Genomic DNA, 115,343 nt, shown 5'->3' with positions numbered 1-115,343 from the left:
CGGTATCGGTGCCGAGTAGCCGCGCGGCTTCGAGCGGATGCGGTGTCAGCACGCACGGATCGCCGTCCGCGGCGCGCTGGGCGACCCGTGCGGCGAGCGCGGGGTCTTGCGTCAGCAGATTAAGCGCATCGGCATCAAGCAGCTTCGGGACATCGAGCGCGAGCGCCTCGCGTAACAAACGACGGGCCCGGGCCCGCTGGCCCATGCCGCAGCCCAGCGCCAATGCGCTCAGCGGCTCGAGGGCGAGGTCGCCAGCGGCATGCAGCATGAGTTCGGGGTGGAGCGGATCGTAGGCGGGCGCACCGTTGCCGAGCAGCACGACATGAACTTTACCCGCGCCCGCGAAGAGCGCTGCGCGGGCCGCGAGAATCGGTGCGCCGCACAAGCCCGTGTCGCCGCCGATCACCGCAAGGCTGCCGAAGCGGCCTTTATGACTGGCGTGCTCGCGTGGCGCTCGCAGCGGGACGAACAGTGCGGGCGCGTTGAGCTGGAGTGGGCTGGGCGCAGGGGCGGTGTCAGCGGCTAAAGCCGGATCGACACCGAGCGGGGCGACGTACACCGTGCCGGCATGGTCGCGCCCCGATGCCATGAAAAGTCCGGGCTTGGCCGCAAGGAACGTCAACGTGCACGTGGCGCGCACGGCGTGACCTGGGGCGGAGTCTTCGCCGATGGTTTGACCTGTATCGCAGGAGAGGCCGCTCGGGATATCGAGCGCTAGCACCCGGCCATGATGTTGCGCATGGTGCGTGAGACGCTGCGCTAGCGCGGCGAATACCCCCTCGAGTGGCCGGGCCAGCCCGATGCCGAACAGACCATCGACGAGCCAGCTTGCGGCGGGTAAACGCTCCGGCAACGCCGCATTGAACGGTACCCCCACGGCCTGGGCGGCAGCCCAGGCCCAGCGGGCGTCGGACGCTTGCACGGGCTGCGGCAGGCAAACCTGGACGGGCACCCCGGTGCGGTGCAGCTCGGTCGCCATCACGAGCGCATCGCCGCCATTGTTGCCCGGGCCCACGACGATCCAGACCGGCTGAGCCGCGGCGCCGGCTTCAGCGTGAGCCAGGCGCTCGCGCAGAAACTGTGCCGCCGCCCATCCGGCCCGCGCCATCAACGTATGCGGCGGCAAGGTCGCAGCGGCCTGGGTTTCAAGCTGGCGCAAGGCAGCCTGACTGCATAACGGCACGGGCTGGCCGAGTACGGCAAAAAAGGCAGCCGTCCGGACATCCGGTTCGGCCTCGAAGGCCGTGTGAGATTCAGCAGGCAAAGCAGGCAAGGGGGATGGCGTGTCAGTCATGAGGGCGGGCGCGGGGGCAGGAATTTTTCATGGTAATGCCATGGAACGCGGCATGCACAGGCTGACTGACAAGAGCCGTATTTTTCTGCTTTTTCCTGGCCTTGGCCATCCAATCCCAAAGCGCCACCCCGTCACTTCACATGCTCAAGATCAAGAGGCCCTGGCATGGAACGTTTTATGTCAACTGGTCACTTAATTCAGCACGGGAATAGCGCAATGCGTGATTTCTATTTAATAAAATGTTGCTATCTTGATAAATTAAAAATGACTCATAAAATTAGGTTAAATAAAATAACGACATCTACTCCCCAAAAACCCGCGGCATCTACTCCCCAAAAACCCGCGGCACCGAATCCTCTTCCTACGCTCTTGGGAGCGATGTCTCAAATCAAGAATTTAGCATCACGCGTTATCCAGCAGGATGATTATAAAAATAGTATTGTGAGTCATCCTCTTGCTTATAACAAGGACGTGTCGCAGGGAGAATCGGGTGATTCGAAGCTGGGAAATGCCGTGACGGCAACCCAGGATACCGGGCCCAAACAAACAACTACCACCACGACAACAACGACTACAACGACTACAACGACTACAACAACGACCAGCGGATCTGGAAAAACAGGCAAACAAAAAAAGCCCTCTTATAAAGCAGCCAAATGGATTGGGTTAAGCGGTAAAATTATAGAAAATAAAGATCGCGTGGAAAAGATGTTGCTCAATGGAGAGTTTCGTCTGTGTGATATTTTTTATTATTTCGGCAATAATTTTAATGAGAAAGACTTTTACGAATTACTCGAAATCTATGCAAAAGTAAACGGGCAGCTGTCAGCTGATAAAAAATGGATTTTCCTCAATTCCGGCCTGAATGATTTTCATAACAATACACTGCTGTGTCACTTCGCTGAACGTGAACGCCTGGATTTGTTTCTCAAGCTGCTTGAGGCGGGTGCGGAGCCAAGATTGCCAAATCATAAGCGTGAGTCCGCGCTCGACATATTCAACAGGAAATATGATGGTGCAAGATCCGCTGAAATTGATAAAATCAACAGCTTGCTTTTAAAGCAAACTGGAATAGACAGGCGAGCACAGGAGGAGTTCAGAATAACCGTGCGCGCCGATTATGACGACGATGTTGTCATGGAAGGTGAATCAGGTTATGGTGGATTTCCGATGAAACTCATCCGGAATTCTAAATGCCGCTGGCATTTCATCAATGGCGACCCGCTGGATGAATATTATTCCATCAGGGAGGCTGAAAATCTGATTGATAAAATTAATGACTTGCCGTTGAATCCGAAATTCGCAGAGGCGGTCAAAAAACGAAATGCGCTGAAAAAAGGTAAGAGTAGCGAACTGCCTACGTTAACTTCCGAGGAAATATTGGAAGGCGCCCATGCTCCGAACAGCTCGGTTATTCAAAAAGTGCTGAAGCATGTCGAAAAAAACAAGATCAGCCAGCGATATTGGCAAGCCCTTCGGGTTGCTTATGATATTTCCGGAAAATCATTACCCTGGACACCCGGCTGTTTTCAGGATACTTTTGAAAAAAATAATGATGCTAATTTGCTTCTTGCAAGATATTTCGAGATTTTTGATTTCGCGGCGGATTTCGGGCTGGCGCTTCCCGATTTCACACTGGAGTATTTCATGGAAAATTACAGTGATTTGAAAGTTAATGTTGAGGCTTACATTGGGAATATCTCAAGAAGAGAGATTAAAATGGATTATAACTATTTCTCTGAAAATTTCAGAATTGATCATAAAGAAAATTTAATGCTTAACTACATTAATTTTTTAAATGCCGCGGAGTTGGCAGAAGGGAAGATTTATATTTCTTATAAGGATGACCTCAATAAGGATGAACCCCATTTCTTTCCCGAATATAAAAATTTTGCAAGGATTAAAAAAGAGATAATCGAAAAATACAGGTTGATTTTGGATGCGGAATATGCGATCTCGCCGCCTGAAGCAAAGTCGCCTATTTTCGGTGCAAAAAAAACCTATCCTTATTGGGTTTCTGGCGTATTTCCAAAAGAAGTAAAAGCGAATAATAAACTTTCTGCTTTCAATGAATTTATAAAATTTCAGAAGAACGCTTCTGTGGAGCTGTATGAAAATACAGAAGATGCAGTGCAAAAAACCGATCCAGACAGTATTTATTTAGCACTCAGGGCGCTGTATGAAAATACAGAAGATACAGAAGATGCAGAAGATGCAGTGCAAAAAACCGATCCAGACAGTATTTATTTAGCACTCAGGGCGCTGTATGAAAATACAGAAGGTGCAGTGCAAAAAATCGATCCAGCCAGTACTTATTTAGCAATCAGGGCGCTGTTTGTCTCGCTTAAATGGCAATGGAAATTATATTTCAAGGAATTCAATGGCTTGATTGACCGTAAAGATGCTGCGGTACAGGCATATATTAAAGTACTCGAAAAACAGGTAGAGGATAAGCTTAAGGGCAAGCCTATTCAATTTATCTCATTGACCGACTATCTCTATGGACGGCATTGAGGCAGCGTCTTCGCCAAACGTTGTGCGCCCATTGTTTTGAGCCTGAACCGGTCTCAAGCAGGCAAAAAACGTTCGGGCTGGAGTGCCGCGAGCGTATCGGCAGGCACCTCAGGCGTCGTACCCGAGACCAGCGCAGCAATGACTTTGGCCGTGCCGCACGCCAGCCCCCAGCCTGCGGGCCCGTGTCCTGCATTCATAAAGAGCCGTGGATGCAGGATCTTGCCGACCGCCGGCAAGCCATCGGGGGATAACAGCTTCACGCCTTGCCAGGGCAGCGCCGCGGAAATTTTGGCCGCGCCGGGAACCCAGTCGTGCGTGGCCTGGCCCAGCAGGGCAAGGGCTTCTTCGAAGAGAGCAGGGTCGAGCGGCTTGCTGGTTTGAATGGCGCTTTGCAGTACGGCCGCGCCCGCAATGCGCAGCCGATGGTTCATGCGCGTGATGGCGATGCGTTTGATCGCGTCGATGACCGTGCGGTGCGGGGCGCATTCCTCGTGAGCGATCGGTGCGACCAGCGTGTGCAGGCGCAGCGGATGCAGCGGCAGCCTGGCGCCATGGCGCTCCAGCAGGGGCAGGCTGCCCGTGCCCGCGGCGATCACGATCGCATCGGCCCGGATCACTTCGACCTCGCGCGAGCGTTGCGCTTCATCAGGCCGTGGCGCCAGTTCAACGGCGGCATGGCTGGACTCGAGCCGCAGCCCGGTGACTTCGCGGCCAAAGTGAAACTGCACGCCACCCTGCGCATCCAGCACCAGTTTGAGCAGTTTGGTAAAGAGCGGGCAATTCGCCGTGCGCCCGGTTGCCAGCCTCACGCCGCCCGCGAAATCCGGCTCGGCGGGCACGGCATGTTCGAGTTCCACGCATTGCGCCGCGCTGAGCACCTGATGCGGGATTTCGTATTGCCGCAGCAGATCCAGCGCGGGTTCGGTCAGCTTCCATTCCTGTGCGCCGCGCACCAGATAAAGCAGATCGCTGGCCTGTTCGAATTCAAGCGAAAAACGGCTTTCGATATCCGCCATCGCTTCGCGGGCGGTTTCGATCAGCGGCCGCAAGCGGTCATATTGCTGGCTGAATTCAGTGGGCGCATGCAAGACGCTCAGACGCCGCACGAACGAACTTGCCGCGCGGTTCGGGCACCCCGGTGCGGTGCAGCTCGGTCGCCATCACGAGCGCATCGCCGCCATTGTTGCCCGGGCCCACGACGATCCAGACCGGCTGAGCCGCGGCGCCGGCTTCAGCGTGAGCCAGGCGCTCGCGCAGAAACTGTGCCGCCGCCCATCCGGCCCGCGCCATCAACGTATGCGGCGGCAAGGTCGCAGCGGCCTGGGTTTCAAGCTGGCGCAAGGCAGCCTGACTGCATAACGGCACGGGCTGGCCGAGTACGGCAAAAAAGGCAGCCGTCCGGGCATCCGGTTCGGCCTCGAAGGCCGCGTGAGATTCAGCAGGCAAAGCAGGCAAGGGGGATGGCGTGTCAGTCATGAGGGCGGACGCGGGGGCAGGAATTTTTCATGGTAATGCCATGGAACGCGGCATGCACAGGCTGACTGACAAGAGCCGTATTTTTCTGCTTTTTCCTGGCCTTGGCCATCCAATCCCAAAGCGCCACCCCGTCACTTCACATGCTCAAGATCAAGATCAAGATCAAGAGGCCCTGGCATGGAACGTTTTATGTCAACTGGTCACTTAATTCAGCACGGGAATAGCGCAATGCGTGATTTCTATTTAATAAAATGTTTCTATCTTGATAAATTAAAAATGACTCATAAAATCAGTTCCAATAAACCCGCGGCATCTACTCCCCCAAAACCCGCGGCATCTACTCCCCAAAAACCCGCGGCACTGAATTTTCTTCCTACGCTCTTGGGAGCGATGTGTCAAATCGAGAATTTGACATCATCCGTCACCCGGCAGGGTGATTATAAAAATAGTATTGGTATTCACCCGCTTGCTTATAACAAGGACGTGTCGCAGGGAGAATCGGGTGATTCGAAGCTGGGCAATGCCGTGACGGCAACCCAGGATACCGGGCCCAAACAAACAACTACCACCACGACAACAACGACTACAACGACTACAACAACGACCAGCGGATCTGGAAAAACAGGCAAACAAGAAAAGCCCTCTTATAAAGCAGCCAAATGGATTGGGTTAAGCGGTAGAATTATAAAAAATAAAGATCGCGTGGAAAAGATGTTGCTCAATGGAGAGTTTCGTCTGTGTGATATTTTTTATATCAGCGATGATTCTAATGAAAAAGACTTTTACGAATTACTCGAAATCTATGCAAAAGTAAACGGGCAGCTGTCAGCTGATAAAAAATGGATTTTCCTCAATTCCGGCCTGAATGATTTTCATAACAATACACTGCTGTGTCACTTCGCTGAACGTGAACGCCTGGATTTGTTTCTCAAGCTGCTTGAGGCGGGTGCGGAGCCAAGATTGCCAAATCATAAGCGTGAGTCCGCGCTCGACATATTCAACAGGAAATATGATGGTGCAAGATCCGCTGAAATTGATAAAATCAACAGCTTGATTTTAAAGCAAACTGGAATAGACAGGCAAGCACGGGAGGAACTTAGAATAACCGTGCGCGCCGATTATAAAAACTATCTTGGAATTATAGATTTTGAAATTCCGCCGAAACTCATCCGGAATTCTAAATGCCGCTGGCATTTCATCGTGAGCGACCCGCTGGATGAATATTATTCCATCAGGGAAGCTGAAAATCTGATTGGTGAAATTAATGACTTGCCGTTGAATCCGAAATTCGCAGAGGCGGTCAATACACAAAACGTGAAGGAAACAGATCCGCGTTTCAAACTGATTAAGTTAACTCCCGGGGAAATATTGGAAGGCGCCCATGCTCCGGACAGCTCGGTTATTCAAAAAGTGCTGAAGCATGTCGAAAAAAACAAGATCAGCCAGCGATATTGGCAAGCCCTTCGGGTTGCGTATGATATTTCTGGAAAATCATTATCCTGGGCACCCGGCTGTTTTCAGGATACTTTTGAAAAAAATAATGATGCTAATTTGCTTCTTGCAAGATATTTCGAGATTTTTGATTTCGCGGCGGATTTCGGGCTGGCGCTTCCCGATTTCACACTGGAGTATTTCATGGAAAATTACAGTGATTTGAAAGTTAATGTTGAGGCTTACATTGAAAATATCTCAAGAAGAGGGATTCGAATGGATTATAAGTATTTCTCTGAAAATTTCAGAATTGATCATAAAGAAAATTTAATACTTAACTACATTAATTTTTTAAATGCCGCGGATTTGGCAAAAGGGGGTATTTATATTTCTGATATGGATAGGCCCAATTTCTTTCCCACATATGAAAAATTTGCAAGTATTAAAAAAGAGATAATCGAAAAATACAGGTTGATTTTGGATGCGGAATATGAGATCTCGCCGCCTGAAGCAAAGTCGCCTATTTTCGGTGCAAAAAAAACCTATCCTCATTGGGTTTCTGGCGTATTTCCAAAAAAAGTAGAAGCGAATGATAAGCTTTCTGCTTTCAATGAATTTATAAAATTTCAGGAGAACGCTTCTGTGGAGCTGTATGAAAATACAGAAGGTGCAGTGCAAAAAATCGATCCAGCCAGTACTTATTTAGCAATCAGGGCGCTGTTTGTCTCGCTTGAATGGCAATGGAAATTATATTTCAAGGAATTCAATGGCTTGATTGACCGTAAAGATGCTGCGGTACAGGCATATATTAAAGTACTCGAAAAACAGGTAGAGGATAAGCTTAAGGGCAAGCCTATTCAATTTATCTCATTGACCGACTATCTCAATGGACAGCATTGAGGCAGCGTCTTCGCCAAACGTTGTGCGCCCATTGTTTTGAGCCTGAACCGGTCTCAAGCAGGCAAAAAACGTTCGGGCTGGAGTGCCGCGAGCGTATCGGCAGGCACCTCAGGCGTCGTGCCCGAGACCAGCGCAGCAATGACTTTGGCCGTGCCGCACGCCAGCCCCCAGCCCGCGGGCCCGTGTCCTGCATTCATAAAGAGCCGTGGATGCAGGATCTTGCCGACCGCCGGCAAGCCATCGGGGGATAACAGCTTCACACCTTGCCAGGGCAGCGCCGCGGAAATTTTGGCCGCGCCGGGAACCCAGTCGTGCGTGGCCTGGCCCAGCAGGGCAAGGGCTTCTTCGAAGAGAGCAGGGTCGAGCGGCTTGCTGGTTTGAATGGCGCTTTGCAGTACGGCCGCGCCCGCAATGCGCAGCCGATGGTTCATGCGCGTGATGGCGATGCGTTTGATCGCGTCGATGACCGTGCGGTGCGGGGCGCATTCCTCGTGGGCGATCGGTGCGACCAGCGTATGCAGGCGCAGCGGATGCAGCGGCAGCCTGACGCCATGGCGCTCCAGCAGGGGCAGGCTGCCCGTGCCCGCGGCGATCACGATCGCATCGGCCCGGATCACTTCGACCTCGCGCGAGCGTTGCGCTTCATCAGGCCGTGGCGCCAGTTCAACGGCGGCATGGCTGGACTCGAGCCGCAGCCCGGTGACTTCGCGGCCAAAGTGAAACTGCACGCCACCCTGCGCATCCAGCACCAGTTTGAGCAGTTTGGTAAAGAGCGGGCAATTCGCCGTGCGCTCGGTTGCCAGCCTCACGCCGCCCGCGAAATCCGGCTCGGCGGGCACGGCATGTTCGAGTTCCACGCATTGCGCCGCGCTGAGCACCTGATGCGGGATTTCGTATTGCCGCAGCAGATCCAGCGCGGGTTCGGTCAGCTTCCATTCCTGTGCGCCGCGCACCAGATAAAGCAGATCGCTGGCCTGTTCGAATTCAAGCGAAAAACGGCTTTCGATATCCGTCATCGCTTCGCGGGCGGTTTCGATCAGCGGCCGCAAGCGGTCATATTGCTGGCTGAATTCAGTGGGCGCATGCAAGACGTTCAGGCGCCGCACGAACGAACTTGCCGCGCGGTTGAAGCCGGTCTTGCGCAGCACGCCGTTTTTCGCGCCCAGCCGATGACGCATGAAAGTCGGTCCGAACCAGACGTCGAGCGGAGAGGGCAGCACCACGCCGCTATGGCCATACGTGGCGCCCTGCGCGGCGGTGGCGTGGCGTTCGATGACACACACCCGGTGTCCGGCCGCACGCAACTGATAAGCGGTGGCGATCCCGGCGATTCCGCCGCCAATGACGATGACATCCATGTTTGACTGATTTGGTTTGCTGGTGGAGCAGCTTGACATTGCGGGAGGTTGCCGCAAACGTGATGGGCGTCGACTGCAACGGATTAACGAGACACGGCGGCCAGCGCTGATCGGGTCTGCTATAAGCGCGCATGATAGCAGCCAATCAAGCGCCCATGCCGCGAGGGGGCCTGCGCCTGAGGTGCCGGGTTGCGCCATGCCGCAGCGGCACGGAACGTGGAGCGGTGGGTGGAGCGGTGGGTGGAGCGGTGGGTGGAGCGGTGGGTGGAGCGGTGGGTGGGGCTGCGGGTGGGGCTATAAGGGACTGGGAGACAGAGGAAATCCACGGCTTTGGGACAATTAAAGGCAAGAAAAGCCGATTGCTGAATCCGCACCCCGATTAAAAAGCCGCGGACAAGGGCAAGGACCCAGGGCCAGGGCCAGGGCCAGGACCCAGACCAGGCGCGCCGCATCAAGCCGGTTTCACCCCATGAACAGGCCGAACCGGCCATGAATACCCCGCAATCAGCCCGATATTCGCAGGTATAATCGCGTTCTTCCTTCCGCCTCACCCCGTCGCCTGCATGCGCGACTCATCGACGTCACCTCCTGTCCATGGCCCATTTCTTGTGTATTCCCGGTGCTTCGGCCCTTTCCGGTTTTCGTCAGGCCCGTCTGCTCGAAACGCTCTCCCAGATCGACGCCAGCATTGCCGGCGTGCGCGGCCAGTATCTGCATTTTGTGCAGGCGCGCGCGCCACTCGCGGATAGCGAGCGCGCTCGCGTCGAGGCGCTGCTGCATTACGGTAACCCGTTACCCCCTGAAAACAGCACGCGCGGCACGAGCGAGCATTTTCTGGTAGTGCCGCGCTTTGGCACGGTATCGCCCTGGGCGAGCAAGGCCACCGATATCGCGCAGCACTGCGGCCTGACCCAGATACACCGTATCGAGCGCGGTATTGAATACACCGTGATCCTCAAAAGCGGGCTGCTCGGTGGCAAGAAGGTCTTGCCACCCGCCGCCCGCGAAGCCGTCGCGGCGGCCCTGCATGACCGCATGACCGAGAGTCTCGCGCCCTCGCGCGAACACGCGCTGCACCTCTTCGATGTGCTGCCCGCGCGGCCGCTGCAAACCGTCGGCGTGCTGGCGCAAGGGCGCGCGGCGCTCGAAGCCGCCAATACCGAACTCGGCCTCGCGCTCGCCCCGGACGAAATCGACTACCTGGTCGAGGCTTTCACCACGTTGCAACGCGATCCGACTGATGTCGAACTGATGATGTTCGCCCAGGCAAACAGCGAGCATTGCCGCCACAAGATTTTCAACGCGCAATGGTCGATTGATGGCGAAGCCCAGGACCTGTCGCTGTTCGCCATGATCCGCAATACCGAGAAGCTCAGCCCGCAGGGCACGATCGTCGCGTATTCGGATAACTCCGCGATCATGGCGGGTGCGCTGGCCGAACGCTGGTTCCCGCGTCCGGCGGCTGACGCCAACGGCCCCGCCGAGCGCTATGGCCGTCACGTCGAGCTGACGCACACGCTGATGAAGGTCGAAACCCATAACCATCCCACGGCCATCGCGCCTTTTCCCGGGGCGGCAACCGGCGCGGGCGGCGAGATCCGCGACGAAGGGGCAACGGGGCGCGGGGCGCGGCCCAAGGCCGGTCTGGCGGGTTTCAGCGTCTCGAATCTCGTGCTGCCAGGTGCGCCCGAAGCCTGGGAAACCGCCCGCGATGCGGCCCAGCCACTCGCTGAACGGGGTGTCGGTGGCGCCGCGAGCCACCTGCCGTATGGTCGCCCGGAGCGCATTGCCTCACCGCTGCACATCATGATTGACGGGCCGTTGGGTGGCGCGGCATTCAATAACGAATTCGGCCGGCCCAACCTGGGCGGCTATTTCCGCACTTACGAACAAAACGTCGCGGGCCGCGTGCGCGGCTATCACAAGCCGATCATGATCGCGGGCGGCATCGGCAATATTTCCGACGCGCATACGCACAAGCACGATCTGCCGCCAGACACGCTCCTGATCCAGATCGGCGGCCCCGGCATGCGCATCGGCATGGGCGGCGGCGCGGCCAGTTCGATGGCGACGGGCGCCAATACCGCTGAACTCGATTTCGATTCCGTGCAGCGCGGCAACCCCGAGATCGAGCGGCGCGCGCAAGAGGTCATCAACGCCTGCTGGCAACTGGGCGAGCGCAACCCGATCCTGAGCATTCACGATGTCGGCGCGGGCGGCTTGTCGAATGCCTTTCCCGAACTGGTGGATGGCGCGGGCAAGGGCGCGCGCTTCGAGCTGCGGCAGATTCCCCTTGAAGAAAGCGGTTTGTCGCCGCGCGAGATCTGGTCCAACGAAGCGCAAGAACGTTATGTGCTGGCGCTCTCGCCGGCCGATTTCCCGGCTTTTGCCGCGATCTGCGAGCGCGAGCGCTGCCCGTTCGCGGTGATCGGCGTGGCAACCGCCGAGCGTCAGCTCAAGCTGATCGATGCGGATGCGCGCGACCCCGATGCGCCCCAGCCGGTCGATATGCCGATGGACGTGCTGCTGGGCCGCGCCCCGCGCATGCAGCGCGATGTCAGCCGCGTTGCCACCGCCCTGGTGCCGGTCGATGTCACGGGCCTCGTTCTGGCGGAACTCGCAGCCAGCGTGCTGCGGCACCCGACCGTGGCCAGCAAGGGCTTTCTGATTACGATTGGCGACCGCTCGGTAGGGGGCATGACCGCGCGCGATCAAATGGTGGGGCCGTGGCAAGTGCCGGTCGCCGATTGTGCGATCACCAACACCGATTACGCCGGGTTTGGCGGCGAAGCGATGACCATGGCGGAGCGCGCGCCGCTCGCCGTGATCAATCCGGCAGCCTCGGGCCGCATGGCGGTCGGCGAAGCCATCACGAACATCGCGGCAGCCCCGATCGCTACGCTCGACAAGCTCAAGCTGTCCGCCAACTGGATGGCCGCATGCGGCAGCAGCGGCGAAGACGCCGCGCTCTACGACACGGTGCGCGCGATTGGCATGGAGCTTTGCCCCGCACTCGGCATTGGCATCCCGGTGGGCAAGGATTCCCTGTCGATGCGCACGCAATGGGATGAACACGGCGTGGCGAAAGAAGTGATTGCGCCAGTGTCGCTGGTGATTTCGGCGTTCGCGCCAGTCACCGATGTGCGCCGTCACCTGACACCGCAATTGCGCCGTGCCAGCGAGGTGGGCGACACCGTGCTGATTGCCATTGATCTCGGGCGCGGCCAGCATCGTCTGGGGGGCAGCATCCTCGCGCAGGTCTCGCAGCAAGTGGGCGATGTCACGCCGGACGTTGACGACCCCGAGGATCTGAAGCGCTTTTTCGCGGCAATCCAGTCGCTGAACCACGAAGGACAACTGCTCGCGTATCACGACCGCTCGGACGGCGGCTTGTGGGCGACGGTGTGCGAGATGGCTTTTGCCGGGCACGTCGGGGTCTCGCTGAACGTCGACATGCTGACGCTCGATCCGAACCACGAATCCGATTACGGCGATGCCAAGGACTGGGCCAAACAGACCAGCGGCCGGCGTGAGGACCGCACCTTGCGGGCGCTTTTCGCCGAAGAGCTGGGCGCGGTGATCCAGGTGCGCGCCAGCGAGCGCGACAGGGTCATGGGCGTGCTGCGCGAGCATGGCCTGGCGGTGTGTTCGCACGTGATCGGCAAGCCAAACGAGCGCGACGTCATCGAGATTCACCGCGATGCGAAAAAAATCTACGATGCGCCGCGTAGCGAGCTGCAACGCATCTGGAGCGAAGTCAGCTGGCGTATTGCGCGGTTGCGCGATAACCCGGCTTGCGCGGATGCTGAGTTCGACGCGCTACTCGACGCCACCGATCCCGGCCTCACCCCGCATCTCAGCTTCGATCCGGCGCAAGACGTCGCCGCGCCGTTCATCGGCGTGGGTGCGCGGCCGCGCGTGGCGATCCTGCGCGAGCAGGGCGTGAACTCGCATCTCGAGACAGCGTATGCGTTCGACCGTGCCGGTTTCGACGCGCATGACGTGCATATGAGCGACTTGCTGGCCGGGCGGGCCGATCTGGCTGACTTCGCTGGAGCCGTGGCCTGCGGCGGGTTTTCTTATGGCGATGTGCTCGGGGCGGGCGAAGGCTGGGCCAAAACGATTCTGTTCAATGCGCGCCTCGCGGAGATGTTTGCCACCTTCTTTGGCCGTCAGGACACGTTTGGACTAGGCATTTGCAACGGCTGCCAGATGATGAGCAATCTTGCCGCGATGATCCCGGGCGGCGAGGCATGGCCCAAATTCACGCGCAACCAGTCGGAGCAGTTCGAAGCGCGGTTTTCGCTAGTCGAAATCGCGGATTCGCCCTCGCTCTTTTTCACGGGGATGGAGGGCTCGCGTATTCCTGTGGCGGTCGCGCATGGCGAAGGGTTCGCGGATTTCTCGCAGCAAGGCGATGCGAAGCGTGTCGCGGTGGCCATGCGCTACGTCGATCATCGCGGCCAGGTGAGCGAGCAATATCCGTTCAATCCGAATGGTTCGCCGGAGGGGATGACCTCGGTCACCACGGCCGATGGCCGTTTCACGGTGCTGATGCCGCATATGGAGCGGGTCCACCGCACGGTGCAGATGAGCTGGCATCCAGATGACTGGCGCGCGGCCGGCAAGGGCGATGGCAGCCCGTGGATGCGTGTGTTCCAGAATGCGCGGCGCTGGCTGGGGTAATCAGGGGGCGAGGTTCTGGTGTTTTTGAATGGCGCTTGAAATTCAGTGGCGCTTTCTAAAGCAACCGGACCCGTCCCAAACATCCCAGCCTAATACAGCCCGCATGGAAGAAACCACATTCTATGAATAAGCAGGCGCTGAAAACCGAACTGCTGGCCGCGCTCAAGGTCAGCAGCGGGGGAGCGGAATGAGCGACAAGCCCGTATCCCTCATTCCAGCTCCAGAAGGCTACGCCAACTGGCTGGGCGAGCTGAAAAATCGCATCCATGGTGCCCAGCAGCGGGCCGTGCTAGCCGTCAACCGCGAACTGGTGCTGCTCTACTGGCAGATTGGCCGTGACATCCTGCAGCGGCAGGCCGAGCAAGGTTGGGGGGCCAAGGTTATCGAGCGGCTGGCGCACGACCTCAGGACGGCCTTCCCTGACATGAAGGGATTTTCCCGTGCCAACCTGATGTACATGCGCTCCTTCGCCGACGCCTGGCCGGACGCGGCAATTGTCCAACAGGCTGTTGGACAATTGCCTTGGGGTCACAACCTGGTTTTGCTGGCCAGGCTGAAGCAGCCAGAACAACGCCTGGCCTATGCCCAGCGCGCCGTGGAACAAGGCTGGTCTCGCGCCACACTGGAAATCCATATCGAGTCCCGCCTGCTAGAACGGGAAGGCCAGGCGATCACCAACTTCGTCGACCGTCTCCCCGCGCCGGGAACCGATCTGGCCCGGCAATCCATTAAAGATCCTTACTTGTTCGACTTCCTGAATATCGGCCAGGAAGCCAACGAACGGGAAATCGAAGCGGCACTGGTTAAGCACATTACCCAGTTTTTGTTGGAACTGGGTGCGGGCTTTGCCTTCGTCGGCCGCCAGGTTCATCTGGAAGTTGGCGGTGATGACTTCTATATCGACCTGTTGTTCTACCACCTCAAGCTGCGTTGCTATGTGGTCATCGAACTGAAAGCCGAGAAGTTCAAACCGGAACACCTCGGCCAGTTGAGCTTCTATCTCACTGCCGTGGATATGCAGGTCAAGTCCGAACAGGACAACCCTACCATTGGCCTGTTGCTCTGCAAGAGCAAGAACACCGTGGTGGCTGAATACGCATTGCGCGACAAGACCCAGCCCATTGGTGTGGCGGAATACCAATTGATCGAATCCCTGCCTGAAGAATTGCAAACCAGCCTGCCCAGCATCGAACAGATCGAGCGTGAATTGGGCGGCGAGCATGAATAAGCACACCGCCAAACTACTGGAAAAGCACTTCGGCACCGCTTTTGCCGCACCCAATGGCATCAAGAAACTGCGCGAGCTGATCCGGGGAAAGAATGGAGAAATAACGTGGCGCTGAATCTCTCGCAAGCGGTAGTGGGCTATTTACAGGCGCGACCTGAGGAAAAGTTTACTGCCAGGCAGATCGCCGATTGGGTGTTTGCTACCTTTCCTGCGGAGTGCCAGGAGAAACGGGCCAATAGCCGGGGTGACTACATCAAGTCGGACACGGATCTGGTGCAGCAGCTCGTTGCGGAAATCAGCTCGCGGCGGCCCCGCATGCAAATAAAGCATCCAGCGCTGAAAACCACCGAAGGGCGGCCGCGTAAGTACTACTACTCGGAGAAATCGGACAGTGCTGAGGTGGCCGCCGCCGAGAGCGAGGGTTCTTCGGCCGCAGCAGATGCCGGTACCTCGATGCCAGATGAGCATGCACTGTACCCGCTGCTTTCAAATTATCTCTGGGAAGAGTTCGGCATCTTTTCCAGGCGCATCGACGAGAAGCGCTCATCGAACAAGCGAGGGCCGAATGGAAACCGATGGCTGTACCCGGACATGGTCGGCATGGAGGACTTGGGCGCTGACTGGCACCGGGAGGTTCGAGACTGCGTGAAGCAGTATTCCGACAAGCGCACCAAACTTTGGTCGTTCGAGGTCAAGCTTCTGATCAACCGCTCGAATGTACGCGAGTGTTTTTTCCAGGCGGTATCGAACTCGTCGTGGGGCAATTTTGGCTACCTGGTTACAGCAGAAATCAGTGGACAGGACACACTGAAAGAGCTGCGGATGCTCTTCGCGGCCCATGGAATTGGTTTCATCAAGCTGGATATGGATAACCCTGCCGACAGCCAAGTGCTGATTCCCGCGCGTGAACGTGACGAAATTGATTGGAACATGGCCAACCGATTGGCTACGGAAAATGGGGATTTTCTAAACTACGTCAAGCTGGTCAAGCAGTTTTACCAGACTGGAGAGGCACGTTCGAAGGACTGGGATGTGCCCGAAGAAGACTTAAGCTAGTAATGAATTCCCGTAAAGGCCAGAGCATGATTTCCCCAGGGAAATCATGCTCTGGCCTTTACGGGGCGATCAACGTTTCAACGCGTGATCAACATCTCAACCCTTACTGGATCTTCGCTTTCTTGCGCAGGTTCTCTTCGAACGCCTGAAGTTTTTCCTGCTGAATCTGTTGCACGATCTGCGAGCGAACCTGCTCAAGCGGCGGAGGCGGCACCGTCCGGGTGTCGTCCACGCGGATGATGTGCCAGCCAAACTGCGTATGCACGGGCGTGTCGGTCATCTGGCCTTTTGTCAGCTTTTGCGCCGCGGCGGCAAATTCAGGCACATAAGCCTTGGGATCGGACCAGTTGAGATCGCCGCCGTTTTTGCCCGACCCTGGATCTTTCGAAAACTGTTTCGCCAGCGCTTCGAAACTCGCGCCCGCCTGAATTTTCGCAATCAGGTCTTTGGCCTGCGCCTCGTTATCCACGAGGATGTGATGCAGGTGATATTCGGTCGTCCCGGTGTCGTGCACCAGGGCGTCGTAACGTGCCTTGATCTCGGCATCGCTCGGCTGGCTCGCTTTCATCACGTCTTCAATCAGGCTGTGCAGCACAACCGTTTGCTGCGCGACGGCGATCTGGGCTTTCACGTCAGGCCGGTTCGGCAGGCCGCGGCGAATCGCTTCCTGCATCAGGATTTCGCGGTTCACCATTTCTTCGCGCACCGCCAGTTGCAACTGGGGGGTATCTTGCTGCCCCTGGCGCACCAGTTGCGCCACCATCGCGTCGACGCGTGATTTCGGGATCGGTGTGCCATTCACCACAGCAATGTTTTGCGCCATCACCGGCGCGGCCGCGAACGCAGCCAGCAAGACCCACAGAGGGGTTTTTTTGAAGGTCATCGGGATATTTCCTAACGGGACGATCGGGGAGACAGAAAGACGACTGGAGCAGCGTGTTATCGGGGTGACGAAGGGGGTGACGAAGGCCGGGCGCTGAATTCTTCGGGGGTATACGCCGTGATCGCAAGCGCATGAATGCCGCGCTGCATGGCGTCGGCCAGCGCATCATACACGAGCCGGTGGCGCGCCACGCGGGCCTTTCCGGCAAACGCGGGGGCGACGATCGTGACGCTGTAATGGCCCCCCGCGGAGGCGCCCGCGTGCCCCGCATGCTGTGCGCTATCGTCGCGCACGCTCAGCGACAGCACCGGGGCCAGGGCGTCATTGAGCCGGGTTTCGATTAGCGCAATGCGTTCAACGGAGCCCGCATGCAAAAAAATATCATCGTTCATGACGTTTCTCTTGTTTCTCTTATTGGTCTTTCATGTGCTTCGCCAGCCACAGGCTTTGGCCAAGAATAAAGGCGATCAGGCATCCGGTCGCGCCGAACAGTTTGAAGTTGACCCAGGTATCGGTCGAAAAACGGTACGCCACGAACAGGTTGAGCACGCCCAGCAGCGCAAAAAACACGGCCCAGGCCGCGCTCAACTGGCCCCAGACGCGCGTGGGCAAGGTGATCTGCTTGCCCATCATCGCCTGGATCAGGTTTTTGCCAAACGCCAGTTGCGACACCAGCAGCACCACCGCAAACGCCCAGTACAGCACGGTGGGTTTCCATTTGATAAACGTATCGTTATGCAGCACGAGTGTCGCGCCGCCAAACACCACCACTACGCCGAGGCTGACCCACAACATGCCATCGACCTTGCGATGACGCAGCGCAACCCATGCGATCTGCGCGAGCGTGGCGGCAATGGCAACGGCTGTCGCGGTGTAGATGCCCCAGATCTTGAACGTGACAAAAAACAGAATGATCGGGAACAGATCGAACAGGAATTTCATGGCCGGTATGGACCTTTCGCGGGCGATGGAAGAGGGGGAGGAAGTAACGAACTGTGATAGTGATTATTTCGGCCCGAATTGTAGCGCAGCCGAATTGATGCAGTAGCGCAAGCCTGTTGGAGCAGGGCCATCTTCGAAGACATGTCCGAGATGCGCGCCGCAGTGCCGGCAACGCACCTCGATGCGCAACATGCCATGACTGCGGTCCGTGCGCTCTTCGATGACTTCGCCGTTGATGGGTTTGAAATAGCTCGGCCAGCCGCAGCCCGCATCGAATTTTGTCGAAGATTCGAACAGCGGCGTGCCACAGCACACGCAGTCGTACACGCCGTGCTCCCAATGGTCCCAATAACGGCCAGAGAACGCCGGCTCGGTCGCGGCCTCGCGTGTGACCCGGTATTCGAGCGCCGAGAGCTGCTCGCGCCAGGCGTCGTTGTCCTGTGCCGTGGTTGGGTCGTTTGCTTCGTTTGCGTCTTTTCTGTCGTTTGCGTCGTGGGTCATGAGGAAGTCCTGTTGCAAAGAAAAACGTCGGCGAAAGGTCATGCGCCGCATGGCCAGGCGAGGAAACTCACGAAGAACAGCTCACCGAGAGCGTTGCCGCCCAGACAGGGGGCAGCGCGGCGTAGGCGGCGTGTTCAGGCTGCTCGTCGAACGGACGGCGCAAGACCGCGGCCAGCCGTTCGATTTCGGAGAAATCCTTCTCTTGCGCGCGGCTAATCGCTGTTTGCGCCAGATGATTGCGCAGCACGTAGCGCGGATTAACCTGGTTCATCGCCTGCGCCCGCGCCGCGTCATCGCGTGTTTCGCTGGCGAGGCGCGCGCGGTAGGCGCCGAGCCACGCATCGCAGGCTGCGCGGTCAACGAACAGATCACGCACCGGCGCGTCGGCGCTTGCCTCAACGGGCGCGGCCCGGGTGATCCGCGACAGATGGCGGAAAGTCAGCGTGAAATCGGCGTGGCTCGCCTGCATGATGTCCAGCAACCGTTCAACCAGTGCCGCATCGCCGGGCTGCGTGGTTTCGAGCCCGAGCTTGGCCTGCATGCGTGCCGCGAGCGCATCCGTAAAGCGCACCCTAAAGCCTTCGAGGACCGCTTGCGCATCTGCGACGGCCCGCTCGCGGCGCTGCACAGCCGGATAGGACATGCCGAGCAGCGGCAGGAACGCTTGCGCGAGACGAAAGAGGTTCCAGTACGCCACTTGCGGCTGCATGCGGTAGGCGTAGCGCCCCTGGGTGTCGGAATGATTGCAGATAAAGCCCGCATCGAAGCCGTCCATCAAGCCGAATGGTCCGTAGTCGAGGGTCAGGCCGAGCAGCGACAGGTTGTCGGTGTTCATCACGCCATGGCAAAAACCGACTGACTGCCATTGCGCGAGCAGCACGGCTGTGACTTGCACGATGGCTTCGAGCAACGCGAGATAGGGATCGTCGGCAGCGGCGCAATGCGGGTAAAAACGGGCAATCGCATGATCGGCAAGCGAGCGCAAGGCGTGGGGGAGATCGTTCGCGGCGAAATGTTCGAAGTGACCAAAACGCACGAAGCTCGGTGCGACCCGGGTGAGGACTGCGGTGCTTTCCTGGGTTTCGCGCCAGACGGTCTGGTCCGAACCGATGAGACACAGGGCACGCGTGGTGGGAATGCCCAGATGATGCAGGGCTTCCGAACCGAGGAATTCGCGGATCGACGAGCGCAGCACGGCGCGGCCATCGCCCATGCGCGAATACGGTGTGCGCCCGGCGCCCTTGAGCTGCAGTTCATGGCGCTGACCGTCATGGGCTAGTTCACCGAGACTGAGGGCGCGACCGTCGCCGAGTTGTCCCGCCCAGACGCCAAACTGGTGTCCGGAGTACACCGAGGCATACGGCAAGGCCGAAGCAGGCCATTCGCGGGTGGTGTTGCCACAGAAAAATTCCGCGAAACCGGGCGCTTGCGCGAGTGCCGGATCAAGACCCAGCAAGGCCGCGACCTCCGTGGAAAAACCAGCGACATAAGGCGCGGGCAATGGCGTGGCGGGCAAGCGGGTCAGAAAGGCCGGCCCCAGTTGCGCAAAGGCGTCCGCGCGAGGTTGAGTCAGGGCCGCGCGAACGGGCTCGAGCGTGAGCTCAGACACGGGCGACCTGGCAAGGTCGGGAGAGCTCGGGGTATGCGGCATGGGAACGCGCCTTGAGAGAAGACGACATTGTAAAGCGGCGCTCGCGGCGCTGCTGGCTTGACTCCCCGGCAGCGAAAGCGACACGGCTCCGCAATCCAGGTCAGGACAAAATTGAACGCCCCTGCGCAGTTGTGCGCAGTTGTGCGCAGTTGTGTATTCTGCTCGCTGGCCGCTGGTGCCCAAGATACCCATCGAATCTCAAGCACTGCCGTGCAATTCAAATTTCAAATTTCAAATAACCTCGGACAACCCCACATCGAACCGGCGAGCGCCGGATGGAGACAGATCCCATGGCCGTGGATTACACAACCCGTGACGGCGTTGCCGTTATCACGCTGAATCATCCTCCCGTCAATGGCCTGAGCCATGCGACCCGTCTTGGGATCATCGCAGGCCTCGACGCCGCGCAGCAAGATCCAGCCGTCACCGCCATTGTGCTGACCGGCGCAGGCAAGGCGTTCTCGGGCGGCGCCGATATCACCGAATTCAATACACCCAAAGCCATGCAAGCCCCGACGCTGGCCACGCTCATCCATGCCGTCGAAACCAGCCCGAAGCCCGTGATCGCCGCGATCCATGGCATCGCCATGGGCGGCGGCCTGGAACTCGCGCTGGGCGCGCACTACCGCATTGCCTTGCGCGGCGCGCAAATCGCGCTGCCCGAGGTCAAGCTCGGGCTCTTGCCGGGCGCGGGTGGCACCCAGCGTCTGCCGCGCGCGATTGGGCTCGAAGCTGCGCTCAACATGATCGTCTCGGGCAGCTCGGTACGCTCGGAACAACTCGCGGACAGTGGGCTCTTCGATGAAGTCGTCGAGGCGGATCTGCCTGGCGCGGCGCTGGCCTTCGCCCAGCGCGTGGGCTCTCAGGCGGGCCCGCATCCGTGCGTGCGCAAACGCCCGCTCGAACATCCCAACGCCGAGGGTTTTTTACAGTTCGCGCGCAATAACGTCGCGGCTGCCGCGCCGCATTTTCCGGCGCCCCAGCGCTGCATCGAGGCCATCAAAGCGGGCGTGTTACAGGGCTTTGAGCGCGGTCTCGCAGCCGAACGCGAAGCCTTCAGCGCGCTGCTGCAAACGCCCGAAAGCCGGGCGCTGCGCCATGCGTTCTTCGCTGAGCGCGCCGCCGCCAAACTCCCCGATGTGCCCGTCAGCACGCCACTGCGCGCGCTGCACCAGATCGCAGTGATCGGCGCGGGCACGATGGGCACAGGCATTGCGATGAGTTTTGCCAACGCAGGCTTGCCCGTCATGCTGCTTGTGGCGGATGCCGAAGCGCTGGAGCGTGGCATGACGAAAATCCGCGCCAACTATGAAGCCAGCGTGAAAAAAGGCAAGCTCGGCGCCGACGCGCTGACACAGCGCATGGCGCTCATCACACCGACGCTCGCGTGGGATGACCTGAAGGATGCGGATCTCTTCATCGAAGCCGTGTACGAGGAGATGAGCGTCAAGGAGCAGGTGTTCCGCCAGATCGATGCCATTGCAAAACCCGGAGCCATCCTCGCGTCGAATACCTCGACGCTCGATCTGAACCAGATCGCCGGGTTCACGCGCCGCCCAGAGAACGTGGTCGGCCTGCATTTCTTCAGCCCCGCCAACGTGATGAAGCTGCTCGAAGTCGTGCGCGGCACGCATACGGCGCCCGACGTGCTGGCCACCGTCATGCATTGTGCCAGGCAAATCGGCAAGACCGCGGTGGTTTCGGGCGTGTGCGATGGCTTTATCGGCAACCGCATGCTTGAACCCTATCTGTGCCAGGCGTTCTACATGCTCGAAGAAGGCGCCTTGCCGGCGCAGGTCGATCGTGCCATCGAAGCCTTCGGTTTCGCCATGGGGCCGTTTCGCATGAGCGATCTGGCGGGTAATGACATTAGCTGGGCGATTCGCCAGCGGCGCTATCGGGAAGCACCGCAACGGCACTATCCCAAGGTTGCCGACCGCCTTTGCGAGCGCGGCCGCTTCGGGCAAAAAACCGGCAGCGGCTGGTATGACTACCGGCCCGGCGAGCGCAGCGCGTCTGCGTCGCCCGAGGTCGATGCGCTGATCGTGGCGTACTCCGCGGAACAAGGTGTGGCCCGGCGCATGCTGCCCGATGAGGAAATTGTCGAGCGTCTGGTGTACGCGCTCGTCAACGAAGGCGCGCGGATTCTCACGGAGGGCATCGCCGCGCGTGCGTCGGATCTCGACATGGTGTACCTGAGCGGTTATGGCTTTCCGCTATGGCGTGGCGGCCCGATGCTGTATGCCGACAGCGTGGGCCTGTTCAATGTCGAACGGGCGATCCGCCGTTATGCCGCGCAGCCCAATGGCGCCGCGTGGCAGGTGGCGCCGGGGCTTGCCGAACGTGCGGCGCAAGGACAGGGCTTCAATGATGCCGCCCGCTAGGCACGCTGCCCGCAACCTCCGCGACGCCCGCGACGTACTGCTGGTGATCGACCTGCAAAATGATTTCATGCCAGGCGGAGCCTTGGCGGTGCCGGATGGCGATGCGATTGTGCCGCTCGTCAACGCGCTGGCGCGCGGCTTTAGCCATGTGGTGCTGACCCAGGACTGGCATCCGCCATCGCATGTGTCGTTTGCCGCGAATCATGCAGGCCATGCGCCGTTCGATACCCTCATGCTGCCTTATGGCCCCCAGGTGCTGTGGCCTACGCACTGCGTACAAGACACGCCAGGCGCGGCCTTGCATCGCGGCCTCGAAATCGCGCATGCGCGCGCCGTGATTCGCAAGGGGCATCATCCCGAAGTCGATAGCTACTCGGCGTTTGTCGAAGCCGATCGCGTCACGCCGACGGGCCTCACGGGCTATCTGCGCGAGACCGGAGTGCGACGCGTCTGGTGTTGCGGACTGGCGACCGATTACTGCGTTGCCTGGTCCGCTCTCGATGCCCAGGCGGCGGGGTTCGAGGTCGCCGTGATCGAAGACGCCTCGCGCGCGATCGATCTTGAGGGCTCCCTCGCCGGGGCATGGCGACGCTTGCAGGCCGCAGGCGTGGCGCGGGTGAATTCCGCGGCGTTGAGCGGCACCGAGGCGCTTTGACGCCGCGGGCCTGAACACGTTTCATCGTAGCCGTTGCCTCGCGGGCTACTGACAAGTGATAACCGACTACCGTACCAACTACCGTACCGACTACCGGCCTATCTGTCCGAGGAGACACGCATGATCGATGCTGTAATCGTATCCACCGCCCGCACGGGTCTTGCCAAATCGTGGCGCGGCGCATTCAACCTGACCCATGGCGCGACACTTGGCGGCCACGTGGTGCAAGCTGCCGTCGAACGCGCGCGGCTTGACCCGGCACAAGTCGATGACGTGCTGATGGGCTGCGCTAATCCGGAAGGCGCAACCGGTGGCAATATCGCGCGCCAGATTGCCTTGCGCGCTGGTTTGCCCGTGAGCGTGCCGGGCATGACGGTCAACCGTTTTTGCTCCTCGGGCTTGCAAACCATCGCGCTGGCTGCGCAACGCGTGATCGCAGGCGAGGGCGAGGTCTTCGTCGCGGGCGGCGTCGAATCAATTTCCTGTGTCCAGAACGAGATGAACCACCATATGGCGACCGAAGGCTGGCTGAACCAGCACAAGCCCGAGATTTACTGGCCGATGCTGCAAACCGCGGAAATCGTCGCACAGCGCTACGGCATCCCGCGCGAGGCGCAAGACGCCTATGGCGCGCGTTCGCAGCAGCGCGCCGCCGCCGCTCAAGCCGCGGGCCGTTTCGCGGCAGAAATCGTGCCCATCACGGTCACGGCGGGCATCGCGGATCAAGCCAGTAGACGTCTCTTCACGCGCGAAGTCACGCTCAGCGCGGATGAGGGCATTCGCGCCGGCACCACGTTCGAAGGGGTGGCGAAGATTCGTCCGGCCTTGCCCGGTGGCGTGATCGCGGCGGGCAACGCCAGCCAGTTTTCCGATGGTGCCTCGGCATGCGTTGTGATGAGCGCGCAGCGGGCCGAGCGCGAGGGGCTCGCGCCGCTGGGAATTTTTCGCGGCTTTGCGGTGGCAGGCTGCGAGCCCGACGAGATGGGAATTGGCCCGGTGTACGCCGTGCCCCGGCTGCTGCAGCGCGCGGGGCTGAAGATCGAGGATATCGGCTTGTGGGAGCTCAACGAGGCCTTTGCGGTGCAGGTGATTTACTGCCGCGACAAACTGGGCATTCCTGACGAGCGGCTCAATGTGAATGGTGGCGCGATCGCGGTGGGGCATCCCTATGGCGTGTCGGGCGCGCGGCTGACCGGCCATGCGCTGCTCGAAGGCCGGCGGCGGGGCGTGAAATATGTTGTGGTGACGATGTGCATCGGCGGCGGCCAGGGGGCGGCGGGGCTCTTCGAAGTGGCGTAAGCCCCCCGACATGGGCAGACAGAGCCCGGCATCCGCGCGCAGCATGCCGGATGAGCCAATCGGGTATCGTGTCGGCTTGGCTCGCTGGGCCAGAACGTTTTCGCATTCAACCTCACTTACTTCATTGCAGGCCATCCCATGATCCGACACATTGTGCTGTGGAAACTGAAAGAAACCGCCGAAGGCGCAAGCCGTGCCGACAACGCGCGCAAGCTCAAGGAAAAACTCGAAGGCTGCCGCGATCTCGTCCCGGGCATCCTGCGCCTCGAGGTCGGCCTGGCCCAGCCAGGGCTCGAAGCCAGCAGCGACGTCGTACTGCTCTCCGAGTTCGCTGACCAAGCCGCACTCGATGCCTATCAGGTTCATCCCCAGCATGAAGCGATCAAGGCATTTGTCCGTGCGGTGCAACAATCGCGCGAATGCCTCGATTACGCTTGCGAAGCGTGACGCATGGCAATGTCTTTTCCTGGTATCCCTCACATGCCTGGCGTTCCCGGCGCGCTCCGCTTTCCTGATCCTGAGGGCGCTGGCGCTTCGGCTCCCGCCCGTGTGTCCGCCGTGCGCCCGATGCCCGTCGAAAGCCCGTTCGTCGATCTTCTCGGGGTGCAACTGCTGAGCGCCGTCGATGGCGTGAGCGAAGCGCGCTTGCCCCTTGCGCCCGAACATCTGAACACCTGGAGCGTGGCCCACGGTGGTATCACGATGACCCTCGCCGATGTGGCGCTAGCCATGGCGGCACGCAGCCTCGCCGATGAGGGCATCGGCGTGGTCACGGTCGAAATGAAGCTCAGCTTTATGCAGCCAGGGCGCGGCGAGTTGCACGCCCACGCTCGCGTGCTGCACCGCTCGAAAACCATGGCGTATTGCGAAGGCGAAATCCGCGACAGCGAAGGCCATTTCGTCGCCAAGGCGCTCGGCACGTTCAAATACATGCGGCGGCTGGCGATTGGCCGTGAAGTGACGCAGCAGCGCTTGCGCAGCCCGGACGGCGTCATGCCCGGCCCCAGCGACGGCTGAAGGCCGTGCCTCATTCGCGCCGTTCATCTATTCGCCACACCCGCAGCACACTCGCAGCACACTCATAAGGTCAATGCCATGTCCAAGCCGCTTTCGCCGCTCATGAACCGTCAGGTTTTGCTCGTTTCGCGCCCACAAGGGGCCGTCGCGCCCGACAATTTCAAGCAGGTCGAAACCCCGTTGCCGCCGCTAGGTGAGGGACAGTTTCGCGTGCGCAATCATTTTCTGTCGCTCGATCCCTATATGCGTGGCCGGATGAACGACGGCAAATCGTATGCCGCGCCACAGCCGCTCAATGAAGTCATGATCGGCGGCACGGTAGGGGAGGTGGTGGAATCGCGCCATCCGCGTTTTACCCCTGGCACCCAGGTGATCGGCCATTTTGGCTGGCAAGAGTGGGGCACCTCCGATGGCACGGGCGTGCAAGCGGTACCGAACCCGCAAGTTCCGCTGTCGGCATGGCTGGGTGCCGCAGGCATGCCGGGCGTGACGGCGTGGTATGGACTCAACCGCATCATTGCGCCGCAAAGCGGCCAGACGGTGGTGGTGAGCGCGGCCAGTGGCGCGGTGGGCAGTGTGGTCGGGCAACTGGCGAAGCGTGCCGGTTGCCGTGCCGTGGGTATCGCCGGAGGCGCGGAAAAATGCCGTTATGTGGTCGAAACCCTGGGTTTCGATGCCTGTGTCGATTACAAGGCAGGCCATCTGCAGCAGGATCTGAAAGCGGCGACGCCGGAGGGTATTGACGGCCATTTTGAAAACGTCGGAGGCGAGGTACTGGATGCGGTGCTCAGCCAGATGAATGCCTTTGGCCGGATCGCGCTGTGCGGCATGATCGCGGGTTATGACGGCCAACCGGTGCCATTGCGGCAACCGGCACTGATCCTCACGCAACGGCTGAAACTGGAAGGGTTTATCGTCACCGAGCATCTCGACCTCTGGCCGCAAGCCCAGACGCTGCTCGCCGAGCTCATCGTGCAAAAACAGCTGCATTACCGTGAGAGTGTGGTTCAAGGGCTCGAAAACGCGCCCGAGGCGCTGATCGGTTTGCTCAAAGGGCAGAACTTCGGCAAGCAGCTGGTCCGGCTGATTTGACCTTGACTCCGGCCTTAACCCCGGCCTTAACCCTAGTCCTGGCGCACCGATGCCGTTGAATCCCAAAGTCGAACAGATGCTCGAGATGATCGCGCGAGCCCAACGTCCGCCTTATTCCACGCTGACGCCACAACAGGCGCGCCTCGCTTACGAGAAAAGCGCGCCCATCCTGGAGATTGCCTCCGCGCCCATGTTTTCGGTCGACGATCTGGCACTGCCGATGCGCGATGGCGAGCTGATTCGCGCGCGGCTCTATCAGCCGTTCGAACCCAGCTGGACGGCCCCTGCGCCCGCGCTGGTGTACTACCACGGCGGTGGCTTTACGATAGGCAGCGTCGACACCCACGATGCGTTGTGCCGCATGTTCGCGCGTGAGGCGCACTGCGCGGTGCTCTCGGTCGATTACCGCCTGGCGCCGGAGCATCGTTTTCCGACGGCGGTGGAGGATGCCTTTGATGCGCTCCGCTGGCTGCACGACACAGCGGCATCGTATGGCATCGACAGCGCGCGGATCGCGCTGGGCGGCGATAGCGCAGGCGGCACGCTCGCCACGGTGTGCGCGGTGCTGGCGCGCGAGGCGGGCATGGCCCCGGTGTTGCAACTGTTGCTGTATCCCGGCACGACAGGCCACCAGCAAAGCGCTTCGCAAGCGCAGTTTGCCGAGGGCTTTCTGTTGAGCCGCGACACGATTCAGTGGTTCTTCGAGCACTATGTGCGCGATGCGGAAGACCGCGATGACTGGCGTTTTGCACCGCTCGATGGGATGCGAGGCGCGCCGGATTTTTCCGGCGTGGCACCGGCGTGGATCGCCATCGCCGAATACGATCCGCTACGCGATGAAGGCGCGGCTTATGCGCGCAAGCTGCGCGCAGCGGGTAATGCGGTCACGCTGGAATGCTACGCCGGGATGGTGCATGAGTTTTTCAAGCTGGGCGGATTTATTCCCGAGGTCGCGGCAGCGCATGCCGCTGCGGCGGCGGCATTACGCGCGGCGTTTGGCATCGTTTAATTCCCGTCGTTTGCCTTGTAGGGGATTTTTTTGGTATTGATTTGTGTGTACTGGTTGATATAACTTTGAAAAATTTTTTTTGGCAAAAGCTGGGCCTGGTTTATGAGCGGGGTGATGAGCGCATCGCAACTTGCCCTTATCCCTTGCGGCGTCTCCACGCTACATGACTGATTATTAAATGTTCCGTAATTCGAGGTTTTTTCATTTTTATTAATCAGGGGCGTGTTTTGATCGGCATTGCTGTGTTTCGTATTTTTATTAAAAATTTTCATAATAAATTTCCTCATGCCAATATTGGGCACGATTTAACCACTCCTTGAGTTTATGGGTGGGCTAATTAACGTTTCCGTCGCCCGATGTTTCGCACAGAGCCGGCCTTCTTTACAACACCCTGAGTAACCGTAGCGACGAATACGTTCATTGTCTCCATCAGGGGGCGTAACAGGGCGCCATCGACGGCATGGCCGTTGCCACGCAGCGCGTTCGCCACCCACTCCAGATAGACCGTGTTCTATAGCACGATGGCCGCTGTCACCAGGTTGAGGCCGCTGGCCCGATAACGCTGCTGCTCGAAACTGCGGCCGCGGATTTCACCCAGACGGTTGAAGAACATGGCGCGGGCCAGCGCGTTGCGGGCTTCGCCCTTGTTCAGTCCTGCATGCACGCGGCGGCGCAACTCGACGCTTTGCGGCCAGTCCAGGATGAACAGCGTGCGCCAGCAGGCTTTCACGTTCGGCTGCGGACAGGATCGAACGGCGGGGCATGTGGTTTCCTTTTTCTTGAAAACATAGGTTTGTGATAATCCCGCCAAGGCAATTGCCGGAACACGGAAAATCAAAGCATTGCGATTCTCGAAAATAGCTCTTGAAACTCTATTCTTGATTGCCTATCATCTCAACGAGTTTCGATAAGGATGCCCATGCGACCGTCCGTTGTGCTTGATATGAAGCGAAGTGCAGTGCGTGAAGCGGTTAGTCGCTTCCGCACTGCCAATCCACGCGTCTTCGGCTCGGTGCTGCATGGTACCGACCGCGATGGCAGCGACCTCGATTTGCTGGTCGATGCGCTGCCCGGTGCGACGCTGTTCGACTTGGGTGGTCTGCAAGAAGAACTGGAATTGCTACTCGGCATCCACGTTGATCTGCTCACCCCGGCCGATCTGCCGCCCAAATTCCGTGCCAAGGTGCTCGCGGAAGCACAGTCGGTATGAGCGAAAACTACCGACTGCCCGATTACCTAGACCACATGCAGCAGGCCGCTACCGATGCGCGCAGCTTCGTGGAAGGTATGATCAAAGAGCGTTTCCTTGAGGATAAGCGTACCCAGCAAGCTGTCATCATGAGCCTCATCATCATCGGTGAGGCGGCCACGAAAGTGATGGATGGCTATGCCAGATTCGCCCAGGCTCACGCGCAAGTGCCTTGGCGCAATATGCGCGGCATGCGCAACCGCATCGCCCACGGGTACTTCGATATCAACCTCGATGTCGTGTGGGACACCGCGGAGACGGCGCTACCAGAATTGCTCAAGCAACTCCCCGCCGTGCGTCAGGATGCTGACGGCGAAGACCGCAACGACTATGAGGGAGCATCTGATGCTTGACCAAATTGTCCGCTTGGCGCCACTTATAGGTCCGATGATTGCTGCACTTTTTGTGGTTATTGGCTGGTATGTGGTGCACCGCTCCAATATGGCCAGAGACCGTGCCAATAAACGGCATGACATGATTGTTCAATATTTACTGGAAGCATATCGTCGACTCGAAACAGCCGCGAATCGTGAGGACAAGACCGAAGAACAGGCTATGGCTTTTGAATCGGCTGTTGCTGACATCCAATTACTTGGCGACCTTGGTCAAATAAACGAAACGGTTAAATATCTTGAAGCGCACGCATCTGGCAGAGGTGCCACAATCGATAACGTACTCTCTCTGCTGCGTGATGACCTCCGCAAAGAACTTGGGCTTTCAAGAGTGAATCGTCCACTCAAAATATTTCGGTTTGTACGTGAGTGGGGCTGTGGCGATTGGCGAGGAAATCCGGTTTACCGTACTAGTCCTGTGCAAACTCAGAAGGCTAGCCAATGTTGATCGGTTATGCGCGTGTCTCAACACAGGATCAGAACCTTGAGCTGCAACGCGAAGTCTTGGTCAAGGCCGGGTGCCAAAAGATCTTCGAGGACACGGTGAGCGGCACACGGGCGGATCGTCCCGGCTTGGCCAAGACACTCGAAATGCTGCGCGAGGGCGACACACTGGTTGTCTGGAAGCTCGACCGATTGGGCCGCTCGGTCAAGCAACTGGTTGATCTGGTCGGCGACCTGCACAAGCAAGGCGTCCAGTTCAGGAGTCTTACCGACTCTATCGACACCGGCACGCCGCCCGGTCGGTTCTTCTTCCACGTTATGGCGAGCCTGGCCGAGATGGAACGCGAGTTGACCATCGAGCGTACCCGCGCCGGGCTGGAAGTCGCCAGGCAGCTCGGTCGCAAGGGTGGCCGGAAGCCGAAAATGACCGGCAGCAAGATCGAGTCGGCCAAGAAGCTGTTGGCCAGCGGTGTGCCGCCCAAGGACGTGGCCAAGAATCTCGGCGTTTCCATCCCTACGCTGTACCGCTGGGTACCCGCCTCTGCGCACGCTTAGCGTGCTTTATTTTCCGTTTTCTGAGACGACCCCTAAAAAAACAAGACACAGGAAAGTTTCAGGCCCGATGGCGAGCAGAGCGCCGCCAGCAGGCACCTCGAACCATCCAGATGCATCAAACTTCGGTCGGAATGGAGTAGGGCAAGGGCAGCACGGTGAGCGCCGGGCCATCCACCGCACCGAGGTGAACCGTGCCACTGTCCAGCGCGGCCAGCTTGAGCTCCGCGAGCAAATCGCTGCCCCCTTGCGGCGCGGCGGCCACGCTGACCACTTTGCCGCACGGCTGGCCCGGATCGTCAGGATGAAAAAGCTCCACGCCGCTTGCCGCGGCTTCGTCCTGCTCCACGTGCGCCAGCGCCATGCGCCGTTTGATCGTGCCGCGATACTGGCTGCGCGCCACCACCTCTTGCCCCGGATAACAGCCCTTGCGGAAATCGACGGCACCGATCACATCGAAGTTGACCATCTGCGGCACGAACTGCTCAACGACAGGCTGGGTAATGCGCGGCTCGCCCGCCTGAATCTCAAGCCAGTCCCAGAGCGCCGCTGAGACCTCGGGCAAGGCCACCGCGAGCGTGCCGAGGCGGGCCAGATGGGCCTCCACCTCAGCCGTGGGCGCAGCCCACAGATAGCGTGGCCGACCTGCCGCATCGGCCAGCCGGATCAGGGTGCCAGCCGGGCCATCGACCTTCTCGTACGGCAACTGCGGCAGCGTCTCGAACAGGCCCGCGAGCGCCTCTTGTACCGCTCCCGCGAAACCGATCAGCGTGATGGCCTCGTTGGCGTCCGTCAGACGGGCCTTGGCGCGCAACACAAACATGGCCAGCCGACGGCTGGTGGCGGCCTGCACGTCCTGCGGCAACATCAGATAAACCGCTTCAGCGTTACGCCAGACGAGAAATGACGCGAGCAGCCGGCCTTTGGCCGAGCAATAACCCGAGGGGCGCGCGTGCGCGGTATCGAGGTGAGCAATATCGCTGGTGAGCTGGCTATGCAGGAACGTCGCGGCATCGGCCCCAGCGACTTCGATCACGCCGAACGGCGTGAGCCGCATCCAGGCGCCGCCCGTGAGCACGGCGGCGAATGCCGCGGCGTCCGGACGTGGAGGGGCGGAGGGCAGCGCGGTGGCCGTAGCAGGAAGGGCGGCCGTGCCAGCGTGGGGGCTGGCATTGATGCCATCGGGCGACAGCGGGACAAGGGTTGGAGCAGAGGTCATGGTGGCGTGGGAGCAGTCAGAACTGACTTGAGCGGAGGGCAGGCCAGCATTATAGGGGCTGTCTTTCGCCTTGCGAGGGATGGCCCCATAACGTGAGCGGAATGGCGCTCAAACACCATTTTTTGATCAGCCCGCGGTTTTCATCTGATTGAGCAGATTGGGCGGTAGGCACCGAGGGCGCCGTGTTTTCACGGTTGTGCTGGTTGATTCTATTGGGTCGAGGGTGGCCAGCGACATACTGCGAGGCCGCAGCATGGGCTGTGCTCTGGCATGCCAATATTGAAATGAACGGTTTATAAAAGTCGGCAAGAATTTTTAGTGCTTGCGCGATGGCGCGATGGAGTGCCTGTGGCGCACCATCGCAAAATCAATGCTGTTGGTGCGCGTCTTCAAACTGCTCGATACGATCATTAAGCACAAACTTAATGATGGCGCGCATGTCCTCTGAGCAGCCCTTGAACACCAGTCTGGTAACCATTTCCGGCCCTCGGGCGATGACCAGCACGCCTAGCAGTTCATCGACGAATGATTGCGTTGCAGAAATTCCAGAAAATTCGATGACAACCCGATCTGGACTCGTGTCGAGCAAGTGCTCGATCTTGTCGCGGAACTCAAAAGCACGCGATCGCGTGCCATAAAATCCCTTCGGAGGAGTGACAGTTGTATTCGTGCCAGCTCGTACCATAAAAACCTCACTCAACAAAATTGAAATCGCGCGACTCTCGCAGCGGAGCGATGCTTTGAATAATACGTGCGATTTCGAGTTCTTGTAGTAGCGATCGATTCATCGTGAGAGAAATTCCAACCCCCTGCCAGGGGAAAAGCAAATCCTCCGAATGCGCCCCGGCCAGCGTTTCCCGGTACCAGGCGTTACCGCTAAAGATGTCGATTCTTCCGCTTGCAGCCATGGTTAGGGTCTTTGAGGCCGTAAGGCCGATGCCTTGGTTGCCTGAATCGAGCCCGCGAGTTAGATCGCGGTTGCAACTTATTCTGGGCTGCAATGCTGTCAGAATTGCATGACGATGGGTCTCGTGGTGCAATCCAGGATGTCCACGCAAGCTTTCCAGGAACCCACATCCGTTATCGACTATCGCCAGCCGGACATTTCCGCCCTTGTAATATTGAGCAGCCACCCAGATTTCAGAATACGGATAGCCGCGCATTTTTCCATGAGACGCGGCATTGTTGATCAATTCCGAGAGAACGTATTGCAATGCAGTATGCAGTCGGTCCGCAGGGCTGGCACGCATGCCGTCAGGATCGGCTTCACAAGAAACTGACGAGGCTCCAGCCATTGTTCGCGCCAATTTCCCGGCAATCTTGTCAATGTTGCTGTTGGTGACTAGTTTCGTTAGCGCGACAAATCCATGATCGATCTCGGCCCAGCGACTTTTCTGTGGCGCATTTTCACAATAGACATTGTCCAGTCCCGCAAAAAAATCCATCCTGTTCAAGTAGGCGGCGAGATTGCCAGACAGACATTTGAGATTCACCTGTGAACTGACACGAGAAATCGTGTCCAGGTGATATTGCAGAAGACACAGCCCCAGCGGGTCAACGAATTCGAATTGCGCACAATTAATATCCAGTGCTGAGCTGGAATCTGCATGTAGCGAAACGATGAACTCCATTACAGCAGGCAACTGACGGACCGTGACATATTTTGGCAGATGTATGGTTCTCATTATTGGCAGGGGATTTTTATCAACTGACAATAATGAATCTCCTGTCTTTGCCTGTATATGAGACCTGGATCGGATTAATCTGAAATTACACTGTGGAACTTTTTCAGCTCAGCTTTTCGCCTGGAAGCCGGTTAATCAGGTCTGTTTTCGCACGAGGTGAACCCGGTAAGCTTATTAGTGACGCAGGGGATTGCGAGCCATGTAAGCGGCAGACGTCGCTACATGTTTGCCCAGGTGGGATGGGTTGTGAATGTGAAGCATAAAAATGAAGCACCTGTAACCGCGTATGCAAGAGGGTTTCTATATCTGCCTCGATGAATGCCCACGCCTATACAATACGCAGCTGACAAAACCCCAAAGAGCTCCGCAAAGAGCCGCAGTGGCCCCCCTGGCAAAGGTCCCGCCCGGCTCGGCACGAGACTTTTACGTTATCAATCAACCGCTTGCGGTTTAAACTCAAAATCGTCCCCGTTGTGTCTTTTCTGAAAAAATGTCTTGTCGCCGGCAGCACCGCCGTGATTCTGGCCGCAGCCTGCGCGGCGGGGGGGTATTACTGGGCCACCACGCCGGTTCAACTGGCGTCCGCACAACTCGACGTCACCCTGAAGCCCCATAGCAGCCTGCGCAGTGTCACCTTGCAGCTCAACCGCGGCGGCGTCCCTGTCCAGTCCGATTTATTCGTCCTGATGGCGCGCCTGCTTGGATTGCAAGGGCAACTCAAGCCTGGCAACTATGCGTTCAAAAGCGGCGTTACGCCGTATGACGTGCTGCAAAAAATCGCTCGCGGTGACGTCAACGAATACGTCGCCACGATCATCGAAGGCTGGACGTTACAACGCATGCGCGCCGAGCTCGACGCCAACCCCGCGCTGCGCCACGACACGCAAGGCGTGAGCGATGCCGAACTGCTGCGGCTGCTAGGCGCGCCCGAAGCCGCCAGCGGCAATGGCGAAGGACTGTTTTTCCCCGATACCTACCTGTTCGACAAAAACACCAGCGATCTGGCTGTCTACCGCCGTGCCTATCGGCTCATGCAACTGCGTCTGAACGAAGCGTGGGCGGCCCGCGCACCAGGTTTGCCTTATACGACGCCGTATGCCGCGCTCATCATGGCTTCGATGATCGAAAAAGAAACCGGTAAAGCGTCCGACCGGCCGCTCGTCGCCGCCGTGTTCGCCAACCGGCTGCGCGTGGGCATGCCGTTGCAGACTGACCCGACGGTGATCTACGGCATGGGGCCGGACTATACCGGCCGGTTGCGAAAACGCGACCTGCAAACCGATACGCCGTACAACACCTACACGCGCCGCGGGCTGCCGCCGACGCCGATCTCGCTGCCGGGAGCGGCGGCGCTAGCGGCGGCGCTCAATCCGGCATCCAGCTCCGCACTGTATTTTGTCTCGCGGGGCGATGGCAGCAGCGAGTTTTCCGCCACGCTAGACGAGCACAACAAGGCAGTTAATCAATACATCCGGGGAGCGCAATAATGGCGCGCGGCAAATTCATCACGTTTGAAGGCATTGACGGCGCGGGCAAAACCACGCATCTCGAATGGTTTCGCCAGCAGTTGCACACGCGTGCAGCCCGCGCAGGCGGCACCGTGATCATGACCCGCGAACCCGGTGGTACGGCACTCGGCGAAACCTTGCGCGAAATCCTGCTGCATCAGCCGATGGCGCTCGAAACCGAAGCCTTGCTGATGTTCGCCGCGCGCCGCGAGCATCTGGCACAGGTGATCGAGCCCGCGCTGGCACAGGGCGACTGGGTCTTGTCCGATCGTTTTACAGATGCGACGTTCGCTTATCAGGGCGGGGGACGCGGGTTGCCGCGCGACAAGCTCGAAACGCTCGAGCGCTGGGTTCAGGGCGAGTTTCAGCCGGATTTGACCGTACTGTTCGACCTGGCACCCGATACCGCCAGCGCACGCCGCAGCGCCGCCCGTGAGCCAGACCGCTTCGAGCGCGAATCAGAGCGTTTTTTTGCGCGTACCCGGGCCGAATATCTGCGCCGCGCGCAAGAAGCGCCGCAACGTTTCGCGCTGATTGATTCGTCGCAGGACATCGCGCTGATCCGGCAGCAACTCGAAGCGCTGCTCGCCAGGCTGTGAGCGCCCGTCAAAGCCCGCTTCAAAACCTGTTTTAAAGCCTGCTTCAAAGCCCGCTTAAAATCCTTGCCCTCAAGCTCCTTCAAGTGAAACAGCGACCATGATCTATCCGTGGCAAACCGATGACTGGGACCGCCTGCAACAGCTTCGCGGACATTGGCCACATGCGCTTTTGCTGCATGGGCAAGCGGGCATTGGCAAGCTGCGTTTCGCGCAGCATCTGGCGCAGGGCCTGCTATGCGAAACCCCCAAACCCAACGGCGAGCCGTGTGGCGCTTGCGCGGCGTGCCACTGGTTCACCCAGGGCAATCATCCGGATTACCGCATCGTGTTGCCCGAAGCCCTCGCCGCCGAAGCGGGGTTTGCCAGTGCGGCCAGCACCGATGAAAAAGCCGACAAGGCCAGTGCCACCGATGACGCCAAAAAAACCCGTGCCCCCAGCCGCGAAATCAAGATCGAACAGGTCCGTGCGTTGCTCGATTTTTGTACTGTCGGCGCACACCGGGGTGGGGCACGGGTCGTGGTGCTGTATCCGGCTGAAGCGCTGAATGTCGCGGCGGCTAACGCCTTGCTCAAGACGCTTGAGGAACCGTCGGCGGGCATCGTGTTTTTGCTGGTGTCGGCACGCCTCGACCGCTTGTTGCCTACGGTTATCAGCCGTTGCCGTCAGTGGCCGATGAGCGCGCCAGGCACGGCCGCCGCGACGGCCTGGCTCACGGCCGAAGGCGTTAGCGATGCCGCGGCGTTATTGGCGCAAGCCGGGGGGGCGCCCCTGGCGGCACAGGCCTTGGCCAGCGATGAACATCGCGGCTTGCGTGACTGGACGCTGCAACAGCTGGCGGCAGGCCCCGCGTGCGATGCCTTCGCCTGCGCCGAAGCGCTGCAAAAGCTCCCGGTGCCGCTAGTGCTGGGCTGGCTGCAGCGCTGGCTGTATGACTTGCTCGCGCAGCGTAGCGCGGGCGCACCGCCCCGTTACTTTCCTGGCGCAGCGGCAGCGCTAGCCCGCTGTGCCGCGCAAGCCGAGACTCATGCGTTCGCCCGCCTGATGAAAAGCGTGACGCGCCAGCGTGCCGTCGAAAATCATCCGCTCAATCCACGTCTGGTTTTTGAAGAACTCTTCCTGGATTACCGCAACGTTTTCATCTGCACCCCATGAGCCTTTCGTACCGCAACGCCACCCTCGACGATTTACCCGCGATCGTCTCGATCTATAACTCGACCGTGCCGTCGCGCCTCGTCACCGCTGATCTCGAACCCGTCAGTTGCGCCAGCCGTCTCGGGTGGTTCCAGGCGCACGGCCCGGAAACCCGGCCGTTATGGGTCGTCGAAGACGAGCACGGGCTGGCCGCCTGGCTGAGTTTTTCGGATTTTTATGGCCGCCCCGCTTATCGCCATACCGCCGAGCTCAGCATTTACCTCGATGCCCGGATACGGGGCCAAGGGCTGGGCAGACAATTGCTGGCCGCCGCGTTAGCCGCTGCGCCCGGCTTGCAGCTTCACACGCTGCTGGGTTTTATTTTTGGCCATAACGTGCCGAGCCTGCGGCTCTTTGAGCAGTTTGGCTTCACGACATGGGGCACGCTGCCGCGCGTCGCACGGCTCGACGGCATCGAGCGCGACCTGCTCATTCTCGGACGGCGGCTCGATGCAGCGGCTGATGTGGCACGGCCCAACCTCGCGTCATCCACTGGGGCCGGCGATGTCTGATTTCGTTTTAGCGGCAGCTGCTGCTACAACCTCTACCTTCGCCCCAGGCGCGCTCCCTTCCGCGCTCCCTTCTTTTCCACGCCGCATGGCAACAGGACACGCTCATGTTTGTTGATTCCCATTGCCACATTAATTTCGCCGGGCTGGCTGAGCGTCTGCCGCAGGTGCTCGACGCTATGCGTGCACATTCGGTCACGCATGCGCTGTGCGTCAGCGTCGATCTGGAAACCTTGCCATCGGTGCTCGAAATCGCACGCAGTCACGACAATATCTATGCCTCGGTAGGCGTGCATCCCGATCATGAAGACGCGCAAGAGCCCAGCCTCGCGCAACTCATCGAGCTGGCCGCGCATCCGAAAGTCGTCGCCATCGGTGAAACCGGCCTCGACTATTACCGTCTGGAAGGCCGCACGCTGGCCGATATGGAATGGCAACGCGAACGCTTTCGCACGCATATTCGCGCGGCGCATGCCACCCGCAAGCCATTGATCGTCCATACCCGCGCCGCGGCGCAAGATACCTTGCGCATCATGGCCGAAGAGCACGCCAGCGTGCCGGGTGGCGTGATGCACTGTTTTACCGAACCCTGGCCGGTCGCCGAGCAGGCGCTAGCGCAAAACTTTTATATTTCGCTCTCGGGCATCGTGACGTTCAAAAGCGCGACCGAGGTTCAGGACGTGGCACGCCGGGTGCCGCTGGAGCGCTTGCTGATCGAAACTGATTCGCCGTATCTCGCGCCCGTGCCGTATCGTGGCAAACCGAATGAACCTGCATTCGTGAGCTATGTCGGACGTTTTATCGCGCAGCAGCGCGAGATACCTGAGATTGAACTGGCTGCGGCGACCACGGATAATTTTTTCCGGTTGTTTAAAATTCCACATCCAGTTACCGGCTGACTGGTAAAAATTAAATATTATCAAAAGGATAAATCATGTTTTTAAAGAAAAATATCAACCTTGGCCTGGCACGTCTGGCGAGCCATTCACGTGCGGGCAACGGTGCTTCTACATTGCGCCGGCGCGCTGCGCGGCTGGCGCTGGCGGGTGGCCTCGGATGGGCTGCCCTGATCGCGCTGCCGCTTCAAACCGCGCAGGCCGCGCCACTCGATACGCTGGTGAAAGCCGTCAAGTTCGACGATGTCAAAGAAATCGACCAGCAACTCGCGCAAGGGCTGGACCCCAATCAAAGCGACAGTGACGGCATGCCTTTGCTGGTGCTCGCAGCCCGGGAGAAATCGAACAAGGTCGCGGCCGCGCTGCTGGCCAATCCTAAAACCCATCCTGGCGCGGTTGACCGCGCAGACCAGAACGCCCTGATGCTCGCCGCGCTGAACGGCGATGAAGCGCTGGTGCAACTGTTGCTGTCGAAGGGCGCGGACGTCAATAAAACGGGCTGGACGCCGCTGCATTACGCCGCCGCCAACGGCCACGACGCGATCGTGAAGCTGTTACTGGCGCGCTCAGCCCAGGTCGACGCGCTGTCGCCGAATGGCACAACACCGCTCATGATGGCGGCACGCGGCGGCCACATGTCCACCGCGACACTTCTGCTTGATAGCGGCGCCAATCTCAACGCGAAAAACCAGATTGGTCTCACCGCACTCGATTTCGCCAAACAGTACAAAGAGCCGGATACGATCAAAGGCCTGACTGAGCGTCTTTCCGCTGGGCATGCCGCGACCATGCAAACGCCAGCGCAGGCACAATGACGGCTTGGGCGCGGCGCAGAGCCACGCCCTCAATGTTGGTTGACTGGGTTGACTGGCTGATGGGTTGATTTCAGCGAGGAGGATGACCTCTCCTTGCTGAAATCGCGCTCACGCCATCACGTTTGTTTACTGGGAAGAAATACCATGCTGCGGGTTTTAATTTGCGTCAGCGCGCTCGCCGTACCGTTTTCGGCTGCTGCTTTCACCGGCATCCAGCTGAACCAGCTTTGTACCAAAACCGATGTTGCTTCGCGCAGCGCCTGCGCGGCTTATATCGAAGGTGCGGCTGACGGCATCTTCAATACAATCGACGCAATTGGCGGCACCACGGGGCCTCATGTCAGCCAGTATTTTTGCTTGCCGCCCAATGTGCGCTCGCAGCAGTTGACCGATGTGGTGCGCAAATATATTTCCGACAACCCCCAAGTCTCAAGCTATAACGCCAGTACCGCGATTTCGCTGGGTTTGGGCAAGGCATTTCCCTGCGCGTCAGGGCAACAGCCAGACTGAATCTTGAGGGCTCGCACGGCCCAAGCGCGATACCCTTGCAGAACGTGCCTGCAACCTTGGGCTGGGTATCCCTCAGGTGCCTTCAGGTGCCCTCAAGTATTTCTCGGGCTCCCATGCACTAAAGAGACCATGGCTTCCTTAAGTCCTGGTGTCCTGGCGACTCGTCCAATCCTCCAGTACATTCCACGTCACACAGAGGCATGACGCTGCGCAAAAACAATCCGGGCATCGGATGCGTTTCATGTTCGATGCCCGATGCCCGATGCCCGCGCGCTCGACGTGCCGGGTAAAGAACAGGAGTCAGCCTGACATGACACGAATCACGCTTTTAACGCGCCACGGTGAGGGTGCCGGTCACGGTGCATTCGCTAGCGAGGCACGATGCTGACGACGTTAGCGATGGCGGGCTATCGCTCGTTGCGCGAGCTGATCGTGCCGCTAGGGCAACTTAACGTGGTGACCGGTGCCAACGGCAGCGGTAAATCGAGCGTCTACCGCGCGCTGAGGCTGCTTGCCATGACTGCCCGTGGCGGTGTGATTCCATCGCTGGCGCGTGAAGGCGGCTTGCAATCAACGTTCTGGGCCGGGCCGGAACGCTTCTCACGAGCGATGCTGGCAGGCGAGGCCCCCGTGCAAGGCACACGCCGTCATGAATCTGTCAGCTTGCGGCTGGGGTTTTCCAGTGAGCAGTTTGGCTATGCGATGGATCTGGGTTTGGCTGTCCCCGGCGCAACCCAGTTCGGGCTCGATCCGCTCATCAAACTCGAATGCATCTGGAGCGGGCCGCTCTGGCGGCCCTCGGCGTTACTGGTCGAGCGTCGTGGCGCCACGCTGCGCAACCGCGACGAGAAAGGCCAGTGGCAAACGTTGCCCCATCCGCTAGCGAGTTTCGACAGCATGATGACGGAGTTCGCTGACCCGCTCAGCGCACCCGAAATGATTGCGCTGCGCGAACAGATTCGCTCGTGGCGCTTTTACGATCACTTCCGCACCGATGCGGATGCGCCCGTGCGTCAACCGCAAATTGGCACGCATACCCCGGTGCTCAGCGACGATGGCGCGGATCTGGCCGCGGCGTTGCAAACCATCCGTGAGATCGGTGACGCCGAGGCGCTCGATATCGCCATCGACGATGCCTTTCCCGGCTCGCATATCACACTCACCCAACACGCGGGCCGCTTTGGAATCGAAATGCGTCAGCATGGGTTGTTGCGTCCATTGAGCGCCGCGGAGCTTTCAGACGGTACGCTGCGCTACCTGCTGCTGGTCGCAGCGCTGCTCACGCCACGGCCGCCGGAGCTGCTGGTGCTCAACGAACCTGAAACCAGCCTGCATCCCGATTTGCTGCCCGCGTTAGGGCGCCTGATCGTGCAAGCGGCCACGCATTCCCAGGTGATCGTGGTGTCGCATGCCTCACGGCTGATCGCCGCGCTTGAACGCGAACCCGCGAGCCGCTCGATCGTGCTGGAAAAGGAGCTTGGCGCCACGCGCATCCGCGAGGCCGATCACCTCGTTTTGCCGGCCTGGAAATGGCCTGCGCGTTAGCCCCGCATGAACCGCACATGGAACACAAGATTCAGCACCACGGTTTTGCCATACGCATCAGCCTCGCATCAGCCTCGCGTCAGTTCAGCGCGCGGCCTCGCGCCCGATCATTTTTCCGTTTCAAGGAGCATCCCTGATGAAAATTGCCCAGATTGCCCCGCTGACCGAATCCGTACCGCCCAAGCTGTATGGCGGCACGGAACGGGTCGTGTCCTATCTGACCGAAGCACTCGTCGATCTCGGCCACGACGTCACGCTTTTTGCCAGCGGCGACTCGGTGACGCGCGCCAGACTCGAAGCAGTCTGGCCACGCGCGTTGCGGCTAGACCCCAGCATTCGTGACCGGATCGCGCCGCATATGTTGCTGATGGAGCAGGTACGCCGCCAGGCAGAGGCATTCGATGTGCTGCACTTTCACATGGATTACTACTCATTTTCGGTGTTCAAACGCCAGGACACGCCCTATGTGACCACGATGCATGGACGGCTCGATTTGCCTGAACAACAGCCCGTGTTCGATACGTTTAACGATGCGCCTGTCGTATCCATTTCGAATGCGCAGCGTCATCCCATGCCCCAGGCGAGATGGCTCGCCACGGTCTATCACGGGCTGCCGGAGCAGCTTTATACGCCGCAGCCCGTCGAGCAAAAATACCTCGCCTTTCTCGGCCGGATCTCGCCCGAAAAACGCGTCGACATTGCGATCCGGATTGCCGGGCAGTGCGGCTTGCCACTTCGCATCGCGGCCAAAGTAGATAACGCCGATCGAGAATACTTTGAACGTGACATCAAGCCCTTGCTGGATTTGCCGCATGTCGAATTCATCGGCGAAATTGCCGATCAGCAAAAAGCGGAATTTTTGTCAGGGGCCCATGCGTTGCTCTTTCCCATCGACTGGCCCGAGCCGTTTGGGCTGGTCATGATCGAGGCGATGGCCTGTGGTACGCCGGTGATCGCGTTTAACCGCGGCTCGGTGCCCGAGGTGCTGGATGATGGCGTGTCAGGCTTTATCGTCGAAGACGAGATCGGCGCCGTGGCTGCGATCAACCGCTTGCACAAGCTGCCACGGGCTGCGGTGCGCTCACGCTTCGAAGCGCGCTTTACCGCGAAACGCATGGCCGAGCAGTATGTGGAGGTGTATCAGTCGCTGATTCGCGCGCAAAAGCGTGCACGTTTCAAGGTGATTGACTCGTCACCAACCTGAAATCTGAAAGCAACGAAAGAGCGGCTAAAAAAGAAAGAGAAGGGGGCGTGGCTGAAACACGCCCCCGGCCAGACCCCACATTCAGCTGCCTTGAGCGGCGCGATGCGGGGTTCTGGGAACCGCTAGATTTTCAGACGTGACACCTTGGTGCTTGCTAGCGACAGGTCGCCCATCAAACCGCTATTGGTGAGCACGATCGCCTCAACCGGCCTGCTGGAACTGCCCGTGGCGGTGTCAATCGCACCATTCGCGCCCGTCTTGACCAGTGCCACCGAAGCATCACCGCCCACTGACCAGCCGTCCGAATTACGGAACGAATCCAGTGCGGCTTGCGTCATGAACAAATAAATAATCGCCTTCGACTGCATGCCAAGTTGCGCGCCCACCGATCCGGATGTTGTGCTGTAGTAGCCAACCGTGCTGCCACCGACACGCAATGAGCCTTCACCATACTGGCCACCGATAACAATACCGGCTTGCACTACCGACGGAAAAACCAGTACGCCCCGCGCTTTTGCGACCAGCTCACGCGAGCCTTTAATGGTGGAATACAAACGCGTCAGCGTGCCATCGACGCTGGCATCGATGGCTTGGCGTTTGGAGGGATTAGCCGCCGCCGTATCCGAGTTATGCGGCGTCACGGTGCAACCCGTGACAGCAACAAGACCACCTGCGGCGAGTGCGGTAGTTGTCAGAATGAATTTTCGTCTTTGCATTGTTTTCTCCATGAGGGTTCCTGAATACAAGCTTTTAGGGTCCGACGCGTTACGGGGGGAGTTATATCACAGGCGAGCCCAAAATCATCCTCTCCAACACAACGAGAAAGCCTTATGCAATAAGCATTTGCGAGATAGTGATGCGTCTTGGCAGTAAATTTGACCGATGAAGGGTGCGTGAACCGCGGGCTGGGAGACACAGCGCTTTACGTTGTCGCTCAAGCATGAACGCGGTATCGGGTGAAGCCATGCGCAGCCGGAGTGCGCGCGGAATCCAGCCAACGGCTCGCGGAAGCACCATGCCGATCAGTCATTTTTGCCGGTGCACCTTGCGCGCAGGAATTTTGGCGTTGGAACAACGCAACGGCCGGACCGGTTGAGGGAATACTCTGGCGACGTATGATGTCGGACGCTGACAGAACGACAGAACAAATCTCAAATCCAGTTCCCCTGCCATTCCGAGGCTATCTGACTATGCGCTTGCGCAGTAAACGACTCATTTATCTGCTGCTCTTATGCACGCCAGGCTGTACCGCGGCCTTCGATACCAATCCAGTCATTCCGGCTAGCGCCGAAATCAGCGCACTCACTCCCGGCGAGTGCGCGGACCTCAGTGCAAACCATATGATGAGTGACGATGCACCGGTGAAATGCGAGCGGCTACGGCGTGTCACATTTCCCTTTGTCGATTTTGCCGGACAGCGCGAGGCGGGGGAGGTTGTCGTACTCGACGCGCTAGCGCCACGTGTCCAGATGATCTTCACGACCTTGTATGAGCGGAAATTCCCGCTTAACAAGGCGTGGCCCCTGCAGCGCTATCAGGGCGATGACGATGCCTCGATGGCCGACAACAATACCTCAGCTTTTAACGGCCGTCCCATTACGGGGGGCTCGGCCTGGTCGATGCATGCGTATGGCGCGGCAATCGACATTAACCCCCGGCAGAACCCCTATATCTCGTTTGCAGCGCAAGGTGCCGCCACCGTGCTGCCCGCAAGCGCCGCGATGGAAGCCGTGAACCGGCTCAACGATCGCCCGGGCAAAAGCATCCGGAGAGGCATGGCTGAAGAGGTCATCGATATTTTTGCCAACAATGGGTTTTTGCAGTGGGGCGGTTACTGGAATTTCCCGATTGATTACCAGCATTTTGAAATCGGCTCACGCGCCTTCACGGAAGAACTGGCTCGCTCATCGCCTGAAGACGCGCAACGTCTTTTTGAGCAGTCTGTCAGCGCTTATGTGGACTGCATGGCTGAGTCAGCCCAGGCGTCTTCTTCTAAAACGCATGAAGCCGTTCGGGCTGCGTGCGTCGCCTGGGTCATGCGTTAGATCGTATGCCGTTTCGTTTTAATCAATGAGAAAGCACGGGCTCAATGCCCGCTCACCGGAGGATGGCGCAACACGCGCCGCATGCCGCCAATCAGCGCACCCAGAGCAAACAGCAGCGCCGCGGGCACGAGCCAGTAGCCGGCAAACGCATGCCAGATATAGCTCGCCAGCGTGCTGCGCCGATGTGCGTATTCATTGCGGGCTTCTTGCTGGCGCGCCGCATTGGCTGCCAGCACACTGGCAGGGCAACCGGCGGCCAGGGCTTCGCTGGGCTTGCCACGACATTGCATCATGGCGGCAGGCGTGCGTTGCGCATCCGTCAGATGCCAGGTGGTGAGTGCGCGCTCAAGATCCGCTGCGTTATAGGTCATTTCTTCGTGGATCTCGTTGAACGCGACGATCAGCACAGGCACCGCCCAAAAAATGATGACCACGAACCAGCGGTGCAGCCAGCGATTTTTATGTCTTGAGACCATCCTCGCCTCCGTGCATGCCCTGCGTATCAACGGCAAACGGCACGACTTAACGGCCCGACTTGCGGCCTGGAAAAGCAGACAGGCAAGTAAGGAAAGGCCGGTCGCCCAGCTGCCATCATAGAAGAAAAGCAGAACCTGGCGGAGCGATGCAAGCCCTGGGGAATGCCCGATAACACCACAAAAAGACCCTAAAAATGCATGCGGCATCGGTGACGATGCCGCATGCATCAAGACGCAAGCAGGGCGTTTAAGCCCTATCGTTTCCGGACGTCTTGAACGAGCCCTTCAGGTTCAGCCGTTGTTGCTCAGACAGCTTTTCATAAAGGCTTTGCGACTGTCGCCTGTTTTACCGCTCGCTTGCGTATTGCAGGCTTTCATTTTTTCTTGCTGAGTCATGTGGGCAGCAGCAGGTACAGGTGCGGCCGACAGACATGCCTTCATAAAGGCTTTGCGTTCATCACCCGTTTTACCGCTCGCTTGATGATTACAGGTAGTCATTTTCGATTGCTGACTATTCTGGCCACTCTGGCTATTTTCGGCAAAAGCAGGAGCAAGCAATATGCCACCAAGGATGAGGGCGGCCACTACAGACTGGATTTTCATCAGATACTCCGTGGGTGGAAAACGTTATGCCGCATGATATGAGCCATTCGCATGCAGCGTGGGCCGCAGGCCAGGCCAGGTTGTTTGCGCCAGGCCGTGTGCCGAAAACGGCTGGATTGGCTGAGCGGTTGACAGGGTTTTCGCAGGAGCGGCAACGCCGGTTTGCTTTGGCAGCGTCTTTGCCACATTCAAGCCCAGCGCGTTGTAAATGTGATATCGGGCGATACCCACAAACTCATGCAAAGCATAATCGGCCACCGCGAAGTTGTACGCCAGAGGCCATAGCGTGAACACCCCGCTCAGATAATCAGCGCGTACGGGTGTGACCGTGATGCCAAAGTGCGCAAAGTACAACACGCTGCGGCGCAAATGAATGCCCGACGACACGAGCAGCACGCGTTCGGGATCGTATTGCTGCAGCACAGTCCGGGTGAACTGCGCGTTTTGCCAGGTGTTCATGCTATCTGGCTCAAGCAGCACATCGGCAGCATTCACATCAAGGCGAAGCAACACGTTGCGATAGATGTTTGCTTCGGCGAAACCGGTATGCTGGGCATCGCCTCCGCTCACAACAATCTTGCAGCTTGCCTGGGTCTTGCGGCAGGCGTTGTATAGGGCTGCGGCTTCGGTGATACGCGGATACGAAAACATGCCCGGTTCGACCGCATGGATTGATTCGATCTTCTGAACACCCGCACCGAGCAGGACAATCGCATTGCGCTTGCCCCACGAGATCTCCGGTTTTGCGTCGTAAGGCATTTGCAGGCGGTTCAGCAGCCATACAGGAACCGGCCCACAGCCAAGCGCCAAAAACAGGATGAGCGTTGCGGTAAAAAGCAGGGCACCCAGACGGCGGTGTTGACGCATGGCGCACCAGACACCTGGCGCAATCATGACAACCAGTATCAGTAGTGTCATAGACAGTACCGCCAGTTGGATGTGCCAGGCGCGATAGAACGCCGGGGTTCGGCCAATAATTCTCTCATTTGATTTTTTCCTTAAAAGTGTGGCGCACGGTGTAAGTAACGTCCCACCGCATTTAGTCTGTCTGGAAACGTAAAAAACTTACAACGAGAAGGTGAAAACTACTCACGGGCGGCTGGCGGCTTCGTTGAATACCGTTTCCAGCCCGTAATGAGATGCTTGGTACGGTTTGTGCTTATTCGTTGCCGAACCCGGCAGTGTCGCCGGTATAAAGGAGCTCACAATGAAGAACCACCCTTCGGCAGATTCGATGATATCGATCAAACGTTTGAGCATGGCTTTCGTGGCGACTACGCTGAGCGTGACCTGCGCGATGATCACGATGGAAGCTCTTGCACAAAGCACCTCGAGCGTATCAAGCGCTGTGTCGAATGATGCCGCCGCAGTTGGCAAGAAGGTACAAGACACGACGGTCACGGCCAAGGTCAAAGCTGCGTTGCTAGGAACTAAAGATTTATCGTCGGGTGATATTCATGTGACAACGCATCACGGCACCGTCAATCTCGCGGGCAGCGTGCCTACCGCCGAGCAAAAAACGATGGCTGTCGGCGTTGCCAGCAAGGTTGAGGGTGCGGTGAAAGTTCATGATGCACTGGAAGTACGCGCACATTAATGGGCTAACGTTGTATTGGTAGAACAGGATTGAGAGGTATCGATGATGCGGTGAATTCATTGCGGGTTCACCGCATTTTTCTTTATATTCCGGCTTTCCCATCCTGATTAGCAATAAAGAAAATGACGCAGAATATTTACGACGATCCCGCATTTTTTTCGGGTTATAGCAAGCTTAAGCGCTCGATAGAGGGTCTGGCTGGCGCTGCCGAATGGCCCGCGTTACGGGCAATGCTACCGGCACTGCAGGGTCTTAAGATCGTGGATCTTGGCTGCGGCTACGGCTGGTTTTGCCGCTGGGCACAAGAGCAGAGTGCGATGAGCATTCTCGGTCTCGATGTTTCGGAGAAGATGTTAAAACGCGCACGTGAATTTTCTGTTAAATCCGATAATTCAAATAAGTTAGCTAATTCAAATAGCAGCGCAATGACTGCAATTACTTATACGCGCGCTGATCTCGAAGAATTTGAACTGTCACCGGGCCATTTCGATCTGGCTTATAGCTCATTGGCATTTCATTACATCAAGGATTTGCCCCGGCTTTTCAGCACGCTTCACCAGGCACTGGTACCGGGTGCGAGCCTGGTGTTTTCAATCGAACACCCGGTTTACATGGCGCCGATCCATCCCGAATGGCTCATTGATGCACAAGGCTGCAAAAGCTGGCCAGTGAACAGCTATCAGCGCGAAGGCCCAAGAGTGACAAACTGGCTGGCCGATGGCGTCATCAAGCATCATCGAACGATAGGAACGCTGCTCAATCATTTGATTGATGCAGGCTTTACGCTGACGCGGATTCACGAATGGGGCCCGACAGAGGCTCAGTTGACAGCGCGGCCTGAACTTGCCGAAGAATGCGAACGGCCAATGATGTTGCTGGTATCGGCGCGGCGTGCCTAGCGTCTGGTGCTTGGCAAGGCGATCAGGCTTCGTGTTGCTGACCGTCAGTTAACGTTGATAATTTATATTATGTTAAATATTGGAGTGGCTGCTATATCTCCGCAATACAGTTCGCTTGCGATCGATGCCTGCTTCCTGAAGAGGAACGTAGCCTCGGCTGCTGGATCGTTGTTGTCCCGAGATCTTCTTTTCCCGTCAGGTCAGCCTCGATTTTCGAGCGCGCGCTCGATCTTCTTGTCGGTCTTGTACTGGCTCAACGCATACACCGACCAGATCGCGGCCGGAATCCAGCCGATCACCGTAAGTTGCAGCGACAAGCAGATGACCCCGGCAATCGGTCGTCCGATCGTAAAAAATTGCAGCCAGGGAAGAATCAAGGCAAGCAGCAAACGCATGTCAATCCTCGTGCAGAAATTCGCCGACTTCCGGTCGGCACGGGGAGCGGCCACGCCTGGCAAACTCAGACGCTTACTCGCAGATCGAAATGATCTGGTTCAATTGCTCACAAGCGGCCGAGAACACTTCTTGTGGCGCTTGTTTCCACGGATGAGGCTTGGCCCCACGAGCCCGCCAGTCGAATGACTTTGGCTGATGGCCCAGTACATAGCTGGTGACGTTCTTCGGCCCCTTGAATTTGATTGCGAACGGATTGGTATCGTTGTACTCCGCCGTCGTCATCGGCAGACCAATGACGATGTTCGTTGTCTCGTTAAATGCCCTGGGCGACAGAACGAGCATCGGATGCATGTTCTTCATTTCTCGACCGACCTGTGGATTGCAATCGATCCAGATTATGTCGCCGCGATCCGGTACCCAAGCGACCTTCGACATCAAAGAACCTCCGCCCCAACAGGGGATGCTGCCATAGCTTCTCCCCCATGCTTCGCCAGGTCGAACCTGGCGAGCTTCTCGGCAAGCGTGAGCTTCCGGGGTCCAACAGGCCTTACGGTGACGCCAGCCTCATCGGTTGTCACCTCCACCTCAAGACCGACCTCGAAGTGCGCCGAACGCGCGACTGCAGCGGGAATCCGGACAGCCAGGCTGTTCCCCCATTGCTGAATAGTCAGTGTTGCCGTCTTTGCCATGATGATTGACCTCCATTACGTATCAACGAGTATAGACGTAACTTTATCGCGTTTCAACATGTATCTACTTTCTGGAAACTCCCCTGCGCCAAAAGATGACTGGCGAACGTGCTGTCCGAAGTTGAGGTGTACCGCGATCGAGCACTCAGTCTACGGACAGATGAGTGGCTGCTAGCTAAACCCTAAAAAATACGCAGCCCTCAAGAGAATGCTTGAAGGATGAAAAATTAGGGAATAGTCGTATTCGGCGGTTGATTTGCCATTGTGCGGCGCACAATGAAAGCTGTGAAACGCAAGTGTCCGCCGAGGTTTCGCAGAACGCCCAGGAAAAGACTGTCGCTCGGAGCCGCACCCGTATATTCAGACGGTGGGTTCGCTCTGGAAGCAGCCATGCGCGGTCTTGAAATATGATTCGGGTGCTAATAATTGAGAATCGACGACATGAAGAGAATGCTCGAAGCACATTTCGATGAGGTTGAATCTACGCTGTTACAGACTTCCAGAATCGCGGCTAATGCAGGACATACGCTTCATCGCGGAACGCCGCGCGAGAACCTGATCACGAATTTTCTGTCGACTCATCTTGGTGCGAACGTAGCGATTGGAACCGGAGAAGTCATCGATTATCGTTCGATACCTCGCGATAAGCGCAATCAGTTTGACATCATAATTTATCGGACGAACTACCCGAAATTAGATTTCGGTGGTATTACAGGCTTCCTTGTTGAATCGGTTGTCGCAACGATTGAAGTTAAGTCATTGCTAGATGAGGCTGCAATGCTACAGGCATGCTCAGCTGCGGCAAACCTGAAAGCACTCGAGTCGCAGTCGACCCGCTATGCCACCTTGGGTTGGATTCCGCCAAAGCCCATTGTGTAACTCCCCAATGTTCAATTCCGTCGATGCACGAGCGAAGACGTTTATGTGGGAAGGTGCGCGCGGCAGTCTTCTCTACTTTTTTCTCGCGCTGCAACTCGCAACCATGGGAATAGAAGGCGCTAATCTAAACACTGCACCGTACCTGCAAGAACACTCGTTCAATGGCCAATTCTTCGGCTAGGCAACTCGAACGACTGGTCTAGTTTGGCAACTGGCCATAGGCTCACGTTTGATTGAAGGGCACCTCCGGGTCGAAATGCATCCGCCCAGCGATGCGCGGTTAGCGCGCCAAATTTTTGCAGCGTGGCAGAGAACGCCTAGCATCAACCAGTAAATACGGACACTAAAACTAGGCTAATCAGTAGCACGTCCGGAATATCTGCCAGCACATCGTTTCACTTAAGCAATCGCATGCCGGCGACTTTCGATGCAGTCGCGTCGAAAGTAACCGTGTATTCGCACTCGGCAACGTGTCCCGAACGTTCGATCAGGCAATCCGCGAAATCTGACTTTGCCGATGTCACGAAAACACGAAGTGCTTTTCGCACAGTGTCCGCGCTTTCAACGACCAGCTCCTTCGTGGCGATCATCGAATCGATGATGCCTTTCATCTGCTCCCGATCGACCCCGTAACAGCGCTTGAGTACCCACACGACCTCGACCAGGGCAACCTGAGAGACATACCCTGGCTGCTCGGCCGAAAGAGACTCCATCAATGCCGTCGCTTTTTTCGATTGCGCGATGTCATCCTGTGCGAAGTACCGGACCAGGACGTTCGTATCCAGACCAATCATCGTGCAGATGCTCCCTGTTCGGCGATTGCAAGATTCATGTCCTCAACCGACACGGGCTTGGCGGGCTTCTTTACGATGCCTTTGAGCGACGTGAGAGAACGGGTGGCGGGATAAACCTCATACCGACCCGTTGCCTCGTTAAAGCTGAATTCGATCCGGTCACCGGACTCCAAGCCAAGCTGGTTTCGCACGTCCACTGGGATCGTGACCTGGCCCTTCGATGTGATAGTTGCTGCTGTCATTGTGGCACCTCCTATATTCCTTACTTTAATGTAAGGAAATAAAAAAAACAAGAGGCATGCCGACGATTTTCAGGTGTCGATTTTGACTATATAACGCACTGCAAAAATTACACTCCTTCGGCGAAGCATCCGCCGGACGGATTTATGTTTCCGTTTTATGACTCAGTGATAGTAATAAGAGGCAAAATTCATTCGGCTCGCGCCGCAGGCTCTGCGTACCCACAGGTAGCTTCGCAGCTTCGGTATGACATTCTCTGTCCTGGTTAAAAACAATAGAAACAATAGAAACAGAAGGTGATTTATGCGGCGTTTACCCTCGCTAATCGCGTTGCGTTTTTTCGAAGAGACGGCCCGTCACATGAGCTTCAACCGCGCTGCCATCGCGCTATGCGTCACACAAGGTGCGGTGAGCCGCCAGATCAAGCTGCTCGAAGAGTCCCTCGATGCCAAGCTATTCGAGCGCGATCACAAAGGTATTCGCCTGACACCGGCCGGGTTACAGCTTCTGCCCTGTCTCTCGGACGCTTTCGACATGATCGAGCGCGGCTTTCGCCAGATCGCCGCAGCCAAGGGGCCATGCCGCCTGGTGGTGGCTGTGCCGCCCACCTTTGCAACACAATGGTTTGCGCCACGGCTCGCCTCACTCGTGATGGAATTGGCCGACGTCGAACTGTCGATCCGCACCGAGCCGAGCCCCGACTGTCATTGCCACATCCGCTTCGCGCGTCACGCACTGCCCAGAATGCATTCTGAATTGCTAATGACCGAGCGTCATGTACTCGTCGGCACCCCACGTCTGCTCACGCAACCGCTCAATAGGCTGCTCGACGAGATGCCCGCGTTGCATGTGCTGCACAACGACGCGCGTCTTGAGCTATGGCCGAACTGGCTCGCACAAGCAGAACTTCCCGCCCGGTACTCGGAAAACGGCATTGAGTTCTCGACACTGGAACAAGCTATCCGCGCAGCAAGCAAAGGTGCGGGTTTAGCGGTCGTCGACCGGAACATGATCGTCGAAGAATTGGCTAATGGCACGCTCGCGCAATTCTCGTCTACCGAAGTGGTGGGTCCTTATGGCTACTGGCTCGACATGGCGCCGCACCACGCGGCGCTCGAACATGTGCAGGCGTTTGGAAGCTGGATGCGTGATGAGGTACTGAAGATGGAATGATTAGGCGACGGTAAGCGTCGCCCTTTTCGATCCAGCTTGGGTTACACGCCGTGCACGCCGCTCGCTTCGTTCAAGGTCAGATGCCGTGTTTCAGGCGCCCACGCGATCGACACGATCATGCCGACCAGCAATACCGCTGCAAGCACCACCATGGTGAAGTGAAAACCCAGGTGGACAATGCCGAACGGCAGCAGGAACGTTCCCACCGCCGAACCAAGACGGCTGCACGCGATGGCTAGCCCCACACCACAAGCACGTACCTCGGTGGGAAAACATTCTGGCGGAAACACGCCGACGAGATTGGAAAACGCCGACATCGTCAGGGTAAAAACAGCGAACGCGACAATCATGCCGATTGTGGCCGACTCCGGCAGCAAGCTCAGTACGATCAGCGACACGCACGTCACCGCGAAAGAGCCGATCAGAAACACACGGCGCGGCAGCTTGATCGTCAGCCAGATACCGATTAACGCGCCCAGTACAAGAAAACCGTTCAGTAGAACATCCGCACCCGAATCGTGGTTTAGATGCATCGCCTTCAGTATGGTTGGCAAAAACGTGTAGATGGCGAAGTACGGAATGACGAGACACACGAAGAATGCGCAATTGAAGATCGTGCGGCGAATCAAATCCTTGCCGAACAGACGCATAAAGCCGCCCGATGTCTGCACATGAGCATCGTGAGCGCCATCGAGCGTCACGCCCGGGCCAAAATGCTTCAGCACGATCGCCCTCGCCTCCGCAACCCGGCCCTTGCCCTGCAGCCAGCGCGGCGATTCGGGCGTGCCGATACGCAACACGAGTACGAGTAGCGCTGGAACACCCGCTGACGCCAGCAACCAGCGCCAGGCATCAGGAGAAACATCGGCATAAAACATGCCCAGCACATTCGCTATCACATAGCCGATCGTCCACACTACGCTGAACGATCCGAGCAAGGCGCCACGATGTTTGCGCGGCGCGAATTCAGCGAGGATCGCATGCCCCACCGCGAAATCACCGCCCATGCCGAAGCCGATCAGCCCGCGCAGCAAACACAACTCTATGGGAGAGCGCACATAAAACTGCGCGAATGCCGCTACGGTGATGATCAGGAAACTCAGCAGAAAAATCTTTTGTCGCCCTAACCTGTCTGACAACCAGCCGAACATCAGGCTACCGAGAAAGATCCCCATCAGCGCGGAACTACCAATCATTCCCATCCAGAATGCGTCAAGCGGCATCTGCCGATTCATTGATGCAAGCGCATAGCCGATTGTTCCGAGCGCGAAACCTTCCGTCAGATGTGCACCGAACGTTAAGCCCGCGATCCTGACGTGGAACGTATTGAGCGGCACGTCATCAAGCGCGACAAGACCACGCGCAGACGGTGGTACGGCTGATAAAGCCGTGGCGGGGGCGAGGCCTAGGGCGCTCACCGGGATATCCTGGTTGTTCACACTGTCTCCCATGCAACCCTGTTGCGATCCCAGGCAAGAGCGCTGCAAATTTTCATGGATGATCCGGCTCGTGCATTGCCGCCAGTCCGCGCCAGCGACACTTGCACACGACATACCCGTACAGGCTGAATCTCAATGTCCGAGGCCACCCATCATCATGTACTTCAGTTCGGTGTATTCATCGAGGCCGTACTTCGAACCTTCGCGGCCAAGACCTGACTGTTTGATGCCGCCGAACGGTGCGACTTCCGTGGATAAAATCCCTTCGTTGATGCCAACCATGCCGCTTTCCAGCGCTTCGCCGACGCGCCACGCACGGGCCAGATCACGCGTATAAAAGTACGCTGAGAGACCAAACGGTGTGTCGTTTGCCGCAGCGATCGCTTCGTCTTCCGTCTTGAAGCGAAAACAGGCCGCCACGGGTCCGAAAGTTTCTTCTGTGGCGATCAGCATCGAACTTGATGCGTCAGCGAGCACCGTCGGCTCATAGAACGTGCCGCCGAGCGCATGCGGCTTGCCTCCGGTCAATACGCGCGCGCCCTTTTGCAAGGCATCGGCCACATGAGTCTCGACCTTCTTCAGCGCCGCCTGATTGATCAGCGGCCCCTGCTCGACCTCACCCTGCAATGCATTGCCGACGCGCATCTGGCGCACCGCCTGTGTCAGCGCGGAGGTGAACGCAGCGTAAATACCGTCCTGCACGTAGAAGCGGTTCACGCACACACACGTCTGTCCCGTGTTGCGGAACTTCGAAGCCATGGCGCCTTGCACCGCGGCATCGAGATTCGCGTCGTCGAATACGATGAAGGGAGCATTGCCGCCTAGTTCGAGCGACAGTTTCTTGAGCGTTGCCGCCGACTGTTGCGCGAGCAGCTTGCCGACTCGCGTCGAGCCGGTAAACGACAGCTTGCGCACTGCAGCGCAAGCCGTAAGCGCGCCGCCAATCGCCACGGCATCGCCGGAAACGATATTGAACACGCCCGGCGGGATACCCGCCCGCTCCGCGAGCACCGCCAGGGCAAAGGCGGACAGCGGTGTTTCTTCGGATGGCTTGAGCACCATCGTGCACCCAGCCGCCAACGCAGGGCCCGCCTTGCGCGTGATCATCGCTAGCGGGAAATTCCACGGGGTGATCGCCGCCACCACCCCGACGGGTTCACGCGTCACGATAATCTTCGCGTTTGGATTGGGGCTCGGGATCACGTCGCCGTAAGCGCGTTTGGCTTCTTCAGCAAACCATTCGAAGAAGCTTGCCGCATAACCGACTTCGCCACGAGCCTCGGCCAGGGGTTTGCCTTGTTCGCGCGTCAACAGTTCAGCAAGCGCATCCCGGTTCTCGAGCATCAATTCACCCCAGCGCCTGACGCGTGCGCCGCGCTCCTTCGCGGTGAGCGCCCGCCATGCGGGAAAAGCATGGACAGCCGCCGCAATGGCTTTTTCGGCTTCGGCGCTGCCGCCCTTTGCCACCTGCGCGACCACTTCTCCCGTCGCGGGATTCAACACGGCATAGGTGCTGGCGCTGTCATACCACTCACCACCGATGTAATGCCCTGTGCGCAGAAATTCGTTCATGCCGCCTCCTCTATGGTTTCGCCGAACACGCCTTGCGCGGCGCGCGGCTCACGCGCCACGCGGCAGCCCGCGGTGTAATCGTTGATCAGGTCACAAGGCGTGTAATTGCGCTCAAGCTCGAATAGCTCGTCGGCGGACAGCGTCGTGTCGAGTGCAGCGACCGCGCTATCGAACTGCGCTGGCGTGTCCGCGCCAACCAGCATGCTTGCCACACCGTGGTGGTTCAGCACCCAAGCCTGCGCAATCTGCGCGGCGGACACGCCCCGTCGCGCCGCCACGCGTGTCACCGAGGCCGCGATCTCGCGCGAAACGACATCGCCATACATCTGTGCGGTGAAGAAGTCGGTCTGGTTACGCATCGAGTTCGGCTCGCACGTCAGCAAACCGCGTGCGAGCGGACTGAACACGGAAACACCGAGCCCCTGATCCTGACAATACGGCATCATTTCGCGCGCTTCCTCGCGGTACGCGAGGTTCAATTGCAACTGCATGTTGATGGGCTTGTGCCAGCCATGACGCTCGCAGGCCTGGATGATCTTCGAGAGCTGCCATGTGTACATGGTCGACACGCCGATATAGCGAGCCTTACCCGCTCGCACGATATCGTTCAGCGTGCTCATGGTTTCCTCCACGGGCGTATTCACGTCGAAGAAATGCAGCATGTAAATATCGACGTAATCCATGCCAAGACGTGCAAGCGAACCGTCGATGCCGTCCATCAAGTGCTTGCGTGAATGGCCGCCCGCGTTCTGATAGGTACCGATGTCATAGCCCACCTTGGTCGTCACCACGATTTCCTCACGGCGTGCGTGCCGCTTCAGAATGCGGCCGACCACTTCTTCGCCTACGCCCGCGGAATAAAAATCGGCCAAGTCGATAAAGTTGACGCCCGCTTCGAGCGCATGACGAACAATCGGTTCGCTGTGCGCTTCATCGAAGATCCACGGCTTCCACTGCGGTGTGCCCATGTTCATCGTGCCAAGGCACAAACGGGAAACCTTCAGGCCAGACTGGCCGAGGCGAATGTATTCCATGACGTCTGTCTCCATCCAGTTTGCGTGTTCGCGCGCTTTGCCCTGCGGCATGCCATTAACGTTGTTTCGGGGTATAGAACGGGTTTGATACGTCGCGTGCGGCGGCGAAAACTTCATCGCGCTGCGGTAAGCCCTTCATCGCGGCGAGAATCGCCTTCTGACACGCGCGGTAGTTATTCTCGAAGACGGCATCGAGATCGTCGGTCGCGGGATTGACCCAGTTCGCCGACACGATCACCCAATCGTTTTCCGCCTCGGGCGGCAAGGTGCCGTTCTCCAGCGATTCGGCCACCGCCTTTGCAATGCCCGCTTGCGAAGCCCCCATGTCGCATTGCCATGAAAGTCACTGCCGATCTGCGCCTTGTTCACGTAAAGCGTCAAGGGCTTGGCGGGCACGCCCGGGCAGACGATCACGACAAAGGGCGCATGACCGGCTGAAGGCGTTGCCAGCGCGGTTGCAAAGGCCTGCCCCGCCGGACCATTGCGCGGACCGAGCAACACGTTGATATGGGCGAGATTGACGCCTGGGCCTTCGAAACCTTCGCCGATAAAGAGGAGTTTGTCCGTTGCTACGCTCATGATCTTTTTGCCGAAGTTGAGTGAATGAACGATTGTGACGCGCACGATCCAGCATCCTGTAGCGATGAGTTTTGATCCGGGGTATGAGGTGAGCTCAACTCCGTGCTTGCCCCAGGCTCACGGTGTGTGGTGGCACGCTCAAAGCCCGCGAGCGCCCGGTAAAATGCGCAATGGCGCTAACCCCACTGAAACACTGAAACACTGAAACTCACTGAGCTCAACTTGAAACGAAAAATGCCCGCGCTGAACGCGCTGAAAGCCTTCGAAGTCGCTGGCCGAACGGGCAGCTTCACTCGCGCGGCTGAACTACTCAACGTGACGCAAAGCGCGGTCAGCCGTCAGGTCCGGCAACTGGAATCCCAGCTCGGCGAGACCTTGCTTCAACGTCATCACCACCACCTGGAACTCTCGGCTGCTGGCCGCATCCTGCTGCAAGCACTGCAACAGTCATTCGACCGAATCGAGCTCACCGTGCGCAGCCTGCAGGAGAAAACCCAGCGCAACCGTTTGCGCCTCAACGCGCCGCCCACCTTCGCCAGCCGCTGGCTGATGCCACGTCTCGGACGCCTGCGAGATGCGCATCCCCATCTCGAACTCAGCCTGTCGACCTGCCTCGACGATCACCTCGCTGAATCGGGCATGCTCGATTGCGCCATCCGCTTTGGTAACGGCGAGTGGGAAGGCTTCGACAATCGCTTGCTGCTGAACGAACAGCACATCGCTGTCTGCGCACCGGCCTTGCTGGCGCACGAATCCAGCCGTGCAGCCATCGATCTGAACCAGTTCACGCTGCTGCACGTGCTGGCGAGCACGGAGCAGCGCTATCTGACCTGGCAACACTGGTTAAAAGCCGCCGGCATTGACAACGTCGACACCCGTGGCGGCTATGAATTCGATCTGCTCGATCACGCGATCCGCGCGGCCATCGACGGCCTCGGCGTGACCATTGCCGATCGCCACATGATTGGCCGCGAACTCGCACAAGGCCAACTCATCCAGGTGCTGAACGTGCACGTCGACGGACATCAGTCGTACTGGCTCGTCACGCGCGGGCAACAGGACGAGTTGGCCCACGTTGCGTTATTTCGTGACTGGTTGCAGCAGGAGATCGGGCTCAATGAGCGTGTGCTCGATGCGATGTAACCAGAGCATCAGAGCCCGAGCCGCGGGTGCGGCTTGAGCGCTCAGGCTCAGGCTCAGGCTCAGGCTCCATGCTCAGGTTTCATGTTCAGGCAGCCGCCCGTTTTGCCGCTTCGGCTTTAACAACGGTTTCAGCGGTAGCGTCCCTGAGAATCATCTCGGCGCCCTTTTCCGCCACCATCATCGTCGGTGCATTGATGTTGCCGGAGGTGATGTTTGGAAAGATCGACGCATCGACCACACGCAAACCCGCAACACCATGCACCCGCAAACGCGCATCCACCACCGAGGAGCGAGGGTCATCGCCCATCGCACATGAGCCGCACAGGTGATAGATCGAACCCGACTGCTCACGGAAATACTGCAGGAAACCTTCACGCGTATTGACCTGCGGACCCGGCGAAATTTCCTCGAGGGTGATCGCCTTGAGCGCTGGCGATGCCATCAGCTTGCGCACCAGCTCGCAACCCTGAACCACCTCGTCGAGATCCTTTTCTGTGGTCAACGCGTTGATGCGGATTTTTGCCGCGTCTTCGGCGCGGCTCGATGCAATCTCGATTGAACCGCGGCTCGTCGGGCGGCACGGATTGAATGCCAGCAGAAAGCCCGAATACGGTTCGGGTTCGAGATTGGCCTTGCTGCTTTTCGGGATTCGGTACGACAGTGGATTGAAGTACAACTGCAGGTTCGGCTGCGTTTGCCGCTCGTTGCCCCGGAAGAAGCCTCCTGACTGGTTCACGCTCATCGCAAGCGGCCCCTTACGCGTCAGCAGATACTGCAAGCCCAGCTTGAGCTTGCCAGGCAGCGAGCGCATCTCATCGTTCAGGGTCTTCACGTTCGCGCGATAGTAGAAACTCACGCACAGATGATCCTGCAAATTCTGGCCCACGGCGGGCAGATCCTTCACTAGCGCGATGCGGTGTTGCGCCAGCAAGGCGCTATCACCCACGCCCGAGAGTTGCAGCAGCTTGGGCGAATCAACGGCGCCCGCGGCCAGGATCACCTCACGCTTTGCCATGAACTGCCGGACCACGCCGTTCTGCGTCACGCTCACGCCGATGGCCCGCTGCTTGCCGTCGAACAGAATGCGGCTCACCAGCACGTTCCGCTCGAGCGTCAGGTTCTTGCGCGTCAGCGCGGGGTGCAAGTACTCGAAGCTGCTCGATGAACGCCGTCCCTTGCGCGTATTCACATCGTAGATGCCCGCCCCTTCGAATTGGGCTCCGTTGAAATCATCGCTACGCTTGTAGCCCGCCTGATCGCAGCCTTTCAGGAAAACGTGACAAATCGGATGCACGGCATCCTTCATCGGCGAGATATGGATCGGGCCGTTTGCTCCGTGATAATCGGTGTTGCCGAGCGGATGCGATTCGAGCCTGCGGAAATACGGCAGCACATCACGAAATGCCCAGCCCGGATTACCCGCTGCCGCCCAGTCGTCGAAATCATGTGGCTGGCCGCGCACGTAGATCATCGCGTTGATCGAACCGGAGCCGCCCTGCACCTTGCCACGCGGGCAATAGATCGGCCGGTTGGCGAGTTCAGGTTCAGGCTCGCTGTAGTACATCCAGTTATAAGTCTCGCTGTAGTACGTTCTGGTAAAACCCACCGGGATTCTGAACCAGAACGAACTGTCCTTGCCGCCCGCTTCAAGCAGCAGCACCGAATATTCGCCCGACGCCGACAGGCGATTGGCGAGAATGCAACCTGCCGAACCTGCACCGGCGATGATGAAGTCGTAATTCATGTTCCATGTCGCCAGACGGCGCTCAATCAATAATCTATCGAATGCGAAACACACGCCGAAACGAAACACACGCCGAAACCCATGGGTTGAAATCCGCAGGTTGAACCTGGCGCCGTTAACCCCTGGCTGGCGCGAGGTCTTTCACGTCCGCGGGGTGCGCCGCCATTTGCAGATGCAAACGCTCGCCGGTGTAGGGCGTGTGCTGCCTGACGACATCCATGTTCAACTCCACGCCCAAACCGGGTTCCCGGGAGGCAATGATGTAGCCATCTTCCCATTGAATGGGCTGGCGCAACACGGCGGCATGAAAACCGTCCCACGTACCGATACTTTCCTGAATCAGAAAGTTCGGCGTGCAGGTGGCGAGCTGAATACTGGCGGCCGCACCAATCGGCCCGTTGTACAGATGCGGCGCGATCTGCGCGTAATACACTTCAGCGATCGCCGCGATTTTCTTCGCTTCGAGCAAACCACCCACGCGCGCCACGTTGAGTTGCACGATTGACGCTGCGCCCGCTTCAAGCAGCTTGAAGAATTCATACTTGGTGGTTAGTCGCTCACCCGCCGCAATCGGGATACTCGTGTGCCGCGCGACCTGCGCCATCGCCCCCTCCTGTCCCGGCGGCACCGGTTCTTCGAACCACAATGGATCGTATTTTTCGAGGCGTTGAGCGAGCCGGATAGCCGATGACGGCACCATCTGTCCATGCGTGCCGAACAGCAGATCAGCCTTGTTGCCAACCGCTTCACGCACACGGCGGCAGAAAATTTCGCAGCGTTCGAGCACTTCCAGCGACAGTTGATGACCCGAATAAGCCGTGTATGGCCCTGCCGGGTCGAACTTCACCGCGGTGAAGCCACGCTTGACGTTTTGAGCGGCGCATTCGGCTGCGAGATCGGGGTCGTCGTAGTCGTATTCGCCGCGGCTGTTCTTCGGATAAAGGTAGGTGTATGAACGCAGACGCGGGTTCACCATGCCACCGAGCAACTCGTACACCGGCTTGTTCGCTGCCTTGCCGATGATGTCCCAGCACGCCATCTCCAGCCCGCTGACGACACCCATCATCGTCAGATCGGGGCGTTGCGTGAAACCGCTCGAATACGCTTCGCGCCAGAGCCGCTCGATATGATGCGGATCCTGATCGAGCAGATAGCGACCAAATACATCATCGATGATGTGGGTCATCGCCTTCGGATGGAACGTCGCCGAATAGATTTCGCCGACGCCCTCGATACCGCAGCTGGTTTTAAGTTTGACGAAAATCCAGTACATGCCACCCACATGCGGTGGCGGTACGGCGACGATATGTGTTTCCAGTGCCACGACTTTCATTTACGCCTCCTCTTCCATACGCCCAAACCTCTTGCCTAGTGCCAGACCGGCAAAGCCGCCCAGCATCGCCATGACAGCCACATAACTGAAGTAAAGCTGGTAGCCGAAAACACCCGGAAAACGCTGCGTCAGATAACCGTTGATCAACGGCAAGAACACGTCGGGCGAATAACCGAGCACGGAAATCAGGCCAATGGCGAGGCCCGTGGTTTCGGCCGGAATCTTGCAGCGATCCAGAAGCGACCAGTACAGGCCGCGAATCGCGTAAGTCAAAATGCCGATGAACAACACGAGAAACACGAGCAGCACGTGGCTCGAAATACGCGGCGCGGCCATCAAGGCCACGAGCGACAATGCCGCGAGAAAAAGTGCTAGTACCAGAACCGAGACCTTCGAATAACGGTCACCCAGAAAACCGCCGCCGATGCCGCCAATTGGCCGCATCCACAGCTTGAGCGTGGTGATCGTGCCGGCCATCACCACGGTCAAACCGATCTCGCCTTCATGCAGGTATGCAGAAAAGCTGTAGGTCGCCCAGAACACCTGATAGCCGCAAAACACAATCGCAGCGACCAGCCACAACTCGGGAATCGACGCGAGCGTTTTCAGATCGGCCAGCACATTGCTGCGCTTGCGCGCGACACGGTGAACCGCCGCATCCGCTACGCCTTGTGGATCTTTGACGAGCACGAGCACCACGCCGAGGACAATGCACAGAATGGCGTACAGATAGACGACCACCCTGAAACCGACCGCAGCTGGCTCGCCTCTCGTCTGCGTAAACCATGCGAACAGCGTGATGGCAATCGTCGCCAGCAGTGCTTCGATCAAGCCGCGTCCGCCATCGAGCAAGCCAAAAAAGCGGCCCTGCTCATGCGAGCCAGCGATCATCGTCACACGCTTGATGATGGCCGCCCAGAACGTCAAACCTGTCGATAATCCCCAGCCGCCAAAGATCAGCATCAGCATCGGAAAAGGCGGTGCGCTCGAATACCACAGGCCCAGTACGCCCGTTGCGATGAGCGAAAAACAGATCAGCAGGCGCGGCGCGATCCGGTCGGCGAGCCAGCCGCTCGGCAAGTAGCTGAGTAAAAAGATCGTGCCGAGCGACGAATACAGATAGCCAAGCTGACTATCGGTGATATGAAACACCTCAAGCATCGTCGGCTGATAAACCTGACGAAGATACAGAATCGGGTAAATCGCACCGGCCGCCAGCACCAGCAACATGAGCTGGAGATAACGCTGGGCCTGGCTTTTTTGTAATGCAGCGGCCTCGTTTAACGTCAACGAAGCGCTAACCTGAACGGGTTGAGTTGACACGTGAGCGCTCCTGAGAGACACCGCGTCTAAGCCGGGTCTCCAATTTTGTTTTGTTAGGGGTTGGCAGCGAACTGACTGCGAGCTTCAAAAGAAGACGCGCATGCTCCCAGGCAATGGCATGGCTGGCATGGCTTGGTGCGCGCGCGTGTTCTGCATCAGTACTTCATGACCACAAGACGGGTCTGCGTGAATTCGAGCATGCCGTGCTTGCCATCGTCGCCACCCAGCCCCGAGCGTTTCCAGCCCGCGTGGAAACCTTGATAAGGATCGGCTGGCGTCCGGTTCACATACAACTCACCGGCCTCGATGCCATTGGCGACCTTCATCGCACTGCGGTAGTTCTCGGTATAAAGCACGGACGACAAACCAAACTGATGGTCATTAGCCATCTCCAGTGCTTCGTCGAGCGTGCGGTATTTGACGACCGGCATGACCGGACCAAAGGTTTCTTGCTGGATGATCTCCATGTCCTGACGGCAGTTCGACAACAGCGTGGCCGGATAGAAAAAGCCCTTGCCTTGTGGCAGCCGGCCACCCGTTTCGAGCGTGGCGCCAGCCGCAATCGCGCGCTCGACCATGCGGTGAACCGACTGGCGTGATGCCTCGTTGACGAGTGGTCCCATCAGCGACGGCTGCAAGCTTCGATCGCCGCTGGTCACCGCGTTCATGTGCGCTTTCAGCAGCGCGACGAAACGCTCATACACGCGCTCCTGCACATAGACGCGTTCGATTGCCGTGCAAAGCTGCCCGCAATGAGTTGTTTTGGAGGCGACCAGATCGCGCGCGGCTTGCTCGAGGCCGGCATCCGCCTCGATGATGGCGGGCGTCTTGCCGCCTAATTCGAGCGAAGGTTTGGCGATATTCGCCTTGCAGTACTCGAGTACCTTGCGGCCGGCATCCACGCTGCCCGTCAGCGTGATCATGCCAACCTTGGGATGCGTGCAAAGCACCTCGGCCGTTCCATGGTTCATCGCCAGAATGTTGACGACGCCAGCCGGTAGCCCTGCCAGCTCGACCGCGCGGGCAATCTCGAAGGCGGAGGTCGGCGTGTTGTTGCTTGGGCGTACCACCACGGTGTTGCCTGCGATCAACGCGGGCGCCACTTTGCGCATCAACGTATAGACCGGGTAATTGAACGGGATCAGGCATGCGACTACACCCATCGGTTCACGGTGCAGCACGAGGTTTTCGTCAGGCGTGTCGCTCGGAATCACCTCACCTTCGATACGGCGAGCCCACTCGGCGTGATAGCGAGTGATCTGGCTCGCGTAGATCGCTTCACTGGTGGCATCAGAGAGGCTCTTGCCCGACTCCAGCGCAAGCGCCGCACCGATGGCCGGTGCGCACTCGGTGAGCGCATCGGCAAGCTGGTGCAGATAAACCGCCCGCCTGGCCGAAGGTAGCTTGCGCCAGCCCTTCTGCGCCGCCGCGGCGATGTCGACCACGGCGCTTGCCTCGGCCGGGGTCGCGCCGGTGACCTGAGCAATGAGGGCTTCAGTGGCAGGGTTGGTGACGGCGATGAGTTCGCTGCTTGCCGAATCGATAAAGTGGCCGTTGGCAAAATTCCGGTCGAGTCGCATATCGTTTCCTGAAAAGCCTGCTGGAGTGGTGCATTGCCTTCGACTATGGCCTTCATGACAAAGCGTCGTGACAACGGGACTGGAGCGGAATTTTTCTCTCTGGCACGACACGTCACAAGCGAATAATTCGCATGACAAACATTCTAAAAAATCACGTTTATCCAGGGATGTGCCTCATACGCGATTTCCATCTCGAATAGCAGAATCCGGGCTTTGCAGCTTTGCCCAATACGTGGGTGGCCTTTGCAACCATTCGAGCCCGAATCGAATCTTCGAATCTTCGAATCACCGGGCCGCCTGATTACCCTTGCCCGGAGCTCACAATCACAATGAAAAAGAATGTCATCGCCACGGCCGTCATCACCGCCTGCGCCGCACTAGCCGTTTCGTCCGCTTTCGCGCAAAGCAGCATGACCCTGTATGGCGTGCTTGATGAGGGCCTTAACTACACCAGCAACGTCAAGGGACACAGTGTGTGGGAAATGGCAAGCGGTTATGCCCAGGGCAGCCGCTGGGGCATAAAGGGTGTGGAAAATCTGGGCGGAGGCATGAAGGCGGTGTTTCAGCTCGAAAACGGCTTCGACATCAATTCGGGGCGGCTGGGCCAGGGCGGCCGTATGTTCGGCCGCCAAGCCTACGCAGGCTTGAGCGATGACCGGTTCGGCACGCTCACGCTCGGGCGACAGTACGACTCGGTGGTCGACTATCTTGCCCAGACCACCGCTAACGGCAACTGGGCCGGCTATCTGTTTTCGCATCCTTACGACAACGACAATACGGATAACTCGTTTCGCCTCGGCAACAGCGTGAAGTACGCGAGCCCGGAGATCGCAGGCTTCAGGTTTGGCGGGGTGTACAGCTTTAGCAACGAGACAAACTTTGCCAACAACCGCGCCTATAGTTTTGGCGGCCAGTATGCGAGAGGGGGCTTGCTGGTCGCCGCGGCATACCTGCAGGGGAACAATCCGGGCATGGGGTCAAGCGGTGCGATCACCGCTAACGACGCGAGCTTCATCGCTGGGCGCATGCGCGTGTTTGGCGGCGGCATCAACTACACGTTCGGCGCGGCAACCGCTGGTTTTGCCTATACCAACTCCAGCTATCAGAATCCGACCGGCAACGGCTATATCGGCATTCCGCTCGCCGCGCCAGGCGTCAGGCTGGATACGCTGAAATATCAAAACTTCGAAGTCAATGGCAAATATCAGGTCACGCCAGCATTCTTCGTCGGTGCGCAGTATGTGTACACGAGGGTGAATGACGCTACGTCATCAGACAGCGTGAAGCCGAAGATTCATTCGGCCGGTTTGATGGCGGACTACAACCTGTCGAAGCGCACCGATGTGTATGTGCAGGGCGTATATCAGAAGGTGGCCGGCGATTCGACCCATTCGATTCTCGATCACGCGTTCATTCCGGGCCTCCAGGCCCCATCGTCAACGGACAATCAGCTCGCCGTGCGGCTCGCGCTGCGCCACAAGTTCTGAAGCGCCAGAGGTTCATCAGACCCAGCGCCGCGCGGCTCGCGCCCCTCCCCGGCTATTGGCTTGCAGCAAGCTCTGCCAGTGCGGCACGATAATTTGCATAAGCGCGCGTCTCGTCACGATGCCTCCGGTTCTCGACAATCCGGACGCCGCCCGCATACACATCTTGTACCGGTGTCGCGCCATGCTCGCCAAAAACAAGGCCTGAAAGCCATTGTTGTGGCGTGCGCTCAGCGATACAGGGGTGATCGGGATCCAGCACGATCCAGTCCGCGCACAAACCGGGCGCGAGCCCGCCAACCTGCCGGCCCGTGGCGCGTGCCCCTCCTTCAAGGGCCGCACGGTACAGGCGATCGGCCACTTCAGGTGTATGCGCCGAAGCCAGGACGTTACGCTGCTGATGCCCGAGGCGTTGACCATATTCGAGCAGGCGCAATTCGGCCCGCCAGTCGACGCAAATCTGGCTATCCGAACCCACTCCGATGTAGCCGCCCGCCTCTAGCCACGCGGCAGCTGGAAATAGACCGTCGCCGAGGTTCGCCTCAGTCGTCGGACAGAGCCCCGCGCACGCGCCGGTTTTAGCCAGGGCGCGCGTTTCGCTGGCATCCATGTGAGTAGCGTGTACAAGACACCAGTGCGAATCCACGGAAAAATGATCCAGCAACCACTGCACGGGACGAGCCCGATAAATATCGAGGCAGGCATCAACTTCGGCACGCTGCTCGGCAATATGCAGATGCACCGGTGCGCCCGGCCAGTCAGCATTAAATCCATCCAGTAGCACCTGAAGCGAATCTCGAGATACCGCTCGCAACGAATGCGGCGCAATGCCATAACGCAAGGAGCGGGTTTCAGGGCGGGCGCGGTTTAACTCGCTGAGTAAATGCAATAAATGCCCGGGATCGTTCAGAAAACGCCGCTGCTCTGTCCGTGGCGGCTGTGCGCCGAAACCGCCGTATTGATACAGCACGGGCAACATCGTGAGCCCGATGCCGCTAGCGTGGGCCGCCTCCACGAGGCATTCAGACAATGCGCAGGCCAACGGATAAGGATGACCATCCGGAGCGTGATGAACATAATGAAATTCGCAAACCGAGGTATAGCCCGCTTTGAGCATTTCTATATAGAGCCAGTAAGCAATCGCACCGAGGCTCTCCGGCGTGATTTGCGCGACATGGCGATACATCAGCTCACGCCAGCTCCAGAAATTATCGCTCGCGCAGGCGCGATACTCGGTCAGCCCGGCCATCGCTCGCTGAAAAGCGTGCGAATGAAGATTGGGCATGCCTGGCACGATCGGCCCGGATGCCCGGGCGGTATTCTCGGGCACTTCGATTTGATCCGCCGTGACTGCACGAAGCGTGCCGCTCGCGTCCCACTCCAGCAAAACATTACGCCGCCAGCCCTCAGGAAGATAGGCATCGCGGGCAAAGAGTGACATTGATGAAGCATTCATTCGTGTTCCTGATCAGAACGATGAGCAGAAAAATGAGCGTGGCGGTGACGACGATAAACGGTTTGTCCCGCACGCACGACCTGCGTACAGAGCGGCCGCCCAATCCAGTACGCCAGCTCAGCGAGCGATTCGACTTGCCACACTGCAAAATCGGCCGAACGTCCTGGCGCGAGGATGCCATGCCGCCCAGCCTGGCCCAAAGCCTGCGCGGCGTGGCACGTGACACCTTGCAGCACCTCCGGCACGGTCATGCGAAAGAGCGTCGAGGCCAGGTTCAGTATGAGCAATAGCGAGGTTACGGGTGACGTACCGGGGTTGCTATCGGTCGCTAGCGCCAGCGGCACTTCGTAGCGGCGTAACAGTTCGAGCGGAGGCAACTGCGTTTCGCGGATGAAGTAGTACGCGCCGGGCAACAGCACCGCGACCGTAGAGGCGGCTTTCATCGCTGCAACACCCTCTTCGTCAAGATATTCGAGGTGATCGGCAGATAGCGCACGATAACGCGCAGCGAGTTTTGCCCCCCCGCTATTCGATAGTTGCTCCGCGTGGATCTTGACCCGCAGATTGCGCCGCTGTGCGGCTTCGAATACCCGCTCGCTTTGTTTGAGTGAAAACCCCACGCGTTCGCAAAACACATCGACGGCGTCGATCAGGCCTTCATCAGCCAGGGTCGGCAACATGCGCTCGCAAACTTCGTCGAGATAGGCATCAGTGCGTCCGGAAAACTCAGGAGGCACCGTGTGGGCGCCAAGAAAAGTCGTGTAGACCGAGACCGGATAGCGTTCGCCTAACGCGCGTGCGACGCGCAGCAGTTTGCGCTCGCAGGCCAGGTCAAGGCCGTAACCCGATTTGATTTCGATCGCGCTTACACCTTCTGCGAGCAGCGCTTCAAGCCGTAATGCGGCACTGGCAAAGAGCGCCGTTTCGTCTGCGGCGCGCGTTGCACGCACCGTCGAGACGATCCCGCCCCCCGCCTGCGCCAGCGCTTCGTAGCTCACGCCATCGAGACGCTGGGCAAATTCATCGGCGCGCTGGCCCCCGTATACCAAGTGTGTGTGGCAATCAATCAGACCCGGCGTCACCCACGCACCCTCCAGGTTTTCACGTGGCCAGATTGAAGGATCGGCATAAGTAGCGGGCAACTCGCGCAATGCGCCTTGCCATACGATCTGGCCATCACTGACAGCGAGCGCGGCATCGTCCAGCGTGTCGCGTGGGTCCCCGCCAGCGCAAAGCTTCAGGTTTTGCCAAAGCGTTTTCTTCATCGCGTGTTTCGTGTATCCGTGTATCCGTGCTGGTTGAAAAGTCAGGTGGCGCCCGGTGGCACCCTCGTGCTGACAGGACAAAATGAGTGCGGGCGTATCAAGTCACGGCCTTGTGATACTGGATCGTCGTTGCGAGCAGCACACCGCTCGCTGGCGCGTGGGGACCAGGCACCCTACCAGGCACCCTACCGGGCACCATCGTGCAAGGCAGCAAGCAGGCGGCGTCGAGTCGCAGGGTGTCGCCTGGCGTCAACGTGACGGGCGGTGCATCGCCCACTTTCAACTCTAGTGGACCCGCTGCGCAATACAACAGTACGACGTCAGCGGTGAACGTGCGGGTCGATGCGCCCGATTGGCCACTCTCCGCCTCATCCGCACTCCAGAGCGTCAGCGACCCCGTCACCGCGGCACGTCGCAACATCAGGTTGAAATCGCGCGTTGGGCCCTGGATCAGGCGAGCGGCAACATCGGCTTCCCCCGGAAAACGGGCACAAGCTAGCGGCTCCGTCAAAACATGGCGTTCACCCGTGGCCAGATCGAGCTGCATCCCTTCTCCGGCAAGCAGTACCAGGGTACGGTCAACGCCGTCAAAACGGGAGAACGGCCCGCCTTGCATGACATCGGCGACACTCACGCGCCAGTCAAATGAATCCATGTTTGCCGCAGGAGGATGAACGGCAATTTCGTGGGTGATGCCGCCGCCGTTTTTCCAGCGGGCGGCGATCAGACTTGCGGCTGGAATCAGCATGCTGCGCGCAACCGTTGCAGAGGCTGCGCGGGATGCCTTTTGCTTCTCATCGGGATTAAGCCATGACGTCATGGCTTGCGGCCGAACATGGGCAAATTGAGTTCGATCTCACGCGCGGTCTGCTGCGCCAACGGATAGCCCGCATCCGCGTGACGCATCACCCCGCTTGCGGGATCGTTGAACAGTACGCGCCTCAAACGCTGGGCAGCAGCCGCGCTGCCATCCGCGACAATCACCACGCCCGCATGCTGCGAAAAGCCCATCCCGACCCCTCCGCCATGATGGAGCGACACCCAGGTCGCGCCGCTGGCTGTATTCAGCATGGCATTGAGCAGTGGCCAGTCGCTGACCGCGTCTGAGCCGTCCTGCATGGCTTCTGTCTCACGGTGCGGGCTTGCTACCGAGCCCGTATCCAGATGATCGCGGCCAATCACCACCGGTGCCTTGAGCTCACCCGTACGCACCATGTCGTTGAACGCGAGCCCCAGACGGTAGCGGTCTTTCGCGCCCACCCAGCAAATCCGCGCCGGCAACCCCTGAAATGCAATGCGCTCGCGCGCCATGTCGAGCCAGTGATGCAGATGGGCATCGTCGGGAATCAGCGCTTTGACCTTTTCATCGGTGCGGTAAATATCTTCCGGATCACCCGAGAGCGCGACCCAGCGAAACGGCCCCTTGCCTTCACAAAACAATGGCCGGATATACGCGGGGACAAAACCCGGGAAATCAAACGCGCGGCTCACACCCATTTCGAACGCCATCTGGCGGATGTTATTGCCGTAATCCAGCGTTGCCGCGCCACGCGCTTGCAGCTCGAGCATCGCTTCCACCTGCCGCGCCATCGACTGCTTGGCCGGCTCAATAATCGTCTCCGGTGCGCTGTGCTGACGCAAACGCCAGTCTTCCAGCGTCCAGCCCTGGGGCAGATAACCATGAACGGGATCGTGCGCACTGGTCTGATCGGTCACGCAGTCCGGCGTAATACCACGTGCCACGCATTGCGCAAACACATCGGCTGCGTTGCCGAGTAACCCCACGGATACCGGCTGGCCCGTGTTTTTAGCCATTTCAACCAGCTTGAGCGCTTCGTCGAGCGTGTAGGCCTTGCGGTCGAGATAGCGGGTTTTCAGGCGCATGTCGATGCGCGTTTCATCGCACTCCACCGCGATCATCGAAAACCCCGCCATCGTGGCCGCGAGCGGCTGTGCACCGCCCATGCCCCCGAGCCCGCCAGTCAAGATCCAGCGCCCCTGCGGCTCACTGTTGAAATGCTGCCGCGCCACCGCAAAAAACGTCTCATACGTGCCCTGCACGATGCCCTGGCTGCCGATGTAGATCCAGCTTCCGGCGGTCATCTGGCCGTACATCATCAAGCCCTTGCGATCGAGTTCATGGAAGTGCTGCCACGTCGCCCAATGCGGCACCAGATTGGAATTGGCCAACAAGACCCGTGGCGCATCCGGATGCGTACGGAACACGCCAACCGGCTTGCCTGATTGAATCAGGAGTGTTTCGTCATCGTTCAGCTCGCGCAACGATGCGAGGATCTGGTCGTAGCATGCCCAATCGCGCGCGGCCCGGCCAATCCCGCCATACACCACTAACGCCTGCGGATGCTCCGCGACTTCTGCATCGAGATTGTTTTGAATCATGCGATAAGCCGCTTCGGTCAGCCAGCTCTTGCAGGTCTTCTCGCTGCCACGCGGCGCGCGAATTGTGCGTGAGGGGTCAAAACGCGGATCGGCAGGTTTGAGCGAATTCATCGTGGGGCTCCTATGCGCCGGGACAATCAGCGCAGTTCGGTTTCTGATACTTCTCTTGGGGAAAACGGTGTGTTCGGCACAGACCGCAGCATTCAGGAATTCGCCAAAGTCTAGTGCAGACAATTTGTATAGACAAGTTTTTGTTCTGCTTTTTTTGCCGAAAAACGAGCCCTGGTTTTGAGTGGTAAATGCGTTGTTTCTTAGGATACCGAGCAGGAAATCAATGAAACCCATGCGAAAGAAACAAAACGGGAAAATGAAAAAGCCACCTCACATTCATGAGATGGCTTTCCATGCAGTGAAGGCATTCGCAAACGTTGTGTTGCGTCCGGTTTTTATCCGTTGTGATGCTATTCGTTTGTTGCTTGCATCATGGCGTATCGCGCAAATACCCTTCTTTTGCCGGATCGCGCATCTTGAATGCGACAATGCCCGCGATTGCACACAGCGCAGTGACATACCAGTAGAACATCGTTTCATGGCCGATAGATTTCAGCCACAGCGCGACGTATTCGGCCGAGCCGCCGAAGATCGCATTCGCCACGGCATATGACAATCCAACGCCCAGCGCACGCACTTCCGGTGGAAACATTTCAGCCTTGATCAAACCGCTGATCGAGGTATAAAAGCTGACAATCGCCAGCGCCACCACAACCAGGCCAAATGCGGCATACGGGTTGCTCACGTCCTTGAGCGAATGCAGCAGCGGCACCGTGCCAATCGTCGCAAATGTACCAAACAGGATCATCGAACTACGCCGGCCGATACGGTCAGACAAGGCGCCAAACAGCGGCTGCATCAACATGTAGACGAAGAGCGCCGCGGTCATCACATTACTGGCAGTTTTGGCATGCATGCCTGCCGTGTTCACCAGATACTTCTGCATGTAGGTGGTGAAGGTATAAAAAATCAGCGAGCCGCCGGCCGTGAAGCCCAGCACGGTTAAAAATGCGCCCTTGTGAGCCCACAGGCCGCGAATCGTGCCCGCGTCCTTGCGCTCCCGCGTGGCTGCGCTAGTGGTTTCGTCCAGCGATTTACGCAGATAGAGCGCCACCAGGGCTGCGGCCGCCCCCACCACGAACGGGATACGCCAGCCCCATGCTTTCAGCTCATCCGTCGTGAGCAACTGTTGCAGGATCACCAGCACCAGCAAAGCGCATAACTGGCCACCAATCAACGTCACATACTGGAACGAAGCGAAAAAGCCGCGCCGCCCCTGCAATGCCACTTCACTCATATAAGTTGCGCTGGTGCCGTATTCACCGCCGACCGAAAGCCCCTGAAACAGCCTCGCCAGTAACAGCAGCGCCGGAGCCCAGGCGCCAATTTGCGCATAGGTGGGCAGCAGCGCAATCACCAGCGAACCACCACACATCATGAATACCGAAACCATCATCGCCGTGCGCCGGCCTTTCTTATCCGCCAGCCGGCCAAAAAACCAGCCGCCAATGGGGCGCATCAAAAACCCGGCAGCAAACACGCCTGCTGTATTAAGCAATTGGGTTGTCGCATTGCCATTAGGGAAAAATGCAGGGGCAAAATACAATGAACAAAATGAATAAACGTAAAAATCAAACCACTCGACGAGATTCCCTGACGAGGCGCCGACAATCGCAAAGATACGTCGCCGGGTGTCAGGGTCTTTATCTGTAAAAACAGTTTGGTCAGTCATGCTGTGTTATTCCTGGTTTGGGACAGAAAAAGTCCGGGCAATACGGGAAATTCCCATAAGACGCAATAAAGGACTATTAGACTCGCGTAATACGCAAGATTGGGTTGGGCCGTATCTTAGCGGATATCGTTACAGCAGGCCCTCCAGGCCTACAGCGCCTCGCCACACAAAAAGGCCAGCCCGAAACAGGCTGGCCAGACATCGCGCCACAAACACAAACCACGAAAAATTCACGCTGTAACCTTGGCGGCAGCCCACGCAATACACCAATACGCGCGCCAGGCATTACAGCCGCACACTCACACTCGGAGCGACATAAGAACATTCATAACGTTTTCTCAGTGTCCCGCTCTCATCCACGCTCTCCAGATAAACATCGAATTGCCAGAGGCGCGCCATGTGCCGCAGCACCTCGTCGCTGTCATCGGCCAGATACCGGTTATCACTCATGAAATGTCGCAGGGTCAGACTGCGATCGCCCCGTGTATTGACCGACCAGACCTGAATGTTCGGCTCCCGGTGATGCATGTCGTACTGCCGGGACAACGTCTGACGCACATACTGATAACCGCTGTCATCGTGAATCGCGGATACTTCGAGCGCATCGTGCGTATCGTCATCGAGTATCGAGAACAGGCGCATTTCCCGAATCAGTTGTGGCGACAGATACTGCGCGATAAAACTTTCATCCTTGAAGTTTCGCATCGCGTAATGCATTGCCTCGAGCCATGGTTTGCCCGCCAGGTCGGGAAACCAGTGACGGTCTTCATCGGTCGGCGCCTCACAGATACGCCGGATATCGCTCATCATCGAGAACCCCAGCGCATACGGGTTGATCCCGCTGTAATGCGATTTGGTCACGGGTGGCTGATAGACAACGTTACTGTGCGAATGCAGAAACTCCATCATGAAGCCATCAGTTAGCTTGCCCTGGTTGTACAGGGTATTGAGCAGGGTGTAATGCCAGAACGTGGCCCAGCCTTCGTTCATGACCTGGGTTTGGCGCTGCGGATAAAAGTACTGCCCGACCTTGCGCACGATACGAATCACTTCGCGCTCCCAGGGTGCAAGCAACGGGGCGTTTTTTTCGGCGAAATACAAAAGATTTTCTTGTGGCTCGGGTGGATAGCGTTCGCTGGTTTCTTCCTGCTGAGGCGCGGACCGGGCCGGAAGCGTGCGCCATAACTCGTTGACTTGCGATTGCAGATACGCTTCGCGCTCATGCCGTGCGGCTGATTCTTTTTCCAGCGAGAGCTTTTGCGGCCGCTTGTAGCGGTCCACGCCATAGTTCATGAGCGCATGGCAAGAGTCGAGCAGCTCCTCCACACGATCAAGGCCATAACGCTCCTCGCATTCGGCAATGTAATTCTTGCCATAAACCAGGTAATCAATAATGGCGTGGGCATCGGTCCACAGTTTGAACAGGTAATTGCCCTTGAAAAAAGAATTGTGCCCATAGGCCGCATGGGCAATCACGAGGGCCTGCATTGTCATCGTGTTTTCTTCCATCAGATAAGCGATGCAAGGGTTCGAATTAATGACGATTTCATAGGCCAGGCCCATTTGCCCACGGCGATAGCTTTTTTCAGTCGAGAGAAAATGTTTGCCAAATGACCAGTGCCGGTAATTGACCGGCATACCGACGGATGCGTAAGCATCCATCATTTGTTCAGCGCTGATGAGTTCCAGCTGGATCGGATAAGTATCCAGTTCATACTGCGCCGCGACTTGCGCGATATGACGGTCGTATTCTTCGATCAGCTCAAAGGTCCAGTCGGACGGGCATGGCAAAGGCTGATGCGGGGCAGCATTCATCTGAACGTCCTTTCGCACACTGCCGGATATCTCTTCGCGCGCGGCAATGGGCTCAATGGTTTCGGTCTGGGCAGGGGGGTGCGCATTGAGGTTCTTATGGTTCATGATGACGCCGCCTGCTTTTCAAAGAGCTCCCTGAATACCGGATAAATATCCGCTGCGGTCTCTACTTTTTTCAGCGCAAGATGTGGCGCGGTTTGTGCCAGTTGCGCATATTCGAGCCAGAGATTCTGCTCTTCGGGCGCAACCTGAATATAGGCGAAATAACGCACTCGGGACAGGATGTGATCGGCCAGAATCTGCCGGCACTTGGGCGAATCATCGGTCCAGTTGTCACCATCGGAAGCCTGGGCGCCGTAAATGTTCCATTCCGATGGTGAATACCGTTCATCAATAACTTTTTGCATTAATTCCAGCGCGCTCGACACCACGGTTCCGCCGCTTTCGGTCGAATGGAAAAAAGTTTCTTCATCCACTTCCTCGGCTCGTGTGTGATGGCGGATAAAGACAACTTCGATGCGCTCGTAATTACGTTGCAAAAAAAGATACAACAGGATGAAAAACCGTTTGGATAAATCCTTGCGCTGTTCATCCATCGAGCCCGACACATCCATCAGGCAGAACATCACGGCCTGGCTCGATGGCTGCGGCTGCTTGACCCGATTGACGTAACGCAGGTCGAATGGGTCGATAAATGGAATGCGCCAGATGCGGCCACGCAAATGATGGATTTCTTCTTCCAGCAGACGGATCTCGCAACGCCTGTCGTCAGGGTCCGCCATCAATGCGTCCAGTTGCTGTTCGAGCTCACGCAACGTGGCAACGAGTGGTGCGCCGAGTGCAATACGCCGTCCCAATGCGCTGCGTAGGGAGCGGACAACGTCGATATTGCTTGGCGTGCCTTCAGCGGCCCAGCCTGCGCGAATGCTTTTCCACGTGGGGACCGCTAACAGTTGGGTTTTGACGAGCCGTGGCAACTCCAGATCATCGAAGAAATACTGCATGAATTCTTCGCGCCTCAGTTCGAAAACAAAATCGTCTTCGCCCTCGCCGTCATTGCTGGCGCTACCGCCTCGCCCTCCGCCGCCACCTTGTGGACGCGCAATCCTGTCGCCACGAATGTAATCGGCATTGCCGGGGTGAACCATTTCACGCCGCCCACCGGAGCCATGACGAAACGATGGCTCCGCAATATCCTTGCGCGGAATGGAGATGCTCTGGTTGCTCTGAATATCCTTGATGCTCCGGTCGCGGACCGCGTCGGCCACAGCCTCACGAATGTAATTCTTGACGCGCCTCAAGAAGCGCTCACGATTAGCAATACTTTTATTTTTTCCAGCTAGCCTGCGGTCGATGATTTGCAACACATTGTCTCTCCCGCTCCAGTTTTACCTGCGGCTGCATGTTCATGCAGTCGTTCATACCTGAGTGTGCGGACAGGCTCTTCATAACGCTCATGATGATTTACGCACACGCAAATACCAGTCGCACAGCAGCCGTACCTGTTTCGGCGTGTAGCCCTTGGTAACCATCCGGTTGACGAAATCTTCGTGTTTGCGCTGCTCTTCGGCAGAGCCTTTCGCATTAAACGAAACGACAGGCAGCAACTCTTCCGTGTTCGAAAACATTTTCTTTTCGATCACCACACGCAGTTTTTCGTAGCTGATCCATGCGGGATTGTTCCCGGCATTCGCGGCCCTGGCACGTAAAACAAAATTGACGATTTCATTGCGGAAATCTTTGGGGTTGCTAATGCCTGCGGGCTTTTCGATTTTTTCCAGTTCCGCATTGAGCGCGGCGCGATCAAAACTTTCTCCCGTATCGTGATCGCGGAATTCCTGATCCTGAATCCAGAAATCCGCATAAGTCACATACCGGTCGAAAATATTTTGTCCGTATTCCGAATACGACTCGAGATAAGCCGTCTGGATCTCCTTGCCAATAAATTCCGCATAGCGCGAAGCCAGCACATCCTTGACAAAGGACAGGTATTTTTGCTCGGTTTCAGGAGGAAACTGTTCGCGCTCAATCTGTTGTTCAAGCACGTACATCAAATGCACCGGATTGGCCGCGATTTCAGTGCTATCGAAATTGAACACCCGTGACAGGATCTTGAAGGCAAAGCGTGTTGACACACCGGTCATGCCTTCGTCCACACCGGCGAAATCACGGTACTCCTGATATGACTTCGCCTTCGGATCGGTATCTTTGAGATTTTCTCCGTCGTACACCTGCATCTTCGAAAACAGGCTCGAATTTTCCGGCTCCTGCAAACGCGTCAACACGGCCATTTGCGCCATCATTTTCAGCGTACCTGGCGCGCAGACCGCTTGTGCCAGCGACGAATTACGCAACAGCTTGTCGTAAATCCTGATTTCCTCCGAATAACGCAGGCAATACGGCACCTTGACGACAAAAATCCGGTCCAGCAAAGCTTCGTTATTACGGTTATTGCGAAAGGCTTTCCATTCGGATTCGTTCGAGTGTGCCAGGATCACACCTTCAAAAGGAATCGCACCAAAGCCTTCCGTGCCTTTGAAGTTTCCTTCCTGCGTTGCAGTGAGAAGCGGATGCAGCACCTTGATCGGGGCCTTGAACATTTCGACGAATTCAAGCAAACCCTGATTGGCCAGACATAGCCCACCGGAATAACTATAAGCATCGGCGTCGTCTTGCGCATATTGCTCGAGTTTGCGGATATCCACCTTGCCGACCAGTGACGAAATATCCTGATTGTTTTCGTCGCCAGGCTCGGTTTTAGCAATGCCGATTTGCCGCAAAATGGAGGGATAACGCCGCACCACGCGAAACTGGCGAATATCGCCGTTGTATTCGTGCAATCGCTTGACCGCCCATGGGCTCAGCACGCTCTTTAGATAACGCGGTGGAATGCCGTATTGTTCTTCGAGAATCGGGCCGTCTTCGTCGTAATCGAAAAGCCCAAGCGGCGATTCATTGACTGGCGAGCCCTTGATGGCATAAAACGGCACACGCTCCATGAGCTGTTTCAAGCGCTCGGCAATGGATGATTTGCCCCCGCCTACAGGCCCGAGCAAATAAAGAATCTGTTTCTTTTCTTCCAGCCCTTGTGCGGCATGACGGAAGTAGGCGACGACCTGCTCGATCACCTCTTCCATGCCATAAAACTCGCGGAATGCGGGGTATACCTTGATAACCTTGTTGGCGAAAATACGCGACAGGCGCGGATCATTGCGCGTATCGACCTGTTCGGGTTCGCCTATTGCCGCGAGCATGCGTTCGCCTGCCGTGGCATACGCAGTGGGATGGTCTTTGCAAAGCGTTAGATATTCTTCCAGCGAGAGTTCATCTTCTCGTGTTTTTTCAAAACGGGATGCGAAACTGCCGTAGATATCCATACTGCCTCCTCGCCGTGTCGGGTTCCATGTCGCATCCCAATACGCGCATGCCGCGTGCATCAAAAACGACATATCTCGAAATCATCCTAAACCCTTTTAAGTCTTTTTTCACGAATTACCTGCTAAAAACGGGCTTCTGGTTTTCCCCCTATATTTCAACTTGGAAACATCCGTTCGCTCACCTACAATCATTCGCCATTGTTACGAGGCAGTGCGGTGCATAACACATCGCACATAAAATAAAAAAGCTGCGGCTCTCCAGTAGCCGCAGCTTCATGGTCTTCCCAGCCCGGATGCATGCATTCCGGGCGAATACCGGTTCCGTTAGAACGTTTCCCAGTCTTTATCCGTCCCAGCCGCGGCAAGTGTCGGAGTAGCCCTTGGCGGCGCGGGCGTGAAGCGAGCCGTCTTCGTCACGGCGGGCCGGAGCGGACGCGACACGCTGCCTGCCGGTGCATGCTGCATTGCACCCGTCGCACTGCCGCCGCTTTCCTCTTCAAGCTGAAACACGGCAACCGCCGAACGCAGTTTGCCCGCCTGATCTTCGAGCGATTGCGCGGCGGCTGCGGCTTCTTCAACCAGCGCGGCGTTTTGTTGCGTGACCTCGTCCATTTGCGTGACAGCCCGTGCCACCTGGTCGATACCGCTGCTTTGTTCCTCGGAGGCCGCCGCGATTTCACCCATGATGTCGGTCACACGCTGAACCGCGCTGATGATTTCGTTCATGGTGCGGCCTGCCTCGTCGACCAGCGCCGAGCCCGATTGCACCCGTTCCACCGACGTATCAATCAGCTCCTTGATTTCCTTGGCCGCCGCCGACGAACGCTGCGCGAGGCTGCGCACTTCGCCCGCCACCACGGCGAAGCCACGCCCTTCTTCACCCGCGCGAGCGGCTTCAACGGCCGCATTGAGCGCGAGGATATTAGTCTGGAACGCAATACCCTCGATGATCGAAATGATGTCGGCGATCTTCGCTGAACTCTGGTTGATCTCGCCCATCGTGCCCACGACCTGGCTCACCACTGCATTGCCTTTGTTGGCGATCTCCGAGGCGCTGGCGGCGAGCGCGCTCGCCTGCCGGGCATTATCCGCATTCTGTTTTACGGTGCCCGTGAGCTGCTCCATGCTAGAGGCGGTCTCCTGGAGCGCTGACGCCTGCTCTTCCGTACGCGATGACAAATCGATATTGCCGGCTGCGATCTGGCGTGTCGCGGTAGCAATCGATTCGCTGCCGCTGCGCACCGTTCGCACGGTATTGACCAGGCTGCGTTGCATCTTGCCAATGCCACTGAGCAGTTGTCCCATCTCGTCATGTGAGCGCGTCACGGCCTCATGCCGTAAATCACCCGCGGCAATGGCGTCGAAGTGATCCAGCGCTTCGTTCAGCGGCCGTGCAATCGCCCGCCGCAGCGACAGGTACGAGAACAGCGCGGCGAGTATGCCAAACCCTAATGCCGTGCTGCACACGATACGGAAAAGGCCGTACATTTTCTGCGCATGGGTATAGCCGTCCTCAGCGTCGGTGAACTGCAGCTTGCGCAGCGCTTCGCCTGATAGCACCAGGTCGTTGTAGACCGCCTGCAGTTGCTTCACGTCGTCAAGAATCTTGGCCTGGTCATTGGCGATCACCGCCAGCGCAAACGCGTCCATCACGCGATTCAACTCCTCACGCTTGCTGCTGACCGTTTGTGCCACCCGGTCTTCATCCGCATCGCGGGGCAAGGCCAGATATTTTTTCCACCATTCTTCAGAGATGCTTCGCATGTTGCGGGCACGCTCCAGCGTCACGGCAGCGTCCGGCGAGCCCGCCTGAAATGCCGCGCGGTCCAGTGCGAGCCGCTCCCGTGCGGCATACAGTTCCGAGTTACCGATATTCACGGCGCTCGGCATCTGGTTGGTATAAGTCTCGCGGTAAGCGTCATTCGAGCGGCTCATGCCGAGCAAACCGAGCCCCCCCATGGCGACCAGCAATGCGGCGAGAAAAGCCATCGTCAGCCCAATGCGCGCCTTGATCGTGATGCCGTTGTTCAACATGCTATTTCCTGTAACGGAGCGGATTCGAATGCTGCGAATGTGGCATTGCGCAGCCCCGGTGCCTGTTCCGGCACTCTGCTGGACGCTTTTAGGTTGTATGCGTTCTAAGCCCGTTTACGGCATGCGTGATAAATACTTGAAGCTTTTATATGGTCTGACAAATTAGCGGGAAAACCAGAACGGCAACACAGCCGCACTCAACCCTGCAGTTCAGCCAGCGTTGGAATCGACGGCTGCGCCCCCGCCCGGGTCACCGAAAACGCGGCGGCGCGCTGCGCGAAAACCATCGCGTCAGCAGCGGTCACACCTTGCGCCAGCTGTGCGGCAAGCGCGCCAATAAAGGTGTCGCCCGCCGCGGTTGTATCGACTGCATGCACCTTCGGCGCAGGATGATAGACACTCTCGCAGCCTTCAAGTAGTGTCAGCACGCCTTGCGCGCCAAGCGTCACGATTACATTGCGGGCCCCGCCATCGCGCAACTGGGCTGCGGCCCGCGCAGCGGTTGCAGGCGAGGTCACCGGGAGCCCGGTCAACGCGGCCGCTTCGTGTTCGTTGGGAATCAGGTAATCAATCAGCGCCAGCCAGCCTTCGGGCAGCGGCGCTGTGGCGGGTGCGGGATTCAGAATGGTCGTCACGCCGTGCCGGCGTGCGCTTGCAAGCGCCGCATGGATTGCCTGCGGTGGCGTTTCGAGCTGGCACACGACGACCTGCGAAGCCGCCAGCACTGCATCGTGGCGTGCAATGCTCTGCGCCGTGAGCCGCCCATTCGCCCCCGCCACGACCACAATCGCATTCTGGCTAGCGTCATCGACCACGATCAGCGCGACGCCGCTGGCCACTGCGGCATGGGTCTCGAGCGCCGTGCAGTCGATCTGCTCCGTTTCGAGTCCGGCACGCAGCAACGCGCCATTTGCATCCGCCCCCAGGCAACCGACGAAGGCCACCTGCGCTCCCAGACGCGCCGCCGCAACCGCCTGGTTACCGCCCTTGCCCCCGGCCACCTGGGCAAAGGCATAGCCGGTCAACGTTTCGCCAGGCGCGGGCAAACGTGGCGCCTGTACCACCAGATCCATATTCAGGCTGCCGACCACCGTCACTCGTGCCTGCGCGACCTGGGTTGTTGCCGTTGTTTCAATCGCCATTTTTTTTCTCTGTCTGGAAGTGAGACCTACGCGATGAATCCCGTGCTTCCGGTCCCCATCGGGCAGTCGATTCGCGCACGCACAAGGCGGGCGCGACGATGCGCTGACGCGCGGGCGCAAGCTCAGGTTGTGCGATCCGCTCGAAAAGCATTTGCGCGGCGCTAGCGCCGAGTAGACGCACAGGCTGCCCAACCGTGGAGAGCGCCGGGTAGGTGAAGGCACCCAGTTCAATCGCATCGAAACCGATGATCGAACACGCATGCGGCACGCGGATGCCACGTTCCGCGGCCGCCCGCAGCGCGCCAATCGCCATCATGTCGTTGCTCACGAAGATCGCGCTGGGTGCGAGCGTGTCGAACAGTTGCTGCGCCGCACGATGACCGCCCGCGCCTGAAAAATCGCTGGCAACGATCGCCTGCGGCGCAAGCGTGACGCCGTATTGTGAGAGCGCCCGCTGAAATCCGTTGACCCGCAACGCGCTCACCGCTGTGCTGGACGGCCCGGCGATACAGCCGAGACGACGGTGGCCCAGTTCGAGCAAATGCCGGGTCGCCAGATAAGCGCCGTGTTCGTGGTCGATCTGAAGCAGATCGGCGTTCAAGCCCTCGAGATGACGATCCACGATCACCAGCGGCGTGCGCGTGCCGGTGAGCAGGGGCGTGAGCACCGTATCGTCGCCCGCCGAAGCGACGATCAGCCCATCGCTCCGCTTTTCCTGCAATACCCGCAGATAGTGCTGCTGCTTGTCCGGATCGTCGCCCGAGTGACACAGGAAAACGCAGTAGCCGCGGCGCATGCAGGCTTCCTCGACGCCATGCGCGAGTTCAGCGAAATACGGATTGGTGCTGTTCGGCACCACGAGGCCGATGGTCGCGGTACTGCGCGCCTTGAGCGAGCGTGCGACCGCCGAAGGCACGTAATCGAGCTGCCGGATCGCCTGCTCGACCCTGGCGCGGGCTTCGGCCGAGACCGGCCGCGAGTGGTTCACCACATGCGAGACCGTGGTGAACGACACGCCCGCAGCAGCGGCGACATCCTTGATCGTTGCCATATCGGTAGGCCAGCAGGTGTGCTGGAGGCAGCCGCGAGCAGCTAGCTCTGGCGCGCGCGGCCCTGTTTGCCGCGATAGGTGTCGAGCACCACGGCGATCACGATCACCGCGCCTGTGATGATCCGCTTGGTCGGTTCGTTGGCTCCGATTTGCGCCAGCCCTGCTGCCAGCACCGAGATAATCAGCACGCCAAAAAACGTGCTGATGACCGACCCCCGGCCTCCCATCAGACTCGTGCCGCCGATCACCACGGCGGCAATGACTTGCAGCTCCATGCCTGCGCCCGCGTTGGGATCGGCCGCTTCGAGCCGGGAAATCTGGAACAGCGCCGCCAGCCCCGCCAGCGCGCCCATCAGCGCGAACACCAGAATCTTGTAGGGACGCGGATTGACGCCGGCGAGCCGCACCGCTTCTTCATTGGTGCCGATGGCGATCAGATAGCGGCCAAATACCGTGCGCGTGAGCACCAGTTGTCCGACGATCATGACCGCTAGCGCGAGCAGAAAGGCCGGTGAAATACCCAGCGCCAGGGGGTTCGAAAGAAAATCGAAGGCATCGCCGATATATGCGGTACGTGAATCGGTCATCTGATAAGCCAGACCGCGCGCCGCTTCCAGCACGCCCAGCGAAACGATGAACGACGGAATGCGCCAGCCCACCGTCACGGCACCGGTCACCGTGCCACACAAGGTCGCGGCGGCCACGCCGAGCAGCGCGGCAGGCAGTGGGCCCCAATGCCATTGCAAGGCCGCCACGCTGACCACCGAGGCCCCCAGCGCCAGCACGGAGCCCACCGACAAATCGATGCCTGCGACCAGTAGCACGAAGGTCATGCCCACGGACATCACCACCAGATCAGGAATCTGGTTCGCAATCGTGCTGAACGTGTCGTAGGACCAGAAGTGCGAACTGAGCACGGAAAAGAGCGCGATCAGCGCCACCAGCGCCCCCGCGAGGCCCAGATAGTTCGACAACCCGAGGCGCTCGCCCACGGCGCGACGGCGTGGGCGAGCCGCCGTTGCGCGAGCGTCCGGAGAAAGAGGTTGACCCGTCATGAAAGACTCCCGGCTGAGGGTGATGAAGATGAGGCTGTCGGTGTAGAAGAAGGAGACGCTGTGCCCGGGAGCGGCGCGCCGTTGCGATAACCCGCCAGCGCGGCAGCCAGCAAGGCATCTTGCGACCAGTTATCGCGCTCGAAAAGCGCGCTCATGCGGCCCGCTGACATCACACCAATGCGGTCGCAAATCAGCATCAGTTCACGCAACTCGCTTGAGACCACGACCAGCGCCCGGCCTTCGCGCGCGAGCGAGCCCAGCAGTGCATAAATGTCGAACTTCGCGCCGACGTCGATACCGCGCGTGGGCTCGTCAAACAACATCACCCGGCTCTCGCGCGCCAGCCAGCGGCCAATCACGACCTTCTGCTGATTGCCGCCCGAGAGTTCGCCTACGGGCTGCGCCGGTCCACGGGTGCGAATCCGCATGGCATCGATCTGGCTTTGCGCCAGCGCGTTTTCACGCGCGCGATCGAGCACGCCATGCCGCGCCACGCGCCGCAGATGACCCAGCGAAACGTTCACGGCCACCGATTGCGGCAACAGCAGACCTTCGCCTTTACGATCTTCGGTGATGAACGCGATGCCGTGGCGCACGGCATCGGCCGGTGACGCGATGAGGACGGGCTGCGGCGGTGCTCCTGGCGACGGCGCGAGCGCCACGCTGCCCGCGGTTTTGGCATCCGCGCCAAAAATCAGTCGCAACAACTCGGTGCGCCCGGCCCCAATCAAGCCGCTGATGCCGAAAATTTCGCCCGCGCGCACCTCGAATGAAACGTCATGCACCACCGGCGCGCGTCCGATGCCGTCAACCTGCAACAGTGGCGCACCGATCTGCCGGGGCCCCAGATCGATCCGCTCGCCTAACGCGCGCCCGACCATCAGCGTCACGATCTGCTCGCTGCTTAAATGCGCCATCGCGCCGTAATGGACCAGGCGGCCATCGCGCAACACGGCGATGCGCTGCGCCACTTGCGCTAGCTCTTCGAGCCGGTGCGAGATATACACGAGCGCCACGCCACGCGATTTCAGCCGTTCGATCTGCTCGAACAGCAGGCCGACCTCGCGCGAAGTCAGCATCGCGGTGGGTTCATCGAGAATCAGCACGCGGCATTCGTCAATCAGGTTGCGCGCGATCTCGACCATCTGCTGATGGCCGATACCCAGGTCGCCCACTAGCGTGTCCGGATCGAGCGCATCTAGTCCGACCTGAACCATCGCGGCACGCGCGTCGGCGCGCAGACGGCGCCGATCGATCCAGCCTGGACGCCAGCGGCCCACGCGCGGCAGGCGGTTCAAAAAGAGGTTCTCGGCAATGCTGAGCGTAGGCAGCAGGTTCAGCTCCTGCATCACCATGCGCACGCCTAGCGTCTCGGCAGCCGTACGGCTGAGGGGCGCGTAAGGCGCCTCGCCCAGATGCATCGTGCCGGTGGTGGGTAAAACCAGGCCGCCGATCATCTTCGAGAGCGTGCTTTTACCTGCGCCGTTTTCGCCGGTCAGCGCCAGCACTTCGCCGGCATGCAGCGCCAGCGTTACATCGGCGAGGACCGGTTCAGCATAGGTTTTGCCCAGCCCGGTCAAGGACAATACCGCGCGTGAAGCGTCGCCGTGTGGCTCGTCAGGAAGCGGATTCATCAGGAAAACTCCAGACCGCGCAATGCCCTGCGCTGGGCGCACGCCATCACTTGGCATGTGGCGAAGAGGCGGCAACAACGCAGAGCATCAGCTCGGCTGCGCTACGGGCTTAAAAAAGATTGAAGCGAAGGAGCTGGCTTGACGCGGCCTGGCCAGACTTCGCCGCAGGCTTACTTCGTCACCAGATCGACGGGCGTCTCGACCATGCCCGAGAGCTCCGACTGCTTCTTGTGGCTGCTCAACGCCTTGAGCGCGGTATCGATGCCAAACACGGCCTGTTTGGCCGCGTACTGGTCCGCCGTGGCGAGCACGCGGCCATCCTTGAGCATCGGATGAATCGCGTTGATGTTGTCGTAACCCACCACATACACCTTGCCCTGGCGCCCCGCTGCCCGCACCGCCGACACCGCGCCGAGCGCCATGTTGTCGTTGCCCGCGAGCAGCGCCTTGAGATTGGGGTACTCGTTGAGCATCGCAGCAGCCACGGCATTGCCTTTATCGAGTTCCCACGCACCCGACTGCACCGCCATAACCTTCATGCCCGCGCGCTGCATGGCATCACGAAAGCCCGCGGTACGCTGCTGCGCGTTGGTGGTGGTCGAGACGCCTTCGATGATGCCCACCTGATCGCCCGCCTTGAGCTTTTGCGCCAGATACTCGCCGATCTTCAGCGCACCCTTGCGGTTGTCCGGGCCGACGAACGGCACGTTCAGGTTTTTCGCCTGCAGCACAGCCGGATCGAGCCGGTTATCAATGTTGATGACGATGATCCCGGCATCCACCGCTTTTTTGACGACGGGCACCAAGGCCTTCGAATCCGCAGGCGCCAGCACGATCGCATCGGCCTTGGCCACGATCATCTGCTCGACGATGCGAATCTGGTTGGCGGTATCGGTTTCATCCTTGATGCCGTTCGTCACCAGATCGAAAAGCTGGGGATTGTGCTTTTGATAATCCTTCGCGCCGTTTTCCATCGTCAGGAAAAACTCGTTCGCCAGCGATTTCATCACGAGCGCGACCTTGGGCTTCTTTGTGTTCGCGGCAAGGCTGGCGCCTTGTGCCTGCGCCAGTGAAACCGGCAAGGCGAAGGCCACGGCAAGCGCAACCGTGGCGGTTGCCGCGAGCGCGCGACGGCGCAAGCGAAGGTGAACGTTCATGTCTCTCTCCGAAGATGGGCTCGGGCCGAGCCTTTTTTACCTGATGCCCCGATGTCCCGATACCGTCGATACGTTGGCATAAACGGGAACCCATGGGCGCCAACCTGGCGCAAACGTTTGCGCGGGGTATTCTCGTTGGCCATTATTCATCGTGTCAACGGTTCATCGTGGTGCATCGCATCGGCCACACGTAAAAGCCACGTATCAGGAGGAACAGCGTGGCATGGCTGCAAACGCAAACCGCTTTAAGCCGCCGCTCAGGGCACGAACGCCCGAACAATTGCGCTGAACGGATATCGGCAAACGGCCGGCGGCGCCAGGCTTCATAACCAGCCTGAGCGGCGAAAGCGCCAATACAGCAACAGATCGACCACCAGCATCACCCCGAGGCATATCGGATAACCGTACTGGTAGGCCAGCTCTGGAATGTGCTGGAAATTCATGCCGTAGATACCGGCAATCATCGTCGGCACCGCGAACAGCGCCGCGAACGAACCAAGACGTTTGGTCACTTCGCTTTCCGCCAGCGAGATCATGCCGAGATTCACCTGCACGGCGGTGACGACCATTTCGCGGCGGCCATCGATGGTTTTGACGATGCGTTCCAGATGATCGTAAACATCGCGGAAATAGGCGGACATCCCCACGCAGGCCTGCGGAATGCGTCCGCCCGTCAGCTTGCCAATGGCTTCGAGCAAGGGGCTGACATGATGCTGCAACAACACGAAACGGCGCTTGAGCGAGTACAGGTCTTCGATAATCGCGCGCGATGCAGCGACGTTATGACGCTCGAAAATGCGATCTTCGAGTTCTTCGAACTCGGTGCCGAGCGCTTCGAGAATCGGAAAATAGCGATCGACGATGTGGTCCGCCAGCGCATACAGCACGAATGCCGAACCCTGCTTGAGCAACTCCGGCTCGCGTTCGCAGCGTGCACGCACCTCCCGAAAACCCTGGCGTGTGCCATTGCGCACGGTCAGCACATAATTCGGACCCACGAAAACATCCACCTCGCCCGCCACCAGTTCGCCCTCTTCATCCATCTCGACCGTGTGCAGCACGACGAACAGCGAGTCGCCGTACTCGTCGATCTTGGGCCGCTGGCGGCCGTTGCGCACGTCTTCGACGGCCAGCTCGTGCAGCCCGAATTCATGCTGCATCACCGCCAGCTCGCCAGGACCGGGGTCCTTGAGCGCGACCCAGACGAAGCACTCGGGTTGAGCAACGTACAGACTGATGTCGTCGATTTCGATATCAGCGAGTTTTCGGCCATCCTGATAGGCCGCGCAATTGATCAGCATTGAAGTCGTCCTGAATACACATGACACATCGCAAATAGCAGATAAGGCGCCATGGTAAAGGCTTCTGCTGTTCAGGGCATACCGGATTGCCACCTGCCTTCCGCATGCCCGCGCGGCATGAGCGGAAGAGGCTGCGCCTGAATGTCACGACAACGCCCTCTTGCAGAGTCCGCACTTTGTGGTCATGATCGAGGCCGATGTATACGGCAGGCTGGGCGCGCTTGTTTGCCCCATACGTTTGCCCCATACGTTTGCCCCATACGTTTGCCCCATGCGCCACCTCATGCAGCACGACATTCAAGGAGACTAGGTAATGTGGTATTTCACATGGATTCTCGGGATTGGCGTAGCGCTCGGCTTTGGCATCATCAACGTAATGTGGCTTGAAGCCCAGGACACCTTCGGCAAATCCGGCGAGCGGCCTGATGCCTCTCCTCCGCAAAAAGCCCCTGCCCGTCCGGAGTCATCGTCTCGCGCCTGAGTTGCGTCTGAGTTGCGTCTGAGTTGCGTCTGAGTTGTGCCTGAGTTGTGCCTGAGTTGTGCCTAACTCGCACCTGATCTCGCGCTGTCATGCTCGATCACTGAGCCCTTAAACCATCGCGCTGGCATCCAGCGGATGTCCTTCATAGAGCCGCCCAAAGCGGTTCGCCAGAAACGCGGACAGCCCAACCTGCTCTTGCCGCACGAAGCCGCTCTGGGGCAGATGCTGTTCGCGGAACAGATCCAGCACCGCGCACATCGCCCCCGCCGTGGTGATCTGGATCGCGCTTATCGGCATGCCGCAGATGGTTTTGGCAAAAACCTTGCGCGCGAAAACTTCTTCGACCAGACGCCCCTGACGGGTTCCCGTGACCGCGATGAAAATCAGCACGACATCCTGATCGGTAGAAGGCACGGCGCGGCGCAAGATTGTTTTCAGCGTATCGCGCTCAGTGCCCAGCCGCAGCTCTTCGAGCAAAAAGCGCATCAGGTCGCGGTGGCCTGGATAGCGGACCGATTTGTAATCGAGCGTTTCGACCTGGCCCGCAAGGGTTTCGCATAACGTGCCTAGCCCGCCCGAAGTATTGAACGCCTCGTACTCCGCCCCATCCAGCGAGAAATGTTCCAGCCCTTCCAGCGGCTGCACCCATTGCACCTGGCCCTGGCGAATGGCTTCGCATGGCTGGCAGTACTCGTTGATGAGTCCGTCAATGCTCCATGTCAGGTTGTACTTCAGCGCATTCGTCGGGAACTGCGGCAGTGCGCCAACGCGCATCCTGACCTCACGGATGTCACTGAAACGCTGCGCCAACTCATGGGCCGCGAGACCAATAAAGCCCGGCGCCAGTCCGCATTGCGGCATGAATGCCTGAGGGGCATCTTGCGCCATGGCGCGGATTGCCTGAGTGGCGCGCACATCTTCGGTCAGATCGAAATAATGTACGCCCGCGCCTTTAGCCGCCGTGGCGACATTGACCGCCAGGTAGTACGGCAAGGCATTCACCAGCGCATCGAAACCGTGCAAGGCCACGCGCAAGGCGTCGACCTCGGCTGAATCGACCCGCTGCGTCGGAATGCCCTGGAGCGCAAGCGCATCGAGCGCATCCTGATCGCGGTCAAGCGCGGTGACTTCGTAATCACCGGTTTCACGCAGCATATGGGCGATGGTTTGGCCAATCAGGCCGGCGCCGACAATGGCGATTTTCATGTGCGTCTCCTTTTTCTGTTTGTGATGGTGGCCGTTGCCTAGCCGTTGCCTAGCCGGTATGTAGCGGGCTTTAAGCGGAGTTTAAAGAGAAGACATGACGGAACCTAGCGCTAAAATGCTGCATTTCGACCAACAGTTTCGTCATTCAGACAAGCTTTCAAGACGAATTGCCGAAAACGAAAATTAAAACGAAGTTCATGCGGCAAAACGAAACTTGGCGGGCGCAGCAAGACCAACCCACCCGTCAAGCGCGGTCGATCTTGCGCGAGAGGATGATCGACGTCGTGGTGCGCTCCACACCAGCGAGGCTGCCAATCTGGTCGAGCAGGTCGTTCAGCCGCTCGGGCGAACTGGCGCGCAACCACGCGACATAATCGAACTCGCCGCTCACTGCGCACAACTGTTGCACCTCGGGCATCTTGCCCAGACGTTTTTGCACATCCGCGCCATATTTCGGCGCGGTGATAATGCCGACATAGGCATGAATGCTGGCGTCGAGGACCTCCTGACCGAGCCGCACGCTATAGCCCGCGATGATGTTCGTGCGCTCCAGCCGGGCAATCCGGGCCAGCACGGTGGTACGTGCCACACCGAGTTGCCGCGCCAGTTGAGCTACGCTTTCACGGGCGTTGGCCTGCAGTAGCGCCACCAGGTTACGGTCAAGTTCGTCAAGCGAGTCAAGGTGCGGAGGTCTCATGAGCGACGCAATGAAAGTCAAAAAAAGAGGGAAAAGACCACAACCGGCCACAACCGGCCACAACCGCCCGGCAAATTATCATCCGCCCAGGCCCTGCGGGCCCGATATCCGGGACTTCGACCAGGATAGGCGGCCTTGTCTCGAAACGCTCACGGCGCACGGATATCGTGATATTAATAACGCCCGCGGCAAAATAACTCAGCCCCGCCGCCTTCGTCTGGCGTTACCTCCGTGGCAAAAACAGCGCCATTGAGGTAGCCGGTGCCAGACAAAATGCCAGACAGGCTGTTTTGCCTAATCTCGAACAGCACAAGGAGTTTCCATGAAAAAAAGCCTCGTTGTTCTCGCTTGCTCACTCGTCATGAGCCCCGTATTTGCCCAATCCACGCCCGCTGCGGGTTCTGCGACTTCTGCTACGTCCGCGGCCCCCGCCGCAGCGTCAGTCGCCGCCACCTCGGCCGTGGCCGCCACAGACAAGACACAGCCGCAACACCACCGGGTTCACATCGAAAAACGCATCACTTATCTGCATACCCAACTCAAGATCACCCCTCAGCAGGAAGCACTATGGGGTGCCTTCGCGGGCGTGATGCGCAGCAACAGCGAAACCATGGACAAGCTCTACCAGCAACTCCGTAGCAACGCCAATGTGTCCGCGCTCGACAACATGAAGAATTACGCCGCGCTCACGCAAACCAATGCGGACGGCACCAAAAAGCTGGTTGAAGCATTCGAGCCGCTTTACAGCAACCTGTCGCCTGAGCAGAAAAAACTGGCGGATAAAACCTTCCGGCAGAGTTCGCCGATGCACCATCCGAAGCATTCGGGCCGCCACGGTGGCAGCAAAAAAGCCATGCCTGAAACCAGCCCAGACGAAGCCGCATCCAAGCCCTAACCCAGCCCTAACCCACCCTAAAAAGCACGCGAGGCACGCGCCACACGCAACACCAACACCAGGCATGACGCTACACACGGGCAGCCGGTACCACAAGCTGCCCGCTTTTTTTCTGCGTGTGTTTCATCACACGCTCGCTCAGGCCTCGACCTTCCATGCTCGAACTTACGCACCTTGATCTGCGCACCGACCCTCACGCGCAGCAGGTCATCAAAAACGAAACCGTCACCGTCGAATTTGCCACTGATCCCGGTGTCCTGATGAGCCTCGAAGGCCCCAACCGCTACGCCTGCGGTGACGCCTTAATCACCAGCGCAAACGGTGAGCGCTGGGTGGTTGCGCGAGCGCGTTTCGAGGCGAAATATCTCCCGCTTGAAACCACGCTGAGGCCTGGCATGCCGGGCGCCTATCGCAACCGGCCGGCCATCGTGCTAGCGCGACAAATGCACGAAGCATTCACGCTCGCGCGAGCGGCAGGCAGTGACGTGCTGCAAGGCGTCGCGGGCGATTGGGTCATGCAGTACGCGCCAGGCGACTACGGCGTGGTCCAGGCCGCCCGCTTTGACCGTGTCTATCAGCTTGCGTCCTGAACGCGCAGCGGCATCGCAACGGCAGCAGCGGCATTCGTGTTGCCGCATGGGCCTGACAGCGCCATGTGGTTGCGCCTCAGGCGAATTCATCGCCTAGCGTCAACGTGATTTCGCGCGGAATGGTTTCGCCATTGGCATGCTGTTCTTCGAGCGAACCGAGCGCCGCTTCGACATAAGCGCGCAGCACGGCAAAACTGCGTCCGTGCGCCGCCAGGCCCTGGGTGCGATAGCGCGCTAGCGCTGCGGGGGCAATCACGATATGCAACACCATGCGGCGCATGCCCGTGCCAAAACGCAGCGCGATCCAGTGGACCGCGAGCGTCGAGTCGGGATCCGCAGCGGCGCGCTGGATAAACTGCGTTTGCTCGGGGAAAAGATCGCTAATCACCCGCGCCAGCGCTTCGATCTCCGCGTCGATGCAATCGTATTGATAGGCTTCTTCCATGAGTCCCGTCGTGCCGTCGTGCACTCGTGCATTCGTGAATCAAACGGGCGGCGCACAAGCATTGCACCCTTGCGCCATGCCCCGTCACCGTTACGCTGACTGTCGCTGACGGCGATACAGCCGGATCAACCAGCCGGCCACGCCTAACGCACCCAGCACATACAGCGCGTCCGCGGCGATCAGCGGCAGCAGGCGCGCCTGCACCATCGCGGCGGGCACGTCGATCAGCGCGTGCACAACGATGGCAAGCGGCAGCACGCCGCGCCAGCCTGCGCGCACGCCACGCCACATCAACACCGACAAGCCAATCTGGAACACTAGCGCCGCCAACCGCTCCAGCACAAACAAACCGGCCATCAGAGGCGACAGGCTCGCCAGAACCAGGTGAACACGCATCAGCGCATCAAGCGGCAAATCGCTCAATTGGGCATCGAGCCGGTGACGGTTGGCCATCACCGCGAACGTAATCCACTGCACCTGCACCAGCACGCCGACCAGCCAGCTTTCTGCACCACCGTGGCCGATGCCATAAGCCAGCGCCGTTGAATCCGTGTGACGCGGCGTGCTCGCAGCCGGGGCCGGACTGGCCCCGGCGCGCCGCCAGATCAGGCGCATGGCGGCATAGCGGCCCACTTCCTCGCATACGCCTGCAACCAGCGCACCGTACAGCACAAACGCGAGCGGATTCGACAGCCACGCGGCCGTGGTGGCGTTTTGATGCAGCACATAGTCGTTCAATGCGCGCTCAAGCACCATCGCAAAGAGTGCGAACACCGCGATCCCCGCGACGGTATCGCGCCAGTTCAGCGCGTAAGGGCGACGCAAACGGCGATACAAAACGACCGGCACCGCGGCCACGCATAGCGTCGCCAGCGACAGGCTGGAGAGCGTCAACGGATTAACAAGCATGAGATTCCTTCCATGGGACAACGTGTTGCGATAAGGCGCTGGCGCGGCCGCACTGAAGTGGCAACAGGGCCGCGGCCCAATCCAGCAAACCATCTGGTTTACCGCGGAGTGGACTACTCCGGAACGGTCTACGCCAAAGTCAAGCGCCACCCCCACCGCAGAGAAGCCCGGATGATCGCAGATCAAGGCAGTCCTCGCTGCGCTCTGGGCCCGCGTGCCGTGAAAAAGCCGCTCTAGCCGCTTGAAGCGTCGTCCAGGCACAACGCTAAAAACCGTTCGGCCGCACGCGATGGCGTGCTGGCGTGCGGCACCAGAATCGAAAAACGCCGTATCAACGGTGTGGGGCTGAGTGAAAACGAACGGAGCGCCGGGTTTTCGTGACGCATCGACATCGCCGAGACAAAACCAATGCCCATCCCGGCGCGCACGGCTTCCTTCATGCCTTCGACACCGGCAATCTCAAGCGCAACCCGCATGGACAGGCCACTGTCGGCGAATGCCTGCTCGACGCTCTGCCGCACGCCCGAGCCCGCTTCGCGCAGCACCAGCGGATAGGCGCCCAGTTGCGCCAGCGTCAACCCTGGAGGGCCCTCGCCCTCGCCTTCATGCTCTTTCGCCTGGCGTTGCGCGAGGGGATGCTGGTGTGGCATGACCGCGACGATCTCGTCATCGCGCCATGCGTGAACGGCGGTATCGGACGGCAAACTGGCGCTCACCGGCCCCTCGACCAGCGCGATATCGAGCGCGGCCAGCGCACCGGTAATCTCGGCGCTGTTACCGCCTGCCGTCTGCAAGATCACATCGGGATAACGCCGATGAAAAGTAGCGATCAGGTACGGCAGCAGATACGAGGCGGGCGTTGTGCTGGCGCCGATCTTTAGCGTGCCGCTTTCCAGCCCCCGCACGGCATCGCGGTAGGCCCGCACCTGGGCATAGGTATCGCGCAGGCGCACGGCGTACAGCGCGAGCTGTTCACCCACCGCTGTCAGCCGCACGCCGCGGCCATCGCGTTGATAGAGCGGCTCGCCGAACGCCTCTTGCAACTGGCGCAACTGCCCCGAAACCGCAGGCTGTGACAAATGCAGCGCCTGTGCGGCCCGGCTAATGTTGCGGTGCTCGGCGACCGCGGCAAACGTTATAAGCTGATCGACTGTCATCGCGCTTAAATATCATACTTTCCGATAAAAAGCGGTATGCATAACATAGAGCAGTCAACACGGCCGTGGAGAACGAAGAGCAAGGTTTCACCCGCCGCAGTGATACCTGTTTCTATAGGCCCCCCAAGAACTACGTCGCCAAAACGGTGAATGTTCCCAGGTCATGGCCTGAATAAAGTTCCACTTTTGAGTATCTGGCGCGATTCCAATGTTTTTGAGTTGCGGCACATTGAATTCGACTTTAATTCTGTATATTTCTTCAAGCTTGAGCGACACCGCCGCAAAAAAGCGGATAGTCTCCTGGGGGAAATTTTTAATCAAATTTTCTTCCAAGCCATATTCCCCATAATAAAAAGTCAATTTTTTTAGTTTTGGAAAATGTTTTTTTGTTTTTGACACATACCTGACAAGTTCTTCAGTTGAATATCTCCAGGCAACCTTCTCCACACCTTTTAAATGCAAAACCTCAACCGATGGAAACGTCACGCTTTCAAATAAGTGATCCCCCCAAAAAAATCAGTTCTTTCGCATATTACCAGTTTTCTAACCGATTCATTATGGAGATTATCATTTTTTGTCACCTGATCAAAATCTATGTATAGCGTTTTCAGATTTTCAAATTTAGCCAGATCCCGAACTTGAAATCTTGATTTAATCTCTTTTTCCAGGCGATCACATTCATTGGTAGCAGCAATTATTTTTTCACCATTGAAAAACGACAACCATACACTGTCACGCCTTTTTTTTGCAAGCAAAAGCTGCTCATTCAATTGAGATAAAACACTTTTACTCTCCCCCAGATATTTAACTTTTAATTTTAATTTATCAATGACGGCAGCATTGGCATTCAGCGCACCAAGAGATTTTTCATCTTTAAAATGATCGATGCCGACATCGCACGCATTTAAATTCAGCGCACCCATGGATACGATTTCATCATTGAAAACTGGAAATTGACAACCCAGAGATAAAATAAAATCTTTTTTTCCTGAATCCCCCGCTTCCTGGAGTACTTCGTAGATACACTGGCGAAAATCGTCGCAATATGAATCTTGTGTTCCAGAGATTTTCATCCTGTAAAGTGGCGCGTTGCCATCCTTGCCAAATAAAAATTCGGCTACTTCTCTTTTTGTTGCCTCTTTTTTAGCTTCATTGTTTTCGAAAACCCTGCTGGATATTTCGTCCTGAAGCCACAAAAGCCCCTGTTCGCATGTCGCGTTCCCTCCAGGGAGATTCTTCATTATTTTTATGCGCAAGGCCATATTGTCCGCAATCTCATCAATCGGAATTTCATCAAGCGGACTGGAATTTAAAACACGGCGGGCTGACGTTCCCATACTGTCCGGATTGTCATCCATCACCTGGACGGAACGGCTGTCATGCACAAAATTTGTTGTCTGAATCTGTTCCTGTTGCCGGCGCAACCCGGTTGCATCGGCCTGCTCAACCCGATTCCCATTGAAAAAGGACTCCCGGTTATTTCCTGACATGCAATCGCCTGGTCCATTTCTGACAGATAGCAGTACATACCCGGCCGGCTTGGAATAACCCAGTCCCATAATTTATCTCTCCATTTATATGTAATCGTATTGAATCACCGCCACTGTTTGCCCCACGGTCTAAACTGGGCCGTCAAGCCCCCCGAAGCACAAAACCCGTGCGCGGTTACCCACCACCGCCGGACTCAGTCACCCACCGGTCTGAAACGTTCCATTAAAACGCCCCATCAGCATGCGCCCGCCGACATTCGGCTAAGCCATGCCCAAAGCGTTGCCTTGCCCTGGATACCCTAGCCACAATCATCGCCAATTCAATTAATTCAAGATTGAATCATCTGAATTTCCGATGATTTACCTCGCCAATCACAATTTTTCATCTCCCGCTATTCAAACTAGGATGAGGCCCGTCAAAAACCTTCTCCCATTGATCCCGTCTCGTCCCCCAAGCTCACTGTCATGTCCCCCGCTCCCCTCCCGGTCCGCACCGGTTCCGGTTCCGTTTCCCCTTCCCCTTCCGCTTCCGTTTCCATTTCCGCTGTCGCGGCTAAACCCGCGCGTTCCAAGGTTTCCCTGCCTGCGGCGCCTTCGTTCCGGGGACAGCTCAACGGCATTCTCTTCGTCGCCCTGTTCGCCCTCGCGGTGACTCAGATCGCCGCGCTGCCGATAATCAGCGGGCTTGGCTTAAGCCCGCTGATTATCGGCATCGTCGCCGGTGCGCTCTACGGCAACGTGCTCAACGATGGCCTGCCCGCCAGTTGGGCGGCTGGCGTGAATTTCTCGGCACGCCGGCTGCTGCGCCTCGCCGTCGCATTTTTCGGCTTGCGCATCAGCTTGCAAGAAGTTGCCCAGGTGGGCCTGCCTGGCCTGACGGTCTCGCTGCTGGTCGTCGTCAGCACGCTTTTCATCGGCACCTGGGCGGGCATGAAGCTCATGAAGCTGGACCGCGATACCGCCTTGCTCACCGCCGCTGGCAGTGCCATTTGCGGCGCGGCGGCGGTGCTGGCCTTCGAATCCACGCTTCAGTCCAAACCGCACAAGAGCGCCGTGGCCATCGGCAGTGTCGTGCTGTTCGGCACGCTGTCCATGTTTGCCTATCCGCTGCTGTTTCGCGCAGGCTGGCTGCCGCTGGATACTGTCGGCGCGGGACTGTTTTTTGGCGGCTCGATTCACGAGGTCGCGCAGGTGGTCGGTGCGGCCAGCAACGTCAACGCCGAAGCAGCGCATATCGCCACGATCGTGAAGATGACGCGCGTGATGCTGCTGGTGCCCGTGCTGCTGGTGCTAGGCGTATGGCTCAGCCGCCAGGCCCGGCGCGAAGCCGGGCCGGGTGCAGAAGCCAGCGCAAGTCCCAGCCGGAACGACACGCGCAAGCTGGCGGTACCCTGGTTCGCGCTGGGGTTTCTGGCGCTGGTTGGCGTGAATTCGCTGCATCTGCTGTCCAGCAGCGCCACGCAGACGTTAAATCTGCTCGATACGTTCGCGCTCACGATGGCGATGACCGCACTCGGAATCGAAACCCGCTTCTCGCAGATTCGTGAGGCCGGGCCACGAGCGCTGACGACCGGTCTGATCCTGTATGGCTGGCTAGTGTTCGGCGGGCTGGGCCTCACCTGGGCGGTACAACGGCTGCTGGGATAAATGGGTCGGTGGATCGGTGAATGAATGACTGATCGGGAGGGGAAACTTTCAGACGGCGGGAGGCCTGTTCTACGTTCTGCAAATGGGTAGCCCAATGATGGCAATGGGATATGTGTCGAAGTGTCGAAGTGTCGAAGTGTCGAAAAAATACCCCCTTTAAAAGTTACGGCTCCCCCATTTAGACAGCCCGGACTTACATTTCCTGGCCTTCGCTCACACCCGAGCACCTTGCCGCACGGCCTGCGCCACCGCCAGTGCTATTCTTGCGCCCGATGCCACCCACCTGCTGCCGTCCCCGTGCTTTCATTCCTGCTCAAGCTGCGCACCCGCACCCGTTTCCTCTTTCGCCTCTCGGATGCCCACACGATGCTGCTATGGTCCGCCATCGTGGGGGTGCTGGGAGCGTTTGCCACGGTGGCTTTCCGCGAAGGCATCGCGCTCTTGCAACAGGCTGTCTCGGGCCGTTCGGGCAGCCTCGTCGAAATGGCCCGGCGTCTGCCCTGGAGCACTCGCATCTGGCTGCCTGCGGCGGGTGGCCTGATCGCGGGCCTGATCCTGCTCATCGCACGGCGCGGCACCGATAAAAAAGCCCATACCGATTACATGGAAGCCGTAGCCATTGGCGACGGCGTGATCCCGGTGCGGCTCAGCCTGTGGCGCAGCCTGTCATCGCTCTTCACCATCGCCAGCGGCGGCTCGATTGGCCGCGAAGGCCCGATGGTCCAGCTCGCGGCGCTGTGCGCATCGCTGGTCGGACGCTGGGTGCATTTCGATCCAGCGCGCTTGCGCCTGCTAGTCGCCTGCGGCGCAGCGGCGGGCATTACCTCCGCCTATAACGCGCCGATTGCAGGCGCGTTCTTCGTCACGGAGATCGTGCTGGGCTCCATCGCCATGGAAAGTTTCGGCCCCGTCCTCGTGGCCTCGGTGGTCGCCAACATTACGATGCGCGAGTTCGCCGGCTACCGCCCCCCCTACGAGATGCCGGTGTTTCCCACCGTCACCGGGTTCGAAGTGCTGTTCTTCGTCGCACTCGGTGTGCTGTGTGGCGTGGCAGCGCCCCAGTTCCTGCGGCTGCTGGAGCGCTCGAAAAGTGTTTTTAACCGTTTGCCCCTGCCCTTGCCGCTGCGGCTGGCATTAGGCGGGCTGGCCGTCGGCCTGCTCTCGGTATGGACACCCGAGGTCTGGGGCAATGGCTATAGCGTCGTCAATTCGATCCTGCATTCGCCCTGGACCTGGAACGCGCTCGTGGTGGTGCTGATGTTCAAGCTGATCGCCACCGCCGCCACGGTGGGTTCGGGTGCCGTGGGCGGCATTTTTACGCCCACGCTGTTCGTCGGCGCGGTGCTCGGCTCGCTCTTTGGCGCAGGCCTGCACGCCTTGTGGCCGCATGCGACCTCGCTGCCGTTTGCTTATGCGATGGTCGGCATGGGCGCGTTTCTCGCAGGGGCCACCCAGGCGCCATTGATGGCCATTCTGATGATCTTCGAGATGACGTTGAGCTATCAGGTGGTGTTGCCGCTGATGCTGTCGTGCGTGATGGCGTATTTTGTCGCGCGGGCAATTGGCAAGACCTCGATGTACGAAATCACGCTGCACCGCAACCGCGAAGAGCAGGCGCAAATGCGGCTGCGCGCCACGCAGATGCGCGAACTGATCCGCGCGGCGCAAACCGTGGTGCCGCCCAGCGCAAGCGTGACGGAGATGACCCGCGTGTTTCTTGAGTACCCCGTGAAATATCTGTACGTCACCAGCGACGAGGGGAATTTGCTCGGGGTTGTCGCGCTCAAGGACATTACCTCGGACCTCCTGCAAAAACGCGACACCAGCCACAAGAGCGCCGCCGATTATCTTCAGCCGCCGATTGATGTGCTCACGCCCGATATGTCACTGAGTGCGGCGCTGGCACATTTCATGGCGTTTCAAGGCGAACGCCTGCCTGTCATCGAGAGCGCCGCGCAACCGAAACTCGCTGGTGTGGTTTATAAAAGCTCGTTGCTGGACGCTTATTTCCGGATGAATTCCACGCGCTAGGCCAGACGGCAATGGGCCAATGGGCCAATGGGAAGCCGCACCGGCCCTCGTTTCTGTTTGACTCGCGTGGCGCGGCGTCACCTTGCGGTGGCCGGTGTCTCCCGACACGTCTATTCCGAGCCGCTGATCACGCCCCATTGGTCTGGCTGTTCAGCCTGTCTCACAGCGAGGCTTTTTTCCCGCTCAGGCAACGCGATATCCCGCTGATGCTCTATAGGACAAGTACGATTTAATAAAAACGTTGCAGCATGGCGAATTTTTGCAAAGTGTTGACAATTCGTTTGCCTGATTTCCGCTAGTTTACGGCCGGTTAATAATCCGTAATACGAAGCATAAGAATGAATCGGAAGACCTACCGGCTGGTTTACAGCCGACTGAGAGGAATGCTTGTCGCCGTCGAGGAAACCGCTACGGCAACGGGCAAACAGGCGGGAGAGACCACGGCAAGCAGCGGAAAATCACAGGGTGTGATTTTTTCGCTGCGGCAGCTTGCGTTCGCCACGCTCGCGCTCCTTGGCGCACTGCCATCGCTGTCGGGCGCACAGATTGTTCCGGGCGGCGCACAGGCACCTTCGGTCGTACAGACACGCAATGGCCTCGATCAGGTGAACATCAACCGGCCCTCGGGTGCGGGTGTGTCGATGAATACCTATGGCCGGTTCGACGTGCCGTCGAAAGGCGCGATCCTGAACAACTCCCCGGTGATCGTGCAGACGCAGCAAGCAGGCATGATTAACGGGAATCCGAACTTCGGCCCCGGCCAGTCCACGCGCGTCATTGTCAACCAGGTGAACAGCAGCGCGGCGAGCCAGATCAACGGGGCTCTGGAAGTGGCGGGCCCGCGCGCGGAGGTCGTCATCGCAAACGGAAGCGGGATTTCCGTGAACGGTGGTGGCTTTATCAATACGTCCAGAGCCATTCTCACCACGGGCACGCCGAACTTTGCACAGGACGGTTCGCTCTCGGGCTTTAACGTGACGGGCGGCCATATCATCGTGCAGGGCGCAGGGCTGAATGCGGGAGAGACCGATCAGGTTGACCTGCTGTCCCGCGCCGTGCAGGCGAACGCAGCCATCTATGCGAAGAACCTGAATGTCGTGACCGGTGCGAACCGTATCAGTCATGACACGCTCAATGCAACGCCTATCGCGGGCGATGCTCAGACGTCGGGTGTCTCGATCGACGTGAGCCAGCTTGGCGGTATGTACGCGAACAAGATCATTCTGGTGGGCACCGAACACGGTGTCGGTGTGTCCACCCAAGGCGTGCTGGCTGCACAGTCGGGTGATCTGACATTGACGACGCAGGGCAAGCTCATCCTAGCCGGGCAGACCAACGCGAGCGGCAACATGACGCTCTCCGCAGCAGGCGGTATCGACAACAACGGGACCACTTACGCGCAACAGAATGTCACGGCGCACACATCGGGCGCACTGACAAACAGCGGCATGCTGGCCGCGCGGCAGAACACGATGGTCAAGGCGGGCAGCATCGCCTCGACCGGCACGCTTGGCGCAGGCGTGAACGGGGACGGCAGCCTCGCACAGTCCGGTGACCTGTCGGCGACGGTGGGCGGCATGCTGGCCGCGACCGGCCGCAATGCAGCGGGTGGGAATGCCGTGCTGAACGGCGCATCGGTCAATCTCGCCGGCAGTCGTACCTCGGCCAGCGGTGCACTGGCACTGACGGCCAGCAGCGGCGACCTGAACCTGGCGGGCGCAACGGTGACGGCGGGAACCGCGCTGGACACGCGCGCTTCCGGGGCGCTCACGAACGACGGCGGTGCACTGTCCTCGGGCGGGGCGCAGACCATCACGGCGAGCGCACTGTCCAACCGCAACGGGCAAATCGTCTCGAACGGTACGCTCAACGTCGCAGCAACAGGTGACTTGCACAACCAAAGCGGCACGCTGCAGTCCTCAGGCGCCCTCTTCGTCAATGCGGGTTCGCTCGACAACACGGGAGGTCATGTTGCAGCGCTGGGCGCGGATGCCCTGACGCTGGCGGTGGGTGGCCTGCTGAACAACGGCGCAGGTGGCGCTATGGGTGGCAACGGCAATGTGGACGTGCAGGCCGCTCAGATCTCGAACGCGGGTTCGATCACGGCGGTGCAGTCGCTGATGGCCCGCGCCATGCAGACACTGTTCAACCGTGGCACGTTGGCGGCGAACGGCAATGTCACGCTGGCCGCAGGTTCGACGCTGACAAATGCGAATACCCTCGCGGCAGGTCATCTTGTGACACTCACGGCGGCCACCTTCGACAACAGCCACGGGCACCTCAATGCAGACCAGCTCGCGCTGCATGCCGCGAACCTGGCCAACCACGGCGGCCGCATCACACAGACCGGCACCGGCGCGACGACCGTCGATGTAACCGGGACGCTCGACAATTCAGGCGGCATGCTTCAGACCAACAGCGACAGCGTGGCGCTCAGCCCCGCTACGCTCATTAACGACAGCGGAACGATTGCCAGCTCCGGCACCGGTACGCTGTCGGTCAATACCGCTACGCTTTCGAACAGCGGCGGCACGATTGCGACAAATGGTGCACTCGATCTCCATTCGGGTGCCGTATCGAACCGTGGCGGCACGCTGGCGGCACAGACAGGTGCGACACTCCACGTCGCCTCGCTGGACAACAGCGCGGGCGGCCATATTGGCGCACGGAGCGTTTCGCTAACGGACACGGGCGCGCTGAATAACGCGGGCGGCACCCTCCAGGCGGACGATACGCTGTCCGTCTCCGCGCAATCGGTTGCCAATCAGGGCGGCTCCATCGCCAACGGCGGTACCGGTATGACGACGGTTGCCGCCAGCGGCGCGATCTCTAATACGGCCCATGGCCTGATAGGTGGCAACGGCAAGGTGTCGGTGTCGGGTGGCAGCATTAGCAATGCGGGCGGCACCGTCACGGCGGGCGGCGCGGCTACGGTGCAGTCCGCCAGCAAGCTCGATAACCGGGCGGGCCTGGTCCAGGGCAGCGGCACTGTCTCCGTGTCTGCGCAAGGCGCTATCGACAACACGGGCGGACAGATCGAGGCTGACGCGACGGTAGACAACGCCGCTGCAACGCTGGCTGTCTCGGGCGCATCGCTCGACAACACGAACGGACGCATTGCGAACACCGGCTCGGGTGCGACGAGCGTCAGCGCGGCCACCGTCACGAACAGCAATACGGGCGGCGTCGCGGGTGCAGGCACCATCGGCGGCAACGGCGATCTGGCCGTGAAAGCGGACACGCTGTCGAACACCAACGGCGCGCAGCTCGTGTCAGGCCATGACCTCACGCTTGAGATTACACAGCTCGCGGACAACACCCACGCCACCCTGTCAGGTTCGAACAGCGTCACGCTCAACGGCCCCAACGCAGGCATCGTCAATGCAAGCGGTTCGATCTACGGGAACGGTGCGATTGCGCTCAATGCGGCCTCGCTCGACAACACGTCGGGCCGCATCGGCAACGACACGGGCAGCAGCGGTTCGGTATCCGTCAATACGGGCACGCTGGCGAACCAGAATGGCGCGATTGGCAGCGGCCAGAATCTGTCGGTCTCGACGAACCAGCTCACGGGCGATGGCCGGATCATCGCCGGGAATGACGGTGCGGTCACGGTCAACGGCAACTACACGCTCACCGGAAGCAATCGGATTCAGGCTAACCACAATCTGACGTTCACGATTGCGGGCAGCTTCACGAACCAGGGCACGCTCAGTGCAGTGAATGCATTAACGGTGAACGCGGCGAACATCGACAACCAGGTGGGTGCAGGCCTGAATGCGTCGACCACGACCCTCAATGTCGAGAACGCGATCTCCAACAAAGGCCGCATCGAAGGCAACACCGTTGCGACACACAGCGGATCGCTGATCAACATGGCAGCCATCATCGGCAACACGGTTACGCTGAACGCCCGCCACTCTATCGTCAACACCGGCGCGGCCGCTGTGATGGCCGCTGCGTCACAACTGAATCTGTACTCGCCTGGCGATATCTCCAACACAGGTGGCGCAAACCTCTTCAGCCTGGCTGAGATCAACCTTGCAGCGGACGCCACCCGCGACGCGAACGGCGTGCTAGCGAACCGCAGCCACGCCGTCACCAACGATCAGTCCACCATTGAGGCACAAGGCAACATCGAGATTGCCACGCAAACGCTAACCAACACGCGCCCCGCGCCGACGGTCGAGACGGTGACAACCGGTGTCGATACGGTCCACCAGACCAAGCGCTCGAAGTACATGGCCTGTACAACGACGAATGCCGACAAGGGTTACTGTACGCAGGCCATGTGGGACAACGGCTATCGTGCGCCGCTCGACACAACCTTCTCCAGCGCAGATGTTGTGTCGCAGACATCCGGTCCGAATGCGACCGACAGAATGCTGGTTGTGAACATCAACGGCCAGCCGCAGACGATCTACTACAACACGCTGAAAGCCAACCCTGACGGCACGATCACCGCCCGCTATTGGGACAGCTACGATCCGAACGTCAACTACGATCCCGGCACCGAATACGCATCGCGCAACGACGCGCATAAGGGTTACCAGCGCGTCGAGATCGCACGCGACACGACCACCACCACGCAGCAAGACCAGGTAAGCGGCCCGCAAGCGCAGCAGGCGCAGATCATGACAGGCGGCAACATGATGCTCGCCAACGTTGGCATGCTGAACAACGCCTTCAGCGCCATCGGCGCACGTGGCTCGATCCAGATCGGCAGCACCCACGCGAGCGGCGATGTGGCGAGCGGCAACTATGGCGGGACACTCGTCAACAACCTCGGCCAGACGCTCTACCAGTACCAGAAGCAGGACATCGTTTCGACCTACGCATGGAACGAAAATATTTCGCGCGATGTCGGCACCGTGGTCGAGCCATCGATTGTCCTGTCGCCAGTCGCAATGGGCGGCACAGGCGGCACGATCATCTCGAACCATTCGGTGCGGATCAACGCGACCGATATCAACAACACGAACGTGGCGGCGGCGAACTCCGCGACCGGCGCCACAGGCGGCACGCTAGGTGCGAACGGCACCGTGGGCGGCATCACAGGGACGGGCGCACAGACCGTCAACCTCGCCACGGGACAAACGCAGACCATTAACGCACCCCAGTCGATTGCCGGGCCGGGCGGCGCGCTCAGCATCACGCTGCCATCGAGCGGACTGTACACGCTCAACACGGCCCCAGGCGCGTCATATCTCGTCGTTACCGATCCGCGACTGACGCGTTACACGAGTTTCATCTCGAGCGACTACATGCTGAGGGCGCTCGGCCTCGACCCGTCGAAGACCATCAAGAGGCTGGGCGATGGCGTATATGAAGAGCAGCGGGTGCGCAACCAGATCACGCAGCTCACGGGGCGCGCCTCTCTGCAGGGTTACACCAGCAACGAGGACGAGTACCGCGCGCTGATGAACAACGGCGTGAATGTCGCCAAGGCATTCAATCTTGAACCGGGCCTGGCGCTGACTGCGGCGCAAATGGATGCGCTTACCAGCGATATCGTCTGGCTGGTGAAGCAGACGGTGACGCTGCCGGACGGCAGCACGCAGCAGGTGCTGGCACCGGTCGTCTATCTGGCACGGACACACGCGAACGACCTGCAACCGACCGGTGCGCTGATCGCAGCCGATGATGTGCAAATACACGCCACCGGCAGCGCAACGAACTCCGGCGTGATCAAGGGCGGCACACAAACTGTTGTCGCTGCGACCAGCATCCTGAACCGGGGCGGCTCGATCCGCAGCAGCACAGACACCGGCACAACCCTGGTTTCCGCGACGAATGACGTGGTGAACGCGTCGGGACGCATCACCGGTAACCGGGTTGCCGTGCTCGCCGGTCATGACATCGTGAACACGACGCTAGTGGATACCGTAGGCGTCAGTTCGGCGGCCGGCAACAGCAAGGTCAGCCAGAGTCTGCTCGGAGCACAAGGCACGATTGCATCGACCGGTGATCTGCTGGTCGTGGCGGGCAATGACCTCGCGCTTCACGGTACAAGCATCGCTGCAAACGGGAAGGCACAGATCGCGGCAGGACACGACATCACGGTGGATACCGTGCAGTCGAAGACATCGCAGTCGGTAACGAAGAATGCGAACCATCACTGGGAAGCCAGCAGCACGCTCAACCAGACCAGCGGCATCAGCGCTCGCGGCAGTCTCGCGGCGCAAAGCGGCAACGATACGACGCTCAAGGGAGCGACGCTCAGCGCGGGGGGTGACATGGCGGTGATCGCGGGCGGCAACCTGACGGCGGCGAGCGTCACGAATACCGCGACCTACAACAATGTCGCGGCGGACGACAAAACCCGCAAGCAGGCCGACCGCAGCTACGACGAGCAGGCAGCCGGAACCCACATCAGCGCGGGCGGCAAGGCCACGCTCGCAGCCCTGGGCACCGATCCCGGCGGAGGTCACGTTACGCTCACGGGTTCATCGCTGGCAGCAGGCAGCGGCGCAGCAACCATCGCGGCCACGGGGGACGTGACCCTCAACGAAAGCCACGAAGAACACGATTCGTACTCGGCTAGCCAATCGAAGCGTGGCAGCTTTGTACATGGCTCGACCACCGACACGATGCAGAACACGCAAGCGAACATCAGCATGGGCAGCACCGTGTCCGGCGATACGGTCACGCTCAGCGCGGGCAAGGACTTGAGTGTGAAAGGTTCGACCATCGCCGGCACGCACGACGTGAATCTGGCAGCAGCAGGCAATATGAATATCACGACCTCGCAGGACACGCAGGGCACATCGGGCTACTACCGGAAGCACGAATCCGGCCTTGGCACCGGCGGCGGGATCGGCATTTCGGTGGGCAGCAAGACGCAGACCGACACGGCCAATACCACACAGGTCACGAACACGGGCAGCACGGTCGGCTCGCTCGATGGCAGTCTGAACATCACCGCAGGCAAGGACCTGCACGTCACGGGCAGTAATCTGATCGCAGCGCAAAACGTGACGGGCACAGGCGCGAACGTCACGCTTGACTCCGCCGTCGATACGAGGCGCCACGGCGAGACGCATGAGGTCAAACAGAGTGGCTTTACCCTCGCAATCAAGGCCCCGATGATTGATGCGGTTTCCAACACGGTGGACCAGGCGCACGCAGCAAGCCATAGCCAGGAGGGTCGCGCGGCGGCACTGCATGGCCTGGCGGCAGCAAGCGGCGCGATTGATGCGGCCGGTGCGGCCGGCAACGCATTGGGCGACATGGCCAACGGAAACAAGCCCGAAGGAAAGATCGAACTCAGTTACGGCAGCAGCCGCAGCAAGAATACCTACACAGAAGGCAGCACAACCCGTCGCGGCTCACGTGCCACTGCGGGCGGCACGGCAGCATTCGTCGCTACCGGCGACGGCACGCCGGGAAGCGGCAACCTGACAGTTGCAGGTTCGAACGTGAACGCAAACGACGTGATCCTCGCAGCAAGGAACCAGCTCAATCTCGTGAACACGACCGATACCGGCTCGACACGCAGCAGCAACGAATCCAGCAGCGCGAGCGTGGGCATCGCCTATGGCACGCAGGGCTTCAGTGTCGATGCGTCGATGTCGAAGGCGCACGGCAATGGCAACAGCGATACCACCATGCAGAACAACACACAGGTGACAGCGGCCAATACCGCGACGATCATTTCAGGGGGCGACGCCAACATCATCGGGGCTAACGTCAAGGGTGCCCAGGTGAACGCCGATATCGGCGGCAACCTGAACATCGCCAGCGTGCAGGACACGATGTCCAGCGCGGCCCATCGGGAGAGCACGGGCGGTGGATTTTCGATCAGCCAGGGCGGCGGCAGCGCGAGCTTCAGCCATACCCACGCGAACGCCAACGGCAGCTACGCGGGCGTGAACAAACAGGCAGGCATCCAGGCGGGCGATGGCGGGTTCAATATCAATGTCAAAGGCCATACCGACCTCAGGGGCGCGGTGATCGCGGGCGATGCCAATGCGTCGAAGAACAACCTGTCCACGGGCACGCTGAGCTTCAGCGATATCCAGAACCAGTCCCGCTATGACGCGCACTCGGGCGGCTTCAGCGCAGGCGTGACGAGCGGCGACGGCGGCGCGAACTACCGCACGCATGGCAATACCTCAGGGAAGAATGCCGGTGGTGGTGCGCCGATGCTGAGCCAGAACGACAGCGGCAGTGACCGTGCGAGCACGCGTAGCGGCGTTAGCGCGGGCACCATCAGCGTGAAGGATGCCGCGAACCAGACCTCCTCCAAGGGGAGCGCCTTCGGGGCGCAGGACGTCGCCAGCCTGAACCGTGATACAACGAACACGAACGGCACCGTTGCCAAACTGCCCGACGTAAACAACCTGCTCGACCGCCAGGCCGACATGATGGCGGCGGCCAGCGCTGCCGGTGAAGCGGTATCGCGGCGCATTGGTGACTTTGCACAGTCGAAGTACGACGAGGCGAAGGCCAACGGCGATCTGGCCGGGATGGATGCGTGGAAGGAAGGCGGCACGGCTCGCGCGGAAATGCAGGCGGCAGGCGCGGCACTCGTGACCGGCCTTGCGGGCGGCAATGCGCTCGGCGGTGCAGCGGGCGCGGGGATCGCCTCGATTGCCGCGGGCAAGCTGAACCAACTTGGCGGTGCCATTGCAGGTTCAGACCCAACGGGTAATGCGGATATGAACCAGGCGCTTGGCAATATCGTGGCAAACGTCATTGCAACCGGTGCGGGGGCGGCTGTTGGGGGTAATGCGGGGGCGTTTGGAGGGTATAACGTGGACCGCTTTAACCGACAACTTCATCACGATGAGAGAAGCGCAATAGAAAAAAAGGCAGGCAAGGACAAGGCCGAAGAGGAACGGCTGACAAAAGCGGCATGTCTTGCGGTCAAGTGCTGGGCGGAATTCAAGCCGGGCAGCGACGAGTACAACAGGAACTATGTCAGCCAGGTTGAGGCATCACAGTTGCAGCCGGAAATCGACTGGGTGAACCGGCAGAAGGAAGCGGGACTGTTCAATTACACGCCGGGGCAGAAAATCGGCGATGCCGTGAAGAGTGATCCGGTGGGGGTGGCGAAGGATGTCGCCAAGGTGGTCGTTGGAGGGGTGACGGCGAATACGGGGGGAGCATTTTGTACGACGGGTTTAGGGTGTGCGGTCGGTGGCTGGATGGCCACAATGGGGATGAGTGAAGCGGTCGAAGGAGGCAGTGGTTTATACAACCGCTATAACGGTGTAAATACCCCCGGGGATAATCCGTTGCGATGGGGGTTCAATCAACTGAACCCTACATGGGGCGACACTGTATATGACAGTGTTAATTTTGGCGCTACGGTTTTGGCATTGAAGGTCCCGGTTCCATTAAATGTGGGAATTGCTGATGGTTTGAATCGACCTGTATCAATGTTCGGAGTAACCGTGCCGCGCATTAATAATGTTAATTTGCTGCCTTTTATTAAACAACCTTGGCCGTATGGCACAACACAGGGGGTCTTGATTTTTAGTGTTGGTTCGAAAGGGGTGACGGTCATCAATGATATCCGTAATGCCGGGGATAATAAATGAACTGGCGTAGACTTTATGCGACCACTCAGATATGGCTTGTAGTTTGTTTGGCATCGGCGTTTGGAGCAGGATGTTGGGCTTTTATTGCCGCTGGAATTTGCCGTATCACGTTCAACCTAGGTGATAATCAAGCAATGTTATTGGTCTTCTTTCCATTATTTATTATTCTGCTGCTGATATTTATAAAACATTTACCGAAGCCATTACGCAAGGCGGGAATGCTAAGCGATGCTCCCGAGAAATTCGGTCCCTGGTTCAAACAGGACTCGAAACCCTGAAACAACGAACCCGGCCTGTGCCGGGTTCGTTGTTTGTAGCGAAGGTCAAATTGGCGTGATGACAAGCCTGCCATCCTGTACTTCGATTCTGACGCGCTGATGGGGCGAGAATCCTGCGAGTTCGAGCCAGCGCCCGGCGATCCTGATCCATGGGTAGGAGGCAGGCTCGCTGTAGCGTGAGGGAGAGTAAAGCAATGTGGAAAGGGAGCGATAGCGGCGAGACTGCTGAACGGTCGCGCTGCGTTCTGGGTGGTGAAGAGATGGTTTAAGATCGGCATCAGCCATGGCGAGCTCCTGTGTTGAGCTGGTTGTGGTCAGCGGGCGGTGAGTGCTGAAACACTCACCGCCCGCGCTTCTTTGGCAGTTCTCCTGCCATCAGGTTGTCATCAGCCTGGCCATTTGCGAGCGTTTGACGAGGCTGTCCATTAAAACAATCAACGCTTGCTGATCCTCATCGGACAGTAAATCCATTTGTTCATACAGCGCATGCAGCCGGGGGTTATGGATGCGTGGCTCTGCCAGTGGCTCCAGGCCGACCAGGGCATCGACACTGATTTGTAGCACCTGAGCCATACGTACCACAGCATCCAGTTGCGGCAGCGCCCCCGCACGTTCCCACCTGTTGTAGACCCGTCGGTTTACGCCCAGCAATTCAGCGAGGCGGCCCTGAGTCATTTGACGGGCTTCCCTCGCTTCCCGCAGACGAGCAGCAAATTGCTCCATATCGTTCTCACATAACCATGAATGAAGTAACGCGGTCATTGTAAGAACCTCCCTGAAGCGGCTTGCCGAATTGCTCTATTGTAGTCTCCATTTTATGCCACTACAATGTCACTTGACAGGTTTTTAGCCGAAGGATGATTTATGCCGCGAATCCCGGAAGCGGAGCTGGAGCGCCTAAAGCGCGAGGTCTCGCTGCTGCGCCTGATCGAGTCACAGGGTCACGCGCTCAAAAAGCGCGGCCGCGACTGGGTCATGCGCTGCGTGTTCCATGAGGAGGACACGCCGAGCCTGTCGGTGTCGGAGGCGAAGAACGTGTACCACTGCTTCGGCTGTGGCGCCTCGGGCACGGTGCTGGACTGGGTCATGCGCACGCAGGGCGTATCGCTGCCGCACGCGGTGCAGTTACTGCGTAACGATGCGCCACTGGCTGCGGCCGGCAAGGTGGGCGTGAAGCTGAGTTTTACGCGCCCTCTGGCTTCCCTTGCGGCGGATGCCGATGAACAGGTTCTGCTGGGCCAGGTGGCGGATACGTATCACGAGAGCCTGAAGCAGAGTCCGGAGGCGCAGGCGTATCTGGCGCAGCGCGGCCTGGTGCATGGCGAGGTAGTCGGCACGTTCCGCCTGGGGTATGCCAACAAGAGCCTGACATACCGCCTGCCACCGGGGTATTCGAAGGAAGGCCGTGAGGTGCGCGCGAAGCTGCAACGCGTCGGGGTGTACCGCGAGTCGGGCCATGAGCATCTGAACGGGTGTCTGGTGGTGCCGGTGATGGATCTGGAATCGGGCGCAGTCAGGCAGATGTACGGGCGACGGATCGCGCCGGGACACAAGATCCCGGCGGGCCAGCCGAAGCATCTGTACCTGTCGCTGCCGCTTGCCGGTGTGTGGAATGAAGCGGCGCTGGTGGCCAGCCGTGAAGTGATCGTGTGCGAGGCGCTCATCGATGCGCTGACGTTCTGGTGTGCGGGGTATCGCAATGTGATTGCCGCATATGGAGTGAATGGATTTACGCAGGACCACTGGAACGCACTGAAACGGCACGGCACTGGGCAGGTGTGGATCGCATACGACCGGGACGATGCGGGCAACGCTGCGGCGGAGAAGCTTGCGACTGAACTGCATGAGGCAGGGATCGGAACGTGGCGCGTGCTGTTCCCGAAGGGGATGGACGCGAACGACTACGCAAGGAAGGTTGGGCCAGCGACCAGCGGAAGTCCCTGTGGGACGGAGAAGAGCCTTGGGGTGCTGTTGCAGCAGGCGGAATGGACTGGCAAGGGCAAACGCTCCGGTATAACGGCGCAGGCTGAACCGGTGCCGGTTGATGACGTGAAGGACGTTAAACCGCCCTCTTCCCTGGCCGCTGTTGCTGCGGTGATGCCAGTCACGGCGATGGCGGCTAAAGAGGAGGTGCAGCCCGCGCCAGTGGACGATCCCGACGTGAAGCAGACGGAAGGCGGCGAACTGCTGTTCACATTGGGGGAACGGGTGTGGCGCATCCGCGGCTGGCAGAAGAACCTGGGCCCGGAACAGATGCGGGTGAATGCGCAGGTACGGCGCGGCGATGCGTACCACGTCGATACGCTCGACATGTACAGCGCGAAGGCCCGGGGTTTGTACCTGAAGAGCGCTGCGGTTGAGCTCGGTATACAGGAAGACACCCTGAAGCGCGACCTTGGGCGAATCCTGCTGAAGCTGGAAACGCTACAGGACGAGGCGATCCGGGCGACGCTCGCGCCAAAGGAAAACGGCGTGCAGATGGACGCGCTGGAACACGCGGCGGCACTGGACTGGCTCAGGGCGCCGGAGCTGATCGCGCGGCTCGAAGCCGACATGGCGCGCTGCGGCGTGGTGGGCGAAGGCGCGAACCTGCTGGCGGGATATCTGGCAGCGGTCTCCAGAAAACTCGATGCGCCCCTGGCGGTACTGATCCAGAGTTCGAGCGCGGCGGGCAAGTCCTCCCTGATGGATGCGGTGCTGGACCTGATGCCGCAGGAGGAACGCATCCAGTACAGCGCGATGACGGGACAGAGCCTGTTCTACCTGGGCGAGACGGATTTGCAGCACCGGATCCTGGCGATTGCCGAGGAGGAAGGCGTAAGACAGGCCGCGTATGCACTGAAGCTGCTGCAGTCGGATGGCGAGCTGACGATAGCGAGCACGGGCAAGGACGAGGCGACAGGCAACCTCGTGACGAAGCAGTACACGGTGAAGGGTCCGGTGATGCTGATGCTCACGACCACCGCGATTGATGTGGATGAGGAGCTGCTGAACCGGTGTCTGGTGCTGACGATCAATGAGAGCCGCGAGCAGACGCGCGAGATTCACGCGCGGCAGCGGGTGAAGCAGACGCTGGAGGGGTTGCTCGCGGAGACGGACCGGCAGCACATTATTGGGCTGCACCGCAATGCGCAAAGGCTGCTGAAGAATGTGCACGTGGTGAATCCGTTCGCGGAGCAGCTGACGTTCATGGATGACAGGACGCGGATGCGGCGTGATCACATGAAGTACCTGACGCTGATCCGCTCGATTGCCCTGCTGCACCAGTACCAGAGGCCGCATCAGACGGTAACGCACCGGGGCGAGGCGCTGACGTACATCGAGGTGACGAAGGACGATATCGCGCTGGCCAACCGGATTGCCCATGAGGTGCTGGGCAGGACGCTCGATGAGCTGCCGCCGCAGACACGGCGGCTGCTGAAGATGGTGTACACGATGGTGGGCGAGCTTGGCGAGCGCGATCATGTGAAGCGGCGTGAGGTGCGCTTTACGCGGCGCGACATCAGGGAGTACACGCGCTGGAGTGATGGGCAACTGAAAATCCACTGCACGCGCCTGGCCGACCTTGAATACCTGCTGGTCCGGGGCGGCAGCCGTGGGCACCTGCTGCAATACGAGCTGATGTATGACGGCGCGAACGATGACGAGCCGAGGCTGGCGGGACTGGTTGAGGTTGAAGAACTCGACAGTGATGAACGCAAGTCAGGGTTCGGAGAACGCAAGTTACCCTCAAGTCAGGGTCAAGCCAGCCCCAAGTCAGGGCCAGGTCAGGGTTGCTCAACCGGGCCCAAAACCATGCCTGTCAAGGAAGAGCGGGAATCTGGCGCGGCAAGTGGCGAAAACGCACTGTTCCGGGAAAAAACTTCTTCTCCAGCCTGCGTTGTTGATACCCGCGTTATTGAGGGGCCGTGATGCACAAGAAGACAACCCCGCGCGCCCCGCTGCCCGTGATTGGCCCGGCCGATGATCCCCAAAGCCTGTACCACCAGATGCGCCCGTTCCTCGAATGGATGCGCGTGCGCAACTACAGCGAAGGCACGGTGGAACACCGCGAGATACACCTGCGTGGATTTATAGCGTGGTGCGACGAGCGCGGCGTCACACGTCCGCAGGAAGTCACGCGCCCGATCCTTGAGCGCTACCAGCGCTACCTGTTCCTGTACCGCAAGAAGGATGGCCAGGCGCTCTCGGGACGCAGCCAGCACATGCGGCTGGTGCCGGTGAAGCTGTGGTTCCGGTGGCTGGTGCGGCAGAACCGGATCCTCTCCAATCCGGCAGCGGACATCGACATGCCGAGGATGGAGAAGCGGCTGCCCAGGCACATCCTGAGTGAGGAGGAAGCCGAGCGGATCCTGAATGTGCCGGATGTGACGAGCAGCATCGGTATCCGGGACCGGGCCATTCTCGAGACGTTCTACAGCACGGGGGTCCGGCGTGCCGAGCTGGTGGGCCTGCATGTGCATGACGTGGACATGGATCGTGGCACGGTGATGGTGCGCCAGGGCAAGGGCGCGCGGGACCGGCTGATTCCGATAGGAGACAGGGCGCTGGCGTGGATCAGGAAGTACCTCGATGAGGTCAGGCCGCAACTGTCGCTGGCTGACGATGAGGGGGTGCTGTTCCTGGCGCTGACGGGCGATTCGATCGGTCTGCGCAGCATGGGGCAACTGGTGTCGGACTACATCAAGTGCTCAGGGGTGAACAAGAGTGGCTCGTGTCACCTGTTCCGGCACACGATGGCCACGCTGATGCTGGAGAACGGGGCCGATGTGAGGTTCGTGCAGGTGATGCTGGGGCATGCGCAGCTGACGAGTACGCAGGTGTATACGCAGGTGGCGATCCGGGCGCTCAAGGAGATTCATACGGCCACGCATCCGGCGCGGCTGGAGCGGGTGGAGCAGCGTGCAGAAATAGAAGAGCTGAAGCCGGGGCGGCTCCTGCAGCGCGTGTATGGCAAGACAGGGGGCCAATAGAAGACAGAAGCCCAATAGAATCCACCGGGGCCTACGCCCCGCTGACCCCTGGAATAGAAAAGTGCCGGGCCGGAACGGCCCGGATCGGGGAGGAAGGGGTTCGTGCGGTGCCTACGCACCGTGAGTGTCCTGGAATTAAAAAGTGTGGGCCGGGACGGCCCAGCTGGGTAACGAATGGATTCGCGCGGGGCATGCGCCCCGACAGTGTCCTGGAATGAGAAAGTGCGGCCTGCGGCCGGAGGCCAACGAGGGGGGCCGGGGGTAAATAGCCTGCCGTGCCCCTTCGGGTCCCGTCAGTCTATTTAACATAACGCGAAAGGCAATTATCAACGTTTGCCGGGCCGCCACGGCACGAATCCAGCCGGGTGTGGCGGCCCGGCAAACGTTGATAATTCGCGTTATGTCACTGGCCCCCGGCCCCCCGGATCGGGCGCTACGCGCATGAGTAAAATCAGGGGCCGCGAAGCGGCCATGAGTGGAACTGGGCCCCGCCCGGCCCTGCCCGTCCGCCCCCACGGGGCTCCCTGTCCTGCCGCTGCTGCGCAGCGGAAATCAAACCCAAACATCAAAACCGCCCTGCATGCGCTGCAAGCCACACTGACGGCTTGCACCGCATTGCCCAGCGTGGCACACCCTCCTCCGTCAAGGCTTCCCTGCGGCGCGCTGCGCGCGGCCCTGACGGGTTTCAGCGTGGTGGTGTGCAGGCGCCAGGCCAGAACCCTGGACCAGGGCATGGCTCTTCGCATGTCTCTTCTTTAGCCCGCCATGGGGCGGTGGCCAGCTCCTGGCGTGTGAGGCTGGCGACGGCCATGTTCCGCCTGGTTTGCCGTCGCCCTGCGGACGCCGGCAAACCAGGCGGCTCCAGTGACTTCGACATGCTAACCAGCGCTCCTCAAAAATGACGCCTCTGGCAAACTCGCTTCTTTAGCACAAAACCGCGTCGGGGCAAAAAAATGCTGGCAACGGACAGCGTCGGGCAAAAACGTACTGCAAGTGACTGTTGCGTCAGGGAAAAAACCATACCGGCAACGGCGGGCGTGTCGGGGTGCCGTGTCCGCTTTAACCGACAACTTCATCACGATGAGAGAAGCGCAATAGAAAAAAAGGCAGGCAAGGACAAGGCCGAAGAGGAACGGCTGACAAAAGCGGCATGTCTTGCGGTCAAGTGCTGGGCGGAATTCAAGCCGGGCAGCGACGAGTACAACAGGAACTATGTCAGCCAGGTTGAGGCATCACAGTTGCAGCCGGAAATCGACTGGGTGAACCGGCAGAAGGAAGCGGGACTGTTCAATTACACGCCGGGGCAGAAAATCGGCGATGCCGTGAAGAGTGATCCGGTGGGAGTGGCAAAGGATGTGGCCAAGGTGACAATTGGCGGTGTGACGGCCAAGACGGGGGCAGGACTCTGCACAAGTGGGTTGGGGTGTGCTTTGGGCGGCGGTGGAATGGTTGTCTTTGGATTAAGCGATATCGTCGAAGGGGCCAATGGGTTATACAACCGCTATAACAGCATTAACTCGCCCGGGGTAAATCCATTGCGCTACGAATTTAATCAAGCGATGCCCACATGGGGTAATGCTACGTACGATGGTGCGAATCTCATGTTCTCTATCCTTGCGCTAAAGGCTCCGGTCCCGCTCAAGATGGGCGTTACCGATGGACTGAACCGTCCGGGCTCGATATTCAATGTTACGGTGCCACGCATCAATAACAACACGTTGATTCCGTTCATCAATCAGGCGGCACCCTACGGAACGACTCAGGGCATTCTGTTGTTCGGCATAGGCTCGAAGGGAGCGAGCGTGATTAATGACATCCGTTATTCGGTAGATAAAAAATGAACTGGCGGAGATTTTACGCAACAATTCAAATCGGGTTCGTAATTTCCCTAATGGCTACGGCAAGTTCTTGTTTATATATGGTCGTAGCAGTCTGGATAAGTCGAAAAATTTTTGAGTTGAATGAGAGTTTTGCATTACTTTGGATTGGTCTTCCAGTTTTTATTATTCTTCTGGTTATACATATTCGCTTGTTACCGAAGCCATTACGCAAGGCGGGAATGCTAAGCGACGAACCCGAGAAATTCGGTCCCTGGTTCAAACAGGACCCGAAACCCTGAAACAACGAACCCGGCCTGTGCCGGGTTCGTTGTTTGTAGCGGAGGTCAAATTGGCGTGATGACAAGCCTGCCATCCTGTACTTCGATTCTGACGCGCTGATGGGGCGAGAATCCTGCGAGTTCGAGCCAGCGTCCGGCGATCCTGATCCATGGGTAGGAGGCAGGCTCGCTGTAGCGGGAGGGAGAGCGGAGCAATGTGGAGAGGGAGCGATAGCGGCGAGACTGCTGGACGGTAGCGCTGCGTTCTGGGTGGTGAGGAGATGGTTTAAGATCGGCATCAGCCATGGCGAGCTCCTGTGTTGAGCTGGTTGTGGTTAGCGGGCGGTGAGTGCTGAAACACTCACCGCCCGCGCTTCTTTGGCAGTTCTCCTGCCATCAGGTTGTCATCAGCCTGGCCATTTGCGAGCGTTTGACGAGGCTGTCCATTAAAACAATCAACGCTTGCTGATCCTCATCGGACAGTAAATCCATTTGTTCATACAGCGCATGCAGCCGGGGGTTATGGATGCGTGGCTCTGCCAGTGGCTCCAGGCCGACCAGGGCATCGACACTGATTTGTAGCACCTGAGCCATACGTACCACGGCATCCAGTTGCGGCAGCGCCCCCGCACGTTCCCACCTGTTGTAGACCCGTCGGTTTACGCCCAGCAATTCAGCGAGGCGGCCCTGAGTCATTTGACGGGCTTCCCTCGC

At 59.0% G+C, this 115,343-nt stretch carries 97 protein-coding genes and 4 pseudogenes (2 of these 101 running past the window's edge); 43 read left to right on the top strand and 58 right to left on the bottom strand.

The genetic code is table 11. The features are described 5' to 3' along the window. A protein-coding gene (locus GH657_RS08780; protein ID WP_153100338.1) for an NAD(P)H-hydrate dehydratase crosses the window boundary here: on the bottom strand, positions 1-1,294 show its 5' portion. It extends 371 nt beyond the left edge of the window; 1,294 of the gene's 1,665 nt are visible here — the first part of the coding sequence; it begins with the start codon at positions 1,292-1,294; its stop codon lies beyond the left edge, outside the window. A gap of 264 nt (positions 1,295-1,558) precedes the next feature. Between GH657_RS08780 and GH657_RS18090 the strand changes: the two genes are divergently transcribed. After that, positions 1,559-3,808, top strand: coding sequence for a hypothetical protein (locus GH657_RS18090; RefSeq protein WP_153100337.1), 2,250 nt, complete (start codon positions 1,559-1,561; stop codon positions 3,806-3,808). A 53-nt stretch (positions 3,809-3,861) separates the two neighbouring features. Here the strand turns inward: GH657_RS18090 and GH657_RS08770 are convergent. Continuing rightward, positions 3,862-4,935, bottom strand: a pseudogene (locus tag GH657_RS08770) (FAD-dependent oxidoreductase); the annotation flags it as partial. Continuing rightward, complete coding sequence (locus tag GH657_RS18280) at positions 4,880-5,098, bottom strand: NAD(P)H-hydrate epimerase (protein WP_425495753.1); 219 nt, start codon at positions 5,096-5,098, stop codon at positions 4,880-4,882. The gene GH657_RS18280 and the pseudogene GH657_RS08770, both read right to left, overlap by 56 nt. A gap of 363 nt (positions 5,099-5,461) precedes the next feature. Here GH657_RS18280 and GH657_RS08760 point away from each other — a divergent pair, with 363 nt between their 5' ends. Next, the gene (locus GH657_RS08760; protein WP_153100334.1) at positions 5,462-7,615 is read left to right on the top strand and encodes a hypothetical protein; all 2,154 of its coding nucleotides are present in this window, start codon (positions 5,462-5,464) and stop codon (positions 7,613-7,615) included. Positions 7,616-7,668: 53 nt separating this feature from the next. Here the strand turns inward: GH657_RS08760 and GH657_RS08755 are convergent, their stop codons facing one another. Beyond that, positions 7,669-8,973: an FAD-dependent oxidoreductase gene (locus GH657_RS08755; RefSeq protein WP_153100333.1), complete on the bottom strand. Its 1,305-nt coding sequence runs from the start codon at positions 8,971-8,973 to the stop codon at positions 7,669-7,671. Between the two features lie 594 nt (positions 8,974-9,567). Here GH657_RS08755 and purL point away from each other — a divergent pair. The 4 genes from purL (at position 9,568) to GH657_RS08735 (ending at position 15,943) form a co-directional block, all read left to right on the top strand. Further along, complete coding sequence (gene purL, locus GH657_RS08745) at positions 9,568-13,659, top strand: phosphoribosylformylglycinamidine synthase (protein WP_153100332.1); 4,092 nt, start codon at positions 9,568-9,570, stop codon at positions 13,657-13,659. A gap of 187 nt (positions 13,660-13,846) precedes the next feature. Further along, the gene (locus GH657_RS08740) at positions 13,847-14,887 is read left to right on the top strand and encodes a PDDEXK nuclease domain-containing protein (RefSeq protein ID WP_153100331.1); all 1,041 of its coding nucleotides are present in this window, start codon (positions 13,847-13,849) and stop codon (positions 14,885-14,887) included. After that, positions 14,880-15,002: a hypothetical protein gene (locus GH657_RS18395; RefSeq protein ID WP_281349366.1), complete on the top strand. Its 123-nt coding sequence runs from the start codon at positions 14,880-14,882 to the stop codon at positions 15,000-15,002. The genes GH657_RS08740 and GH657_RS18395 overlap by 8 nt, the downstream gene beginning before the upstream one ends. After that, positions 14,993-15,943 carry a COG2958 family protein gene (locus GH657_RS08735; RefSeq protein WP_153100330.1) on the top strand — a complete coding sequence of 317 codons (951 nt, stop codon included), beginning with the start codon at positions 14,993-14,995 and terminating at the stop codon, positions 15,941-15,943. Before GH657_RS18395 ends, GH657_RS08735 begins: the two co-directional genes overlap by 10 nt. A 103-nt stretch (positions 15,944-16,046) precedes the next feature. Here GH657_RS08735 and GH657_RS08730 read toward each other — a convergent pair whose 3' ends face one another. From GH657_RS08730 to GH657_RS08710, 5 genes are all read right to left on the bottom strand, one after another. Continuing rightward, positions 16,047-16,826, bottom strand: a complete 780-nt coding sequence (locus GH657_RS08730) for a peptidylprolyl isomerase (protein ID WP_153100329.1) — start codon at positions 16,824-16,826, stop codon at positions 16,047-16,049. A gap of 56 nt (positions 16,827-16,882) precedes the next feature. Further along, a complete protein-coding gene (locus GH657_RS08725) occupies positions 16,883-17,218 on the bottom strand; it encodes a BolA family protein (RefSeq protein WP_153100328.1) in 336 nt (111 codons plus the stop codon). A gap of 19 nt (positions 17,219-17,237) precedes the next feature. Beyond that, complete coding sequence (locus GH657_RS08720; protein ID WP_153100327.1) at positions 17,238-17,768, bottom strand: septation protein A; 531 nt, start codon at positions 17,766-17,768, stop codon at positions 17,238-17,240. Between the two features lie 63 nt (positions 17,769-17,831). Next, positions 17,832-18,269, bottom strand: a complete 438-nt coding sequence (msrB, locus tag GH657_RS08715; RefSeq protein ID WP_153100326.1) for a peptide-methionine (R)-S-oxide reductase MsrB — start codon at positions 18,267-18,269, stop codon at positions 17,832-17,834. Positions 18,270-18,336: 67 nt separating this feature from the next. After that, complete coding sequence (locus GH657_RS08710) at positions 18,337-19,920, bottom strand: protein adenylyltransferase SelO (RefSeq protein ID WP_153100325.1); 1,584 nt, start codon at positions 19,918-19,920, stop codon at positions 18,337-18,339. 290 nt (positions 19,921-20,210) lie between these two features. On the opposite strand from GH657_RS08710, the gene GH657_RS08705 reads away from it, so the two are divergent. From GH657_RS08705 to GH657_RS08675, 7 genes are all read left to right on the top strand, one after another. After that, complete coding sequence (locus tag GH657_RS08705; RefSeq protein ID WP_153100324.1) at positions 20,211-22,304, top strand: 3-hydroxyacyl-CoA dehydrogenase NAD-binding domain-containing protein; 2,094 nt, start codon at positions 20,211-20,213, stop codon at positions 22,302-22,304. Then, a complete protein-coding gene (gene pncA, locus GH657_RS08700) occupies positions 22,291-22,959 on the top strand; it encodes a bifunctional nicotinamidase/pyrazinamidase (protein WP_153101698.1) in 669 nt (222 codons plus the stop codon). The genes GH657_RS08705 and pncA overlap by 14 nt, the downstream gene beginning before the upstream one ends. A gap of 120 nt (positions 22,960-23,079) precedes the next feature. Beyond that, a complete protein-coding gene (locus GH657_RS08695) occupies positions 23,080-24,258 on the top strand; it encodes an acetyl-CoA C-acyltransferase (protein ID WP_153100323.1) in 1,179 nt (392 codons plus the stop codon). A 138-nt stretch (positions 24,259-24,396) separates the two neighbouring features. Beyond that, positions 24,397-24,705, top strand: coding sequence for a Dabb family protein (locus GH657_RS08690; RefSeq protein WP_153100322.1), 309 nt, complete (start codon positions 24,397-24,399; stop codon positions 24,703-24,705). Positions 24,706-24,825: 120 nt separating this feature from the next. Beyond that, complete coding sequence (locus tag GH657_RS08685) at positions 24,826-25,275, top strand: PaaI family thioesterase (protein WP_153101697.1); 450 nt, start codon at positions 24,826-24,828, stop codon at positions 25,273-25,275. 78 nt (positions 25,276-25,353) lie between these two features. Next, on the top strand, positions 25,354-26,367 hold the full coding sequence (locus GH657_RS08680; protein ID WP_174769912.1) for an NADP-dependent oxidoreductase: 1,014 nt from the start codon (positions 25,354-25,356) through the stop codon (positions 26,365-26,367). Positions 26,368-26,416: 49 nt separating this feature from the next. Then, positions 26,417-27,376, top strand: a complete 960-nt coding sequence (locus GH657_RS08675) for an alpha/beta hydrolase (protein WP_153100321.1) — start codon at positions 26,417-26,419, stop codon at positions 27,374-27,376. On the opposite strand, the gene GH657_RS08670 is transcribed toward GH657_RS08675, so the two are convergent. Together GH657_RS08670 and GH657_RS08665 are read right to left on the bottom strand one after the other, a co-directional pair. Further along, positions 27,373-27,648: a hypothetical protein gene (locus GH657_RS08670; RefSeq protein ID WP_220094840.1), complete on the bottom strand. Its 276-nt coding sequence runs from the start codon at positions 27,646-27,648 to the stop codon at positions 27,373-27,375. The genes GH657_RS08675 and GH657_RS08670 overlap by 4 nt on opposite strands. Before the next feature lie 158 nt (positions 27,649-27,806). After that, positions 27,807-28,091: pseudogene (locus GH657_RS08665) on the bottom strand (Tn3 family transposase); the annotation flags it as partial. Positions 28,092-28,295: 204 nt separating this feature from the next. On the opposite strand from GH657_RS08665, the gene GH657_RS08660 reads away from it, so the two are divergent. Genes GH657_RS08660 through GH657_RS08645 form a run of 4 tightly spaced genes read left to right on the top strand, consistent with a single transcriptional unit; the run spans position 28,296 to position 30,016 of the window. Further along, the gene (locus GH657_RS08660) at positions 28,296-28,586 is read left to right on the top strand and encodes a nucleotidyltransferase family protein (protein ID WP_153100319.1); all 291 of its coding nucleotides are present in this window, start codon (positions 28,296-28,298) and stop codon (positions 28,584-28,586) included. Next, positions 28,583-28,978, top strand: a complete 396-nt coding sequence (locus GH657_RS08655; protein WP_153100318.1) for a HepT-like ribonuclease domain-containing protein — start codon at positions 28,583-28,585, stop codon at positions 28,976-28,978. The genes GH657_RS08660 and GH657_RS08655 overlap by 4 nt, the downstream gene beginning before the upstream one ends. Beyond that, the gene (locus GH657_RS08650) at positions 28,971-29,465 is read left to right on the top strand and encodes a hypothetical protein (RefSeq protein ID WP_153100317.1); all 495 of its coding nucleotides are present in this window, start codon (positions 28,971-28,973) and stop codon (positions 29,463-29,465) included. The genes GH657_RS08655 and GH657_RS08650 overlap by 8 nt, the downstream gene beginning before the upstream one ends. Further along, complete coding sequence (locus tag GH657_RS08645; protein WP_153100316.1) at positions 29,459-30,016, top strand: recombinase family protein; 558 nt, start codon at positions 29,459-29,461, stop codon at positions 30,014-30,016. Before GH657_RS08650 ends, GH657_RS08645 begins: the two co-directional genes overlap by 7 nt. 115 nt (positions 30,017-30,131) lie before the next feature. Here the strand turns inward: GH657_RS08645 and ygfZ are convergent, their stop codons facing one another. The 3 genes from ygfZ to GH657_RS08630 all read right to left on the bottom strand — a co-directional run bounded on the left by ygfZ (position 30,132) and on the right by GH657_RS08630 (position 32,947). Beyond that, positions 30,132-31,232, bottom strand: a complete 1,101-nt coding sequence (ygfZ, locus tag GH657_RS08640; RefSeq protein ID WP_153100315.1) for a CAF17-like 4Fe-4S cluster assembly/insertion protein YgfZ — start codon at positions 31,230-31,232, stop codon at positions 30,132-30,134. A 367-nt stretch (positions 31,233-31,599) separates the two neighbouring features. Next, positions 31,600-31,932 carry an STAS-like domain-containing protein gene (locus GH657_RS08635; RefSeq protein WP_220094839.1) on the bottom strand — a complete coding sequence of 111 codons (333 nt, stop codon included), beginning with the start codon at positions 31,930-31,932 and terminating at the stop codon, positions 31,600-31,602. Next, positions 31,925-32,947 carry an ATP-binding protein gene (locus GH657_RS08630; protein ID WP_153100313.1) on the bottom strand — a complete coding sequence of 341 codons (1,023 nt, stop codon included), beginning with the start codon at positions 32,945-32,947 and terminating at the stop codon, positions 31,925-31,927. Before GH657_RS08630 ends, GH657_RS08635 begins: the two co-directional genes overlap by 8 nt. A 443-nt stretch (positions 32,948-33,390) precedes the next feature. Here GH657_RS08630 and mltG point away from each other — a divergent pair, with 443 nt between their 5' ends. From mltG to GH657_RS08585, 9 genes are all read left to right on the top strand, one after another. Then, positions 33,391-34,404: an endolytic transglycosylase MltG gene (mltG, locus tag GH657_RS08625; protein WP_153100312.1), complete on the top strand. Its 1,014-nt coding sequence runs from the start codon at positions 33,391-33,393 to the stop codon at positions 34,402-34,404. Beyond that, positions 34,404-35,024 carry a dTMP kinase gene (gene tmk, locus GH657_RS08620; protein ID WP_153100311.1) on the top strand — a complete coding sequence of 207 codons (621 nt, stop codon included), beginning with the start codon at positions 34,404-34,406 and terminating at the stop codon, positions 35,022-35,024. The genes mltG and tmk overlap by 1 nt, the downstream gene beginning before the upstream one ends. A gap of 97 nt (positions 35,025-35,121) precedes the next feature. Continuing rightward, the gene (locus GH657_RS08615) at positions 35,122-36,177 is read left to right on the top strand and encodes a DNA polymerase III subunit delta' (RefSeq protein ID WP_153100310.1); all 1,056 of its coding nucleotides are present in this window, start codon (positions 35,122-35,124) and stop codon (positions 36,175-36,177) included. Next, positions 36,174-36,728, top strand: a complete 555-nt coding sequence (locus GH657_RS08610; RefSeq protein WP_153100309.1) for a GNAT family N-acetyltransferase — start codon at positions 36,174-36,176, stop codon at positions 36,726-36,728. The genes GH657_RS08615 and GH657_RS08610 overlap by 4 nt, the downstream gene beginning before the upstream one ends. Positions 36,729-36,832: 104 nt before the next feature. Continuing rightward, positions 36,833-37,624 carry a TatD family hydrolase gene (locus GH657_RS08605; protein ID WP_153100308.1) on the top strand — a complete coding sequence of 264 codons (792 nt, stop codon included), beginning with the start codon at positions 36,833-36,835 and terminating at the stop codon, positions 37,622-37,624. Between the two features lie 35 nt (positions 37,625-37,659). Continuing rightward, positions 37,660-38,436 carry an ankyrin repeat domain-containing protein gene (locus tag GH657_RS08600; protein WP_153100307.1) on the top strand — a complete coding sequence of 259 codons (777 nt, stop codon included), beginning with the start codon at positions 37,660-37,662 and terminating at the stop codon, positions 38,434-38,436. Positions 38,437-38,580: 144 nt separating this feature from the next. After that, the gene (locus tag GH657_RS08595; RefSeq protein WP_153100306.1) at positions 38,581-38,946 is read left to right on the top strand and encodes a Rap1a/Tai family immunity protein; all 366 of its coding nucleotides are present in this window, start codon (positions 38,581-38,583) and stop codon (positions 38,944-38,946) included. A gap of 381 nt (positions 38,947-39,327) precedes the next feature. Beyond that, the gene (locus GH657_RS08590; protein ID WP_153100305.1) at positions 39,328-40,491 is read left to right on the top strand and encodes an AAA family ATPase; all 1,164 of its coding nucleotides are present in this window, start codon (positions 39,328-39,330) and stop codon (positions 40,489-40,491) included. A 136-nt stretch (positions 40,492-40,627) separates the two neighbouring features. After that, positions 40,628-41,695 carry a glycosyltransferase family 4 protein gene (locus tag GH657_RS08585; protein ID WP_153100304.1) on the top strand — a complete coding sequence of 356 codons (1,068 nt, stop codon included), beginning with the start codon at positions 40,628-40,630 and terminating at the stop codon, positions 41,693-41,695. A 122-nt stretch (positions 41,696-41,817) separates the two neighbouring features. Here the strand turns inward: GH657_RS08585 and GH657_RS08580 are convergent, their stop codons facing one another. Continuing rightward, entirely contained in the window at positions 41,818-42,411 is a 594-nt protein-coding gene (locus GH657_RS08580; RefSeq protein WP_153100303.1) for a BPSL1445 family SYLF domain-containing lipoprotein, read from the bottom strand. Positions 42,412-42,885: 474 nt separating this feature from the next. Between GH657_RS08580 and GH657_RS08575 the strand changes: the two genes are divergently transcribed. Beyond that, a complete protein-coding gene (locus GH657_RS08575) occupies positions 42,886-43,740 on the top strand; it encodes a M15 family metallopeptidase (RefSeq protein ID WP_153100302.1) in 855 nt (284 codons plus the stop codon). Between the two features lie 41 nt (positions 43,741-43,781). Here GH657_RS08575 and GH657_RS08570 read toward each other — a convergent pair whose 3' ends face one another. The 4 genes and pseudogenes from GH657_RS08570 to GH657_RS18010 form a co-directional block, all read right to left on the bottom strand. Continuing rightward, positions 43,782-44,216, bottom strand: a complete 435-nt coding sequence (locus tag GH657_RS08570) for a hypothetical protein (protein ID WP_153100301.1) — start codon at positions 44,214-44,216, stop codon at positions 43,782-43,784. Between the two features lie 291 nt (positions 44,217-44,507). After that, a complete protein-coding gene (locus tag GH657_RS08565; RefSeq protein ID WP_153100300.1) occupies positions 44,508-44,819 on the bottom strand; it encodes a PsiF family protein in 312 nt (103 codons plus the stop codon). 168 nt (positions 44,820-44,987) lie between these two features. Further along, positions 44,988-45,737 (bottom strand): annotated as a pseudogene (locus tag GH657_RS08560) (YdcF family protein); the annotation flags it as partial. A gap of 171 nt (positions 45,738-45,908) precedes the next feature. Further along, entirely contained in the window at positions 45,909-46,124 is a 216-nt protein-coding gene (locus tag GH657_RS18010; protein ID WP_174769830.1) for a hypothetical protein, read from the bottom strand. Between GH657_RS18010 and GH657_RS08555 the strand changes: the two genes are divergently transcribed. Both GH657_RS08555 and GH657_RS08550 read left to right on the top strand, forming a co-directional pair. Next, positions 46,117-46,416, top strand: a complete 300-nt coding sequence (locus GH657_RS08555; protein ID WP_246174034.1) for a BON domain-containing protein — start codon at positions 46,117-46,119, stop codon at positions 46,414-46,416. The genes GH657_RS18010 and GH657_RS08555 overlap by 8 nt on opposite strands. 122 nt (positions 46,417-46,538) lie before the next feature. Then, positions 46,539-47,315 (top strand): class I SAM-dependent methyltransferase, encoded by a 777-nt coding sequence (locus GH657_RS08550; protein ID WP_153100297.1) that lies wholly within the window; start codon positions 46,539-46,541, stop codon positions 47,313-47,315. Between the two features lie 200 nt (positions 47,316-47,515). Here the strand turns inward: GH657_RS08550 and GH657_RS08545 are convergent, their stop codons facing one another. The 3 genes from GH657_RS08545 to GH657_RS08535 form a co-directional block, all read right to left on the bottom strand. Continuing rightward, complete coding sequence (locus tag GH657_RS08545) at positions 47,516-47,710, bottom strand: YqaE/Pmp3 family membrane protein (RefSeq protein ID WP_153100296.1); 195 nt, start codon at positions 47,708-47,710, stop codon at positions 47,516-47,518. A 73-nt stretch (positions 47,711-47,783) separates the two neighbouring features. Then, positions 47,784-48,146 (bottom strand): type II toxin-antitoxin system PemK/MazF family toxin, encoded by a 363-nt coding sequence (locus GH657_RS08540; protein WP_153100295.1) that lies wholly within the window; start codon positions 48,144-48,146, stop codon positions 47,784-47,786. After that, positions 48,146-48,400: an AbrB/MazE/SpoVT family DNA-binding domain-containing protein gene (locus GH657_RS08535; RefSeq protein WP_153100294.1), complete on the bottom strand. Its 255-nt coding sequence runs from the start codon at positions 48,398-48,400 to the stop codon at positions 48,146-48,148. Before GH657_RS08535 ends, GH657_RS08540 begins: the two co-directional genes overlap by 1 nt. Before the next feature lie 441 nt (positions 48,401-48,841). Between GH657_RS08535 and GH657_RS08530 the strand changes: the two genes are divergently transcribed. Beyond that, on the top strand, positions 48,842-49,279 hold the full coding sequence (locus GH657_RS08530; protein WP_153100293.1) for a DUF6602 domain-containing protein: 438 nt from the start codon (positions 48,842-48,844) through the stop codon (positions 49,277-49,279). Between the two features lie 395 nt (positions 49,280-49,674). Here the strand turns inward: GH657_RS08530 and GH657_RS08525 are convergent, their stop codons facing one another. Both GH657_RS08525 and GH657_RS08520 read right to left on the bottom strand, forming a co-directional pair. Beyond that, positions 49,675-50,073 (bottom strand): type II toxin-antitoxin system VapC family toxin, encoded by a 399-nt coding sequence (locus GH657_RS08525; RefSeq protein ID WP_153100292.1) that lies wholly within the window; start codon positions 50,071-50,073, stop codon positions 49,675-49,677. Then, the gene (locus tag GH657_RS08520; protein ID WP_153100291.1) at positions 50,070-50,315 is read right to left on the bottom strand and encodes an AbrB/MazE/SpoVT family DNA-binding domain-containing protein; all 246 of its coding nucleotides are present in this window, start codon (positions 50,313-50,315) and stop codon (positions 50,070-50,072) included. The genes GH657_RS08525 and GH657_RS08520 overlap by 4 nt, the downstream gene beginning before the upstream one ends. A gap of 301 nt (positions 50,316-50,616) precedes the next feature. Here GH657_RS08520 and GH657_RS08515 point away from each other — a divergent pair, with 301 nt between their 5' ends. Next, positions 50,617-51,486: a LysR family transcriptional regulator gene (locus tag GH657_RS08515; protein WP_153100290.1), complete on the top strand. Its 870-nt coding sequence runs from the start codon at positions 50,617-50,619 to the stop codon at positions 51,484-51,486. A 41-nt stretch (positions 51,487-51,527) separates the two neighbouring features. On the opposite strand, the gene GH657_RS08510 is transcribed toward GH657_RS08515, so the two are convergent. The 4 genes and pseudogenes from GH657_RS08510 to fae form a co-directional block, all read right to left on the bottom strand. Beyond that, on the bottom strand, positions 51,528-52,925 hold the full coding sequence (locus GH657_RS08510) for an MFS transporter (RefSeq protein ID WP_174769911.1): 1,398 nt from the start codon (positions 52,923-52,925) through the stop codon (positions 51,528-51,530). Between the two features lie 132 nt (positions 52,926-53,057). Continuing rightward, positions 53,058-54,497, bottom strand: a complete 1,440-nt coding sequence (locus GH657_RS08505; protein ID WP_153100288.1) for an NAD-dependent succinate-semialdehyde dehydrogenase — start codon at positions 54,495-54,497, stop codon at positions 53,058-53,060. Next, complete coding sequence (locus GH657_RS08500; RefSeq protein WP_153100287.1) at positions 54,494-55,531, bottom strand: aldo/keto reductase; 1,038 nt, start codon at positions 55,529-55,531, stop codon at positions 54,494-54,496. The genes GH657_RS08505 and GH657_RS08500 overlap by 4 nt, the downstream gene beginning before the upstream one ends. Before the next feature lie 55 nt (positions 55,532-55,586). Then, positions 55,587-56,110 (bottom strand): annotated as a pseudogene (gene fae, locus GH657_RS08495) (formaldehyde-activating enzyme). Between the two features lie 234 nt (positions 56,111-56,344). On the opposite strand from fae, the gene GH657_RS08490 reads away from it, so the two are divergent. Beyond that, positions 56,345-57,253, top strand: coding sequence for a LysR substrate-binding domain-containing protein (locus tag GH657_RS08490; protein WP_153100286.1), 909 nt, complete (start codon positions 56,345-56,347; stop codon positions 57,251-57,253). A gap of 85 nt (positions 57,254-57,338) precedes the next feature. Here GH657_RS08490 and GH657_RS08485 read toward each other — a convergent pair whose 3' ends face one another. The 4 genes from GH657_RS08485 to aldA form a co-directional block, all read right to left on the bottom strand. Continuing rightward, a complete protein-coding gene (locus GH657_RS08485) occupies positions 57,339-58,997 on the bottom strand; it encodes a GMC family oxidoreductase (protein ID WP_153100285.1) in 1,659 nt (552 codons plus the stop codon). A 115-nt stretch (positions 58,998-59,112) separates the two neighbouring features. After that, on the bottom strand, positions 59,113-60,330 hold the full coding sequence (locus GH657_RS08480; RefSeq protein ID WP_153100284.1) for a mandelate racemase/muconate lactonizing enzyme family protein: 1,218 nt from the start codon (positions 60,328-60,330) through the stop codon (positions 59,113-59,115). Then, positions 60,331-61,653, bottom strand: a complete 1,323-nt coding sequence (locus tag GH657_RS08475; protein WP_153100283.1) for an MFS transporter — start codon at positions 61,651-61,653, stop codon at positions 60,331-60,333. Between the two features lie 155 nt (positions 61,654-61,808). Continuing rightward, entirely contained in the window at positions 61,809-63,233 is a 1,425-nt protein-coding gene (gene aldA / locus GH657_RS08470; RefSeq protein WP_153100282.1) for an aldehyde dehydrogenase, read from the bottom strand. Between the two features lie 329 nt (positions 63,234-63,562). Between aldA and GH657_RS08465 the strand changes: the two genes are divergently transcribed. Beyond that, positions 63,563-64,720, top strand: coding sequence for a porin (locus tag GH657_RS08465; RefSeq protein ID WP_153100281.1), 1,158 nt, complete (start codon positions 63,563-63,565; stop codon positions 64,718-64,720). A 52-nt stretch (positions 64,721-64,772) separates the two neighbouring features. Here the strand turns inward: GH657_RS08465 and GH657_RS08460 are convergent, their stop codons facing one another. The 15 genes from GH657_RS08460 to corA form a co-directional block, all read right to left on the bottom strand. Beyond that, positions 64,773-66,173 carry a formimidoylglutamate deiminase gene (locus GH657_RS08460; protein ID WP_153100280.1) on the bottom strand — a complete coding sequence of 467 codons (1,401 nt, stop codon included), beginning with the start codon at positions 66,171-66,173 and terminating at the stop codon, positions 64,773-64,775. After that, complete coding sequence (hutI, locus tag GH657_RS08455) at positions 66,170-67,438, bottom strand: imidazolonepropionase (RefSeq protein ID WP_153100279.1); 1,269 nt, start codon at positions 67,436-67,438, stop codon at positions 66,170-66,172. Before hutI ends, GH657_RS08460 begins: the two co-directional genes overlap by 4 nt. 97 nt (positions 67,439-67,535) lie before the next feature. After that, positions 67,536-68,258 carry a HutD/Ves family protein gene (locus GH657_RS08450; RefSeq protein WP_246174033.1) on the bottom strand — a complete coding sequence of 241 codons (723 nt, stop codon included), beginning with the start codon at positions 68,256-68,258 and terminating at the stop codon, positions 67,536-67,538. Then, a complete protein-coding gene (hutU, locus tag GH657_RS08445) occupies positions 68,255-69,949 on the bottom strand; it encodes a urocanate hydratase (RefSeq protein ID WP_153100278.1) in 1,695 nt (564 codons plus the stop codon). The genes GH657_RS08450 and hutU overlap by 4 nt, the downstream gene beginning before the upstream one ends. Positions 69,950-70,319: 370 nt before the next feature. After that, positions 70,320-71,621, bottom strand: a complete 1,302-nt coding sequence (locus GH657_RS08440) for an MFS family transporter (RefSeq protein ID WP_153100277.1) — start codon at positions 71,619-71,621, stop codon at positions 70,320-70,322. 285 nt (positions 71,622-71,906) lie between these two features. Continuing rightward, positions 71,907-73,436: a SpoVR family protein gene (locus GH657_RS08435; RefSeq protein ID WP_153101694.1), complete on the bottom strand. Its 1,530-nt coding sequence runs from the start codon at positions 73,434-73,436 to the stop codon at positions 71,907-71,909. A 101-nt stretch (positions 73,437-73,537) separates the two neighbouring features. Beyond that, positions 73,538-74,803, bottom strand: coding sequence for a YeaH/YhbH family protein (locus GH657_RS08430; RefSeq protein WP_153100276.1), 1,266 nt, complete (start codon positions 74,801-74,803; stop codon positions 73,538-73,540). An 87-nt stretch (positions 74,804-74,890) separates the two neighbouring features. Beyond that, positions 74,891-76,813: a PrkA family serine protein kinase gene (locus tag GH657_RS08425; protein ID WP_153100275.1), complete on the bottom strand. Its 1,923-nt coding sequence runs from the start codon at positions 76,811-76,813 to the stop codon at positions 74,891-74,893. A gap of 324 nt (positions 76,814-77,137) precedes the next feature. Next, positions 77,138-78,847, bottom strand: coding sequence for a methyl-accepting chemotaxis protein (locus tag GH657_RS08420; protein ID WP_153100274.1), 1,710 nt, complete (start codon positions 78,845-78,847; stop codon positions 77,138-77,140). Between the two features lie 197 nt (positions 78,848-79,044). Continuing rightward, entirely contained in the window at positions 79,045-79,989 is a 945-nt protein-coding gene (rbsK, locus tag GH657_RS08415; RefSeq protein WP_153100273.1) for a ribokinase, read from the bottom strand. Further along, positions 79,979-81,040, bottom strand: a complete 1,062-nt coding sequence (locus tag GH657_RS08410; protein ID WP_153100272.1) for a LacI family DNA-binding transcriptional regulator — start codon at positions 81,038-81,040, stop codon at positions 79,979-79,981. The genes rbsK and GH657_RS08410 overlap by 11 nt, the downstream gene beginning before the upstream one ends. A 41-nt stretch (positions 81,041-81,081) precedes the next feature. Next, complete coding sequence (locus GH657_RS08405; protein WP_153100271.1) at positions 81,082-82,095, bottom strand: ABC transporter permease; 1,014 nt, start codon at positions 82,093-82,095, stop codon at positions 81,082-81,084. Continuing rightward, positions 82,092-83,729, bottom strand: a complete 1,638-nt coding sequence (locus GH657_RS08400; RefSeq protein WP_153100270.1) for a sugar ABC transporter ATP-binding protein — start codon at positions 83,727-83,729, stop codon at positions 82,092-82,094. The genes GH657_RS08405 and GH657_RS08400 overlap by 4 nt, the downstream gene beginning before the upstream one ends. Positions 83,730-83,899: 170 nt before the next feature. Beyond that, positions 83,900-84,886, bottom strand: a complete 987-nt coding sequence (locus tag GH657_RS08395) for a sugar ABC transporter substrate-binding protein (RefSeq protein ID WP_153100269.1) — start codon at positions 84,884-84,886, stop codon at positions 83,900-83,902. 323 nt (positions 84,887-85,209) lie between these two features. Then, complete coding sequence (gene corA / locus GH657_RS08390) at positions 85,210-86,187, bottom strand: magnesium/cobalt transporter CorA (RefSeq protein WP_153100268.1); 978 nt, start codon at positions 86,185-86,187, stop codon at positions 85,210-85,212. 313 nt (positions 86,188-86,500) lie between these two features. On the opposite strand from corA, the gene cydX reads away from it, so the two are divergent. Beyond that, positions 86,501-86,668 (top strand): cytochrome bd-I oxidase subunit CydX, encoded by a 168-nt coding sequence (cydX, locus tag GH657_RS08385; protein ID WP_153100267.1) that lies wholly within the window; start codon positions 86,501-86,503, stop codon positions 86,666-86,668. A gap of 108 nt (positions 86,669-86,776) precedes the next feature. Here the strand turns inward: cydX and GH657_RS08380 are convergent, their stop codons facing one another. After that, a complete protein-coding gene (locus GH657_RS08380) occupies positions 86,777-87,874 on the bottom strand; it encodes a saccharopine dehydrogenase family protein (protein WP_153100266.1) in 1,098 nt (365 codons plus the stop codon). A 244-nt stretch (positions 87,875-88,118) separates the two neighbouring features. Continuing rightward, positions 88,119-88,571: an Lrp/AsnC family transcriptional regulator gene (locus GH657_RS08375; RefSeq protein ID WP_153100265.1), complete on the bottom strand. Its 453-nt coding sequence runs from the start codon at positions 88,569-88,571 to the stop codon at positions 88,119-88,121. A gap of 322 nt (positions 88,572-88,893) precedes the next feature. Between GH657_RS08375 and GH657_RS08370 the strand changes: the two genes are divergently transcribed. Then, the gene (locus GH657_RS08370) at positions 88,894-89,466 is read left to right on the top strand and encodes a Spy/CpxP family protein refolding chaperone (RefSeq protein ID WP_153100264.1); all 573 of its coding nucleotides are present in this window, start codon (positions 88,894-88,896) and stop codon (positions 89,464-89,466) included. Between the two features lie 155 nt (positions 89,467-89,621). Beyond that, the gene (locus tag GH657_RS08365) at positions 89,622-90,056 is read left to right on the top strand and encodes a PGDYG domain-containing protein (protein ID WP_153100263.1); all 435 of its coding nucleotides are present in this window, start codon (positions 89,622-89,624) and stop codon (positions 90,054-90,056) included. Positions 90,057-90,132: 76 nt separating this feature from the next. Here the strand turns inward: GH657_RS08365 and GH657_RS08360 are convergent, their stop codons facing one another. From GH657_RS08360 to GH657_RS08340, 5 genes are all read right to left on the bottom strand, one after another. After that, positions 90,133-90,501 (bottom strand): DUF3022 domain-containing protein, encoded by a 369-nt coding sequence (locus tag GH657_RS08360; RefSeq protein WP_153100262.1) that lies wholly within the window; start codon positions 90,499-90,501, stop codon positions 90,133-90,135. 90 nt (positions 90,502-90,591) lie between these two features. After that, a complete protein-coding gene (locus GH657_RS08355) occupies positions 90,592-91,410 on the bottom strand; it encodes a YhfC family intramembrane metalloprotease (protein WP_153100261.1) in 819 nt (272 codons plus the stop codon). 233 nt (positions 91,411-91,643) lie between these two features. Further along, entirely contained in the window at positions 91,644-92,567 is a 924-nt protein-coding gene (locus tag GH657_RS08350) for a LysR family transcriptional regulator (RefSeq protein WP_153100260.1), read from the bottom strand. An 87-nt stretch (positions 92,568-92,654) separates the two neighbouring features. Further along, positions 92,655-93,053, bottom strand: a complete 399-nt coding sequence (locus GH657_RS08345; RefSeq protein WP_153100259.1) for a hypothetical protein — start codon at positions 93,051-93,053, stop codon at positions 92,655-92,657. Then, positions 93,050-94,057, bottom strand: a complete 1,008-nt coding sequence (locus tag GH657_RS08340) for a hypothetical protein (protein ID WP_153100258.1) — start codon at positions 94,055-94,057, stop codon at positions 93,050-93,052. The genes GH657_RS08345 and GH657_RS08340 overlap by 4 nt, the downstream gene beginning before the upstream one ends. A gap of 465 nt (positions 94,058-94,522) precedes the next feature. On the opposite strand from GH657_RS08340, the gene GH657_RS08335 reads away from it, so the two are divergent. From GH657_RS08335 to GH657_RS08320, 4 genes are all read left to right on the top strand, one after another. Beyond that, positions 94,523-95,704 carry a YeiH family protein gene (locus GH657_RS08335; protein WP_153100257.1) on the top strand — a complete coding sequence of 394 codons (1,182 nt, stop codon included), beginning with the start codon at positions 94,523-94,525 and terminating at the stop codon, positions 95,702-95,704. Positions 95,705-96,001: 297 nt separating this feature from the next. Beyond that, positions 96,002-97,735: a ClcB-like voltage-gated chloride channel protein gene (locus GH657_RS08330; RefSeq protein ID WP_153100256.1), complete on the top strand. Its 1,734-nt coding sequence runs from the start codon at positions 96,002-96,004 to the stop codon at positions 97,733-97,735. 338 nt (positions 97,736-98,073) lie between these two features. Next, positions 98,074-107,280: a hemagglutinin repeat-containing protein gene (locus tag GH657_RS08325; protein ID WP_153100255.1), complete on the top strand. Its 9,207-nt coding sequence runs from the start codon at positions 98,074-98,076 to the stop codon at positions 107,278-107,280. After that, a complete protein-coding gene (locus GH657_RS08320) occupies positions 107,277-107,558 on the top strand; it encodes a hypothetical protein (protein WP_153100254.1) in 282 nt (93 codons plus the stop codon). Before GH657_RS08325 ends, GH657_RS08320 begins: the two co-directional genes overlap by 4 nt. A 45-nt stretch (positions 107,559-107,603) precedes the next feature. Here the strand turns inward: GH657_RS08320 and GH657_RS08315 are convergent, their stop codons facing one another. Together GH657_RS08315 and GH657_RS08310 are read right to left on the bottom strand one after the other, a co-directional pair. Then, positions 107,604-107,843, bottom strand: a complete 240-nt coding sequence (locus GH657_RS08315; RefSeq protein WP_153100237.1) for a SymE family type I addiction module toxin — start codon at positions 107,841-107,843, stop codon at positions 107,604-107,606. 90 nt (positions 107,844-107,933) lie between these two features. Then, positions 107,934-108,320 (bottom strand): helix-turn-helix transcriptional regulator, encoded by a 387-nt coding sequence (locus GH657_RS08310; protein ID WP_153100249.1) that lies wholly within the window; start codon positions 108,318-108,320, stop codon positions 107,934-107,936. Between the two features lie 102 nt (positions 108,321-108,422). Here GH657_RS08310 and GH657_RS08305 point away from each other — a divergent pair, with 102 nt between their 5' ends. From GH657_RS08305 to GH657_RS08295, 3 genes are all read left to right on the top strand, one after another. Then, the gene (locus tag GH657_RS08305; RefSeq protein ID WP_153100253.1) at positions 108,423-111,470 is read left to right on the top strand and encodes a CHC2 zinc finger domain-containing protein; all 3,048 of its coding nucleotides are present in this window, start codon (positions 108,423-108,425) and stop codon (positions 111,468-111,470) included. Beyond that, positions 111,470-112,531 carry a site-specific tyrosine recombinase XerC gene (gene xerC, locus GH657_RS08300; RefSeq protein WP_153100252.1) on the top strand — a complete coding sequence of 354 codons (1,062 nt, stop codon included), beginning with the start codon at positions 111,470-111,472 and terminating at the stop codon, positions 112,529-112,531. The genes GH657_RS08305 and xerC overlap by 1 nt, the downstream gene beginning before the upstream one ends. Positions 112,532-113,484: 953 nt before the next feature. Next, the gene (locus GH657_RS08295) at positions 113,485-114,372 is read left to right on the top strand and encodes a hypothetical protein (RefSeq protein ID WP_153100251.1); all 888 of its coding nucleotides are present in this window, start codon (positions 113,485-113,487) and stop codon (positions 114,370-114,372) included. Between the two features lie 323 nt (positions 114,373-114,695). Here GH657_RS08295 and GH657_RS08290 read toward each other — a convergent pair whose 3' ends face one another. Next, on the bottom strand, positions 114,696-114,935 hold the full coding sequence (locus GH657_RS08290; RefSeq protein WP_153100250.1) for a SymE family type I addiction module toxin: 240 nt from the start codon (positions 114,933-114,935) through the stop codon (positions 114,696-114,698). Between the two features lie 90 nt (positions 114,936-115,025). Beyond that, positions 115,026-115,343, bottom strand: partial view of a helix-turn-helix transcriptional regulator gene (locus GH657_RS08285; RefSeq protein WP_153100249.1) — the 3' portion only. It continues 69 nt past the right edge of the window; only the last 318 of its 387 coding nucleotides appear in the window; its start codon lies beyond the right edge, outside the window — the gene reads right to left on this strand; the stop codon is at positions 115,026-115,028.

It is taken from the genome of Paraburkholderia hayleyella (assembly GCF_009455685.1).
Lineage (GTDB): Bacteria > Pseudomonadota > Gammaproteobacteria > Burkholderiales > Burkholderiaceae > Paraburkholderia > Paraburkholderia hayleyella.
The sequence above is the reverse complement of the archived record's forward strand: the minus strand, read 5'-3'. Positions and strand labels throughout refer to the sequence as shown.

What these genes read in the sequence shown, in the direction of transcription:
- GH657_RS18090 (WP_153100337.1), top strand. Translation starts at nt 1,559, where the DNA reads ATGACTCATAAAATTAGGTTAAATAAAATAACGACATCTACTCCCCAA.
- GH657_RS18280 (WP_425495753.1), bottom strand. Translation starts at nt 5,098, where the DNA reads ATGGCGCGGGCCGGATGGGCGGCGGCACAGTTTCTGCGCGAGCGCCTG.
- GH657_RS08760 (WP_153100334.1), top strand. Translation starts at nt 5,462, where the DNA reads ATGGAACGTTTTATGTCAACTGGTCACTTAATTCAGCACGGGAATAGC.
- GH657_RS08755 (WP_153100333.1), bottom strand. Translation starts at nt 8,973, where the DNA reads ATGGATGTCATCGTCATTGGCGGCGGAATCGCCGGGATCGCCACCGCT.
- purL (WP_153100332.1), top strand. Translation starts at nt 9,568, where the DNA reads ATGGCCCATTTCTTGTGTATTCCCGGTGCTTCGGCCCTTTCCGGTTTT.
- GH657_RS08740 (WP_153100331.1), top strand. Translation starts at nt 13,847, where the DNA reads ATGAGCGACAAGCCCGTATCCCTCATTCCAGCTCCAGAAGGCTACGCC.
- GH657_RS18395 (WP_281349366.1), top strand. Translation starts at nt 14,880, where the DNA reads ATGAATAAGCACACCGCCAAACTACTGGAAAAGCACTTCGGCACCGCT.
- GH657_RS08730 (WP_153100329.1), bottom strand. Translation starts at nt 16,826, where the DNA reads ATGACCTTCAAAAAAACCCCTCTGTGGGTCTTGCTGGCTGCGTTCGCG.
- GH657_RS08725 (WP_153100328.1), bottom strand. Translation starts at nt 17,218, where the DNA reads ATGAACGATGATATTTTTTTGCATGCGGGCTCCGTTGAACGCATTGCG.
- GH657_RS08720 (WP_153100327.1), bottom strand. Translation starts at nt 17,768, where the DNA reads ATGAAATTCCTGTTCGATCTGTTCCCGATCATTCTGTTTTTTGTCACG.
- msrB (WP_153100326.1), bottom strand. Translation starts at nt 18,269, where the DNA reads ATGACCCACGACGCAAACGACAGAAAAGACGCAAACGAAGCAAACGAC.
- GH657_RS08710 (WP_153100325.1), bottom strand. Translation starts at nt 19,920, where the DNA reads ATGCCGCATACCCCGAGCTCTCCCGACCTTGCCAGGTCGCCCGTGTCT.
- GH657_RS08705 (WP_153100324.1), top strand. Translation starts at nt 20,211, where the DNA reads ATGGCCGTGGATTACACAACCCGTGACGGCGTTGCCGTTATCACGCTG.
- pncA (WP_153101698.1), top strand. Translation starts at nt 22,291, where the DNA reads ATGCCGCCCGCTAGGCACGCTGCCCGCAACCTCCGCGACGCCCGCGAC.
- GH657_RS08695 (WP_153100323.1), top strand. Translation starts at nt 23,080, where the DNA reads ATGATCGATGCTGTAATCGTATCCACCGCCCGCACGGGTCTTGCCAAA.
- GH657_RS08690 (WP_153100322.1), top strand. Translation starts at nt 24,397, where the DNA reads ATGATCCGACACATTGTGCTGTGGAAACTGAAAGAAACCGCCGAAGGC.
- GH657_RS08685 (WP_153101697.1), top strand. Translation starts at nt 24,826, where the DNA reads ATGCCCGTCGAAAGCCCGTTCGTCGATCTTCTCGGGGTGCAACTGCTG.
- GH657_RS08680 (WP_174769912.1), top strand. Translation starts at nt 25,354, where the DNA reads ATGTCCAAGCCGCTTTCGCCGCTCATGAACCGTCAGGTTTTGCTCGTT.
- GH657_RS08675 (WP_153100321.1), top strand. Translation starts at nt 26,417, where the DNA reads ATGCCGTTGAATCCCAAAGTCGAACAGATGCTCGAGATGATCGCGCGA.
- GH657_RS08670 (WP_220094840.1), bottom strand. Translation starts at nt 27,648, where the DNA reads ATGAAAATTTTTAATAAAAATACGAAACACAGCAATGCCGATCAAAAC.
- GH657_RS08660 (WP_153100319.1), top strand. Translation starts at nt 28,296, where the DNA reads ATGCGACCGTCCGTTGTGCTTGATATGAAGCGAAGTGCAGTGCGTGAA.
- GH657_RS08655 (WP_153100318.1), top strand. Translation starts at nt 28,583, where the DNA reads ATGAGCGAAAACTACCGACTGCCCGATTACCTAGACCACATGCAGCAG.
- GH657_RS08650 (WP_153100317.1), top strand. Translation starts at nt 28,971, where the DNA reads ATGCTTGACCAAATTGTCCGCTTGGCGCCACTTATAGGTCCGATGATT.
- GH657_RS08645 (WP_153100316.1), top strand. Translation starts at nt 29,459, where the DNA reads ATGTTGATCGGTTATGCGCGTGTCTCAACACAGGATCAGAACCTTGAG.
- ygfZ (WP_153100315.1), bottom strand. Translation starts at nt 31,232, where the DNA reads ATGACCTCTGCTCCAACCCTTGTCCCGCTGTCGCCCGATGGCATCAAT.
- tmk (WP_153100311.1), top strand. Translation starts at nt 34,404, where the DNA reads ATGGCGCGCGGCAAATTCATCACGTTTGAAGGCATTGACGGCGCGGGC.
- GH657_RS08615 (WP_153100310.1), top strand. Translation starts at nt 35,122, where the DNA reads ATGATCTATCCGTGGCAAACCGATGACTGGGACCGCCTGCAACAGCTT.
- GH657_RS08610 (WP_153100309.1), top strand. Translation starts at nt 36,174, where the DNA reads ATGAGCCTTTCGTACCGCAACGCCACCCTCGACGATTTACCCGCGATC.
- GH657_RS08605 (WP_153100308.1), top strand. Translation starts at nt 36,833, where the DNA reads ATGTTTGTTGATTCCCATTGCCACATTAATTTCGCCGGGCTGGCTGAG.
- GH657_RS08600 (WP_153100307.1), top strand. Translation starts at nt 37,660, where the DNA reads ATGTTTTTAAAGAAAAATATCAACCTTGGCCTGGCACGTCTGGCGAGC.
- GH657_RS08595 (WP_153100306.1), top strand. Translation starts at nt 38,581, where the DNA reads ATGCTGCGGGTTTTAATTTGCGTCAGCGCGCTCGCCGTACCGTTTTCG.
- GH657_RS08590 (WP_153100305.1), top strand. Translation starts at nt 39,328, where the DNA reads ATGCTGACGACGTTAGCGATGGCGGGCTATCGCTCGTTGCGCGAGCTG.
- GH657_RS08585 (WP_153100304.1), top strand. Translation starts at nt 40,628, where the DNA reads ATGAAAATTGCCCAGATTGCCCCGCTGACCGAATCCGTACCGCCCAAG.
- GH657_RS08580 (WP_153100303.1), bottom strand. Translation starts at nt 42,411, where the DNA reads ATGCAAAGACGAAAATTCATTCTGACAACTACCGCACTCGCCGCAGGT.
- GH657_RS08575 (WP_153100302.1), top strand. Translation starts at nt 42,886, where the DNA reads ATGCGCTTGCGCAGTAAACGACTCATTTATCTGCTGCTCTTATGCACG.
- GH657_RS08570 (WP_153100301.1), bottom strand. Translation starts at nt 44,216, where the DNA reads ATGGTCTCAAGACATAAAAATCGCTGGCTGCACCGCTGGTTCGTGGTC.
- GH657_RS08565 (WP_153100300.1), bottom strand. Translation starts at nt 44,819, where the DNA reads ATGAAAATCCAGTCTGTAGTGGCCGCCCTCATCCTTGGTGGCATATTG.
- GH657_RS08555 (WP_246174034.1), top strand. Translation starts at nt 46,117, where the DNA reads ATGATCACGATGGAAGCTCTTGCACAAAGCACCTCGAGCGTATCAAGC.
- GH657_RS08550 (WP_153100297.1), top strand. Translation starts at nt 46,539, where the DNA reads ATGACGCAGAATATTTACGACGATCCCGCATTTTTTTCGGGTTATAGC.
- GH657_RS08545 (WP_153100296.1), bottom strand. Translation starts at nt 47,710, where the DNA reads ATGCGTTTGCTGCTTGCCTTGATTCTTCCCTGGCTGCAATTTTTTACG.
- GH657_RS08540 (WP_153100295.1), bottom strand. Translation starts at nt 48,146, where the DNA reads ATGTCGAAGGTCGCTTGGGTACCGGATCGCGGCGACATAATCTGGATC.
- GH657_RS08535 (WP_153100294.1), bottom strand. Translation starts at nt 48,400, where the DNA reads ATGGCAAAGACGGCAACACTGACTATTCAGCAATGGGGGAACAGCCTG.
- GH657_RS08530 (WP_153100293.1), top strand. Translation starts at nt 48,842, where the DNA reads ATGAAGAGAATGCTCGAAGCACATTTCGATGAGGTTGAATCTACGCTG.
- GH657_RS08525 (WP_153100292.1), bottom strand. Translation starts at nt 50,073, where the DNA reads ATGATTGGTCTGGATACGAACGTCCTGGTCCGGTACTTCGCACAGGAT.
- GH657_RS08520 (WP_153100291.1), bottom strand. Translation starts at nt 50,315, where the DNA reads ATGACAGCAGCAACTATCACATCGAAGGGCCAGGTCACGATCCCAGTG.
- GH657_RS08515 (WP_153100290.1), top strand. Translation starts at nt 50,617, where the DNA reads ATGCGGCGTTTACCCTCGCTAATCGCGTTGCGTTTTTTCGAAGAGACG.
- GH657_RS08505 (WP_153100288.1), bottom strand. Translation starts at nt 54,497, where the DNA reads ATGAACGAATTTCTGCGCACAGGGCATTACATCGGTGGTGAGTGGTAT.
- GH657_RS08500 (WP_153100287.1), bottom strand. Translation starts at nt 55,531, where the DNA reads ATGGAATACATTCGCCTCGGCCAGTCTGGCCTGAAGGTTTCCCGTTTG.
- GH657_RS08490 (WP_153100286.1), top strand. Translation starts at nt 56,345, where the DNA reads ATGCCCGCGCTGAACGCGCTGAAAGCCTTCGAAGTCGCTGGCCGAACG.
- GH657_RS08485 (WP_153100285.1), bottom strand. Translation starts at nt 58,997, where the DNA reads ATGAATTACGACTTCATCATCGCCGGTGCAGGTTCGGCAGGTTGCATT.
- GH657_RS08480 (WP_153100284.1), bottom strand. Translation starts at nt 60,330, where the DNA reads ATGAAAGTCGTGGCACTGGAAACACATATCGTCGCCGTACCGCCACCG.
- aldA (WP_153100282.1), bottom strand. Translation starts at nt 63,233, where the DNA reads ATGCGACTCGACCGGAATTTTGCCAACGGCCACTTTATCGATTCGGCA.
- GH657_RS08465 (WP_153100281.1), top strand. Translation starts at nt 63,563, where the DNA reads ATGAAAAAGAATGTCATCGCCACGGCCGTCATCACCGCCTGCGCCGCA.
- GH657_RS08460 (WP_153100280.1), bottom strand. Translation starts at nt 66,173, where the DNA reads ATGAATGCTTCATCAATGTCACTCTTTGCCCGCGATGCCTATCTTCCT.
- hutI (WP_153100279.1), bottom strand. Translation starts at nt 67,438, where the DNA reads ATGAAGAAAACGCTTTGGCAAAACCTGAAGCTTTGCGCTGGCGGGGAC.
- GH657_RS08450 (WP_246174033.1), bottom strand. Translation starts at nt 68,258, where the DNA reads ATGACGTCATGGCTTAATCCCGATGAGAAGCAAAAGGCATCCCGCGCA.
- hutU (WP_153100278.1), bottom strand. Translation starts at nt 69,949, where the DNA reads ATGAATTCGCTCAAACCTGCCGATCCGCGTTTTGACCCCTCACGCACA.
- GH657_RS08440 (WP_153100277.1), bottom strand. Translation starts at nt 71,621, where the DNA reads ATGACTGACCAAACTGTTTTTACAGATAAAGACCCTGACACCCGGCGA.
- GH657_RS08435 (WP_153101694.1), bottom strand. Translation starts at nt 73,436, where the DNA reads ATGAATGCTGCCCCGCATCAGCCTTTGCCATGCCCGTCCGACTGGACC.
- GH657_RS08425 (WP_153100275.1), bottom strand. Translation starts at nt 76,813, where the DNA reads ATGGATATCTACGGCAGTTTCGCATCCCGTTTTGAAAAAACACGAGAA.
- GH657_RS08420 (WP_153100274.1), bottom strand. Translation starts at nt 78,847, where the DNA reads ATGTTGAACAACGGCATCACGATCAAGGCGCGCATTGGGCTGACGATG.
- rbsK (WP_153100273.1), bottom strand. Translation starts at nt 79,989, where the DNA reads ATGGCGATTGAAACAACGGCAACAACCCAGGTCGCGCAGGCACGAGTG.
- GH657_RS08410 (WP_153100272.1), bottom strand. Translation starts at nt 81,040, where the DNA reads ATGGCAACGATCAAGGATGTCGCCGCTGCTGCGGGCGTGTCGTTCACC.
- GH657_RS08405 (WP_153100271.1), bottom strand. Translation starts at nt 82,095, where the DNA reads ATGACGGGTCAACCTCTTTCTCCGGACGCTCGCGCAACGGCGGCTCGC.
- GH657_RS08400 (WP_153100270.1), bottom strand. Translation starts at nt 83,729, where the DNA reads ATGAATCCGCTTCCTGACGAGCCACACGGCGACGCTTCACGCGCGGTA.
- GH657_RS08395 (WP_153100269.1), bottom strand. Translation starts at nt 84,886, where the DNA reads ATGAACGTTCACCTTCGCTTGCGCCGTCGCGCGCTCGCGGCAACCGCC.
- corA (WP_153100268.1), bottom strand. Translation starts at nt 86,187, where the DNA reads ATGCTGATCAATTGCGCGGCCTATCAGGATGGCCGAAAACTCGCTGAT.
- cydX (WP_153100267.1), top strand. Translation starts at nt 86,501, where the DNA reads ATGTGGTATTTCACATGGATTCTCGGGATTGGCGTAGCGCTCGGCTTT.
- GH657_RS08380 (WP_153100266.1), bottom strand. Translation starts at nt 87,874, where the DNA reads ATGAAAATCGCCATTGTCGGCGCCGGCCTGATTGGCCAAACCATCGCC.
- GH657_RS08375 (WP_153100265.1), bottom strand. Translation starts at nt 88,571, where the DNA reads ATGAGACCTCCGCACCTTGACTCGCTTGACGAACTTGACCGTAACCTG.
- GH657_RS08370 (WP_153100264.1), top strand. Translation starts at nt 88,894, where the DNA reads ATGAAAAAAAGCCTCGTTGTTCTCGCTTGCTCACTCGTCATGAGCCCC.
- GH657_RS08365 (WP_153100263.1), top strand. Translation starts at nt 89,622, where the DNA reads ATGCTCGAACTTACGCACCTTGATCTGCGCACCGACCCTCACGCGCAG.
- GH657_RS08360 (WP_153100262.1), bottom strand. Translation starts at nt 90,501, where the DNA reads ATGGAAGAAGCCTATCAATACGATTGCATCGACGCGGAGATCGAAGCG.
- GH657_RS08355 (WP_153100261.1), bottom strand. Translation starts at nt 91,410, where the DNA reads ATGCTTGTTAATCCGTTGACGCTCTCCAGCCTGTCGCTGGCGACGCTA.
- GH657_RS08350 (WP_153100260.1), bottom strand. Translation starts at nt 92,567, where the DNA reads ATGACAGTCGATCAGCTTATAACGTTTGCCGCGGTCGCCGAGCACCGC.
- GH657_RS08340 (WP_153100258.1), bottom strand. Translation starts at nt 94,057, where the DNA reads ATGTCAGGAAATAACCGGGAGTCCTTTTTCAATGGGAATCGGGTTGAG.
- GH657_RS08335 (WP_153100257.1), top strand. Translation starts at nt 94,523, where the DNA reads ATGTCCCCCGCTCCCCTCCCGGTCCGCACCGGTTCCGGTTCCGTTTCC.
- GH657_RS08325 (WP_153100255.1), top strand. Translation starts at nt 98,074, where the DNA reads ATGAATCGGAAGACCTACCGGCTGGTTTACAGCCGACTGAGAGGAATG.
- GH657_RS08320 (WP_153100254.1), top strand. Translation starts at nt 107,277, where the DNA reads ATGAACTGGCGTAGACTTTATGCGACCACTCAGATATGGCTTGTAGTT.
- GH657_RS08315 (WP_153100237.1), bottom strand. Translation starts at nt 107,843, where the DNA reads ATGGCTGATGCCGATCTTAAACCATCTCTTCACCACCCAGAACGCAGC.
- GH657_RS08310 (WP_153100249.1), bottom strand. Translation starts at nt 108,320, where the DNA reads ATGACCGCGTTACTTCATTCATGGTTATGTGAGAACGATATGGAGCAA.
- GH657_RS08305 (WP_153100253.1), top strand. Translation starts at nt 108,423, where the DNA reads ATGCCGCGAATCCCGGAAGCGGAGCTGGAGCGCCTAAAGCGCGAGGTC.
- xerC (WP_153100252.1), top strand. Translation starts at nt 111,470, where the DNA reads ATGCACAAGAAGACAACCCCGCGCGCCCCGCTGCCCGTGATTGGCCCG.
- GH657_RS08295 (WP_153100251.1), top strand. Translation starts at nt 113,485, where the DNA reads ATGCTGGCAACGGACAGCGTCGGGCAAAAACGTACTGCAAGTGACTGT.
- GH657_RS08290 (WP_153100250.1), bottom strand. Translation starts at nt 114,935, where the DNA reads ATGGCTGATGCCGATCTTAAACCATCTCCTCACCACCCAGAACGCAGC.